General features: G+C 51.6%; 109 protein-coding genes, 2 tRNA genes and 1 other RNA gene (2 of these 112 cut by a window edge). 50 read left to right on the top strand and 62 right to left on the bottom strand.

Annotation, left to right across the window (positions count from 1 at the left end; all coding sequences use genetic code 11):
• The 4 genes from btuD to selO all read left to right on the top strand — a co-directional run.
• Window positions 1-345 carry the 3' portion of a vitamin B12 ABC transporter ATP-binding protein BtuD gene (gene btuD / locus FDX11_RS14140; RefSeq protein ID WP_137398091.1) on the top strand. It extends 405 nt beyond the left edge of the window, so only the last 345 of its 750 coding nucleotides appear in the window; the start codon falls outside the window, past its left edge; it ends in the stop codon at window positions 343-345.
• A gap of 77 nt (window positions 346-422) precedes the next feature.
• Window positions 423-887, top strand: a complete 465-nt coding sequence (locus FDX11_RS14135; RefSeq protein ID WP_042308806.1) for an NlpC/P60 family protein — start codon at window positions 423-425, stop codon at window positions 885-887.
• A gap of 318 nt (window positions 888-1205) precedes the next feature.
• On the top strand, window positions 1206-1919 hold the full coding sequence (locus tag FDX11_RS14130) for an EAL domain-containing protein (RefSeq protein WP_137398090.1): 714 nt from the start codon (window positions 1206-1208) through the stop codon (window positions 1917-1919).
• 61 nt (window positions 1920-1980) lie between these two features.
• On the top strand, window positions 1981-3423 hold the full coding sequence (gene selO, locus FDX11_RS14125; protein ID WP_137398089.1) for a protein adenylyltransferase SelO: 1443 nt from the start codon (window positions 1981-1983) through the stop codon (window positions 3421-3423).
• Here the strand turns inward: selO and FDX11_RS14120 are convergent.
• From FDX11_RS14120 to ppsR, 8 genes are all read right to left on the bottom strand, one after another.
• Window positions 3420-4199 carry a heme ABC transporter ATP-binding protein gene (locus FDX11_RS14120; RefSeq protein WP_137398088.1) on the bottom strand — a complete coding sequence of 260 codons (780 nt, stop codon included), beginning with the start codon at window positions 4197-4199 and terminating at the stop codon, window positions 3420-3422. The two genes, selO and FDX11_RS14120, sit on opposite strands and share 4 nt — an antisense overlap.
• Window positions 4192-5184: an iron ABC transporter permease gene (locus FDX11_RS14115; protein WP_137398087.1), complete on the bottom strand. Its 993-nt coding sequence runs from the start codon at window positions 5182-5184 to the stop codon at window positions 4192-4194. The genes FDX11_RS14120 and FDX11_RS14115 overlap by 8 nt, the downstream gene beginning before the upstream one ends.
• On the bottom strand, window positions 5184-6005 hold the full coding sequence (locus FDX11_RS14110) for a hemin ABC transporter substrate-binding protein (RefSeq protein WP_137398086.1): 822 nt from the start codon (window positions 6003-6005) through the stop codon (window positions 5184-5186). The genes FDX11_RS14115 and FDX11_RS14110 overlap by 1 nt, the downstream gene beginning before the upstream one ends.
• Complete coding sequence (locus FDX11_RS14105; RefSeq protein WP_137398085.1) at window positions 6002-7033, bottom strand: hemin-degrading factor; 1032 nt, start codon at window positions 7031-7033, stop codon at window positions 6002-6004. The genes FDX11_RS14110 and FDX11_RS14105 overlap by 4 nt, the downstream gene beginning before the upstream one ends.
• A 46-nt stretch (window positions 7034-7079) precedes the next feature.
• The gene (locus FDX11_RS14100) at window positions 7080-9065 is read right to left on the bottom strand and encodes a TonB-dependent hemoglobin/transferrin/lactoferrin family receptor (RefSeq protein ID WP_137398084.1); all 1986 of its coding nucleotides are present in this window, start codon (window positions 9063-9065) and stop codon (window positions 7080-7082) included.
• Window positions 9066-9139: 74 nt separating this feature from the next.
• On the bottom strand, window positions 9140-9328 hold the full coding sequence (gene hemP, locus FDX11_RS14095; RefSeq protein ID WP_038640207.1) for a hemin uptake protein HemP: 189 nt from the start codon (window positions 9326-9328) through the stop codon (window positions 9140-9142).
• 170 nt (window positions 9329-9498) lie between these two features.
• Complete coding sequence (aroH, locus tag FDX11_RS14090; RefSeq protein WP_079224452.1) at window positions 9499-10545, bottom strand: 3-deoxy-7-phosphoheptulonate synthase AroH; 1047 nt, start codon at window positions 10543-10545, stop codon at window positions 9499-9501.
• Window positions 10546-10671: 126 nt separating this feature from the next.
• Window positions 10672-11505 (bottom strand): posphoenolpyruvate synthetase regulatory kinase/phosphorylase PpsR, encoded by an 834-nt coding sequence (ppsR, locus tag FDX11_RS14085; RefSeq protein WP_038640212.1) that lies wholly within the window; start codon window positions 11503-11505, stop codon window positions 10672-10674.
• A 328-nt stretch (window positions 11506-11833) separates the two neighbouring features.
• On the opposite strand from ppsR, the gene ppsA reads away from it, so the two are divergent.
• Window positions 11834-14212 (top strand): phosphoenolpyruvate synthase, encoded by a 2379-nt coding sequence (ppsA, locus tag FDX11_RS14080; protein WP_042308787.1) that lies wholly within the window; start codon window positions 11834-11836, stop codon window positions 14210-14212.
• Between the two features lie 67 nt (window positions 14213-14279).
• On the opposite strand, the gene fadK is transcribed toward ppsA, so the two are convergent.
• The 5 genes from fadK to FDX11_RS14055 all read right to left on the bottom strand — a co-directional run bounded on the left by fadK (window position 14280) and on the right by FDX11_RS14055 (window position 19355).
• Window positions 14280-15917, bottom strand: a complete 1638-nt coding sequence (gene fadK / locus FDX11_RS14075; RefSeq protein ID WP_137398083.1) for a medium-chain fatty-acid--CoA ligase — start codon at window positions 15915-15917, stop codon at window positions 14280-14282.
• An 81-nt stretch (window positions 15918-15998) separates the two neighbouring features.
• Window positions 15999-16292, bottom strand: a complete 294-nt coding sequence (locus FDX11_RS14070; protein WP_038640220.1) for a ferredoxin — start codon at window positions 16290-16292, stop codon at window positions 15999-16001.
• Complete coding sequence (locus FDX11_RS14065; RefSeq protein WP_137398082.1) at window positions 16289-17578, bottom strand: FAD-dependent oxidoreductase; 1290 nt, start codon at window positions 17576-17578, stop codon at window positions 16289-16291. The genes FDX11_RS14070 and FDX11_RS14065 overlap by 4 nt, the downstream gene beginning before the upstream one ends.
• Before the next feature lie 55 nt (window positions 17579-17633).
• Window positions 17634-18569 (bottom strand): electron transfer flavoprotein subunit alpha, encoded by a 936-nt coding sequence (locus FDX11_RS14060; RefSeq protein WP_137398081.1) that lies wholly within the window; start codon window positions 18567-18569, stop codon window positions 17634-17636.
• Between the two features lie 21 nt (window positions 18570-18590).
• Window positions 18591-19355, bottom strand: coding sequence for an electron transfer flavoprotein (locus tag FDX11_RS14055; protein ID WP_137398080.1), 765 nt, complete (start codon window positions 19353-19355; stop codon window positions 18591-18593).
• Window positions 19356-19830: 475 nt separating this feature from the next.
• Between FDX11_RS14055 and FDX11_RS14050 the strand changes: the two genes are divergently transcribed.
• Complete coding sequence (locus FDX11_RS14050) at window positions 19831-20721, top strand: AraC family transcriptional regulator (RefSeq protein WP_061381443.1); 891 nt, start codon at window positions 19831-19833, stop codon at window positions 20719-20721.
• 54 nt (window positions 20722-20775) lie between these two features.
• Here the strand turns inward: FDX11_RS14050 and FDX11_RS14045 are convergent, their stop codons facing one another.
• From FDX11_RS14045 to ydiK, 9 genes are all read right to left on the bottom strand, one after another.
• The gene (locus FDX11_RS14045) at window positions 20776-21927 is read right to left on the bottom strand and encodes an acyl-CoA dehydrogenase (RefSeq protein ID WP_137398079.1); all 1152 of its coding nucleotides are present in this window, start codon (window positions 21925-21927) and stop codon (window positions 20776-20778) included.
• A 13-nt stretch (window positions 21928-21940) separates the two neighbouring features.
• On the bottom strand, window positions 21941-23536 hold the full coding sequence (locus FDX11_RS14040) for an acyl CoA:acetate/3-ketoacid CoA transferase (RefSeq protein WP_137398078.1): 1596 nt from the start codon (window positions 23534-23536) through the stop codon (window positions 21941-21943).
• A gap of 157 nt (window positions 23537-23693) precedes the next feature.
• Entirely contained in the window at window positions 23694-24452 is a 759-nt protein-coding gene (gene aroD, locus FDX11_RS14035) for a type I 3-dehydroquinate dehydratase (protein WP_137398077.1), read from the bottom strand.
• Between the two features lie 36 nt (window positions 24453-24488).
• Window positions 24489-25355: a quinate/shikimate dehydrogenase gene (gene ydiB, locus FDX11_RS14030; protein ID WP_137360045.1), complete on the bottom strand. Its 867-nt coding sequence runs from the start codon at window positions 25353-25355 to the stop codon at window positions 24489-24491.
• A gap of 21 nt (window positions 25356-25376) precedes the next feature.
• Window positions 25377-26612: an MFS transporter gene (locus FDX11_RS14025; protein ID WP_079224424.1), complete on the bottom strand. Its 1236-nt coding sequence runs from the start codon at window positions 26610-26612 to the stop codon at window positions 25377-25379.
• A gap of 238 nt (window positions 26613-26850) precedes the next feature.
• Window positions 26851-28071, bottom strand: coding sequence for an MFS transporter (locus tag FDX11_RS14020; RefSeq protein WP_137398076.1), 1221 nt, complete (start codon window positions 28069-28071; stop codon window positions 26851-26853).
• Between the two features lie 47 nt (window positions 28072-28118).
• The gene (locus FDX11_RS14015) at window positions 28119-28475 is read right to left on the bottom strand and encodes a YdiL family protein (RefSeq protein WP_079224419.1); all 357 of its coding nucleotides are present in this window, start codon (window positions 28473-28475) and stop codon (window positions 28119-28121) included.
• A gap of 158 nt (window positions 28476-28633) precedes the next feature.
• Window positions 28634-28741: antisense sRNA RprA (gene rprA, locus FDX11_RS14010), an RNA gene on the bottom strand.
• 184 nt (window positions 28742-28925) lie between these two features.
• Window positions 28926-30026, bottom strand: coding sequence for an AI-2E family transporter YdiK (gene ydiK / locus FDX11_RS14005; protein WP_042308772.1), 1101 nt, complete (start codon window positions 30024-30026; stop codon window positions 28926-28928).
• Window positions 30027-30239: 213 nt separating this feature from the next.
• On the opposite strand from ydiK, the gene FDX11_RS14000 reads away from it, so the two are divergent.
• The 3 genes from FDX11_RS14000 to FDX11_RS13990 all read left to right on the top strand — a co-directional run bounded on the left by FDX11_RS14000 (window position 30240) and on the right by FDX11_RS13990 (window position 33969).
• A complete protein-coding gene (locus tag FDX11_RS14000) occupies window positions 30240-33296 on the top strand; it encodes an FAD-binding and (Fe-S)-binding domain-containing protein (RefSeq protein WP_137349837.1) in 3057 nt (1018 codons plus the stop codon).
• A complete protein-coding gene (gene menI / locus FDX11_RS13995; RefSeq protein ID WP_137398075.1) occupies window positions 33293-33703 on the top strand; it encodes a 1,4-dihydroxy-2-naphthoyl-CoA hydrolase in 411 nt (136 codons plus the stop codon). Before FDX11_RS14000 ends, menI begins: the two co-directional genes overlap by 4 nt.
• Window positions 33704-33780: 77 nt before the next feature.
• Window positions 33781-33969: a YdiH family protein gene (locus FDX11_RS13990; RefSeq protein WP_029139522.1), complete on the top strand. Its 189-nt coding sequence runs from the start codon at window positions 33781-33783 to the stop codon at window positions 33967-33969.
• 67 nt (window positions 33970-34036) lie between these two features.
• Here FDX11_RS13990 and FDX11_RS13985 read toward each other — a convergent pair whose 3' ends face one another.
• Window positions 34037-34888 carry a Vmh family MBL fold metallo-hydrolase gene (locus FDX11_RS13985; protein WP_042308764.1) on the bottom strand — a complete coding sequence of 284 codons (852 nt, stop codon included), beginning with the start codon at window positions 34886-34888 and terminating at the stop codon, window positions 34037-34039.
• A gap of 122 nt (window positions 34889-35010) precedes the next feature.
• On the opposite strand from FDX11_RS13985, the gene FDX11_RS13980 reads away from it, so the two are divergent.
• The 8 genes from FDX11_RS13980 (at window position 35011) to FDX11_RS13945 (ending at window position 43022) form a co-directional block, all read left to right on the top strand.
• Window positions 35011-35886, top strand: a complete 876-nt coding sequence (locus FDX11_RS13980; protein WP_079224409.1) for a LysR family transcriptional regulator — start codon at window positions 35011-35013, stop codon at window positions 35884-35886.
• A gap of 489 nt (window positions 35887-36375) precedes the next feature.
• Window positions 36376-36744, top strand: coding sequence for a Fe-S cluster assembly scaffold SufA (gene sufA, locus FDX11_RS13975; protein WP_079224406.1), 369 nt, complete (start codon window positions 36376-36378; stop codon window positions 36742-36744).
• Window positions 36745-36752: 8 nt separating this feature from the next.
• Window positions 36753-38240, top strand: coding sequence for a Fe-S cluster assembly protein SufB (sufB, locus tag FDX11_RS13970; RefSeq protein WP_038640262.1), 1488 nt, complete (start codon window positions 36753-36755; stop codon window positions 38238-38240).
• Window positions 38241-38256: 16 nt separating this feature from the next.
• Window positions 38257-39003, top strand: a complete 747-nt coding sequence (gene sufC, locus FDX11_RS13965) for a Fe-S cluster assembly ATPase SufC (RefSeq protein WP_038640264.1) — start codon at window positions 38257-38259, stop codon at window positions 39001-39003.
• Complete coding sequence (gene sufD, locus FDX11_RS13960) at window positions 38978-40249, top strand: Fe-S cluster assembly protein SufD (RefSeq protein WP_079224404.1); 1272 nt, start codon at window positions 38978-38980, stop codon at window positions 40247-40249. Before sufC ends, sufD begins: the two co-directional genes overlap by 26 nt.
• Entirely contained in the window at window positions 40246-41466 is a 1221-nt protein-coding gene (sufS, locus tag FDX11_RS13955; RefSeq protein WP_079224402.1) for a cysteine desulfurase SufS, read from the top strand. Before sufD ends, sufS begins: the two co-directional genes overlap by 4 nt.
• 12 nt (window positions 41467-41478) lie before the next feature.
• Window positions 41479-41895 (top strand): cysteine desulfuration protein SufE, encoded by a 417-nt coding sequence (gene sufE, locus FDX11_RS13950; RefSeq protein WP_042308753.1) that lies wholly within the window; start codon window positions 41479-41481, stop codon window positions 41893-41895.
• Window positions 41896-42017: 122 nt separating this feature from the next.
• Window positions 42018-43022 carry a L,D-transpeptidase family protein gene (locus FDX11_RS13945; RefSeq protein WP_079224400.1) on the top strand — a complete coding sequence of 335 codons (1005 nt, stop codon included), beginning with the start codon at window positions 42018-42020 and terminating at the stop codon, window positions 43020-43022.
• Between the two features lie 69 nt (window positions 43023-43091).
• Here the strand turns inward: FDX11_RS13945 and lpp are convergent, their stop codons facing one another.
• The 3 genes from lpp to FDX11_RS25490 form a co-directional block, all read right to left on the bottom strand.
• Window positions 43092-43328, bottom strand: a complete 237-nt coding sequence (gene lpp, locus FDX11_RS13940; RefSeq protein WP_003029373.1) for a murein lipoprotein Lpp — start codon at window positions 43326-43328, stop codon at window positions 43092-43094.
• A 309-nt stretch (window positions 43329-43637) separates the two neighbouring features.
• Window positions 43638-45050 (bottom strand): pyruvate kinase PykF, encoded by a 1413-nt coding sequence (gene pykF / locus FDX11_RS13935; RefSeq protein WP_006684766.1) that lies wholly within the window; start codon window positions 45048-45050, stop codon window positions 43638-43640.
• A gap of 7 nt (window positions 45051-45057) precedes the next feature.
• The gene (locus FDX11_RS25490) at window positions 45058-45252 is read right to left on the bottom strand and encodes a hypothetical protein (protein ID WP_249357174.1); all 195 of its coding nucleotides are present in this window, start codon (window positions 45250-45252) and stop codon (window positions 45058-45060) included.
• A gap of 376 nt (window positions 45253-45628) precedes the next feature.
• Here FDX11_RS25490 and FDX11_RS13930 point away from each other — a divergent pair, with 376 nt between their 5' ends.
• The 3 genes from FDX11_RS13930 to FDX11_RS13920 are packed head-to-tail and all read left to right on the top strand — an operon-like array spanning window position 45629 to window position 48146.
• Window positions 45629-46651, top strand: a complete 1023-nt coding sequence (locus tag FDX11_RS13930; protein WP_042308749.1) for a methionine ABC transporter ATP-binding protein — start codon at window positions 45629-45631, stop codon at window positions 46649-46651.
• Window positions 46644-47312 (top strand): methionine ABC transporter permease, encoded by a 669-nt coding sequence (locus FDX11_RS13925; protein WP_042308747.1) that lies wholly within the window; start codon window positions 46644-46646, stop codon window positions 47310-47312. Before FDX11_RS13930 ends, FDX11_RS13925 begins: the two co-directional genes overlap by 8 nt.
• A 21-nt stretch (window positions 47313-47333) precedes the next feature.
• Entirely contained in the window at window positions 47334-48146 is an 813-nt protein-coding gene (locus FDX11_RS13920) for a MetQ/NlpA family ABC transporter substrate-binding protein (RefSeq protein WP_003029358.1), read from the top strand.
• Window positions 48147-48224: 78 nt separating this feature from the next.
• Here FDX11_RS13920 and ttrA read toward each other — a convergent pair whose 3' ends face one another.
• The 3 genes from ttrA to ttrB are packed head-to-tail and all read right to left on the bottom strand — an operon-like array spanning window position 48225 to window position 53040.
• Window positions 48225-51290, bottom strand: a complete 3066-nt coding sequence (gene ttrA, locus FDX11_RS13915; RefSeq protein WP_137398074.1) for a tetrathionate reductase subunit TtrA — start codon at window positions 51288-51290, stop codon at window positions 48225-48227.
• Complete coding sequence (gene ttrC / locus FDX11_RS13910; RefSeq protein WP_042308742.1) at window positions 51283-52305, bottom strand: tetrathionate reductase subunit TtrC; 1023 nt, start codon at window positions 52303-52305, stop codon at window positions 51283-51285. The genes ttrA and ttrC overlap by 8 nt, the downstream gene beginning before the upstream one ends.
• Window positions 52306-53040, bottom strand: a complete 735-nt coding sequence (gene ttrB / locus FDX11_RS13905; RefSeq protein ID WP_042308740.1) for a tetrathionate reductase subunit TtrB — start codon at window positions 53038-53040, stop codon at window positions 52306-52308.
• A gap of 227 nt (window positions 53041-53267) precedes the next feature.
• Between ttrB and ttrS the strand changes: the two genes are divergently transcribed.
• From ttrS to ydhT, 9 genes are all read left to right on the top strand, one after another.
• Window positions 53268-55001, top strand: coding sequence for a tetrathionate respiration histidine kinase TtrS (gene ttrS / locus FDX11_RS13900; protein WP_137349890.1), 1734 nt, complete (start codon window positions 53268-53270; stop codon window positions 54999-55001).
• Window positions 54976-55560, top strand: coding sequence for a tetrathionate respiration response regulator TtrR (ttrR, locus tag FDX11_RS13895; RefSeq protein ID WP_079224388.1), 585 nt, complete (start codon window positions 54976-54978; stop codon window positions 55558-55560). The genes ttrS and ttrR overlap by 26 nt, the downstream gene beginning before the upstream one ends.
• A gap of 92 nt (window positions 55561-55652) precedes the next feature.
• Window positions 55653-55862, top strand: a complete 210-nt coding sequence (fumD, locus tag FDX11_RS13890; protein ID WP_137349832.1) for a fumarate hydratase FumD — start codon at window positions 55653-55655, stop codon at window positions 55860-55862.
• 475 nt (window positions 55863-56337) lie between these two features.
• Window positions 56338-56964 carry a ferredoxin-like protein gene (locus tag FDX11_RS13885; RefSeq protein ID WP_038640293.1) on the top strand — a complete coding sequence of 209 codons (627 nt, stop codon included), beginning with the start codon at window positions 56338-56340 and terminating at the stop codon, window positions 56962-56964.
• A 113-nt stretch (window positions 56965-57077) separates the two neighbouring features.
• Window positions 57078-59180, top strand: coding sequence for an aldehyde ferredoxin oxidoreductase (locus FDX11_RS13880; protein ID WP_137398094.1), 2103 nt, complete (start codon window positions 57078-57080; stop codon window positions 59178-59180).
• A 10-nt stretch (window positions 59181-59190) separates the two neighbouring features.
• Entirely contained in the window at window positions 59191-59856 is a 666-nt protein-coding gene (locus tag FDX11_RS13875) for a YdhW family putative oxidoreductase system protein (RefSeq protein WP_042308733.1), read from the top strand.
• 64 nt (window positions 59857-59920) lie between these two features.
• On the top strand, window positions 59921-60589 hold the full coding sequence (locus tag FDX11_RS13870; protein WP_042308731.1) for a 4Fe-4S dicluster domain-containing protein: 669 nt from the start codon (window positions 59921-59923) through the stop codon (window positions 60587-60589).
• Complete coding sequence (phsC, locus tag FDX11_RS13865) at window positions 60586-61371, top strand: thiosulfate reductase cytochrome B subunit (RefSeq protein ID WP_137349831.1); 786 nt, start codon at window positions 60586-60588, stop codon at window positions 61369-61371. The genes FDX11_RS13870 and phsC overlap by 4 nt, the downstream gene beginning before the upstream one ends.
• Before the next feature lie 3 nt (window positions 61372-61374).
• Window positions 61375-62187, top strand: a complete 813-nt coding sequence (gene ydhT / locus FDX11_RS13860) for a protein YdhT (RefSeq protein ID WP_137349830.1) — start codon at window positions 61375-61377, stop codon at window positions 62185-62187.
• Between the two features lie 9 nt (window positions 62188-62196).
• Here the strand turns inward: ydhT and FDX11_RS13855 are convergent, their stop codons facing one another.
• From FDX11_RS13855 to FDX11_RS13840, 4 genes are read right to left on the bottom strand one after another with little or no spacing between them, the layout of a single operon-like run.
• Window positions 62197-62874, bottom strand: coding sequence for an amino acid ABC transporter permease (locus FDX11_RS13855; protein ID WP_061381430.1), 678 nt, complete (start codon window positions 62872-62874; stop codon window positions 62197-62199).
• Window positions 62864-63649: an amino acid ABC transporter permease gene (locus FDX11_RS13850; protein ID WP_137349829.1), complete on the bottom strand. Its 786-nt coding sequence runs from the start codon at window positions 63647-63649 to the stop codon at window positions 62864-62866. The genes FDX11_RS13855 and FDX11_RS13850 overlap by 11 nt, the downstream gene beginning before the upstream one ends.
• Window positions 63649-64467 (bottom strand): amino acid ABC transporter ATP-binding protein, encoded by an 819-nt coding sequence (locus FDX11_RS13845; RefSeq protein WP_137349828.1) that lies wholly within the window; start codon window positions 64465-64467, stop codon window positions 63649-63651. Before FDX11_RS13845 ends, FDX11_RS13850 begins: the two co-directional genes overlap by 1 nt.
• A 1-nt stretch (window position 64468) precedes the next feature.
• Window positions 64469-65302, bottom strand: a complete 834-nt coding sequence (locus FDX11_RS13840) for an ABC transporter substrate-binding protein (protein ID WP_061381427.1) — start codon at window positions 65300-65302, stop codon at window positions 64469-64471.
• Between the two features lie 212 nt (window positions 65303-65514).
• Between FDX11_RS13840 and FDX11_RS13835 the strand changes: the two genes are divergently transcribed.
• Window positions 65515-66408, top strand: coding sequence for a LysR family transcriptional regulator (locus tag FDX11_RS13835; protein WP_042308719.1), 894 nt, complete (start codon window positions 65515-65517; stop codon window positions 66406-66408).
• Between the two features lie 53 nt (window positions 66409-66461).
• Here FDX11_RS13835 and FDX11_RS13830 read toward each other — a convergent pair whose 3' ends face one another.
• Window positions 66462-66602 (bottom strand): hypothetical protein, encoded by a 141-nt coding sequence (locus FDX11_RS13830; RefSeq protein WP_003832695.1) that lies wholly within the window; start codon window positions 66600-66602, stop codon window positions 66462-66464.
• A 332-nt stretch (window positions 66603-66934) separates the two neighbouring features.
• Between FDX11_RS13830 and FDX11_RS13825 the strand changes: the two genes are divergently transcribed.
• The gene (locus FDX11_RS13825; protein WP_042308718.1) at window positions 66935-68416 is read left to right on the top strand and encodes an APC family permease; all 1482 of its coding nucleotides are present in this window, start codon (window positions 66935-66937) and stop codon (window positions 68414-68416) included.
• A 19-nt stretch (window positions 68417-68435) separates the two neighbouring features.
• Here the strand turns inward: FDX11_RS13825 and FDX11_RS13820 are convergent, their stop codons facing one another.
• Both FDX11_RS13820 and FDX11_RS13815 read right to left on the bottom strand, forming a co-directional pair.
• Window positions 68436-69134, bottom strand: a complete 699-nt coding sequence (locus FDX11_RS13820) for a cache domain-containing protein (RefSeq protein ID WP_042308717.1) — start codon at window positions 69132-69134, stop codon at window positions 68436-68438.
• A 24-nt stretch (window positions 69135-69158) separates the two neighbouring features.
• Window positions 69159-69884: a FadR/GntR family transcriptional regulator gene (locus tag FDX11_RS13815; protein WP_042308714.1), complete on the bottom strand. Its 726-nt coding sequence runs from the start codon at window positions 69882-69884 to the stop codon at window positions 69159-69161.
• Window positions 69885-70199: 315 nt separating this feature from the next.
• On the opposite strand from FDX11_RS13815, the gene FDX11_RS13810 reads away from it, so the two are divergent.
• The 4 genes from FDX11_RS13810 (at window position 70200) to FDX11_RS13795 (ending at window position 75300) form a co-directional block, all read left to right on the top strand.
• On the top strand, window positions 70200-71627 hold the full coding sequence (locus tag FDX11_RS13810; protein ID WP_137398073.1) for a gamma-aminobutyraldehyde dehydrogenase: 1428 nt from the start codon (window positions 70200-70202) through the stop codon (window positions 71625-71627).
• 11 nt (window positions 71628-71638) lie between these two features.
• A complete protein-coding gene (locus FDX11_RS13805; RefSeq protein WP_137398072.1) occupies window positions 71639-72112 on the top strand; it encodes an ester cyclase in 474 nt (157 codons plus the stop codon).
• Between the two features lie 83 nt (window positions 72113-72195).
• Complete coding sequence (locus tag FDX11_RS13800; RefSeq protein WP_137398071.1) at window positions 72196-74088, top strand: FAD/NAD(P)-binding protein; 1893 nt, start codon at window positions 72196-72198, stop codon at window positions 74086-74088.
• 3 nt (window positions 74089-74091) lie between these two features.
• A complete protein-coding gene (locus FDX11_RS13795) occupies window positions 74092-75300 on the top strand; it encodes a cytochrome c (RefSeq protein ID WP_137398070.1) in 1209 nt (402 codons plus the stop codon).
• A gap of 36 nt (window positions 75301-75336) precedes the next feature.
• Here FDX11_RS13795 and FDX11_RS13790 read toward each other — a convergent pair whose 3' ends face one another.
• Window positions 75337-76812 carry a PLP-dependent aminotransferase family protein gene (locus FDX11_RS13790; protein WP_137398069.1) on the bottom strand — a complete coding sequence of 492 codons (1476 nt, stop codon included), beginning with the start codon at window positions 76810-76812 and terminating at the stop codon, window positions 75337-75339.
• Between the two features lie 106 nt (window positions 76813-76918).
• Here FDX11_RS13790 and puuE point away from each other — a divergent pair, with 106 nt between their 5' ends.
• From puuE to FDX11_RS13770, 4 genes are all read left to right on the top strand, one after another.
• Window positions 76919-78181, top strand: a complete 1263-nt coding sequence (gene puuE, locus FDX11_RS13785) for a 4-aminobutyrate transaminase (protein ID WP_137398068.1) — start codon at window positions 76919-76921, stop codon at window positions 78179-78181.
• A gap of 176 nt (window positions 78182-78357) precedes the next feature.
• A complete protein-coding gene (locus FDX11_RS13780; RefSeq protein WP_038640331.1) occupies window positions 78358-79413 on the top strand; it encodes an ABC transporter substrate-binding protein in 1056 nt (351 codons plus the stop codon).
• Window positions 79400-80404: an iron ABC transporter permease gene (locus FDX11_RS13775; RefSeq protein ID WP_137398067.1), complete on the top strand. Its 1005-nt coding sequence runs from the start codon at window positions 79400-79402 to the stop codon at window positions 80402-80404. Before FDX11_RS13780 ends, FDX11_RS13775 begins: the two co-directional genes overlap by 14 nt.
• The gene (locus FDX11_RS13770) at window positions 80401-81153 is read left to right on the top strand and encodes an ABC transporter ATP-binding protein (RefSeq protein WP_137398066.1); all 753 of its coding nucleotides are present in this window, start codon (window positions 80401-80403) and stop codon (window positions 81151-81153) included. Before FDX11_RS13775 ends, FDX11_RS13770 begins: the two co-directional genes overlap by 4 nt.
• Here the strand turns inward: FDX11_RS13770 and FDX11_RS13765 are convergent.
• The 8 genes from FDX11_RS13765 to FDX11_RS13730 all read right to left on the bottom strand — a co-directional run bounded on the left by FDX11_RS13765 (window position 81140) and on the right by FDX11_RS13730 (window position 89497).
• Complete coding sequence (locus FDX11_RS13765) at window positions 81140-81862, bottom strand: substrate-binding domain-containing protein (RefSeq protein WP_137398065.1); 723 nt, start codon at window positions 81860-81862, stop codon at window positions 81140-81142. The genes FDX11_RS13770 and FDX11_RS13765 overlap by 14 nt on opposite strands.
• A 4-nt stretch (window positions 81863-81866) precedes the next feature.
• Entirely contained in the window at window positions 81867-83474 is a 1608-nt protein-coding gene (locus FDX11_RS13760; RefSeq protein WP_137398064.1) for an FAD-NAD(P)-binding protein, read from the bottom strand.
• Between the two features lie 215 nt (window positions 83475-83689).
• Window positions 83690-83766: transfer RNA gene (locus tag FDX11_RS13755), tRNA-Val, on the bottom strand.
• Between the two features lie 4 nt (window positions 83767-83770).
• Window positions 83771-83847 (bottom strand) — tRNA-Val (locus tag FDX11_RS13750).
• Between the two features lie 401 nt (window positions 83848-84248).
• A complete protein-coding gene (gene trpS / locus FDX11_RS13745; protein ID WP_061381415.1) occupies window positions 84249-85253 on the bottom strand; it encodes a tryptophan--tRNA ligase in 1005 nt (334 codons plus the stop codon).
• A 218-nt stretch (window positions 85254-85471) separates the two neighbouring features.
• On the bottom strand, window positions 85472-87256 hold the full coding sequence (locus tag FDX11_RS13740; RefSeq protein WP_137398063.1) for a sensor domain-containing diguanylate cyclase: 1785 nt from the start codon (window positions 87254-87256) through the stop codon (window positions 85472-85474).
• 118 nt (window positions 87257-87374) lie between these two features.
• Window positions 87375-88484: an AI-2E family transporter gene (locus FDX11_RS13735; protein ID WP_042308685.1), complete on the bottom strand. Its 1110-nt coding sequence runs from the start codon at window positions 88482-88484 to the stop codon at window positions 87375-87377.
• 149 nt (window positions 88485-88633) lie between these two features.
• Entirely contained in the window at window positions 88634-89497 is an 864-nt protein-coding gene (locus FDX11_RS13730) for an AraC family transcriptional regulator (RefSeq protein ID WP_079224354.1), read from the bottom strand.
• 285 nt (window positions 89498-89782) lie between these two features.
• Between FDX11_RS13730 and FDX11_RS13725 the strand changes: the two genes are divergently transcribed.
• Both FDX11_RS13725 and FDX11_RS13720 read left to right on the top strand, forming a co-directional pair.
• On the top strand, window positions 89783-91060 hold the full coding sequence (locus FDX11_RS13725) for an oligosaccharide MFS transporter (protein ID WP_137398062.1): 1278 nt from the start codon (window positions 89783-89785) through the stop codon (window positions 91058-91060).
• A gap of 16 nt (window positions 91061-91076) precedes the next feature.
• Window positions 91077-92279 (top strand): glycoside hydrolase family 88 protein, encoded by a 1203-nt coding sequence (locus FDX11_RS13720; RefSeq protein WP_042308679.1) that lies wholly within the window; start codon window positions 91077-91079, stop codon window positions 92277-92279.
• An 88-nt stretch (window positions 92280-92367) separates the two neighbouring features.
• Here FDX11_RS13720 and FDX11_RS13715 read toward each other — a convergent pair whose 3' ends face one another.
• The 7 genes from FDX11_RS13715 to FDX11_RS13685 form a co-directional block, all read right to left on the bottom strand.
• Complete coding sequence (locus tag FDX11_RS13715; protein ID WP_137398061.1) at window positions 92368-94296, bottom strand: bifunctional diguanylate cyclase/phosphodiesterase; 1929 nt, start codon at window positions 94294-94296, stop codon at window positions 92368-92370.
• Window positions 94297-94313: 17 nt separating this feature from the next.
• On the bottom strand, window positions 94314-94808 hold the full coding sequence (locus FDX11_RS13710; protein WP_042308675.1) for a molybdopterin-dependent oxidoreductase: 495 nt from the start codon (window positions 94806-94808) through the stop codon (window positions 94314-94316).
• A gap of 402 nt (window positions 94809-95210) precedes the next feature.
• Window positions 95211-95852, bottom strand: coding sequence for a transcriptional regulator (locus FDX11_RS13705; RefSeq protein WP_137398060.1), 642 nt, complete (start codon window positions 95850-95852; stop codon window positions 95211-95213).
• Between the two features lie 124 nt (window positions 95853-95976).
• Window positions 95977-96945 carry a threo-3-hydroxy-L-aspartate ammonia-lyase gene (locus FDX11_RS13700; protein ID WP_042308671.1) on the bottom strand — a complete coding sequence of 323 codons (969 nt, stop codon included), beginning with the start codon at window positions 96943-96945 and terminating at the stop codon, window positions 95977-95979.
• A 27-nt stretch (window positions 96946-96972) separates the two neighbouring features.
• Window positions 96973-97368: a RidA family protein gene (locus FDX11_RS13695; RefSeq protein ID WP_137398059.1), complete on the bottom strand. Its 396-nt coding sequence runs from the start codon at window positions 97366-97368 to the stop codon at window positions 96973-96975.
• Window positions 97369-97595: 227 nt separating this feature from the next.
• Window positions 97596-97904, bottom strand: a complete 309-nt coding sequence (locus tag FDX11_RS13690; RefSeq protein ID WP_061381411.1) for a monooxygenase — start codon at window positions 97902-97904, stop codon at window positions 97596-97598.
• 39 nt (window positions 97905-97943) lie between these two features.
• Complete coding sequence (locus FDX11_RS13685; protein WP_137398058.1) at window positions 97944-98735, bottom strand: PhzF family phenazine biosynthesis protein; 792 nt, start codon at window positions 98733-98735, stop codon at window positions 97944-97946.
• Between the two features lie 134 nt (window positions 98736-98869).
• On the opposite strand from FDX11_RS13685, the gene FDX11_RS13680 reads away from it, so the two are divergent.
• Complete coding sequence (locus FDX11_RS13680) at window positions 98870-99568, top strand: RluA family pseudouridine synthase (RefSeq protein WP_137365560.1); 699 nt, start codon at window positions 98870-98872, stop codon at window positions 99566-99568.
• A 38-nt stretch (window positions 99569-99606) separates the two neighbouring features.
• On the opposite strand, the gene mdtK is transcribed toward FDX11_RS13680, so the two are convergent.
• Window positions 99607-100980 (bottom strand): multidrug efflux MATE transporter MdtK, encoded by a 1374-nt coding sequence (gene mdtK, locus FDX11_RS13675; RefSeq protein ID WP_137398057.1) that lies wholly within the window; start codon window positions 100978-100980, stop codon window positions 99607-99609.
• 217 nt (window positions 100981-101197) lie between these two features.
• Here mdtK and FDX11_RS13670 point away from each other — a divergent pair, with 217 nt between their 5' ends.
• Window positions 101198-101839 (top strand): riboflavin synthase, encoded by a 642-nt coding sequence (locus FDX11_RS13670; protein WP_042308659.1) that lies wholly within the window; start codon window positions 101198-101200, stop codon window positions 101837-101839.
• A 54-nt stretch (window positions 101840-101893) separates the two neighbouring features.
• Here FDX11_RS13670 and cfa read toward each other — a convergent pair whose 3' ends face one another.
• Window positions 101894-103042 (bottom strand): cyclopropane fatty acyl phospholipid synthase, encoded by a 1149-nt coding sequence (cfa, locus tag FDX11_RS13665; RefSeq protein ID WP_137398056.1) that lies wholly within the window; start codon window positions 103040-103042, stop codon window positions 101894-101896.
• Between the two features lie 291 nt (window positions 103043-103333).
• A complete protein-coding gene (gene punC / locus FDX11_RS13660) occupies window positions 103334-104539 on the bottom strand; it encodes a purine nucleoside transporter PunC (protein WP_137398093.1) in 1206 nt (401 codons plus the stop codon).
• Window positions 104540-104652: 113 nt separating this feature from the next.
• Here punC and punR point away from each other — a divergent pair, with 113 nt between their 5' ends.
• Window positions 104653-105585: a DNA-binding transcriptional activator PunR gene (gene punR, locus FDX11_RS13655; protein ID WP_038640367.1), complete on the top strand. Its 933-nt coding sequence runs from the start codon at window positions 104653-104655 to the stop codon at window positions 105583-105585.
• Here punR and purR read toward each other — a convergent pair.
• Window positions 105582-106607, bottom strand: a complete 1026-nt coding sequence (purR, locus tag FDX11_RS13650) for an HTH-type transcriptional repressor PurR (RefSeq protein ID WP_038640368.1) — start codon at window positions 106605-106607, stop codon at window positions 105582-105584. The genes punR and purR overlap by 4 nt on opposite strands.
• A gap of 297 nt (window positions 106608-106904) precedes the next feature.
• Between purR and cydH the strand changes: the two genes are divergently transcribed.
• Window positions 106905-106994, top strand: coding sequence for a cytochrome bd-I accessory subunit CydH (gene cydH, locus FDX11_RS13645; RefSeq protein WP_003029209.1), 90 nt, complete (start codon window positions 106905-106907; stop codon window positions 106992-106994).
• Between the two features lie 175 nt (window positions 106995-107169).
• Window positions 107170-108339, top strand: coding sequence for an MFS transporter (locus FDX11_RS13640; protein WP_137398055.1), 1170 nt, complete (start codon window positions 107170-107172; stop codon window positions 108337-108339).
• A 39-nt stretch (window positions 108340-108378) separates the two neighbouring features.
• Here the strand turns inward: FDX11_RS13640 and sodB are convergent, their stop codons facing one another.
• The gene (gene sodB / locus FDX11_RS13635) at window positions 108379-108960 is read right to left on the bottom strand and encodes a superoxide dismutase [Fe] (RefSeq protein WP_003029205.1); all 582 of its coding nucleotides are present in this window, start codon (window positions 108958-108960) and stop codon (window positions 108379-108381) included.
• A gap of 127 nt (window positions 108961-109087) precedes the next feature.
• Window positions 109088-109915, bottom strand: coding sequence for a C40 family peptidase (locus FDX11_RS13630; protein ID WP_061381405.1), 828 nt, complete (start codon window positions 109913-109915; stop codon window positions 109088-109090).
• A 334-nt stretch (window positions 109916-110249) separates the two neighbouring features.
• On the opposite strand from FDX11_RS13630, the gene grxD reads away from it, so the two are divergent.
• Complete coding sequence (gene grxD, locus FDX11_RS13625; protein WP_003832760.1) at window positions 110250-110597, top strand: monothiol glutaredoxin 4; 348 nt, start codon at window positions 110250-110252, stop codon at window positions 110595-110597.
• A 53-nt stretch (window positions 110598-110650) separates the two neighbouring features.
• On the opposite strand, the gene rnt is transcribed toward grxD, so the two are convergent.
• The 4 genes from rnt to FDX11_RS13605 all read right to left on the bottom strand — a co-directional run bounded on the left by rnt (window position 110651) and on the right by FDX11_RS13605 (window position 113649).
• Window positions 110651-111298 (bottom strand): ribonuclease T, encoded by a 648-nt coding sequence (rnt, locus tag FDX11_RS13620; protein ID WP_016152990.1) that lies wholly within the window; start codon window positions 111296-111298, stop codon window positions 110651-110653.
• Window positions 111299-111392: 94 nt separating this feature from the next.
• On the bottom strand, window positions 111393-111800 hold the full coding sequence (gloA, locus tag FDX11_RS13615) for a lactoylglutathione lyase (RefSeq protein ID WP_042308649.1): 408 nt from the start codon (window positions 111798-111800) through the stop codon (window positions 111393-111395).
• Between the two features lie 97 nt (window positions 111801-111897).
• Window positions 111898-112995, bottom strand: a complete 1098-nt coding sequence (locus FDX11_RS13610) for an alkene reductase (protein ID WP_042308647.1) — start codon at window positions 112993-112995, stop codon at window positions 111898-111900.
• Window positions 112996-113049: 54 nt separating this feature from the next.
• Window positions 113050-113649: a TetR/AcrR family transcriptional regulator gene (locus FDX11_RS13605; protein ID WP_042308645.1), complete on the bottom strand. Its 600-nt coding sequence runs from the start codon at window positions 113647-113649 to the stop codon at window positions 113050-113052.
• A gap of 100 nt (window positions 113650-113749) precedes the next feature.
• Here FDX11_RS13605 and FDX11_RS13600 point away from each other — a divergent pair, with 100 nt between their 5' ends.
• The 3 genes from FDX11_RS13600 to sodC form a co-directional block, all read left to right on the top strand.
• On the top strand, window positions 113750-113989 hold the full coding sequence (locus tag FDX11_RS13600) for a DUF1289 domain-containing protein (protein ID WP_038640381.1): 240 nt from the start codon (window positions 113750-113752) through the stop codon (window positions 113987-113989).
• A 49-nt stretch (window positions 113990-114038) separates the two neighbouring features.
• A complete protein-coding gene (locus tag FDX11_RS13595) occupies window positions 114039-114935 on the top strand; it encodes an aldo/keto reductase family oxidoreductase (protein ID WP_042308642.1) in 897 nt (298 codons plus the stop codon).
• Between the two features lie 81 nt (window positions 114936-115016).
• Window positions 115017-115343, top strand: partial view of a superoxide dismutase [Cu-Zn] SodC gene (gene sodC, locus FDX11_RS13590; protein WP_042308639.1) — the 5' portion only. It continues 201 nt past the right edge of the window; 327 of the gene's 528 nt are visible here — the first part of the coding sequence; it begins with the start codon at window positions 115017-115019; its stop codon lies beyond the right edge, outside the window.

Here is a 115343-nt window from a genome sequence, read left to right as displayed (position 1 = left end):
CGCCTCGCTGCCGTTATTTTGCAAATTTGCCCGCAAGCAAATCCATTCGGTCAGCTTTTACTGTTGGATGAGCCGATGAACAGCCTGGACGTCGCGCAACAAAACGCCCTGGACAAGTTATTGGGGCAGCTGTGTTTGCAGGGAATAGCGATTGTAATGAGCAGCCATGACCTCAATCATACCTTGCGCCATGCGCATAAGGCCTGGTTGCTCAAACGTGGGAAGCTGCTTGCCAGTGGCTCACGTGATACGGTCCTGACACCAGCTAATCTGTCTGCGGCTTACGGCGTGAACTTCCGTCGTTTGGATATCGAAGGCCACAGAATGCTCATATCAACCACTTAAGTTAAATGGGTTCTTGAAAATCATATAATTTCCACGCTAAATTGGCATAAAAATTAAATCCAGAGGATTCGTCCTGAATGCGTTTTTGGCTCCTTTTCATCACAGCATTGTTTTTGGCGGGCTGCAGCAGCCATCGTGCTCCTGCGCCAAATGCCCACTTGTCGGATTCTATCGCCGTGATCGCCGGTCTTAATGACCAGCTACAAACCTGGCATGGTACACCTTATCGTTATGGTGGTATGAGCCGTAGCGGGGTGGATTGCTCAGGGTTTGTTTTGATGACGATGCGGGATCAATTCGATCTACAGCTCCCGCGCGACACGCGTATGCAATCAAAGATTGGTACCGAAATCGATAAAGATGATTTGCTGCCAGGCGATCTGGTTTTCTTTAAAACCGGATCCGGAGAAAGTGGTCTGCATGTCGGCATTTACGACACCAATAATCAATTTATTCATGCCTCAACCAGCCGCGGAGTGATGCGCTCGTCACTGGATAATGTCTACTGGCGTAAAAACTTTTGGCAGGCTCGACGTATTTAATCCTCACAACTGACGAGGCTGCCAGCGACTGCGCAGCCTCGCCCCCAGCGTTTGCACGTTAATTTTTATATCTGTCTTAAGCAGAACAATAACCCTGCGCGTTAAGAGAGTATCTTACTAAAAATATGATTTATGCCGAGATATTAAAAAGTGCAAAGCTGGATATTCGCTTATAATCAGGATAAGCTAAAAAAAAGGATTCGATTTACTGGCTATAAAGGGAAAAATGAAAGAGCCTCTACTTGCATCAGCAGTAACGTATTTCTCCATCCTTTGCTACAGGATGCCGGATAACACCTATGCAGAGGGGCTGGCACGATGATTGTTTCACTGGATAATCTTTATCAATCGGAATTCTCTTTTCTTCCTGCGAGAAGCGAAAAAGGCGATCTTGAGTTCGTAGATATCATCACCAGTTTTGTCAGCCTGCATGGGGATGTGCGTATACCAACCGAGCTGGTCTTACCCCGGATGTCGGACGATGAGCAATGTCGTTTATTTGCAGAAAAACTAGAATTAATCGAAACGTGCCAACATTTTTTTATTCAGCGCAGAGTCTCAGCCTGGATTAATTTAACTCCGGCAATTGCTAATACTTTATTATCAGACGCTAAATATGCTTCACAAATTGAACGATTTTCATTTCTGGAACTGGCTATTAATGAAAGCTATCCAGAGTTAAACAAAGGTAAAGACAATCCAACGCTGGCTGCACTTGCGGCGAGATTTCCATTAGTTCTGCAAAATTATGGCGCTGGCGGCATATCAACGCGGGCAATTTTTGATGGTCTGTTCAAACGTGTGGTGTTGGATAAAAACTTTGTTCAACAAAGGATTGCACATATTTCATTTGAACCATTTATGCGCGCTATCCAGGCGCAAATCTCACCCTGCTGTGAGTCAATCATCATTAGCGGTATTGACTCGCAAGAGATGCTGGCGCGAGTACTTCCTCTCGGTTTCAGCGCGATGCAGGGAGGACTGTGGCCTGCGGTGCCGCCCGCGCAGATAATTTCATTGTCCAGGATATAACCCTTTTATTTGCTGGTGTTTAACAGGCTATTAACAGTCTACACTAGAGACAGGAGGCCTTATGACCCTGTCTTTTACCACCCGCTGGCGTGATGAATTACCAGCAACCTATACAGCACTCTCGCCTACGCCCCTGAAAAACGCGCATCTTATCTGGCATAACGATGCTCTGGCTGAGCAATTGGCTATTCCTGCGGCGCTGTTTACTCTTCCAGATGGTTCAGGCGTTTGGGGAGGCGAATCCTTGCTTCCCGGGATGTCGCCTTTAGCGCAAGTTTATAGCGGACATCAGTTCGGCGTCTGGGCAGGACAGCTTGGCGACGGACGCGGGATCCTGCTGGGCGAACAACAGCTTGCTGATGGCTCGACGCTTGACTGGCACCTGAAAGGCGCCGGACTCACGCCTTATTCCCGCATGGGCGATGGACGCGCCGTGCTGCGTTCAACCATTCGCGAAAGTCTGGCCAGCGAGGCGATGCACTATCTGGGCATTCCCACCACGCGCGCATTGTCGATTGTCACCAGCGACACGCCGGTATATCGCGAAACGGTAGAGCATGGGGCGATGCTCATCCGCGTGGCGCAAAGCCATATGCGCTTTGGCCATTTTGAACACTTTTACTATCGTCGCGAGCCGGAAAAAGTCCGTCAACTGGCAGACTTCGCGATTCGTCATTACTGGCCGCATTGGCAGGAAGAAGCCGATAAATATCAGCTGTGGTTTAGCGATATTGTCACGCGTACCGCAAGCTTAATCGCCGACTGGCAGGCGGTAGGGTTTGCGCATGGCGTTATGAATACGGACAACATGTCTATTCTGGGGCTGACGATGGATTACGGTCCGTATGGTTTTCTTGATGACTACGTGCCAGATTTTATCTGTAACCACTCCGATCATCAGGGACGATACAGTTTCGATAATCAACCGGCCGCCGCGTTGTGGAACCTGCAACGTCTGGCGCAAACCCTGTCGCCATTTATCCCTGTCGAGGCGCTCAATGATGCGCTGGACAATTACCAACTGGCGCTGTTAACGCGTTACGGTCAACGGATGCGGCAAAAGCTCGGCTTCTTTAGCGAGCAGAAAAACGATAACGAGCAGCTGAGTGAACTGTTTAGCCTGATGGCGCGAGAAAGAAGCGACTATACGCGAACGTTTCGCATGCTCAGTCTGACGGAACAACACAGTGCGCTATCTCCGCTACGCGATGAGTTTGTGGACCGTGCGGCTTTTGACGGCTGGTTCACGCGGTATCGCTCGCGTCTGGAACAGGACAGCGTTGCTGACGATGTCAGACAAACACAGATGAAGGCGGCAAACCCGGCGATGGTTTTACGCAACTGGCTGGCGCAACGGGCGATTAGTCAGGCGGAGCAGGGAGATTACGCCGAGCTACATCGGCTGCACCAGGCGTTGCGTACCCCGTTTGTGGATCGCGATGATGACTATGTCAGTCGGCCGCCTGACTGGGGCAAACGGCTGGAAGTGAGCTGTTCAAGCTAAGGTGCCAGAAATACCTGGGGGGACGCGTTGGCCGGATGATGGCCAACGTGAACCTGAGCACCGTACCAGCGCATCAGATCATCGGCCCGTAACACGGTCTCCGGCGTCCCTTGCGACGCCAGCCTGCCATTATGCAATAACACTATTCTGTCAGCCCACAAGGCGGCGAGATTCAAATCGTGAAGCACAATACACACATGCAACTCTCCTGAAGCGACAAGCGTTTTCAGTAACCGCAGCAGATGCTGCTGGTGGTAAAGATCCAGCGCAGAGGTGGGTTCATCAAGAAATAACCAGCCGCGAGGCGCTCCGTCGCACCAGAGTTGCGCCAGGGCTCGGGCTAACTGCACGCGCTGTTGCTCGCCGCCGGAAAGCGCGGCGTATTGCCGACCTGCCAATGGTGTGCATCCGGTCATGTCCATCACCTGCGCGATAAGGCGAGGTTCCGAACGCTGGGTCCAGGGCGCGCGTCCCATCGCGATAACGGCCTCTACCGGCCAGTCAAATCCCAGTTGCGTTTGCTGACGCATCACCGCCCGATGGCGCGACAGGGTCTGCGTATGCCACTCATTCAGCGCTTTGCCCGCCAGCACGCAGCGCCCGGCAATCGGTTTGAGGAAACCGGTCAACAGGCGCAGCAGGGTAGATTTCCCCGCACCGTTTGGGCCGATGAGCGCCACCAGTTCACCTTTTGCGAGGGTAAGCGATACATCAGCAATCACCGACTTGCCCGCCACGCGATAGTGAAGCCCTTCAGCAACGAAATATTCAGCCATGCGATCCTCGCTGACGAAAAATAAGCCATAAAAACCACGGGGCGCCGAGCAGACTGGTTAACAGACCGACCGGCATTTCCGCCGGCGCAACTGAAGTGCGGGCCAGCGTGTCGGCAATCAGTAATAAAAACGCTCCCGCCAGCACGGAACCGGGGATAACGGCCCGATGGTCTGCGCCGAGCCACATCCGCATTAAATGCGGGATAACCAGCCCGATGAAGCCAATTACGCCGCTTACTGCTACCGCTGCGGCTACCAGCAAGGCGCTGCAAAGCAGCAAAATACGCTGGATTGTACGCACATTCACGCCAAGATAATGCGCCTCTTCCTCGCCCAGTTGCAGCAGGTTCAGGGCCGGAGCCAGACGCCAGATGATCAGCACCGTCGGGATAACCAGCGAGGTAACCGCCAGCAGCGTAGACCATTGCGCAGCGCCCAGACTTCCCATCCCCCACAGCGACAGCTGGCGCAGTTGCGCATCATTACTGACCCACGACAGAACGCCAACAGCCGCCCCGCAGAGCGCGTTGATCGCAATACCGACCAGCAGCAGCCGCGAGAGTGAACCGTCGCGCTGTTGGCTGAGGATAAAAATCACCACGGTTGCCGCCAGCGCACCGACAAATGCAGCCAACATTGGCGTATACAGCATCAGCAGCGCGGGCAAAGAGACAGGCAGTACCACCCACAGGGCGACGGCGCAGGCCGCACCGCTGCTAATTCCGAGTAACCCCGGGTCGGCAAGCGGGTTGCGAAACAGTCCCTGCATCACACAGCCGGATAGCGCCAGAGCGCCGCCGATTACCAGGGCCAGCAGGACACGGGGGAGACGAATAGTGAGCCAGATTTGACGCAGTGTTTCATTGTCATCACGCCAGAGCAGACTTACCGGCAGGCGCAACGCGCCAAAACCGGTAGCCAAAATTGTCATTACGACCAGCATTAGCGCCATGGCCCACAAAGAACAGGTAATTCGTCGGGACATCAGGGTAATTGCTCTGCTTTCGCGCGAAGCTGCAAAATGGCCTGCGGGGTACGGATACTGAAGCCAAGCAGTGCCATATCATCAACCTGTAATACCTGTTTATTCCGTCCCGCAGGTGTTTTCGCCAGCCCCGGCAGCGCCCACAGGTTCGCCTCGCCCCCCATTGCCTTAACACCTTCCAGTGAAATCACCACCAGGTCCGGCTGGCTGGCAATCACACCTTCTTGTGAAAGAGGCTGATAACGGTTAACCCCTTGCATCGCGTTGCGCAAACCGGCGGCACGAATAGCCGCATCGGCTCCGGTTTGCTGGCCTGCGGCCATGGCGGTCATCCCTCCATGATTAAGAATAAACAGGACGCGTTTGTTAAGTTCAGATGACGGGAGCGCCGCCAACTCCTGACGTAAGGTTGCACGCAACGTTTCACCCTCTGCCTCCCGGTGAGTCGCCTCGGCAATGACGCGTATTTTTTGATCAATCGCGTTAAGGTCGTTGTTTGCCGGGATCGTAACAACCTTGACGTGGCTCTGTTCGACCTGTTTTAGAGCCAGAGAAGGCTGAGCCTGCGCGCTGGCAAGGACCAGCGTAGGGCGGGTGGCAAGGATCCCTTCGGCGTTAAGCTGGCGTAAATAGCCGACGTCAGCCAGGGCGTTTGCGGCTTCAGGCCACTGGCTGGTGCTGTCTCGCGCCACAAGCGTTGACTGCGCCCCCAGCGCGTACACAATTTCGGTGACGTCGCCACCCAGAGTGACGACTCTTTCCTCGGGGGCCGCCAGCGCAGTAACGGGTAGCAACGCAATCAGGAGCAGGAGTTTGTTCATGCGGCCAGCCCTTTCGGCGTCAGTGCGTCAATTTGTGCGCGCCATTGCGTTTGCTCCGGTTCACCTTCCGTACGTTGACCGTACAGTTGGGCAATCTGTGTGCCATCGGCCGCAAACAGTTCCAGACTGGTTACGTGTCCATCGGCGGTTGGTTTGCGTGTTACCCACGTTTCAGCCACGCTTTCTTCCAGCAGATGTAATGTAAATGCTGGGTTGAATATATTCAGCCAGCCTTTCATCGGCACCAGTTTTTCTATTACGCCGGTAAAAATTTGTACGCAGCCGCGATTACCCACAAAAACCATAATTTCATTGCCATCCTGACGCGCGGTATCGAGTAACTGCGCCAGTGCGCTATTAGGAACTTTGCAGGCCAGATCGTCGCCCACCAGATTAAATGCCTGTTGGCGAGTGAGATCGTGGCGTTTCAGCAGACCGAAAAACTGGTGGACATCAGTCATGGCTCGCCATTCTTGATCAACGGTCTGTGCATCAACGGTGACGGCGGCAGGCGCAGAATTGTTCACAGGTTGCAGCACCAGTGGCGGGTTTTCTGCAAAGATGAAACGGGTCAGTAACGCAGCCCATTCCTCAACGCGGGTATTTTGTGTGGCATAGACCTTCAGCAATGCATCACCCTGATGGTCAAAAAACTGAATGCTCTGACGCTCGCCGTGAGCGGTTGTTTCTCTGATATGAAAGGCGCTTGCCCACTGATTCAGGAACAGACGCAGATCGAGGGCGCGTGGATTGAGTACCAGCCCGGCATGCCCGCTCAGGTGCTGGTTGGTAAAGGTGCCGACCTGCTCATGCACCGCATATTCGTTGCGGCAAATACATTTTGTTTCGCCTACGGCTTCCAGCGCGCCGAGGATTTCGCGGACTTCGCCACGTAAGCGCCAGGCGTCATGACCGACGCGCGCGAAGGTCAGTTCTGCCTCGCTGATGTGCATCATAGCCGCGATGTCACGTGCGTATTTGCCCGGGTTTTCTTTTTTCAGTTCCAGCCAGCGTGTGTGGTGATTCATTGTCTCTTCCTCCAGATTGCTGCCCCGGCGAACCGGGGAAAAGTGATTACCACTGATAACTCACGAAAATTTTGCCATTGCGACCATCCTGCGGAATGCCCTGCGGCGACCAGTACTCTTTGTCGAAGGCGTTGCCCAGTACCAGTGTGGTGGTCATGCCTTTTAGCGCCTGTTGCCCCTGATAGCTCACGTAGAAGTCGTTTACCGCATAGCCGGGTTGTTTGGCGTAGTTGCTGCTGATGTGCGTTGAGCGGTCAGCAAATGTACCTATCCAGCCAACGGAGAAACCGCTGTGCGCAACCGGTACGTTCAGTTTGCTGGTGACGGTGTCAGGGTTAATGCTGGAAATGTACTCGCCCGTGTCAGTATCTTTACCCCGCGTGCGGTTATAGGCCATATCGAGACTGAACAGGTCGGCGGTGTATTTCGCCATTACGTCCCAGCCCCAGATTTTGGCGTTGGGAACGTTATAGGATGTCGTTGTCGCGGCGGCAAAATCGACGCTGGTAGAGATGTAATCTTTGGCTTTGGTGTCGAAATAGCTGGCTTTAAATTCGAGCGCATCGCTTGCCATCAACAGATCGTCAAAGCGCAGGCCAAATCCGTATTCCTGTGTTTCGTTGGTTTCCGGACGCAGGTTCGGGTTTGGCACCCAGTAGTTGGTGTAAAAACGGCCAATCGAGAAGTGCTTCGCATCGTTATACATCTCGCCCATGGTTGGGGCACGGAAGGCCTGAGCGTATGAACCGAAAAGCATCAGCCAGTCGGCAGGCGCAACGGTGAGTCCAGCGCGGGACGACCATTTGTCGGCATCGACGTCTTCATAGCCTTCGCTGCTACCGCGATAAGAGTCGTACCGGGTACCACCCAACAGCGTAACCGGCAGGTCGCGCAGGGTAATTTCATCCTGTAGCCAGCCGGAGCTGAAATCGATTTTTGCCTCCGGGAAACCGGTGGTTGCGCCACCCGGTTGCTGTTCCTGACGATAGTATTCGCCACCGTAGGTCATCAGGTGAGAAGCAAATGAGTCGGTAAACAGGCGGCTACGGTTGTCGATTTTCCCGCCTTTGGTGGTCTGCTTGCGAAATTCGCCGGTGCTATCCGTGTTTTGTGCATTAATACGCGCTTCGGACCAGTAGATGCGCGCATCCGCGTTCAGCCAGTCATTATCCGCCGGGGAGAGGGAGTAAGTCAGTTGCGCATCGCGTTGGATGGTTGAGCGTTCGGTCATTGGATTGCTGGTGGCATCCGCCGCGCTGGTTTGTGGGTTTTTAGGTTCCCGGGCATCATTGTTGTAATAACGCAGCGAGCCGGCCAGCGTCTGAGCGCTGTCAATTTTCCAACTGCCTTTCGCCAGCATATTGTTAATCGCTTCGTCGTTCGGAGCGGTAGTACCGTCGCTCTGGCGCAAATTACCGCGATCGCGGCTGGACCAGGCCAGCAGCCCATCGAGGGTATCGGTGCGGCCAAATGTGCTGGCGCCCGTACCGAGGCTATGATCGCCGGTAGCTGCGGTACCGAACACGCGATAACCGCTGTTTTGTCCGGCTGCCAGCAGATCTTTAGCATCCGCAGTGTCATAGGCGATTACGCCACCCAGCGCGCCGCTGCCATACAGCAGTGCGGAAGGGCCGCGTACCACTTCAATCCGCTTGATTAGCGCCGGATCGAGGAAGGTACTGTTCAGGTGCCCGGTATCGGTTCCCTGGCGAACGCCATCTACCAGTACCAGAACGCCGCGACGGTCATAGCCGCGCAGATTGACGTCCTGACCATTTGTCCGGCCCGTACCGTCAAGGGACAGGCCCGGAACCTTCCGTAACAGGTCGGCTGCCGAGCTGGCTGTCTGGTTTTCAGGTGCAGTAGCGTCGATAACGCTGACCATCATCGGCGCTTCAAAGGCGCTACGGGCGTTGCCGGTGGCGGTGACGGTCATATCCTCTACCGCCGCCCAGGCAACGACGGGAAGATTACTGACAATCGCCAACGCCAGGAGCGATGGGCGCAAGGATGCGGTGTGCAGGTGTGGCATAGCAACTCTCCATTAGAAAATCGAAAAGCGCTGGCTGCCTGGGTATCACCTGGGTGGCTGGCGAAAAGTGTTGTTTATTTAGTCAGAATGAGTTTTCCAGCATGGGTCTGGCGCAGCAGGTAGTGCTGACCATCGTGCTCTATAATCACGCGTCCTTCTTTGCCCAGCAGACTTTTACTGTCAATGCGACGCTCGGTTGCGGCGACGGCAGGCGGTGTTTTTTCTTTTGCAGGCGTTGCTGTTGTGTTATCCATACGTGACATAGAGTTTAAAAATAGCAATCAATGTAACAATGATAATCATTATCATCAAACTGCAAATTTGCGGCAAGCGTTTTTGTGAAATAATTGTGACGAGAACGGTTTTTGCACAACAATGAAGTGAAAAACAAAGAATTACCACCGGGCAACGTAGTGTTACCCGGTGAACAGCGTTAAAAACGGCTATCAACCGCAGAGGCGAGTTTGTCCACCAGCAGTTCAGTATCTTCCCAGTTCAGGCACGGGTCGGTAATCGACTGACCGTAAACCAGCGGCTGACCGCTAACGATTTTTTGCGTGCCTTCGCGCAGGAAACTTTCCGCCATGATCCCGGCAATCGCCGTCGAACCGTTGCGAATTTGCTGGCATACGTCATCACACACTTCCAGCTGACGGCGATGCTGCTTCTGGCAATTACCGTGGCTAAAATCAACGACCAAATGCTCAGGCAGGGAAAATTCGTGCAGGGTATCGCAGGCGGCGGCAATATCTTCAGCATAATAATTTGGCTTTTTACCACCGCGCATAATGATATGCCCGTATGGGTTACCGCTGGTCTGATAAATGGTCATCTGACCGGTTTTATCCGGGGAGAGGAACATATGGCTGGCGCGGGAGGCGCGAATCGCATCGACGGCGATACGGGTATTGCCATCCGTCCCGTTCTTAAACCCAACCGGGCAGGAAAGAGCAGACGCCATTTCGCGGTGGATCTGGCTTTCGGTGGTGCGCGCGCCAATGGCGCCCCAACTGATTAAATCGGCAATAAACTGGCCGGTCACCATGTCGAGGAATTCCGTTGCCGTGGGTACACCCAGTTCATTGACCTGCAACAGCAATTTACGCGCCAGCTCAATGCCGTGGTTCACACGGTAGCTGCCGTTCAGATCCGGGTCGGAAATTAAGCCTTTCCAGCCCACGACGGTGCGTGGCTTTTCAAAATAGGTACGCATCACGATTTCGAGACGCGTCTGGTACTTTTCGCGCAGCGCCTGTAGACGCGTGGCGTATTCCACTGCGGCATCAAGATCGTGAATCGAGCAGGGGCCTACGATCACCAGCAAACGGGGGTCTTCACCGTTCAATATTTTTTCTATCCGGCGTCGGGAGTCCGTAACATGACGGGCGACGGAGGACGAAACAGGATGCCGCTGCGCAAGCTCTGCTGGAGTGACCAGGTTGTCAATACGCGCAGTACGGAGTTCATCGGTTCTGTTCATTACTTGTCTCAGAAATTTGTTGCTTCAACGGCAGGACTACCGGGAAGTGATGTGCATCACAATATCACACTCATCCGGCCTGGTGGCGAGCATAATAACAAAAAATCGAACCAATGCACTAGCATTCTAGTACATGCGGCGATTCAGCCCCATAATGTCGAGGATCTTGGTGGCAATCTCTTCTACCGAGTAATTGGTACTGTTCAACCATGGGATCTGATTTTTCCGGTACAGTGCTTCCACTTCGGCAACTTCCATCCGACACTGGCGCAGAGAGGCGTAACGGCTGTTCTCCCGTCGCTCTTCGCGGATCGCCGCCAGGCGTTCGGGGTCGATGGTCAGACCGAACAGTTTATGTTGCAGCGGCTTCAGGGACGTGGGCAGCACCAGATTATCCATATCATCGGCAATAAAGGGGTAGTTGGCCGCGCGAATACCAAACTGCATGGCCAGATACAAACTGGTCGGGGTTTTGCCGCAACGGGAAACGCCGAGCAGGATCACCTGCGCCTGATCGAGGTTGCGCAACGAAATACCATCGTCATGGGCAAGAGTGTAATCAATGGCGGCAATACGCGCATCGTACTTGTTGAGGTTGCCGGGATTCAGGCCGTGGGTACGATGGGCTATCGGCGTTGGGTCGAGCTTCATCTCTTGCTGCAATGGGGCGACCAGCGCCTGCACGATATCCTGACAAAACCCCTCGCTTTGCAGAATGATTGAGCGGATTTCCGGCAAGACGATGGAGTAAAACACCAGAGGGCGCACGCCGGTTTGTTGGTAAATGGCATCAATCTGGTCTTTAACCGCGCGCGCGCGACTCTCGTTTTCAACAAACGGCAGCGTAATGCTGTTGATAGTGACCGGAAATTGCGACATTACCGCGTGGCCCAATACCTCGGCGGTGATGGCCGTACCATCAGAAATATAAAAAACGTGACGATCAACAGCATTATCCATTTTGTGCATCCTGGGGCAGACATAATTCTCTGAAAGCATAAATTAAAATTCGCCAGAAGCGAATATTGCGCTATCACTTTTATAAACTGAAACGCTATTTTTATATTTAATGAAAAGTACATTTCATTTTTCGGAACAAATGTTTATACCGATAGTTTTTGTGGTGATCCCGTGTCGCTCGCGGGTTTGCGCAAATGCGGAAACAATCTTAAAAAATAAAAAATAAAGTTGCTTGAACGATTCACCGTTTTTTTCGCCGCGGTAAATATGCAAAGATAAATACGCAAAATTGAGTTTCCTAACCTCGTTCATATATAAGGATTGTTCGATGTCCAACAATGGCTCGTCACCGCTGGTGCTTTGGTATAACCAACTCGGCATGAATGATGTAGACAGAGTTGGGGGCAAAAATGCCTCCCTGGGTGAAATGATTACTAACCTTTCCGGTATGGGTGTTTCCGTACCGAATGGTTTTGCAACAACCGCCGATGCGTTTAACCAGTTTCTGGACCAAAGCGGTGTAAACCAGCGCATTTATGAGCTGCTGGATAAAACGGATATTGATGATGTTACCGAGCTTGCGAAAGCCGGGGCACAGATCCGCCAGTGGATTATCGACACTCCTTTCCAGCCGGAGCTGGAAAATGCCGTCCGCGATGCCTACGCGCAGCTGTCAGCAGACGATGCCCATGCCTCTTTTGCCGTGCGTTCTTCCGCCACCGCAGAAGATATGCCAGATGCGTCATTTGCAGGTCAGCAGGAAACCTTCCTCAACGTCCAGGGCTTCGATGCTGTCCTGGTCGCTATCAAACACGTATTTGCTTCGCTGTTTAACGACCGCGCGATCTCTTATCGTGTTCACCAGGGCTATGACCACCGTGGCGTGGCGCTTTCTGCTGGCGTCCAGCGGATGGTGCGCTCCGACCTTGCGTCCTCAGGCGTTATGTTCTCCATCGATACCGAATCCGGTTTCGACCAGGTGGTGTTTATCACTTCCGCATGGGGCCTGGGCGAGATGGTGGTGCAGGGGGCCGTTAACCCGGATGAGTTCTACGTCCACAAACCGACTCTGGCGGCTAACCGTCCGGCTATCGTTCGTCGCACCATGGGATCGAAAAAAATCCGTATGGTCTACGCGCCAACCCAGGAACACGGTAAGCAGGTGACCATTGAGGATGTGCCGCAGGAACAGCGCGATATTTTCTCTCTGACCAATGACGAAGTGCAGGAACTGGCGAAGCAGGCGGTACAGATCGAGAAGCACTACGGTCGTCCGATGGACATCGAATGGGCGAAAGACGGTCATACAGGCAAGCTGTTCATTGTTCAGGCTCGTCCGGAAACCGTGCGTTCTCGCGGGCAGGTGATGGAGCGGTATACGCTGCACGCCCAGGGTAAAATTATTGCTGAAGGTCGCGCCATCGGTCACCGCATTGGCGCCGGCCCGGTCAAAGTTATTCACGACATCAGCGAAATGAACCGTATTGAGCCCGGCGACGTACTGGTGACTGATATGACCGACCCGGACTGGGAACCGATCATGAAGAAAGCGGCAGCGATTGTGACCAACCGTGGCGGCCGTACCTGTCACGCGGCGATCATTGCCCGTGAGCTGGGGATCCCTGCCGTGGTTGGCTGTGGCGATGCCACTGAGCGCATGAAGGATGGTGAGAAGGTCACTGTCTCCTGTGCCGAAGGCGACACCGGTTATGTTTACGCTGAGATGCTTGATTTCAGCGTGAAGAGCTCCAGCGTGGAGACTATGCCGGATCTGCCATTGAAGGTGATGATGAACGTCGGCAACCCGGACCGGGCTTTCGACTTTGCCTGCCTGCCGAACGAAGGCGTTGGTCTGGCGCGTCTGGAATTTATCATCAACCGCATGATCGGCGTGCACCCCCGTGCGCTGCTGGAGTTCGATGACCAGACGCCTGAGCTGCAAAATGAAATCCGCGGCATGATGAAAGGTTTCGACTCTCCGCGTGAATTCTACGTTGGTCGTCTGACGGAAGGGATCGCGACGCTGGGCGCGGCGTTTTATCCGAAACGCGTCATCGTGCGTATGTCGGACTTTAAGTCCAACGAATATGCTAACCTGGTTGGCGGTGAGCGTTATGAACCGCACGAAGAGAACCCAATGCTGGGCTTCCGCGGGGCGGGCCGTTACGTTTCAGACAGCTTCCGCGACTGTTTCGCACTGGAATGTGACGCGGTGAAACGTGTCCGTAACGACATGGGTCTGACTAACGTTGAAGTGATGGTACCGTTTGTACGTACCGTTGCCCAGGCGAAAGCGGTGGTTGAAGAGCTGGCGCGTCAGGGGCTGAAACGCGGCGAGAATGGCCTGAAGATCATCATGATGTGCGAGATCCCGTCTAACGCCCTGTTGGCAGAACAGTTCCTTGAGTACTTCGATGGCTTCTCCATCGGCTCAAACGACATGACGCAGCTGGCGCTGGGGCTGGACCGTGACTCGGGTGTGGTTTCTGAACTGTTTGATGAGCGTAACGACGCGGTGAAAGCGCTGCTGTCGATGGCGATTCGCGCTGCTAAGAAACAGGGCAAATACGTGGGTATTTGCGGTCAGGGACCTTCTGACCACGAAGACTTCGCGGCCTGGCTGATGGAAGAGGGGATCGACAGTCTGTCGCTGAACCCGGACACCGTAGTACAGACCTGGCTGAGCCTGGCTGAACTGAACAAGTAACATCATGCCTTATCCGGCCTATTCAACGTAGGCCGGATAAGATGCGTTAGCATCGCCATCCGGCACTCTATCCTGCAACACTCTCCATGCTCAAACGTTTAATAATATCCTGACGCAACTGGTATTTTTGTATCTTACCGGACGCTGTGCGCGGTAACTTCTCGACAACCACGATATGCTCCGGGTATTTATACTTTGCCACCCGTTTGCGGCTAAAAAAGGCGACGACAGATTCCAGCGACAGCGAATGATGTGGGGCTTTTAGTACCACATAAGCGCACGACCTTTCACCTAACCGTTCGTCCGGCATCGCGACAACGCAGGCATCATGAATGCGTGGATGCTGCAATAAAATATCCTCCACCTCGCGGCTGCTGATATTTTCCCCACCGCGCACAATAATATCTTTTTTACGCCCGGTGATTTTGATGTATCCCGCCTCGTCCATCCGGCATAAGTCGCCACTGTAATACCAACCCTCTTCATCCAGCGCGCGGGCGGTCAGTTCGGGTTCATCGAGGTAGCCCATAAAAACATTGGGACCACGCGAGGCCTCTTCACCTTCTACTCCTGCGGGCAGGGTATTACGCGCTTCATCGACGACTTTAATTTCGACGCCTGCGGCAGCATAACCGTCGGTGGTCATCATGCGGGAAGGTGAATCATCGAGATTGACCAGCGCATGCGGCGAGCTCTCCGTTGAGCCATAAATGCTTAACAATTTAATGCCGAGCCGTTGGCAGTCACGGGCAATCTTTTGCGGAATGGTAGTGCCTCCGCATAAAAAAAAGCGTAGCGAGGAGAGATCGCAGGAGCGTTTTTCCATACGACATAACATGTCATAGACAAATGGCGTTGCGCCGAGTACACAGGTGCAGTGCTGTTGCTCCAGCAAATCAAGACAGTCGTCTGGGTTAAAAATATCCAACAACACGTTGCATGCGCCGATTAAAAACGGTGCGGTAACGCCATGCAGAAAACCAGTAGCGTGTCCAAGCGGCGCGGGCATTAAAAAAACATCTTGCCAGGTGAGATTGAGACGGGCGCAGTAGGCGCGTTCGCTGGCAAGGATGTTGTTGTGGGTTAACATTACGCCTTTCGGCATCCCCTCGGTTCCGGAGGTAAACAGTACCGCTGCCAGTTCATCAGCGTGGACGTTAATCGTTTGACTCAACGGCGGGGCTAAAAGCAGTTGGCTGAGCGCCTGCGAGGTGGTTGCCGGCGCCAGTTTATCCACGGCGACAATCTGTTGCAGATGCGGTAACTGGTTTTGTAAGGGGAGGATCAAATCGACCGGTCGGCTTTGTTTAAACAGGGTAGGTGCGAAAAAAATCTTCGCTTTGCATTTATTCAATACCCATACCAACTCCGCTTCGCGCCAGGCGGGTAGTAACGGGACGGAAACGGCTCCGGTTTTCAGGCAGGCCAGATAAATAATGGTAAATTCGCACCAGCCCGGCAACTGGAAAGCGACGCGATCGCCGGGTTGAATACCGCAGGCTAAAAACCAGCTCGCCAGACTGCTGGCGGCACCGTCTAGTGCGGCATAGGTATATGAAGCGCCATGATTATCAACCACGGCGATTTTATCCGGCATGGCTCTGGCTGTTTGGTTCCAGTAATCGCCAAGCGAAGCATCTCCCCATAAACCTTGTTGTCGCCAGGCTTCGCGACGTTCGGCGTTAAATGTTAGTGTGATACTCATTCGTTATTCCCAGGATAATATCGGCATACGTCTGACCGGATTGGCCGTGGAGGCCGATCCGGGGTGCAACGGCTCAATCCGTTAGCCGTAGCGGAAATCAATGCCAAATGTTCCTGCCGGATACTCCCATTGTTCGAGGATCGTATCGCCGCACAGCACCCGACAGGTGCCACATTCCAGGCAGCCAGCAGAATCAAAATGAATATTTCCACTCTCGTCCTGCTTATACAGTCCGGCGGGACAGGCCTTCAGCAGTTTGCGAAATTCGTTAAGGTCGGGATGTTCGGCCAGAATAATGTGCGGGTGACCTTCATCGACATTGAATTTATTGACGCCCAGCTTGACGTCGACGTTAACGGTATTGTCCTGACTCATAGCGCAGTTGCCCCCTTGATGCCGTCTTTCAGTAAGTTCATCAACCCAATTTGCTTCGCATGGGACATCATCATCTTACGAATCGGCTGGTTCGGACGCCCATCAACGGTGAACATATCGTTCATGATATCCGCGACCATGCGAGGGTATTGGGTGAACAAGCGCGGGTTTTCCATCAGCGCCGGGATCTTGCGAAAATGCTGTAAATCACGCATCACACAGCCCTGTTCAAGGGCGCGTTTGTAGTCCATCAGGCTGCTGGCGGAGAAGTCCTTGCGTTCTTTGGCTGCAATGGCGGTTTGGGCGGCGGCTTCTGCGGAGGCTATTGCTAAATCCATACCACGCACCGTGTAACCCAGATTCAGACAGAAACCCGCGGCATCGCCGACGATCATTACGCCGTCATCAACCAGCTTGGGTACCATTGCCAGACCGCCTTCCGGCACCATATGTGCGGAATACTCCAGCAGTTCTCCTCCCGCAATCAGTGGACGAATAGTCGGGTGTTGCTTAAAGTCTTCCAGCATCTGCGGAATACTTTTCGTCGCGTGAGCAATATCCCCCAGCCCGCATACCAGCCCCAGAGAGACCGAGTCCTGGTTGGTATACAGAAAGCCTCCCCCCATCAGTCCATCCGACGGTGAACCGGCAAACAGCCAGGCTGCGCCTTCATCGCCTGAGAGGTTGAATCGATCTGCAATCACAGCCGGAGGTAAGCCGATCAACTCCTTTACGCCAACAGCATAGTGGTGAGCAGAAGAGGGAGGGACCATCCCCAGCGACCGTCCTAATATTGAGTTGACGCCATCGGCCAGGATGACAATATTGGCTTCGAGGATATCGTCACCGGCTTGCACGCCGGTGACTCTGGTACCTTCGCGGATCAGCGCATCAACGCGGACGCCGGGGATGAACTGCGCGCCTGCCTGTTCTGCTTTTTCCATCAGCCAGGGATCAAGCCGGTTGCGCAACACGGTGTAAGAATCCTGTGCTGGCGCGTTGTCTTTTTCCCGATGAAAGTCGAGCGTTACGGCGCTCTCTTCGGTCAGGAAGGATATTTTTTCGCGGGTCACTTTACGTTCGAGTGGTGCTTCCTGCGCGAATCCTGGCATGATGCGTTCCAGACTATGCGCGTAGAGTCGCCCACCGGTCATATTTTTACTGCCCGCACTGTTTCCGCGTTCGATGACCAGCACGTCCAGCCCGGCCTTCGCCATAACGTAGCCTGCAACGGTACCCGCCACGCCAGCACCGACCACAATGGCATCAAATTTTTCATCTGACATGCTTTATGCTCCTTTCCCGCCGCAAGGCAGCGGGAGATGTGCGTTAAATGGGGGATTAGCGGCTGAGATGTTCGATAAGGGCCGGAACAACTTTGTAGATGTCGCCTACCAGGCCGTAATCGGCGTAATTGAAAATAGGGGCTTTCTTGTCTTTGTTGATAGCGACAATGACTTTCGCGCCATTACCGCCGACCATGTGTTGAATTTGTCCTGAGATGCCCAGCGTCAGATAAAGGTCTGACTTCAGTAACACACCAGAAACGCCAATGTAGCGTTCGCGCTCCATCCAGTTTTCGCCTTCGGCAATCGGGCGCGAACAACCCACTTCAGCCCCCAGTACGGATGCCAGCTGGTGCACCATCTCCAGATCGTGTTGCGCAACCAGGCCGCGACCCACGCCAACCACACGTTTTGCTTTACTGAGGTCCACGCTGCTCACAGATTTGGCGCGACGTTCCTGACACATAATTTCATGAAGCGGTGCGATGTAAGCTGCCGAGACAACAGGGCAATTGTGCGATGCGTTTTCCGCTACGGGTTCAAGCAGGCCTGGGGCTAGCGTGATAATTGCCAGCGCGCTTTTGATTTTTTCTTTGCCGAATGCCAGACCACCATACATGCGGTGCTCTGCGAATACGGTGTCATCCTCAAGAGTCACCAATATTGCGTCGTTCACCATCGCGGCATTGAGTTGGATGCTTAACCGTGCCCCAAGTGATTTCGCGCGTTTTGTGGCGGGCATCAACAGCATTCCGGCGTGTTCTTGTATCAGCGCTGCGATGGTTTCGGCGTAATTTTCTACACGCTGTAAACCGGAGGGAGCTTCGAGCACGATTATCTCATCGGCACCCAGAGGTTTAACCTGATTAGCTTGTTCGCTGCCCTGGACAATAAGATGGACATGTTCACCCCACTGGCGCGCGCCGGTCATTAATTCTGCGTAGCGTTCTACGTTATCGCTGAACACCCATACGTTAGCTAATTTACTCATGACAATTTCTCTCCGTTGAGCTTAGTTCAGGGCTTTTTTCAGGTGTTCAGCCAGTTCGGCAATGGCTTCCGCTGAGTCATTTTCCAGAATGATGTGCTTACGTTCTGTTTGTGGCGGTACGGTGAGGCTCACCAGTTCTGCTAATGGTGACGCAGGCGTCCAGCCAATATCGCTGGCTTGCCACGGCGTGACGGGCTTTTTACCCGCGCCGAGAATGGCTTTCATTGAGGGAATACGCGGCGTGTTGATATCCGAAGTTACGCAGAGTACAGCGGGGAGCGGCAGGTCAATCACTTCGACCTCATCTTCCAGCGTGCGCTCAACCACAATGCGGTCGCCGTTACGTTGGATGTTGCTGACGGCGTTAATCACCGGGAGTTGCAACAGTTCGCCAACCAGTAAGCCAACCTGTTGGGCGTAGATATCCCCCGATCCTTCGCCGAACAGCATCAGGTCGAAATTCATATTTTTGGCCGCGCAGGCCAGCGCCTGAGCGGTGTCGCGGGGCAATGAATGCTCCAGCTGTAGATCCTGCACCATGAACAAACTGTCCGGTCCACGCGACAGCACGTCTTTACGCACTTTGGAATTTTGCAGTAGCGAGCCGCCCACGGTTAAAGCGACGATTTCATCACCCTCCGTACTCAGTTGCGCCGCGGCCTCAATCGCATTCAGATCAAACTGGCTGATTTTGGCGTCGGCCCGGTCAAAGTTAAGCGAACGCTGTGGGGTAACAACAATGTCCTGTTCTTCAGGCACCAACTTAAAGCAGGTTATTATTTTCATGGCATCTCCAGTCATCCACAGTAGGGAAAATTAACTGAAAATAGTGTGCGGCAGAGAGGGGACTGTTTTCGACGGAGCAATCTGTTTTCATTCCCAACAATCTTGCAAAAAAAAAGTGAGGCGGGAATGCTTGTTTTATAAACGGGAACTCGGGAGTGTGTACTGAAGAAAAAAAAGAACACACAAACCAGGGAAGGATAATTGCGAAATGCATCCTGTTTTTTAGCGTTTATACGCTTAATTTGTTTCTGATATGTAAATTGTTAATGTTGAATTAATAACATTTATTCTTTTCGTTTTTTATAAAACGGTAATAATCGTGGAGAACAGCGCGACGGGGCAGGAGGTATCATCTTGCAGTCGACGCAAATAATTTTGTTTCGCCAGCAAGGAATAACGTTGTATAACATCATTATCGTTTTCGCTTTCCGATATTAATTATTCGCAAAATTACTGCCTTTAGGTGGAGGTTGTCATGTATCAACGCTGCTTTGATAATGCCATGGAGACCCTTTTTGAGCAGGGGAAAACGCCGAGACTTTCCCGATTCGTCATTAGCGATGATCCTAACTGGGAGTCCGGCCATCATGTTCATGATAATGAAACGGAGCTTATCTATGTCAAAAAGGGTGTTGCAAGATTAATCATCGACTCTTCGCTATATGTCGCGCATGCCGGGGACATTGTGGTGATTGAGCAAGGGCGATTGCATGCGGTTGCATCTGATAGCAGCGCACCGGCTACCACTTACACCTGTGCGCTCTATGGTTTTCGGTTTAACGGCTGGCAGGATAATCAGCTATTGCAGACGCACTCGTGTCCGGTCATTAGCGTCAGTCAGGGTAAAGAGGTTATTAAGAGTATTTTTAATGAACTGGGGGTGATGCTCCCGCAGAGTAAGAACAACCTGACATCTTCTGCTTATGACGCATTCGCGTATGCATTAACCGTTTTATATTACGAAAACTTTAAAAATGCTTACCGCTCTGAACAGGGATATATTAAAAAAGATGTCTTAATTAAAGATGTATTAGTCTATTTAAATAACAATTTCCGCGAAAAGATCACTCTCGAACAGTTATCTAAAAAATTCCGCGCCAGCGTGAGCTATATCTGTCATGAATTTACCCGGGAGTATCGTATTTCACCCATCAATTATGTTATTCAGCGACGAATGACAGAGGCGAAATTTTCCCTGACCAATACCGAAGCCTCGTTGGCGGAAATTTCGTGGCGGGTAGGGTATGAAAACGTCGATCATTTTGCCAAACTTTTTCAGCGGCATGTGGGATGTACTCCCAGCGATTATCGTAAGCAGTTTAAAAATAACCTTGCTGAGCAAGAATGCCTGATGCCTGAAGTCTGATTCCCCCGCACGGTCCCGGATAGTGCATCTGCGCTATCCGGGCAGTTATACCGCTTACTTATTTTGATAATCTTTCAGGATTTGGCGACCCGCGACGTAAATCATGATTTCATCGGTACCACCGCCAATCCGCTCACAGCGGACATCGCGCCAGAATCGGGATACGCGTGCTTCATCGGTGTAACCCAGTCCGCCCATGATCTGAATCGCGTCGTCAATCACTTCCATTGCCGTACGTGCGCAATACAGTTTTGCCAGTGCCGCACTGGTTCGCAGCGACTGTTCCTGATCGGCCTGCCAGGCAACCTTCAGCACCATATTACGCATGTTTTCAATTTTGATTGCCATCAGCGCCAGTTTTTCCTGGATCATTTGGTTATGACCAATTGGCTTACCAAATGCGATGCGCTGGTTAGCGTAGCGGGCGGCATCTTCTAAGGCGCATTCGGCAAACCCCGTGCTGCGCGCGGCGTTGATCAGGCGTTCCATTTCAAAGTTGTACATTACATTGAGGAAGCCCATGCCTTCTTCGCCGACCATATCGCTTTCGTCCACTTCAACGTTATCAAGATAGACTTCGCAGGTGCTTAACATGTGCCAGCCGATTTTATGCAGTGGGTTAATCTTAATGCCGGGTTTCTTGGAATCCACCCACCACAGCGTAAAGGCTTTCTTCGGATCTTTCGGCTCCGGGTCGCGAGCCAGGACCAGCATGTACGGATACTCTTTAGCGCCAGTGATAAACGTTTTTTGCCCGTTGAGATACACCTTGCCATTTTTGCGGGTGTAGCTGGTGGTGGCACTATTATTATCGGAGCCTGCTCCCGGTTCGGTTAATGCCAGCGCATACGCCGGATCGCCCGTTTCCATGGTACTTTCTGCTGTTTTACGCAACTGCTCGGCGGAACCAAAACGTCGCATACTGTGGATGCACTGACCGTTGGTGATCAAAAAGGCGGGCGCGCCACATTTTGACACTTCCATCAGCGCCAGCATCTGGGTGACGTAATCAGCCGGGATGCCGCCAAACTCTTCCGGAACGCCCAGCATCGAAATGCCGTTGTCCGCAAGGGCTCGCATAAATTCCTTCGGATAAGTCGCCGTCTGATCGCAGGTGCGGAAATACTCTTCCGGGAAATTGCTGGTAATCAGTTCGCGAATGCTGGCAAGCAACAGTTCTTGTTCTTCAGTTAATGAAAAGTCCATCAGGGTACTCCTTTTAATTGGCTGTATCGGGTAATACAAAGCCCATCGAGGTATCGATAAATAATCTTTCGTCCATCAGTTTCAGATCTGGGGAAATAATTGGAGTGAAGTCCATTTTGTCGAGAATATCTTCCTGCAAAGAGACTCCTGGCGCAATTTCAACTAAATGGAGACCATCTTCTTTTAACGTAAATACAGCGCGTTCGGTGATGTAGCGCACATCGAGACCACGCTCAAGAGCAATTTTTCCGCTGAAAGTGACTTCAGGTAATTCGTTAACGAATTTTTTCACCCGACCTTCCTGCACGATATTTAACTTGCCATCGGCAACTTCCGTTTTCAAACTTCCGGCAGTTAACGTGCCGCAGAAAATAATTTTCTTGGAGGTGGCGCTAATATCGATAAAACCGCCGGTGCCCATAATTTTGCCATTGAATTTATGTACGCCGACGTTGCCGTGCCGATCCACTTCAGCAAAACTTAAATAACACACATCCAGCCCGCCGCCGTGGTAGAAGTCAAACTGGGAGGTCATATCCAGAATGGCGCGGGTGTTAACGTTGGCGCCAAAAGCGATGCCCTGAGACGTTATGCCGCCAATCGGGCCGGTTTCGACCGTCAGAATAAAATCGTCGGCACAACCTTCTTCGCGGGCGACAAGGCCAATCCCGTCGGCGATGCCCACGCCAACGTTGCCGACCGCGCCTTTACGCATTTCGAACAGCGCGCGTCTGGCCACCAATTTACGCTGATTGAGCGGCAGGGCCGTTTGCTGGCTGTCATCGAGGACAAAATCGCCGGAAATAAAACGGTTAACCGGCGCGCCACCGTACAGTTGCGTTTGGTCGGGGTCGATGACCACAATATCGACCAGATAGCCCGGAATACGCACCGCTTTCGGATGCAAAGTGGCTTTCTTCACCATTTTTTGCACCTGCATCATGACGATCCCGCCGTTGTTGTGTACGGCCTGGGCAATCACCAGCGCATCAAGATACATCACTTCATCTTCAAAGGTGGCGTAGCCTTCGCTATCGCAGGTAGTCGCGCGAATAAAAGCGATGTTTGGCGCAATGGCTTTGTAATAGAGGTACTCTTTGTTATCGATTTCCACCACTTTGATCAGATCTTCGGTCGTTACCTCATTCAGTTTGCCGCCCTGCTGGCGAGGATCGACAAACGTACCGATACCGATGTCACTCAGAATGCCAGGCTGGTGGGCTGCTGATGCTCGCAGAGCTTGGGTCAATACGCCCTGAGGATAGTTATAGGCAGCGATTTTATTCTGCTCCGCCAGGTCGGAGATTCGTGGCGATTGCCCCCAGTGGCCGCAGAGCGCCCATTTGACTAAACCTTCCTGCGCCAGCGGGCTGATTCCGCGGTCGGCACGGTCACCCAATCCCGTTGGGCTAATTAATGATAAATTACGTGGTGATTGCGTGTTTTTGTATTTTTCTGCCAATGCATTAATTAATGTAGTTGCTTCAAGAATACCGCCACCTGCGCCTAATACACAAAGTGTTGCTTCATCAGGAATATAATTAATGGCTTCTGCTGCGGATAATACGGGTACCCGACCATCGATACGGTTTGGTCTCGGAAATTTCATATAAACTCCAGATTATATGCGTGCGACTACCTGTCGTTATAGTCGACAATAATATTGTGAGTTAATTTAATCAGGCTTAACTGCCAGCCAGATATTCGTGGCTAAGTGAATATCTGGGGCAGGGCATTGCTAATCGTAATGTGGATATATTCTGTTATTAAGCCTGATGCAATATCGTTAATACAGTACGTAGATCGGCGACCGAAATTTGTCCCGGGGCAGACGCTTTTTTCACTGCACCAAAGGTGGCTGCTGAACCGAAAACCTCGCCGGAGAGACGTGAAATCACCCCAGTTTTAGCCATCGACATGGTAATAATCGGCCGGTCCGCATAGCGCTCATGCATTTCCAGCGTAGCGCCCAACAATGTCAGCACATCCGTTTTGTTTTGCGGCATCAGGGCGATTTTAGGAATATCCGCGCCAAGTTCCTGCATTTTACGCAGACGCTGGATGATCTCCTCTGCGGCTGGCGTCTTATGGAAATCATGATTCGACATAATCACGCTGACATTTTTAGCGTGGGCATGTTCGACGGTCGCTCTAACCTGCTCATCACCGGTGAAAAGTTCCAGGTCGATTATATCCACCAGACCGCTGTCTACTGCTGCGCGGTTAAGTGCAATATAGCTTTCGACAGACAGTGCCTGTTCACCGCCTTCTTTGGCGCTGCGGAAAGTGAAAAGTAGCGGTTTGTCCGCTATCACATCGCGGATGGTACGAGCCGCTTCCAGCACGGCATCTGTGGAAGAGACATCGCTGAAATGGTCAACGCGCCATTCCAGAATGTCGAAATCCGCTTCGCGATAGGCCAGCGCTTCGCTTTTTACCGTGGGGATGTCTTTACCCATCAGCGAGACAATGATCTTCGGCGCACCCTCGCCAATGACGAGGTTTCTTACGGTTACGGTTTTCATTGATTACCCTTTAAATATATTACAAATGCGTGCCCGTCAGGCTGCAAAACCCATAACCTGTTTCACATACTCCAGTGGGAAATCTTTCCCGGTCCAGAGTTTGAATTGTTCAGCCCCTTGCCATAACAACATGCCGTAACCATCAATTGTTTTGCAACCCGCAAGTTGCGCCTGTTGCAATAATTTGGTCATATGCGGGTTATAAACGCATTCGGTTACCAGCAGGTCCGGGCGCAGCAGGGAAACGTCGGTCACGAGAGATTCGTTTTCCAGCGGTTTCATGCCGACTTTTGTGCCGTTGGTCAAAATATCTGCGCTGGCCAACGCGTCAGCAAAAGCCTGTTGATCGGCGAGATCGATAACGGTCACAACGCAATCGGTGTTTTCATTAACGCGTTTGGCGAACGCCTGCGCTTTAGCAAAGAACTCATCTTTACGGTTAAACAGCTTAATTTCTTTGATGCCTTCAATCGCCGCCTGCGCGCCAATAGCCGTAGACGCGCCACCTGCGCCCAACAGTACCATGGTTTTACCTTTAATATCGAAGCCGCTTTCTTTAATGGCGCGAATATGACCGGTACCATCAGTATTGTAACCGCGCAGGTAACCATCATCATTAACGATGGTATTAATCGCGCCGACCAGTTTGGCTGCAGGGGTCAATTCATCAACATATTCACAGGCCAGTTGCTTGTTGGGCATTGAAACCCCGGTGCCGCGCATTTTTAAGGCTTTTAAGCCGGCAATCGCGTTAGCAAACGTTGAGTTATCGACTTCAAATGCCATGTAGGTAAAAGGGAGTCCCGCTTTTTCTAATGCCTTGTTTTGCATTTCTGGTGACAGACTATGTCTGATAGGGTAGGCCATTAAACCAATCAGTTCATATTTAGCAGTTACGTCCATTTGATACTCCTTCTAAACAATTTATTGAAAATAACGCTCGCCCAACCGCACATCATTTTTGGGGATAGCAAATACGCGGTAGTAACGAATAAAGACGATGATGGCGGTGATGAAGGCCAGCAGAGCAAATGCAAAGTCCAGCAAAATGATGTACTGCAGGCCAATGTTAGAAAGGTATCCGGTGATTAGTGGGATAATAAAATTGGCTACGCCACCCATCATCATATAAACGCTGGTGACTTTGGCTTTACTCCTGGGGAAAAACTCTGACATCACCGAGACGCCAAGCTGTAAAATACCGCCAGCGGCAGAGAACCCAATCAGAAATGAACCGGCGTTACACACCAGCGGAGAGGGATATAAATAGATGACCGCTGCGGTGATGGTTGCCAGCCCGGCGTTAAACACATTTGCCCATATCGGTCGAACCATTTTCTTCAGCAGGGCGGCAAAAATAAATACGCAGACCAACGAACCCATACTGTAGTAAGAGATGGTTTTCAGGGCGTCGGCTTCCGCCATGCCGGCAAATGCCATTGCGTATTTCGGCATCCAGACCACGATGACGTAAAAGGTTGAAAACGCCGCGACACCAAACATCACGGAAGCGACACCTTCCAGCCAAACCAATGGTTTGCTGTGCATCTGTGGCAGCTCTTTGGCGATACCGGCATCCACCATCTGGCTGGGAAAGCGGCTTTTTAACAGCATCAGGGTGATAACGACGAACAGTACGCCTGGAATAACGACCGCATAGCCGTACCAGATATGGTTGAGCAGCATGGTGCTGACGACAATGGGGTAGATCATCTGTCCGAACGAGACCATCGCTTTAACCAGGATAACCGCCGATCCTGATGCTTTGGGGAAGCATTCCATTAACGCCGGATAGCCGCCGGTATCCAGCGCCGAGTTAGCCACACCAACGCAAACGGCCAGAATAAAGGCAATCATCAGATTAGGACTAGCGGGAATGCCGAAGAAGAACAGCATATACAGAATAGCGCCTAGCAGGATAATCGCCTTGCGACCAAACTTATCTGAGAGCACCCCAAAGAATAAAATGCTCACCAGTCGTCCCAGACCAATGCCAGAAATTAAATAGGCAATCCCGGCATTGTCTGTGGAGAATTTTTCTGCGAGAGACGTCATATTTTGCGCCAGCGTAATGACGCTAATACCGTGTAGGAAATAACTTAAATAAATACAGGTTATCGCCAGAAGAAATGGCGTGTTAAAGGTCTTATTTTGAGACATTTTCACAACTCCTTGCGGATTTTAAAATTGTTCTGTACTTGTCGATATTTTTAAATTTCGGCGACCTTGTGATTAATATACCGTTCAGTAGTCATAGAACCTACATAGCATGGCGTTTAACTTACCAGGTATTTTGCATCGTAAACTGTGAATTTAATTCTTCCTGATGAATTTTTGCTGATATTTTAATAGTGCAGTCAATTATGTTGCAGAGGAGAGGAACAATATTGCATCTCCATTATTTTGCGACCGTCGCCATTTTTAGTTGATGCTTTAAGGCGCTGCGGCTGCGATAACCAATAAACAGTGCCAACAGAAAACCGACAGCGGCTATACCAGTATCAAACCACATGATATGAGCAATGCTGGTCTCTGAGATCCTGGCTGTAATCAGCGGAATGGTGAAAGTCGCAATGCTGCCTGCGCTGTAGTAAATGCCGGTCGCTTTACCCTTCGCATGTGGAAAGCGTGCCGCCATCAGCGTTAAACCGATTTGCACCACGCCTCCGGCTGAAGAAAACCCAATGACAAACGCAAACGCGATAACCACGTAGGGTGTCGGATGCAGGCAAACTATCAGCAGCGCAATAAATGAAATAAATGTGTACAGCATCAACAACGATGTCGCGCGTTCCGCTTTGCGCGCCAGTGGCGCAGTAATCAATACACACAACAAAGAGCCGCAGGTGTAAATGCTTAACAATTTGATAGATAACGTATAGGACATGCCAGCGACAAACTGTCCGTACTGCGCCAGCCACTGGCTTACCAGATAAAATGTCGCCATGGCGATGTAGCCATACAGGGTGTAACTGGCAAGATCGAGAATCGAGCAACAATGTTCAGATTGGTGGATTTCCCGTTGAGCAGGTAATGCCCTGGTGGAGGTTTGACGCCCTGGATGCGTCGGGAAACGACAGCGAAACAAAAACACGCCGTTGAGTATCATAATGGCTGCCGCCAGCAGAAAGGACCAGCCAAACCAAAGCTCGGCCCACACCAACAAACTGATAATCATGGGAAGCAGAAACTGGCCGCTGGAGACGAAGGCTTTTATTAATATATTGGCTGTACTGGGTGAGCGGGGAAACGCCTCCATCAGGCTGGGATAGGTTCCGGCATCGAGAAAACTATTGGCCATTCCCGCCAGAAAGCCAAATGCATAGGCGATAAAAATGCTATGAGTATTGATGATGCCAACAAAGAAAATCAGGTAGCAGATCATGCCGAAAATAATAAACGGTCGGCGGCCATAGCGATCGGAGAGCATGCCTGCCATTAATAAGACACTTAAACGACCGATGCCCAGTGAGGAAATAACAATCGAGACACCCGCGGCATTGGTTTGCCACTGGTGTTCCAGTGAAGACATATTGAGGCTTATCAGGATGACCCCCATGCCGTGGACCAGGTAATTAAAGTACAGCCCTATCGCAGTGGAGAAATAGGTGTTTTTCATAATATGTTACTCAGCGAATAGGCTAAATCGGTATGGCGTTGTAACACTTAACACAAACGCTCAAGGTCGTGAGCATAGAGTTCAACAGCAGCCGATTGATAGATTTTCCAGTCGAGGAAATCGTTGTGATGATAAACCGCCTGAAATGAGTTCAGATCAGGAAAAAAACGCATGGTATTATTACCGATACGATTGTTTATTTTGTCGATAACTGCATTAATTCTTACTTTCCGCCTGGCTTTCATTTCTTCACATATGTGTACGATGCTTTCCGGGATTTTCTTTTCGCCATTTTCCCATTGTTGCCATACGGCAACATTATTATCACGCGAGATATACATAGCGCTTTCCTCCACCGTCATAGCAAAAATATGGCGGATAGCCTGCAGTTCCAATGCGTTCATTATTTGATCACCTCATAAAAGACGGTGGAATAGTAATAACATTGCTGTGGATATTTCGGCTTGAAGAGAGTCACAGTATTTTGTGCAATATTATTTGTTGGATAGCGGGGAAGAGGTGCTGAGTTTTACAACCAGCCGAGTGGAGAGGCGCGTGAAGGACAAAAAAAAGCCCATCGTGGGAGATGGGCAAAGACTACACACAGCAATTCGTTGTTTCACTCAGGGGAATTCCATGCTTATAAATCAATGTGTTGATCTACAGCCTTGAGCTAATAGTAGGCATACAGATTTTTCGCGTCGATCAGATTCATCTCAATAGTTTAAAAACTGTAAAGAATTTGCGACATAAATGAGTGCTTCGGGGAGGGTACCGTTGGGTTTAACTCAGTACCAGGGTGAAATAGATTAACACTGCTAAACAATCAGGCGGCAATGCCGCCTGACGTTGGGTTACTTGTTGCTTTCTATTTCGGCGAGGAGTTCATCTGGATCGCTCCCCGGCGCAGGTGCTTCATTCACCCAGGCTGAGAACAGACGCCAGGATACGGCCAGGACTACCGGGCCGATAAACAGACCAATCATGCCGAATGCGATTAATCCGCCGATGACTCCGGAAAGGATAAGGATCAGCGGCAAATCGGCCCCCATACGAATCAGCATTGGCCGAATGACGTTATCCAGCGTTCCAACCACGCCGCTCCACACCAGCAGTACGGTGCCCCAGGTTGAATCTCCGGTCCAGTACAGCCAGATAATGGCCGGGACCAGCACCGGTAGCGGCCCCAGTTGTACCAGGCAGGAGAGGATCATTAATACTGCCAGCAGCGTCGCATACGGCACGCCGGTTACCGCCAGACCAATGCCGCCGAGGACCGCCTGCACCAGAGCCGTAACCACAACACCTAACGCAACAGCACGAATGGCCTGCGCCGCCAGCAGAATGGCGGCATCACCGCGTTTGGATGCCAGACGACACGCGAAATGACGGATCCCTAACGCCACCTGCTCACCACGCCAGTACAGCAGGGCGCTGAACAGCAGCATCAGGCCACAATGCATCATAAAGCGGCCAATATGCGCAGCCTGACCGACAAACCAGGTGGTTGTGGCGCCAATATAAGGCCGAACCTTGGCCATGATAGCCGCGCCGCCCATATCCAGCAGGCTGTGCCATGCGCCATACATTTTGGCTCCCACCAACGGAATACTGTTCAACCACGCCAGATCCGGCAGCGTCATATCGCCAGCGGTGACGGCATGGATCAACGGTCCGCTGCCATCAACAATGCTATTAACCAGCAGCGCGATAGGAATGATGAACAACAGTACCAACAGCAGGGTCATTACCAGCACCGCCAGTGAACGGCGTCCCCACAGTAGTTTTTGCAAGCGTAACAGGATAGGCCAGGTTGCGATGACCACCGTACCCGCCCATGCAAAACCAAGGATAAAGGGCTGCACAATCCAGAGACAGGCCACAATCATGATGGCTAAAAACAGCACCGTTAGCAGCACTTGTGCAATATCCCTGGGCTGACGAAAATTTACCATAAATACTTTTCACCTTTGTCTTTGCGTCAGAACGTTGACGCGACGTGAACACTTAAATCACACCCTGTAATGATGAGCAATTTCAGCGGTTTTGAACAGGCGGATTCTGCCTGTAAATCTGCTGAGCGTATTAGAAAAAAATGTGATACAACAAGCAAAGCAACACGCAAACGATTAAATTCACAACACAGACCGCAGGAAAGGGTCACTATAATGATTCCACAAATTTCTCAGGCGCCAGGTGTCGTTCAACTGGTGCTCAATTTTTTGCAGGCGCTGGAGCAGCAAGGATTCACGGGCGATACGGCAACGAGCTATGCCGATCGGCTGACAATGTCGACGGATAACAGTATCTATCAGCTGCTTCCTGATGCTGTGGTTTTCCCGCGTTCAACGGCAGATGTGGCGCTGATCGCTCGTCTGGCGGCTGAACCTCTTTTTTCGTCGTTAATTTTTACCCCGCGCGGCGGCGGAACCGGCACGAACGGTCAGGCGCTGAATCAGGGCATTATTGTTGATATGTCCCGCTATATGAGTCGCATTATTGAAATCAACCCCCAGGAAGGTTGGGTGCGGGTCGAAGCTGGGGTAATCAAAGATCAGCTCAACCAGTTTCTGAAGCCTTACGGCTATTTCTTTGCCCCGGAATTATCCACCAGTAACCGGGCAACGCTGGGCGGGATGATCAATACCGACGCATCCGGACAAGGTTCGTTGGTTTACGGTAAAACCTCCGATCACGTGCTGGGTATCCGCGCGGTGCTGATGGGCGGCGATATTCTTGATACTCAGCCAATGCCGGTCGAACTCGCCCAAACGCTGGGCAACAGCAATACCACTATTGGCCGCATCTATAAGACGGTGTATGAGCGGTGTCGTGATAATCGGCAGCTTATTCTTGATAAATTCCCCAAACTTAATCGCTTCTTAACCGGTTACGATCTTCGGCACGTCTTCAACGACGAGATGACAGAGTTTGATTTAACCCGCATTCTTACCGGCTCTGAAGGTACGCTGGCGTTTATTACCGAAGCCCGCCTGGATATCACGCCGTTGCCCAAAGTCAGGCAGTTGGTCAACGTCAAGTATGATTCGTTTGATTCAGCATTGCGTAACGCCCCGGTCATGGTGGAAGCGCGCGCACTGTCGGTTGAAACCGTTGACTCCAAAGTGCTTAATCTGGCGCGGGAAGATATCGTCTGGCATTCGGTAAGTGAATTGATTACCGATGTGCCGGATAAAGAAATGTTGGGCCTGAATATCGTCGAATTTGCGGGTGACGATGAAGCATTGATCGATGCTCAGGTTAGTGCGCTGTGTGAACGTCTGGATGGGTTAATTGCCCGTCAGGAAGCCGGTGTCATTGGTTGGCAACTGTGTACTGAACTCGCGGGCGTGGAGCGTATTTACGCCATGCGTAAAAAAGCCGTTGGTTTGCTGGGGAATGCGAAAGGTGCCGCGAAGCCGATTCCGTTCGCCGAAGATACCTGCGTTCCGCCGGAGCATCTGGCGGACTATATTGCCGAGTTCCGTGCGCTGCTCGACAGCCACGGTCTGAGTTATGGCATGTTTGGTCACGTGGATGCCGGGGTGCTGCACGTCAGGCCGGCGCTGGATATGTGCGACCCGCAGCAGGAAGTGCTGATGAAACGCATTTCTGACGATGTTGTCGCGCTGACGGCAAAATATGGCGGTCTGCTGTGGGGCGAGCACGGGAAAGGTTTTCGTGCAGAATACAGTCCGGCGTTCTTCGGAGAGGAACTGTATCGCGAATTGCGCAAAGTGAAGTCGGTATTTGATCCGCAAAACCGACTGAACCCGGGGAAAATCTGTCCACCGGAAGACGTTGATGCGCCGATGATGAAAGTGGATGCCGTCAAGCGCGGGACTTACGACCGACAGATCCCACTGGCGGTGCGGCAAGAGTGGCGCGGGGCAATGGAGTGTAACGGCAACGGGTTATGCTTTAACTTTGATGCGAAAAGCCCCATGTGCCCGTCGATGAAAATCAGCCTCAACCGTATCCACTCGCCGAAAGGCCGTGCCACGCTGGTACGTGAATGGCTGCGTTTGTTGGCCGATCGCGGAATTGACCCAGTTCAACTGGAAAAAGAGCTACCGGAAAAACGCGCCAGTTTACGCACGCTGATTGCCCGCACCCGCAATAGTTGGCATGCCCGCAAAGGCGAATACGATTTCTCGCATGAAGTTAAAGAGGCGATGTCTGGCTGTCTGGCGTGTAAAGCCTGTTCTACGCAGTGCCCCATTAAAATTGATGTACCGGAGTTCCGCTCGCGCTTCCTGCAACTGTATCACACGCGTTATCTGCGACCGTTGCGCGATCATATGGTGGCGACCGTCGAGAGCTATGCGCCGCTCATGGCGCGAGCCCCCAAAACGTTTAACTTTTTCATCAATCAGCCGCTGGTGCGTAATCTGGCTAAAAAGCACATCGGTATGGTGGATTTACCGTTGTTGTCTGCGCCGTCGCTGCAACGTCAGTTGGTTGGTCATCGTTCTGCCAACATGACGCTGGAGCAGCTCGAATTACTCAGCCCTGAGCAAAAAGCCCGCACGGTGCTGGTGGTACAGGATCCGTTCACCAGCTATTACGATGCGCAGGTGGTGGCTGATTTTATCCGTCTGGTAGAAAAACTGGGCTTACAGCCGGTACTGCTGCCGTTCTCGCCAAACGGCAAAGCGCAGCACATTAAAGGCTTTTTAAACCGTTTTGCCAAAACAGCGAAAAAGACATCCGAGTTTCTCAACCGGGTGGCGAAACTGAACATTCCGATGGTGGGCGTTGATCCGGCGCTGGTGCTCTGTTATCGCGATGAATACAAGTTGGCGCTCGGAGAACAGCGGGGGGATTTCCATGTATTGCTGGTCAACGAATGGTTATCAACCGTTGTGGCGTCACAGCAGCCAGTCGCTGTTGCCGGTGAGGCGTGGTATTTCTTTGGACATTGTACCGAAGTGACGGCCCTGCCGGGCGCGCCTGCGCAGTGGGCGGCTATTTTTGCCCGTTTTGGCGCCAGGCTGGAGAACGTCAGTGTAGGATGCTGCGGCATGGCTGGCACTTATGGGCACGAAGTTAAAAATCACCAGAACTCGCTGGGGATCTATGAGCTATCATGGCACCAGGCGTTGCAACGACTGCCGCGAAATCGGTGTCTGGCTACCGGATATTCCTGTCGTAGCCAGGTTAAACGCGTTGAAGGCACGGGCGTTCGCCATCCATTACAGGCACTGCTGGAGATTATAGGATGATCTGGAAACGTGAAGTCACTCTTGAGGCGCTAAATGCCATGGGTGAAGGAAATATGGTGGGGTTGCTCGACATTCGCTTTGAACATATTGGCGACGATACCCTGGAAGCCACTATGCCGGTGGACCATCGCACCAAACAACCTTTTGGTTTACTACATGGCGGTGCGTCGGTGGTGTTGGCGGAAAGCATCGGTTCGGTGGCTGGCTACCTGTGCACTCAGGGGGAGCAAAAAGTGGTGGGTCTTGAGGTTAATGCCAACCATGTTCGATCTGCGCGGGAAGGGCGTGTCAGAGGCGTGTGTAGCGCGATCCATACCGGCTCTCGCCATCAGGTATGGCAAATCGAAATCTTCGATCAGCAAGGGCGGTTGTGCTGCACATCGCGTCTGACGACCGCAATTTTGTGATGCATATTGCTTTTGGTCATTATCTGCACAGCGAATGGTGTTATACTGTGCAGGTTTTGAACACAAGCGAGGATGATATGTCTACCCAATTAGACCCGGCCCAACTGGCAATAGAGTTTTTACGTCGTGATAAAACCGATCTTTCACCAGCTCAGTACCTGAAAAGATTGAAACAACTTGAGCTGGAGTTTGCGGATTTATTGACGCTCTCTTCAACTGAACTGAAAGAAGAGATCTATTTTGCCTGGCGCATGGGCGTTCATTGATTCCGGTATGCTTATCGTAATGAAACCCCGACACGCGTTCGGGGTTATTTTTAGCGTTAAATCTTGTTTACCACTTCATCTCACCGGTATTAACCTTCGCACTTAGCTCCAGAGAGCTGGCATCCGCCAGACCTGGCCATGCCGCCGTCATGGTTTTAATCACGTAAGCTGATCCTTTATTCGCGCTTAACGCCTGCTCAAATGACTGCAAATAGTCCCGGGTGAAGCGAATCGCTTTATCGTCTGTCGGGCGTTCGCCAATGTAATGCCCCGGGACCACCTGAGCAGGCTGTAAGTTCTGCATCTCGCTTAACACATTGCGCCACGCGGAACGCTGTTCAGCAGACTGCGTATCCGCCGTCCACACATGAATACCCGAAGCCACGCCGGTACCACCAATGATTGCGCGGTTCGCTGGGATCCAGACATACGCCGCATAATCGTTGGGATGGCGGAGTTCCAGCGTTTCGCCATCAACAGTGAAATGCGTTTGTGTAGTGGCTTGCGGCACGGTGAGTGAGGTTGGCGCGCCGTCCTTCATTTGCGGCCCCCAGAACTGCAGTTTGGCCTCTTTCGTGGCGCGGATGTGCTCTACCACATGCGGTGTTGCCAGCACTTTTACCTGCGGGAAGGCGCTGACGATGGGCTGCAGACCAAAGTAGAAATCCGGGTCGCCGGAGGTGATTACGATGGCTTTAAGCGTTTTACCGCTGGCGTGAATCATCTGTACCAGTTGTTCGCCATCTTTGGTGCTGAACTGCGCGTCAAACAAAATCGCCTCTTTCGGTCCCGAAACTAGCGTCGAGGAGACCGGGAAAATAGCCTTATCCTGCGGGTTATAGACGTCCAGTTGTAACGGAGCGGCGAAGACAGAAGAGGAGAACAGAGGTAACAGCAGGGCCAGAGTTTTAACTTTCATACCAGGTAACCTTATGCAGGAAATTGTCTTTTGATAGTTCACGTATTTTAAGGAAATTTGCATCTGTTAGAATTCCTGTATCAGGGTATGCTGAGTTTCTTAAAACGATCTGATGGGGTGCTATGGACAGGGTGATGGCGGCAACGGTATTTAACCATATCTGTGATTTGGGTAGCTTAAGCGCCGCCGCGCGTGCGCTGGGGCTTTCCAGACCGATGGTTAGTCGTTACCTCGACGAAATGGAAAAATGGGCGGGGGCAAGGCTTATCCACCGGTCGTCGCGTCGCCTGACGATCACGCCAGCGGGAGAAGAGGCGTTAGTGAAAACGCGTTCTTTGGCGCAACTGTCACTGGATATTGCTGCCGCCAGTGCCGCGCAGATACCTTCCGGTACGCTACGTGTCGCGTGCGCGCATTATACCGCGATGCATATTCTTGCTCCGGTTCTGCCAACGTTTATGGCGCGGTATCCGCAGCTGCGTATTGAAGTTGAGATCAATAATCAGCCGGTAAGTCTTGTTGGGGAACGCATCGATGTGGCGATCCGCATTACGGATAACCCCGAGCCAGGGACCATCGCCCGTCGATTGGGGGACTGTGAATCCGTGCTGTGTGCGTCTGTCGATTATCTGCACCAACATGGCACTCCTGAAACTCTCGACGATCTTACGCAGCATAACTGCCTCTATTACAGCGGCTTTGCCGGAAAATCCTGGCACTTTCTCGATGCACAAGGGCAGACGGTTTCTGTTGCAATTAAAGGGAATTTGAGCGCCGGGATCTCTTCGCTGCTCTGTGAGTCGGCGCTGGCGGGTATGGGCATTGCGCTGGTACCGGAGCCGGAAGCGCGAGAAGGGTTGGCGCAGGGAAAGTTAGTTCGGTTACTGCCAGAGCTGCAGCCTAAACGCCTGCCAATATACGGGTTGTATCTTTCTCGTGAGCATCAGCCAGCTGGGTTACGCCTGTTGTTAGATGCAATTAGTGAAACTACGCGCTAATTATGTCCTTGACTGCGCTCAAAAAATAATCAAACCGCAATTTGTGTTAAACAAAACTTATCCGGGAGTGAGATTATTCTTATGCCCCTTCAAGAGCTAAGCCATTGCGAGTGCCGGAGATAAGCGCCGGATGGGGCCGGAACCCTTAAGCCTGCCAGCAAGCAGACTTAAGGGTTTTTTGTTATTTGCATGCTTTTTGAACCGTTTTCATCTCTGTAAAAACTCAGACCTATTCCTTAAATAGACATTATCTATACATCTTTTGATGTTTGACCTGCCTGAACGATTGGATTTTCATAATCCATTATTAATCAAAGCATTGAACAAAATAATCCATCTCTGATAACCCGCGCTGCAGGGTCTATGCTTATTAAAAGTAGCCAAAAAGGGCGATTAACCCGAATGCCCCTGCTGTTGAGGGGTTGAAGTGATAATCATTATCACTAACATGGTGTTATAGCTTGAAAGCTAATGACTCGAGGTAACCCTATGGAATTGCATTCAGGAACATTTAACCCGGACGATTTCGCATGGCGTGGTTTGACGTTAACACCAGCAGCTGCGGAGCACATCCGTGAACTGGTGGCAAAACAACCCGACATGTTGGGCGTGCGTTTAGGTGTGAAACAAACCGGATGCGCGGGATTCGGCTACGTGCTGGACACCGTCCGTGAGCCGGAAAAAGACGATCTGCTGTTTGAATCGGATGGTGCCAGACTTTATGTGCCGTTACAGGCGATGCCGTTTATCGACGGGACGGAAGTCGATTTCGTTCGCGAAGGATTAAATCAGTTATTTAAATTTCATAACCCGAAAGCCCAGAACGAATGCGGCTGTGGCGAAAGTTTTGGGGTATAGGCGGTACTATGTCTCGTAATACTGAAGCAACTGATGATGTCAACACCTGGGCTGGCGGGCACCTCAATTATAAAGAGGGCTTCTTCACCCAACTGCAAACCGATGAGCTGGCAAAAGGGATCAATGAAGACGTTGTGCGCGCGATTTCGGCAAAACGTAATGAACCCGACTGGATGCTGGAGTTTCGCCTGAATGCCTTTAACGCTTGGCTCACCATGGAAGAGCCGCACTGGCTCAAAGCGCACTACGACAAGCTGAATTATCAGGATTACAGCTATTACTCTGCGCCGTCCTGTGGCAATTGTGATGAAACCTGTGCTTCTGAACCAGGGGCTGTTCAGCAAACGGGGGCGAATGCTTTTTTAAGCAAAGAGGTAGAAGACGCGTTTGCGCAGCTTGGCGTACCGGTCCGTGAAGGAAAAGAGGTGGCGGTTGATGCTATTTTCGACTCGGTGTCGGTGGCGACAACCTATCGCGACAAGCTGGCAGAGCAGGGCATTATTTTCTGTTCGTTCGGTGAGGCGATTCATGACCATCCCGAGCTGGTGAAACAGTATCTGGGAACCGTCGTTCCGGGTAATGATAATTTCTTCGCCGCGCTGAATGCCGCAGTGGCATCTGATGGCACCTTTATTTATGTGCCGAAAGGCGTGCGTTGTCCCATGGAACTCTCGACCTACTTCCGGATTAATGCCGAAAAGACCGGGCAGTTTGAACGCACTATTCTGATTGCGGATGAGGGCAGCTACGTCAGTTATATCGAAGGTTGTTCGGCTCCGGTACGCGACAGCTACCAGCTGCATGCGGCGGTAGTGGAAGTCATCATCCACAAAGATGCTGAAGTGAAATACTCGACGGTGCAAAACTGGTTCCCCGGTGATGGTAATACCGGTGGCATTTTGAACTTCGTCACCAAGCGTGCGCTGTGCGAAGGCGAAAACAGCAAAATGTCGTGGACGCAGTCGGAAACCGGCTCGGCCATTACCTGGAAATACCCAAGCTGCATCCTGCGCGGCGATAACTCCATCGGCGAATTCTACTCCGTCGCGCTGACCAGCGGACACCAGCAGGCCGATACCGGCACCAAGATGATCCACATTGGTAAGAACACCAAATCGACCATCATCTCGAAAGGGATCTCCGCCGGTCAGAGTCAGAACAGCTATCGCGGCCTGGTAAAAATCATGCCGACCGCCACCAACGCGCGTAACTATACCCAATGCGACTCCATGTTGATCGGGGCGGACTGCGGGGCGCATACCTTCCCGTATGTCGAGTGTCGAAACAACAGCGCCCAGCTTGAGCACGAAGCCACGACATCGCGCATTGGTGAAGACCAGCTGTTTTACTGTCTGCAACGCGGCATCAGCGAAGAGGATGCCATTTCGATGATCGTCAACGGCTTCTGTAAAGACGTGTTCTCTGAACTGCCGCTGGAATTTGCCGTGGAAGCGCAAAAACTTCTCGCCATCAGCCTTGAACACAGCGTCGGTTAAAATTTAAGGAAAGCACATGTTAAGCATCAAAGATTTACAGGTCAGTGTTGAAGATAAGGCGATCCTGCGTGGGTTGAGCCTTGAGATTCGCCCAGGGGAAGTCCACGCCATTATGGGGCCGAACGGTTCCGGGAAAAGTACGCTGTCTGCCACGCTCGCCGGACGTGAAGACTACGAAGTCACTGGCGGGACGGTTGAATTTAATGGTAAGGATTTACTGGAACTGTCGCCAGAGGATCGGGCCGGTGAAGGGATCTTTATGGCATTTCAGTATCCGGTAGAAATTCCCGGCGTCAGTAATCAGTTTTTCCTGCAAACGGCGCTGAATGCGGTGCGCAGTTACCGTGGTGAGGAGTCGCTGGACAGGTTCGACTTCCAGGATCTGATGGAAGAAAAAATAGCGCTGCTGAAAATGCCGGAAGACTTACTGACGCGCTCGGTAAACGTCGGGTTCTCCGGCGGCGAGAAAAAGCGGAATGACATTCTGCAAATGGCGGTGCTGGAGCCTCAGCTGTGCATTCTTGATGAATCAGATTCCGGGCTGGATATTGATGCGCTGAAAATCGTCGCCGATGGCGTGAACTCGCTGCGCGACGGGAAACGTTCATTCATTATCGTCACTCACTATCAGCGCATCCTGGACTATATCAAACCCGATTATGTTCACGTTCTCTACCAGGGGCGAATTGTGAAGTCCGGCGATTTCACGCTGGTCAAACAACTGGAGGAGCAAGGATATGGCTGGCTTAGCGAACAGCAGTAACGTGCTGCAACAGTGGCACCATCTGTTTGAGACCCAAGGGGAGACCCGTTCGCACTATGCGCAACAGCATCTGCACCAGATGCTGCGTCTGGGGCTGCCAACGCGTAAGCATGAGGACTGGAAATACACGCCGCTGGAGGGATTAACCAACAGCCGGTTCGTTAGCAATATCTCCGCAATAACGCCAGCCCAGTGTGACGCGTTAGCCCCGGCGATTGACGCGGTACGGTTGGTGTTTGTCGACGGGCAATTTTGTCCAACACTCAGCGACAGCGTGGAAGGTAGCGGCTTTGATATTACCGTTGATGATGAGCGTCAGATGTTGCCTGCGGCTATCCAGCCGGAAGTATTCCTGCACCTGACCGAAAGCCTGTCCCGCAGCGTAACGCACATTTTGGTCAAGCGTAACCAGCGACCAGCGAAACCGCTGCTGTTGCTGCACATTACCCAGGGACTGACGGGCGATGAGGTAAATACGGCGCACTATCGCCACCATCTGGAGCTGGCGGAAGGCGCAGAAGCCACCGTTATTGAGCATTATGTCAGTCTCAGCGAGCTTCGTCATTTTACCGGTGCGCGCTTAACGATGAACGTCGCGGCGAATGCGCATTTGCACCACATTAAACTGGCGTTTGAGAATCCACTCAGCCACCACTTTGCCCATAATGATATTCAGTTAAGTGCAGATGCCTCGGCGGTCAGCCAAAGTTTCTTGCTGGGTGATGCAGTGTTACGCCATAACACCAGTACCCAGCTTAATGGCGAAAATACCACGCTGCGCCTTAACAGCCTGGCGATGCCGGTGAAAAATGAAGTCTGCGATACCCGAACCTGGCTTGCGCACAACAAAGGTTATTGCAACAGCCGCCAGTTGCATAAAACGATTGTCAGCGATAAGGGGCGGGCGGTGTTCAATGGCCTGATCAACGTCGCTCAACACGCTATTAAAACCGACGGTCAGATGACCAACAATAATTTACTGCTCGGAAAACTGGCGGAAGTGGACACCAAACCACAGCTTGAAATTTACGCCGATGACGTGAAATGCAGTCACGGGGCGACGGTAGGGCGGATTGACGACGAACAAATGTTCTACCTGCGTTCGCGCGGGATCGGTCAGCAGGATGCTCAACAGATGATTCTCTATGCGTTTGCCGCTGAGCTAACGGAAGCCCTGCGCGACGAAACGTTGAAACAACTGGTACTGGCGCGGATCGCTCACCGCTTGCCGGGAGGCGTAGCATGACATTTCCCATTGAAAAAGTGCGGGCTGATTTTCCGGTCCTGACGCGTGAAGTGAACGGTTTACCGCTGGCTTATCTGGACAGCGCAGCCAGCGCGCAAAAACCTAATCAGGTGATTGATGCCGAAGCCGAGTTTTATCGTCACGGCTATGCGGCGGTTCACCGTGGTATTCATACGCTAAGCGCGCAGGCCACGGAAAAAATGGAGAATGTGCGCAAGCTCGCGTCGCTGTTTATTAACGCCCGCTCGGCTGAAGAACTGGTGTTCGTTCGCGGTACCACGGAAGGCATTAACCTGGTGGCGAACAGTTGGGGCAACAGTAATGTCAGGGCTGGCGATAACATCATCATTAGCGAAATGGAGCACCATGCCAATATTGTTCCCTGGCAAATGCTGTGCGCCCGCGTGGGCGCAGAACTGCGGGTCATTCCGCTTAATGCCGATGGCACGTTGCAACTGGAAGTGTTGCCTGCGCTGTTCGATGAGCGTACGCAACTGCTGGCAATTACCCACGTTTCAAACGTACTGGGTACCGAAAATCCGCTGGGTGAGATGATTGCGCTGGCACATCAATACGGCGCAAAAGTGCTGGTGGATGGCGCACAGGCGGTTATGCATCATCAAGTGGATGTCCAGGCGCTGGATTGCGACTTTTATGTTTTCTCCGGACACAAGCTCTACGGGCCAACCGGTATTGGCGTTCTGTATGCCAGAGAGTCGCTGCTGCAGGAAATGCCGCCATGGGAAGGCGGCGGTTCGATGATTGCGACCGTGAGCCTGAGCCAGGGAACCACGTGGGCCAAAGCGCCGTGGCGTTTTGAAGCCGGAACACCTAACACCGGGGGAATTATCGGGCTTGGTGCCGCTATTGAGTATGTTTCAGCGCTGGGGCTGACTGAAATCAGCGAATATGAACAGTTCATGATGCGCTATGCGTTGGAACAGCTGGCGGATGTGCCGGATTTGACGCTTTACGGACCGGATAACCGCCTGGGGGTGATTGCCTTTAACCTCGGCAAACATCACGCCTATGACGTCGGGAGTTTTCTCGATAACTATGGGATCGCCGTGCGGACGGGGCATCACTGCGCTATGCCACTGATGGCCTACTATAACGTTCCCGCCATGTGTCGGGCGTCGATTGCCATGTACAACACCCATGAAGAAGTGGATCGCCTGGTGACAGGTCTCAAGCGTATTCATCACTTACTGGGATAACAGGGAGGCGTTATGGCTGCGCTACCGGATAAAGAAAAGTTGTTGCGTAATTTTCTGCGTTGCGCTAATTGGGAAGAGAAATACCTGTACATCATTGAACTGGGTCAGCGTTTGCCGGAATTAAACGCCGATGAACACTGCCCCGAAAATAGCATTCAGGGATGTCAAAGTCAGGTATGGATCGTAATGCGTCAGAATGCTGAAGGGATTATTGAACTACAGGGCGACAGCGATGCGGCAATTGTGAAAGGGCTTATCGCCGTGGTCTTCATTCTGTATGACCGTATGACGGCCCAGGATATTGTGAATTTTGATGTGCGTCCGTGGTTTGAAAAAATGGCGCTCGCACAGCATCTCACACCATCTCGTTCACAGGGGCTGGAGGCAATGATTCGGGCTATCCGCGCCAAAGCCGCAACTCTTAGCTAAACTGATAAAACACGTCAACGTTCAGACCGACTTGAAAATGTCGTGTAAGGCAACGCTGTGACTCGTAAGCCGGATCTGGCGCTCGCCGCCGTCCGGCAGGAACGCCAGGGGGGTGAGTGAGTATGAAACGCGCGTCTGTTATTACCTTAATGCTAATCGGCGCTTACAGCGCTATTCAGGCCGCATGGGCGGTCGATTATCCGTTGCCCCAGGCGAACAGCCGTCTTGTTGGGCAAAATCAAACTTACACCGTGCAGGAAGGCGATAAAAACCTACAGGCGATTGCCCGTAAGTTTGATACCGCCGCAATGCTGATCCTCGAAGCGAATAATACTATTGCCCCTGTTCCCAAACCCGGAACCCTGATTACTATTCCCTCGCAGCTACTGCTGCCCGATGCGCCACGCGAAGGTATTATTGTGAATCTGGCGGAGCTACGTCTGTATTACTACCCGCCGGGAGAGAATATCGTTCAGGTATTCCCGATCGGTATTGGTTTACAGGGACTGGAAACTCCGGTAATGGAAACCCGGGTAGGGCAAAAAATACCGAATCCAACCTGGACCCCTACAGCAGGCATCCGTAAACGCTCTCTGGAGCGCGGCATCACATTGCCTCCGGTTGTGCCAGCCGGGCCTAATAACCCGTTAGGACGCTTTGCACTGCGTCTGGCGCATGGAAACGGTGAATATCTTATCCATGGTACCAGCGCGCCGGACAGCGTCGGCCTGCGTGTGAGCTCGGGATGTATTCGCATGAACGCGCCGGACATCAAGGCATTGTTTGCTCAGGTTCGAACAGGAACGCCGGTCAGGGTGATTAATGAGCCGATAAAATATTCGATTGAGCCGAACGGCATGCGCTATGTCGAGGTGCATCGGCCGTTGTCGCCCGAAGAGGAACAAAACGTCCAGACTATGCCGTATGTGCTACCAGCTGGTTTTACCCAGTTTAAAGATAACAAAGCTGTGGATAACAGCCTGGTGGAACGCGCGTTGTATCGTCGCGCGGGTTATCCGGTCACTGTGACGGCCGGGCAAGCATCGGTTGTTACCAGCGGGAGTGACGTGAAGTCTGCGCAGAATGGTGTGCCGGGAGAGAATGCAGAGGTGCGCGCTACGCAATAACAGGGAACGAGAAATTCAGAGCAAAAAAAATGGCGCACAATGTGCGCCATTTTTATTACACAGTTACTATTACTTGCGGTATTTAGTAGCTGCGTTGTCCAGACGCTGGTTAGCGCGAGCTGCGTCATCTTTAGCAGCCTGAACGTCGGAACGCATTGCGTTCACGTCGTTGCTCAGCTGGTCAACTTTAGCGTTCAGAGTCTGAACGTCAGAAGACAGCTGATCGATTTTAGCGTTGCTGGAGCAACCTGCCAGCAGAGTAGAACCCAGGATTACCGCGCCCAGTACCAGTTTAGTACGATTCATTATTAATACCCTCTAGATTGAGTTAATCTCCATGTAGCGTTACAAGTATTACACAAACTTTTTTATGTTGAGAATATTTTTTTGATGGGAATGCACTTATTTTTGATCGTTCGCTCAAAGAAGCATCGAATTGTGCAAAAACGGCTAAAAAACCGAGTGAAAACAGAAAGCTTCCATCGGATTCATCTTAGATAATCACGGATTGGATAGTGAAATCCGATTTGATTTTTTATTAATTGTGGCTATCGATAAAATAAAAAAAGCGCCACGAGGGCGCTTTTTTAAGCAAATTAATTCGCGGTGGAATTATTACAGTACGTGAACGGATGCAGTGTTGGTCGTGCCGCTTGGAACCAGCGCGCCAGAAACCATAACCACAACGTCACCTTTCTGCGCCAGACCGCTCTCCAGAGCAACTTCTTTGCCCAGACGGTAGAAATCATCGGTAGAGCTGATTTCTTTGACAACCTGAGCCACAACGCCTTTGCTCAGCACCAGCTGACGCGCGGTAGTTTCGTTGGTGGTCAGCGCCAGGATGGTGGCATCCGGGAAGTATTTACGCACTGCACGAGCAGATTTACCGCCCTGGGTTGCAACCACGATCAGCGGAGCATCCAGTTTTTCTGCAGTTTCAACCGCGCCACGGCAAACGGCTTCGGTGATGCGCAGTTTACGGCTGTCGTTGTTGAAATCCAGACGGCTGGTCATTACACGGTCGGTACGTTCGCAGATGGTCGCCATGATGGTGACCGCTTCCAGCGGGTATTTACCTTTTGCGGATTCGCCAGACAGCATGACTGCATCAGTGCCGTCGAGGATGGCGTTAGCTACGTCGCCAGCTTCAGCGCGGGTAGGGCGCGGATTTTTGATCATGGAGTCCAGCATCTGGGTCGCAGTGATAACGACTTTACGTGCGCGGATACATTTCTCGATGATCATCTTCTGCGCGAAGATAACTTCTTCAACCGGGATCTCAACACCCATGTCGCCACGAGCAACCATGATGCCGTCAGAGGCTTCGAGGATTTCGTCGAAGTTGTTCAGGCCTTCCTGGTTTTCGATTTTGGAGATGATCTGGATGTTTTCGCCGCCGTGCGCCTTCAGGTGCTCGCGGATTTCAACCACGTCAGAACGTTTACGGATAAAGGATGCCGCAACGAAGTCAACGCCCTGTTCGCAACCGAAAATCAGGTCCTGTTTGTCTTTTTCAGCCAGTGCTGGCAGCGCGATAGAAACGCCAGGCAGGTTAACGCCTTTGTTTTCGCCCAGGTCGCCGTTGTTCAGCACCTTACAGATAACTTTGTTACCTTCGATAGCGGTAACTTCCATGCCGATCAGGCCGTCGTCAACCAGTACAGTGTTGCCAACGGACAAGTCTTTCGTGAAGCCTTCATAAGTCACAGCAACGATTTCGCTGTTGCCGACAACGGATTTGTCGGTGGTGAAGGTGAAGGTCTGGCCTGCTTTCAGAGAAACGTCGTTGCCGCCTTCCAGTTTAATGGTACGAATTTCCGGACCTTTGGTGTCGAGCAGAATGGCAGCTTTTTTGCCGGTTTTGCTCATCACGTTGCGCAAATTCTTGATGCGCTGACCGTGTTCTGCGTAATCGCCATGAGAGAAGTTCAGACGCATGACGTTCATGCCCGCGTCCAGCATTTTGGTTAACATCTCTTCGGATTCGGTTTTCGGACCGATGGTGCAAACAATTTTCGTCTTTTTCATGACAGTCTTAGTCTTTAAGTTGAGAAGGATTGGGAAATCTGGCTCCCATCGCGCACGGACGGGAAGCTAAACCTGAGTTACGAAAGTGGTGATGTCTCGCTCTAAGGATAGGTGACATCGAAAGAGCGTGCAGAGGAATATGTGCTTGCGTTTCAGCCCAACGGGAAGGTGAGTTTTGTAGTCGTTGAGTTTTACAGGTCAATGTGCTGAAACCATTCAAGAGACAATTGGCGCGCATTATACGCTGAATTTTATCTAAAAGGAAAATGGAAACGCTGTTTCAAAACACTTCTGTGCAGTTTGACAAAAAATATTCATTAATTTGTTCATCGGTATGGATAAAGGCGTTGAGCACAGAAGTAATTTGTTGCGCAACAAACCGCGCTTGCCGTCCCGAATAAGCAGATTTATACGGGTGTTTTCAATGTTGAGAACATATTCCTAAAAATTATATCAAATACGTTTTAATTCATTCTAAAAGCCAATTTCACTCATTACACTCGTTTGGACATCCATACTGCTAAACAGCCAAGGGCGCTAGCAGGATAACTAAAAACAGCAGCGGATATCCAAACGACATGATTGTCCTGAAAAATATTTCAAAAGTGTTTACGCCAGGCAGGCTTGCTATTACCGCTGTCGATAACGTCAATCTGACGGTTGAGCAGGGGCAGATTTACGGAATTATTGGTTACAGTGGGGCGGGTAAGAGCACCTTAATTCGCTTGCTTAATGGTCTGGAAAAGCCGACCTCGGGCAGTGTGACGATTAACGGCCACGATATCTCTGCCGCCCGCGGAGAATCTCTGCGCCAGGCGCGACTGAAAATCAGTATGGTGTTCCAGCATTTCAACTTACTGTGGTCGCGCACGGTTAGCGAAAATATTGCTTTCTCTATGCAAATCGCGGGGGCGCCAAAGGCGTCCATCAAAGCGCGGGTTGCCGAACTGATTACGCTGGTTGGGTTGAGTGGTCGCGAGAATGCTTATCCGTCCCAGCTCAGCGGCGGACAAAAACAGCGGGTGGGCATTGCCCGCGCACTGGCGAACAACCCTGACGTACTGCTGTGCGACGAAGCCACCTCCGCGCTGGATCCGCAAACCACCGATCAGATCCTTGATTTACTGCTCGATATTAATCGTCGCTTCAAATTAACCATTGTGTTGATCACCCATGAAATGCACGTGGTTCGCAAAATTTGCGACCGTGTGGCGGTGATGGAGAACGGCAAAGTCGTTGAAGAAGGTGACGTGCTCAGCGTCTTTACCCATCCGCAGCAGCCGATTACCCGACAATTCGTTCGTCAGGTGAGCCAATACGCCGAAGAAGACGAGTTCAACCCACAACTGGCAAGCGAACTGGGCGGCGTGGTGATCAAGCTAACGTTTACCGGGCAACGCACCCACCGTCCTGTGGTCGGAGAATTGACCCTGCGCTACGGCCTGCCGTTTAACATTTTGCACGGCAAGATGACGCAAACCGCACACGGCGTGTTTGGTCAGCTATGGGTGCACGTTGTGGCTACCGGAGAGCAACTGAGCAATATTCTGGCCGACCTGCGCCATAGCGACATTGAAGGTGAGGTGATTCAACATGGCTGAAGAACTGTTCCCCCATCTGAAATGGGATCAATTATTCGCAGCAACGCAGGAAACGCTCTATATGACAGCGCTTTCTGGCGTGGCGACCTTTGTTCTTGGCGTCGCCCTTGGCCTGGCGCTGTTTCTGACCGCACGCGGTGCATTGTTCCAAAACCGCGCCGTGTATAGCGCGATTTCGCTGGTGGTGAATATCTTCCGTTCGATCCCGTTCATCATTTTGATCGTGCTACTGATCCCGTTTACCAAAGCGATGGTTGGCACCATTCTCGGCGCCAATGCTGCATTGCCTGCGCTGATCGTGGGGGCCGCGCCGTTTTATGCGCGTCTGGTCGAAATTGCCCTGCGTGAAGTCGATAAAGGCGTTATTGAAGCGACACGTTCGATGGGCGCGCGTCTGAGTACGCTTATTTTTCGGGTTTTACTGCCGGAATCTTCTCCCGCTCTGGTGTCCGGGATCACCGTGACGCTGATTGCGCTGGTCAGCTACAGCGCGATGGCGGGAGTCATTGGTGCCGGGGGTTTAGGGAATTTGGCCTATCTGGAAGGATTCCAGCGCAACCACAGCGACGTCACGCTGGTGGCGACGGTGACGATTCTGCTCATCGTCTTCATCATCCAGCTTTGCGGCGATGTGATCACCTCTCTGTTAGATAAACGCTAATAAAATACGGAAACCATTATCATGAAAAAATCACTGACATTACTCGCCGCAGCAACCTTAAGCGCCCTGAGTTTCGCCTCCTGGGCTGATACGCTAACCGTTGGCGCATCAAACGTACCGCATGCGGAGATCCTTGAGCAGGCCAAACCGATTCTGGCAAAGCAGGGGATCGACCTGGAAATTAAACCGTTCCAGGATTATATCCTGCCGAATACCGCGCTGGCTGGCCGTGAGATTGACGCTAACTACTTCCAGCATATTCCGTATCTGAACAGCGTGATTAAAGATCATGCAGGCGATAAAACCTACGACTTCGTCAGCGCCGGAGCGATTCACATTGAGCCGATTGGTATCTATTCGAAGAAGGTGAAATCACTTAAAGATCTGCCGGAAGGTGGTAAGGTGATCATGCGCGATGCGGTATCTGAGGAAGGCCGTATTCTGTCGATTTTCGAAAAAGAGGGCGTGATCAAGCTGAAGCCGGGGGTGGATAAAGTTACCGCGCGCATTAGCGACATCGTGGAAAACCCGAAAAAACTGAAGTTCCTGCCTAACGTGGAAGCGGCGCTGTTACCGCAGATGTACAATAACGACGAAGGCGATGCGGTGGTGATTAACGCGAACTATGCTATCGATGCGGGGCTGGATCCGGTGAAAGATCCGATTGCCGTCGAAAGCGGTGAAAACAACCCGTATGCCAACATCATTACCGTACATCGTGGCGATGAGAAGAAAAAGGATATTGTGGCGCTGGTAGACGTACTGCATTCAAAAGAGATTCAGGACTGGATCCGCACGAAATACAAAGGCGCGGTGATCCCGGTAAATAACTGATCCACTTTTTGCCTTATCCGGCCTACAACGTCCAGTAGGCCGGATAAAACGCGTTAGCGTTGCCACCCTACGCGAAAGTTACACTCGCTCAATTCTTGCTGGCAGCCCCTGGCGTACCGCCGCACCCGACACCCAGTCAAGCCAGGTATTGGTTACCTGCCGGGTAGGATCCGCAAAGCCAAGATCGTTAAGATTAATTCCCGACCTTATCTGCGCGTCAAATGGCATCGGCTCGCCGTCGAGTGTATGCTGCGCTGCGCCCATTTCTTTATGTCCATAGCCATGTTCAATGGCGATAACTCCCGGCATAACGCCATGAAGCAGGCTTATTTGCGCCTGTACCTGACCGCCAGGCGTAGTGATACGTACCGTATCGCCATGTGCTAAGCCGTACCGCTTACCGTCCTGCGGGTTGAGCGCCACCAGATTAACCGGCTTCAGATGATGCAGGCGTGGGATGACCGCCGTGGCGCTGGACATGGTATTGGATTTAAAGGAGATCAATTTCAGCGGCCATTCTTGTTCCGGGAACAACTCCTCGACCGCACGTCCGTCTGACAGGCGCGAAGGATACCAGGCCGGGCAGCCGCTGTAGCGCTCGCCAGTAATCGCATGGCGGTGCGCGGCGACATTCGCATTCCAGATTTGCAGCGGTTTTTCCCACGCATTGCCGACGCGATTCTCCACCCGGCCACTGCTGGCTGGAGCGAAACGCCCACCGCGTGAATACACAAATGCCACCCGGCTGGCTTCATCGGCTTTCAGCGTTTGCGTTATCACCGGCATGATCCGTTGCACCCCAGTCAAGGCAATGTCTTCCGGCTGAGCCTCCGGGACCGGTGCTTTGCCCATAAACGCAATATTGGCGGCGAGGCGCAGATAATAATCTTCCGCTCGATTTAACGGATGCTGATTGCCTTGCGGGTCGGTAATCGCATTATCACCAAAACCAGGCAAACCAATGCGTTTCGCTACCGCAATACAGAAAGATTCCATTGAAGCCGGTTGACCGTCAGCGGTACTGCTGGTTGCGGCTCTGACCACGGGCCAGCGAGCGGTGGTAGCTTTGCTGGCGACACCCGCCCACGGGGCGCTGAATCCCCAGCTTTCAAAGTTATGGGTATCCGGCACGATGTAATCTGCCAGCGCCGTGGTTTCGTTCATAAAGGCATCAATGGCGATAAATAGCGGCAAACGCGCAGGATCTTTAAGCTTCTCCTCCGCCACTCCGCGCAACCCTGCGATGCCATAAAACGGGTTGGTCATGTTGGAGATCCAGGCTTTTAGCGGATAAGGGTAGCCTTCGAGTGCAGAGACAAGAAGCTCAGTAAGTTGACCGGCCACAAACGGATACCACGGGGCTTTTGCCGGGAAGGGTGATTGGCCGGCGGCCACTTTATTGCGATACTCTTCGGAAGACTCATACGCGGTTTTACTGCGTGCGATGCTTAATCCCTTTGGTTTAATCTTCCCGGCGAAACTGTCCATGTTGTAGCGTGGTCCATCGGTGGCGCCATTGAACTTACCGCCGCCGACAAACACGCCGCCTTCAAGACTCAGGTTGCCAATCAGCGCATTGAGCATCATCACCGACCAGGCGTTATAAAATCCATTACCTGCCATCATTCCGCCGTGGGCGATCACCGCCGCTTTACGTCCGTGACGGGTAAACGCGTCGGCCAGTGCGCCAATGTCTGCTTCAGACACACCGCACTGCTGGCTGTATTGCGCCAGCGTTAGTTTTTCGGCGGATTCTTTCAGGCACTGGAGGCTGCTTTTTACCGTCACCGTCTGGCCGTCTGCCAGCGTCACCACGCGGGTGATAAACAACTGCGCGCGTGGGCAACCGCTGGCGGCGACGATTTCTCCGGCTTCGTTAACGACCACCGGCTCCTGGGCGGCGTTTGCGTTCAGATGCGCGAGGGTTAAATGCTGTCCGGCAAGATTTGGGATCTCATCGGTAATCACCAGATGCGTGGCGTTGCTCCAGCTTTTTTCTCCGGCCTGCTGCATGGCCTGCACGCCAGGAATGGCGAGATAATCGGCGTTATAGCGTTGTTTTTCGATTATCCAGCGGATCATACCCATCGCCAGCGCGGAGTCGCTTCCCGGACGCACGGGCTGCCAGTGGCCGCGATCGTCAGCCAGTACCGTGGTTAATGGCAGGGCTGGCGCTACCACCACATAGCGGAAGTCGTCGCGTAAACGGGCGCTGGCGAGCTGGCGAGCCTGGCGCTTAAACGGGTTACCGGATTGCGCTGGAGAGGTTCCCATAAACAGCGCGAACTCGACATTATCCCAATCGGGTTTCACGTGGGTGTTTTTATCCAGATCCCCCATTAGCGCACCAGAACCGGCTCGATAGGCCAGGCCGCAGTAAGCGCCATGTGCGCCGAAGTTTTTACTGCCGAAACTGTTCAGCGCGAAGCGACGTAAAAACGTATCACGTCCTTCATCGCTGGTATTGGTGACCAGCAACTGATTGGATTTTGGCCCAAAGCTGGGATGTCTGGCATCAAGCGGTGTATGGGGATCGTGAATAGCCCGCAGGCCGTCAACATGGCCCTCACCAAACAGATCGCCGCCTTCCACCACTTCTTTGATCAATTGTTCGAAGCTGATGCGCTGCCATTTTCCCTCACCGCGTTTGCCAACGCGTTTCATGGGCTGCAGAATGCGCAGTGGACTGTACAAACCTTCAAGTAATGTTGCGCCACGAGCGCAGGCGGTGGAGCGCGCATCCAGACCCGACTCGCCCGCCAGTTTCGCCATTGCCGTGGCAAAGGGGACAGAGGCGTCAATAGGGTGCTCGTGAGATAATGGATGATAGGGGTTACCGGCAATGCGCAGCACTTTGCCTTGTTCACTATCAACCCGGACTCGCACACCGCATTGTGTCCAGCAACCAAAACATTGCGTCATCGAGATCACCTGCTGTGGATTCTGCTGCCATTGCGGCCGGGCATTGGCTTCGGGGATGAGCGCATTACCAAAGATGCGATCTCGAGTAATTTTGCCGGAGGTACCGTCCAGCAAGCCGTCCAGCGCGCGCTTTGCTACATCCCGATAACTCAGACCAAACGTCACCATGCCACCTACAGCAAGACCGACTTTAAGCCACTGACGACGGGTTAAATTAGCCATGTTGCATTCTCCTTGCGATCGCGTTCAGGGCTTCACGAACAATAATAATCAGTGCTATCCACAGGCCGAAGGTGCCCACAATGGCCAGCCAGCCATCGGTACCGCCGGGCAGGGTGTAAGGATTAAACTGGGCGTTAAATTTCGGTACGGTCTGTACCTGGATGAGTAACGTCCAGCGCATCAGCCAGCACAACGCCATGGCGCTAAACGCCAGTAATATGTGCAGCGGCCGCGATAATGGAAAACGCAGCACCAGCCCGCAAAGGCCAAGCGAGATAAGCCATAGCGCAACCCAGCCGATGGCGTAGTGCCGTGCCGAAGAGGCGACATCCAGCCACTGGCGGATTGCTGAACCGGATAGCGTATTACTGCTCACCCAAATTGCCACCACGATAGCCAGCGCGCTCAAGGCGACAATTTGTCCCCACGCCAGTTTGCGCAGCAAAGATCCTTCACTTTTTGTTGCAGCGATGAGCAAGGCGAGGAACGTTTGCAGCGCGCTGAGGAACATTGCAACCGGAAAGGCGTAGCTGAACCAGACGGGACGCGCCTGCACCACCGACACTTCGCGACCGGTGTAAACCAGTAGTCCGATAGCAGACAAGGCGCTACCGACGGCCAACCATTTAGTTACACTGTAACTTTTAAGTGTTAACTGCTTAACGTGCTGTGCCAGAAACCACAGGCCCAGGAAGCCGGTAAACAGCGGTAAAAACAGTGCGCCCCATGGCATCCAGGACCATGGCGTCGGATAAGCATAAAAATGCCAGACGCGGGCGGTTTGGTGTAAATCAGCGGTCAGCGCCAACGGGGCGGTTATTGCACAGGTCAGGGCGATTAACAGCGTCAGGTTTTCCAGTTCTGCCGTCTTCTGTTTACGCCAGTGCAGCACGCAGGCGAACAGCGCGGCGCAGGCGGCAATACCGATGAAAAAGAAATACTGTACGGCCCAGGGTAACCAGCTTACATGCTGTGGATGGGCCAGAACCTCTTCGATAATCAGTGAATGGTTCATTTAAACCTCCTGCCAGAGAGCGGGTTGAGCACGTCCCATTAACGGGGTGACAAACGCTTCATCCAGACCCAGATAAAACACGTGCGGTGATGTTCCGCTTTCGGGTTTCAGCACCTTGATGGCCTCATGGTGTTCGTGCAGCATTTGAGAAATCCGGCTGTGCGGATCTTTGATATCGCCAATGATACGTGCGCCGCCGACGCAGGATTCTACGCAGGCCGGGAGCAGGCCCGCTTCCAGGCGGTGTACGCAAAAAGTGCATTTATCGGCGGTTTGCGTTTCGTGGTTGATGAACCGCGCATCATATGGACAGGCCTGCACGCAGTAAGCGCAACCCACGCAGCGGGTGTTGTCGACGACTACGATGCCGTCTTCGCGTTGGAAGGTGGCCTGCACCGGACAAACGGGTACGCAAGGTGGATTATCGCAATGGTTGCACAGGCGCGGCAGCAGGACGTTGGTGACGCTTTGCTGGCCTGTCAACTGCACCTGATACTGGTTAACGAGGGTTCTGAAATCCCCCTGCGGCGTCTGGTTCTCAATGGCGCAACTGACGGTACAGGCCTGGCAGCCAATACAGCGTCGCAGGTCAATCAGCATGGCGTAGCGATGCTTGAGTGAGCCTTCATGGCGTTCAGGCGAGAAGGGGAATTGCGCCTGAGCCAGCGGAACCAGTGAAGCGCCAGCGGTCAGGACGCCCAGTTGCTGGAGAAACTGCCGTTTACTGCTGTCCATATTTTCTCCCGTCACGGTTCAACAACGAAACATTGGTCACGCCGTTGATTTGAGTGTGATGAATAAAGAATTCCAATGATTTACAGTGTAAAAATCGTGACGGGGGGTACTCTATTGTGGTTAACCACATACCCGGCTTGTTGTTGATCTAAAACAACATAATTGACAGGGATAATTGAGTGGGACGCAACGTAGTAAGATGCCTGACGGTGCTGGCGTCGCTGTGGATGCTAAGCGGCACGGTTGCGGCGCAGACATGGAACATTGGCGTGTTGGCAATGCGTGGGGAGATCTCCACACGTCAGCACTGGCAGCCGTTGGAAACCCTGTTGAATCAGCAAATTCCCGGTGAGCAGTTTCATATACAACCGTTGGACCTACGGCAGATGCAGGAGGCAGTGAATCGTGGCACGGTACAGTTTGTGGTCACCAATCCGGCGCAGTTTGTACAGCTAAACAGCCGTTCTGCGTTACGCTGGCTGGCGTCGTTACGTTCTACCCGTGGAGGCAAAGCCGCCAGTAACGTGATTGGCAGCGCGATTCTCGTCAGGCGCGATAGTGGGATCGCTTCCGCGCATGATCTGATCGGTAAAACGGTTGGCGCCATTGATGCTCAGGCTTTTGGCGGCTATTTGTTGGGGTATAAAGCACTTAGCGATGCTGGTCTGCGCCCGGAGCGCGATTTACGCCTGATGTTTACCGGTTTTCCTGCCGATGCCTTACTCTATCTATTACGCGAAAAAGCCGTGCAGGCGGTGATTGTGCCGGTGTGTCTGCTGGAAAACATGGATGAGGAAGGGCTCATTCATAAAACGGACTTTAGGGCTGTACTCAACCATCCAACCTCGATTCCCTGTTTAACCAGTACGCCACTGTATCCTGACTGGTCGTTTGCGGCACTGCCTGCAGTGAGCGACGAGTTGGCCGATCGCGTCACACGGGTGCTGTTCAATGCGCCGCAGAATGCAACGTTTCGCTGGGGAGCGCCTGCCTCAACACGCGAGGTAGAAGCGTTGCTGCGTGATGTCCGCCAGCATCCGCAGCAGCGCCAGCTTTGGCTGGACGTCAAAAGTTGGTTTATCCAGCACCGGCTCGCTATGGGGGCTGTGGCCGTTGTGCTGTTGCTGCTGACGCTCAATTATATCTGGGTGATGCTGCTGGTTCGTCGTCGCGGCAGGCAACTGGAGCGGAACAGCATTCTGCTGCGCAAACAAGAACAGGCGCTGGAAACCGCTCGCCAAATGAGTGTGCTTGGTGAGATGACCTCCGGGTTTGCCCACGAACTCAATCAGCCGCTGTCGGCTATCCGCCATTATGCGCAGGGCTGTTTGATCCGCCTACGCGGTCAGGATAAGCAGCATCCGTTGTTACCTGCGCTGGAGAACATTGATGCCCAGGCGCAGCGGGGGGCTGACACATTGCACAATCTGCGCCAGTGGGTCAGTCAGGCGCAGGGTAATCCGGTGATGACCGATGACTGGCGAGCCGTCAACGTGCATGATGCTATTCATCACGTCTGGCAATTATTGCGTATGCCCCAGCAATTTCCGGCGGTAGCGCTGCAAGCTCAGGTAAATAAGACGTTAACGCTAACGCTGCCGAGCGTTCTGCTTGAGCAGGTGCTGGCCAATCTGGTGCTTAATGCGGCCCAGGCAGGGGCAACCACGGTGTGGTTCAGCGCCCAGCGTGAGGATGGTGATGTGCGTATTTGGGTGCAAGATAACGCTGGCGGTATTGATGAGGCACAGTTGTACCAGGCTTTTCAGCCGTTTATGACCACCCGTAAAGAGGGCATGGGGCTGGGATTAGCCATTTGTCAGCGGCTGGTGCGTTACGCGAATGGAGAGATTGGGATCAAAAATCATCAGGCTCCTGATGAAAAAGCGGGCGTGGTGGTGACATTACATTTTAAGCAAAACCGGGAGGGAGGCCGTAGTGGCAATAATTCATCTGCTGGATGACGACATTGCCGTCACTCAGGCCTGTGCGTTTTTACTGGAAAGCCTGGGATACGAGGTATGTTGTTGGGAGCAAGGCGAAACATTCCTCGCTGAGGCAAACCTGTATCAGGTCGGCGTACTGTTGCTGGATATGCGTATGCCGGTAATGGATGGGCACGCTGTGCATGAAGCGATGCGCCAACGAGAAAGTTCGTTGGCAGTGGTGTTCCTCACCGGGCATGGCGATGTGCCGATGGCGGTTGAACAAATGAAACGTGGCGCGGTCGATTTTTTGCAAAAGCCGGTGTCCGCCGAGCCGCTTCAGGCGGCGTTAGAGCATGCGTTGCAGATTTCTCACGCCGCCTTCTCGCGACAAGAGATCGTGGCCTGCTATCAGATGCTCACGCCAAAGGAACGAGAGTTGGCGCAACTGGTAGCAAAAGGGTTAATGAATCGGGAAATTGCTGACGCCATGAATATTGCGGTGCGTACGGTTGAAGTTCATCGCGCGCGGGTGATGGAAAAAATGCAGGCGCGGAGCCTTGCTGAGTTGGTAAACCGACTACAGCGGATCCAGTAGATTTATGACATTTGTTTGATTTTCATTGAATTTTGTCTAATTAGCCAGAGTGATATATGCTGTTGGTTTGAGTTAATGACGAGCGGGCAAATATGGGAAATCAGACCAAAGACGACGAGTTGTACCGTGAAATGTGCAGAGTAGTCGGTAAAGTAGTACTGGAAATGCGCGATCTGGGACAAGAGCCAAAGCATATCGTCATTGCTGGTGTGCTGAGAACCACCCTCGCCAACCAGCGTGTAAAGCGCACTGAGCTAGAAAAACAAGCCATTGAGACCGTTATTAAAGCATTGGCCGGATAATCCATCAAAAGAGGAGGGTAGTTTCTTGCGCCATCCTCTTATTCTCGTCACGTTATTCTATCAATATATATAATTCAGGACTGCAATTAAAGAAACACACCGCTGTATATTTTGCTGTATATCGATTGATATATAAAAATATATATGCGAGTAGAGTCACAAATATTTGCACGCCATATGAAATGTTATTTCAACTTATCTTAATGATAATAAATCTCACTCCGCATTAATTATTTCTCTTCCGTTTTTTAATTGATGACGATCAAAACGACGATCCCTAAATAACCACATTATCTTTGTGCCTAACCCTAAAGGATTAGATTCATTCAGTTTAACCACCGTCATTTATACGATCAGGTTAGGGCAAATATTCACGTGTTGTTGGCAACATTAATGGCCGAATCGGCCGATCTGCGTGCAAAAATTAGCCTGGATGTGTTGCTGCTACTGCGTTTGCGAAGAGGATGCGAAATAAATGAACCAGGTTGATCGTCCATTTTTAGATTGTGGTTTAACGCGGCTGGAATTTTTACGTATATCCGGAAAGGGTCTGGCAGGACTGACCATTGCACCCGCGTTGTTATCACTTTTTGGTTGTAAGCAGGAAGATATCGACAGCGGTACAGTTGGCCTTATCAATACGCCGAAAGGGGTGCTGGTAACGCAGCGAGCACGCTGTACCGGTTGTCATCGCTGCGAGATTTCCTGTACCAATTATAACGATGGGGCCGTTGGCACCTTCTTTTCCCGCATCAAAATTCATCGTAATTACTTCTTTGGCGATGATGGCGTCGGGTCCGGTGGCGGACTGTATGGTGATTTAAACTATACCGCGGATACCTGCCGCCAATGCAAAGATCCGCAATGCATGAAGGTCTGCCCAATTGGCGCCATTACCTGGAAGCAGGAAGACGGCTGTATTGCCGTAGACCACAAACGTTGCATTGGTTGTAGCGCTTGTACCACAGCCTGCCCGTGGATGATGGCGACCGTTAACACGGAAACGAAAAAATCCTCAAAATGTGTGTTATGCGGGGAATGCGCCAATGCTTGTCCTACTGGGGCATTAAAAATTATCGAGTGGAAAGATATTACCGTTTGATAGAGGGCAGGCATGCCTGATACGCGTCATTAATTGCCAAAAATAGCGCGGTTTTGAATAAAAAAGCTGCCTGACGGGTATATCTATTAAACCTTCTTGCAAAGGAAAACATGATGGCTAATGGTTGGACAGGTAATATTTTACGGATCAATCTCACCACGGGTAATATCACCCATGAAGATTCCAGTAAATTTAAGAAATTTATCGGTGGGATGGGCTTTGGGTATAAAATTATGTACGACGAAGTCCCGCCAGGCACCATGCCTTTTGATGAAGGGAATAAACTGGTTTTCGCCACCGGGCCATTAACCGGCTCGGGCGCACCCTGTAGCTCCCGCGTCAATATCACCTCCTTGTCATCATTTACCAAAGGTAATTTAGTCGTAGATGCCCACATGGGCGGTTTCTTCGCCGCACAGATGAAATTTGCCGGTTATGACGCCATTATTATCGAAGGTAAGTCCGCGTCACCTGTTTGGATCAATATTAAAGACGATAAGGTCAGCATCGAAAAAGCCGATTTCCTGTGGGGCAAGGGCACGCGCGCCACAACCGAAGAGATTTGCCGCATTACCAGCCCTGAGACTTGCGTCGCCGCGATTGGCCAGGCGGGGGAAAATCTGGTACCGCTCTCCTGCATGATCAACAGCCGCAACCACAGCGGCGGCGCCGGTACTGGCGCGGTGATGGGCTCGAAAAATCTGAAGGCTATTGCGGTAGAAGGGACCAAAGGGGTCAATATCGCCGACCGCAAAGAGATGAAGCGGCTCAATGACTATATGATGACCGAGCTTATCGGCGCCAACAACAACCACGTTGTACCAAGCACCCCGCAGGCTTGGGCAGAATACTCTTCGCCAAACTCGCGCTGGACGGCCCGCAAGGGACTGTTCTGGGGAGCGGCGGAAGGAGGGCCAATCGAAACGGGTGAAATCCCGCCGGGCAACCAGAATACCGTCGGTTTCCGTACCTATAAATCCGTGTTCGATCTCGGACCTGCCGCTGAGAAATACACGGTAAAAATGAGCGGCTGCCATTCATGCCCCATTCGTTGTATGTCACAGCTCAATGTCCCGCGGGTGAAAGATTTTGGCGTACCGAGTACCGGTGGCAACACCTGCGTGGCGAACTTTGTGCACACCACCATTTTCCCCAATGGCCCGAAAGATTTTGACGATAAAGACGATGGGCGGGTGGTGGGAAACCTGATTGGTCTGAACCTGTTCGACGATTATGGCATCTGGTGTAACTACGGGCAGTTGCACCGTGATTTTACTTATTGCTACTCAAAAGGCGTTTTTAAGCGCGTACTGCCGGCGGAAGAGTACGCGGAGATCCGCTGGGATCAACTGGAAGCGGGCGATCCTAATTTTATTAAGGATTTTTACTATCGGCTGGCGCATCGCGTGGGGGAACTCAGCCACCTTGCAGACGGATCATATGCCATTGCTGAACGCTGGGATTTGGGCGAAGAGTACTGGGGTTATGCCAAAAACAAACTGTGGTCGCCGTTTGGTTTTCCTGTCCACCACGCTAACGAGGCTTCAGCACAGGTTGGGGCGATCACCAACTGTATGTTTAACCGTGACTGCATGACGCATACCCATATTAACTTCATCGGTTCCGGTTTGCCGCTGAAATTACAGCGCGAAGTGGCGGGCGAACTGTTTGGTTCGCAGGATGCATACGACGAAACCAAAAACTACACCCCGATCAATGCCGCGAAGATCAAATATGCCAAATGGACGTTGCTGAAAGTCTGTTTGCATAACGCGGTCACGCTATGCAACTGGGTCTGGCCGATGACGGTTTCGCCGCTCAAGAGCCGTAATTATCGCGGAGATTTGGATCTGGAAGCGAAATTCTTCCAGGCAGTTACTGGCGATGAAACCACGCAGGCGAGTCTGGATCTGGCCGCTGAACGTATCTTTACCCTGCATCGCGCCTATACGGTCAAACTGATGCAAACCAAAGATATGCGCAATGAGCATGATCTCATCTGCTCCTGGGTGTTTGATAAAGATCCGAAGATCCCGGTCTTCACCGAGGGGACCGACAAGATGGACCGGGAGGACATGCGCCTGTCACTGACGATGTTCTATCAGGAAATGGGCTGGGATCCGGAGCTGGGCTGCCCTACGCGCGAAACGCTGAATCGACTAGGACTTGAGGATGTGGCAGCCGATCTGGCGGCACAAGATCTGTTGCCAGCGTAAGGAACGCGAGATGACTAACGTGAGCAACGTTCAGGCACCCATTGAGGCGTTTCCTGATGAGGTAGATAGCCAAAAGAGACACTGGCTGCAGGCGCTACAGCTGCCTGCAGAACAGGTGAACGCGACGCAGGTTCAGGAACCTGCCAGCCCGGAGTCGATAGTGGCGGAGTTTATCCGCCAGCATTCAGCAGCGGGTCAATTGGTGGCACGCAGTGCCTTCCTGCAGCCACCGTATTCGGTTCCTGAAACCGACCTTACCGTGTTGCTGGATACCCTGTGTCACGGTGCGAATGGGGCGGATATTACCTGTGTGCACGGCGCTGAAGAGGCATATTTCTTTTCAACGCAAACCATGACGGCAAACTACGCCAGCATGTGTGTGCAGGTGGTGGAAAACGACATCTGTCGCGCGATTGCCGAGGCGGTACGCTTCGACTGTCAAACGTATCCGCGTCCCTATAAGGTCGCGATGTTGACGCAACCGCCGTATAGCTTTGAATCTCAGCAGGTTGCAGCGGCGCTCTCGGCAATGGAAACGCACCCGGATTACGCAGATATACGCACTGTGGAATCGTCAAATGCGGAGCCTTATTTGTTTAGCGAACGTTTTATGAGTTATGGCAAAGCGTACGGCCTGTGCGAATGGTTTGAGGTTGAGCAGTATCAGAACCCCTGAATTCTTCAGGTTGATGTCATGGAATGTGTGGACGACCACTGTCACAGCATTAGAGGATAACCCGATGTCCTTCACCCGACGTAAATTTGTCATTGGCATGGGGACGGTGATTTTTTTTACCGGCCCAGGTCAAAGTTTGTTAGCAAGTCCCAGGAGCACTAAAGGCGTTCGTTATGTCATGATCCACGACGAATCTCTGTGTAACGGCTGTAATATTTGCGCCCGCGCATGCAGGAAAACCAATCATGTTCCTGACCAGGGCAGCCGTTTGTCGATAGCGCATATTCCGGTTTCGGATAACGACAACGAAACGCTGTATCACTATTTTCGTCAGTCCTGCCAGCATTGTGATGATGCGCCCTGTATCGAGGTCTGTCCAACCGGCGCCTCCTGGCGAGATGAGAATGGCATTGTGCGGGTAGATACGTCTTCGTGTATCGGCTGCAGTTACTGCATAGGCGCGTGCCCTTATCAGGTACGCTATCTCAATCCGCGCACCAAAGTGGCTGATAAATGCGACTTTTGCGCTGAATCACGTCTGGCGAAAGGTTTCCCTCCGATCTGTGTTAACGCCTGCCCGGAACACGCGCTGATTTTTGGTCGTGAAGATAGCCCGGAGATTCAGACCTGGCTGCGGGAAAACAAGTATTACGAGTATCAACTTGCAGGCGCCGGGAAACCCCATCTGTATCGTCGGTTCGGTCAACATTTGATTAAAAAGGAAAATGTATGAACGCGTCGCAGAATGCCGAACAGTTTCACGCCCAGCTTGCGCAATATGTCCCTATGTTTTCACCTGACTACTGGCCTGTGTGGTTGGTCATCGCCGGATTAATGCTGGTGGGAATGTGGCTGGTGCTGGCGCTACACGCCATGCTGCGCTTTCGTGCCGCGCATAAAGCGTCGGCAGGGCACGGTGAGAAGGTCTACTTATACTCGAAGGCCGTTCGTTTGTGGCACTGGTCGAATGCGCTGCTGTTTCTGCTTCTTCTGGTGAGTGGACTCGTCAATCACTTCTCGGCCGTCAGCGCGTCGGTGATGAAAAGCCTGCTTACCGTACACGAGGTCTGTGGCTTTTTGCTGCTCGCCTGTTGGATTGGTTTTGTCCTGATCAACCTGATTGGCGGCAACGGACATCACTATATTATTCAGCGCCAGGGTTGGATCGGACGAGCGCAAAGACAAACGCGTTTTTACCTGTTTGGCATTATGCAGGGAGAGTCACATCCATTCCCGGCATCGCCACGTTCGAAATTCAATCCGCTACAGCAGGCGGCCTATGTTGGCGTGATGTATGGTTTGCTGCCGCTGTTATTGATATCGGGTCTGTTATCGCTCTATCCGGCGGTAGTCGGCGATCTGTTCCCGGGCGTGCGTTACTGGTTGTTACAGGCGCACTTTGCGTTGGCAATAGTCAGTCTGTTTTTCATTTTTGGGCATCTGTATCTTTGCACTACGGGGCGCACGCCGGGCGAAACCTTCAAGTGCATGGTGGATGGCTATCACCGGCATTAAGCGATGATGATTACGCGTGATGACTTACGGGCCTGGCGCGTTGGGCCCGTAATGTATCGCTGGTTTCTACGTACTTTTCCCGCCGGGGGAAGTTATGCCGATGTACATCGTGCGCTCCAGCGGGAAGGGTACATCGACTGGGCAAATAGTCTGGTGGAATATGGTTGGTCAAAATGGCGGGAAGAGGAGAGTTTTGTCCGGCAGGATATCCGGGCGATGGGAAATATTTCCCGCGTGCAAACGGTGGGGGAAACAGGTAGGCCGCTGGCGAGTGCGGAAGATAATGTCAGCTTTGGCTGTGCGGATGATAACGTTAAAATCGCCAGCGCCGGCTATGCCGCACAGATTGCCAGTGCAGGTTACAGCGTACGTATAGGCAGCGTAGGCTATAACGCGCATATCGGCAGCTCAGGCGATCGCGGACGAATTGCGGTCGCGGGAAATTCAGCGCGTATCAGTAGCGTGGGCGACGGGACGCGTATCGCCAGTACCGGCATGCGTGTACGCATCAGTGCACTGGGTGACAGAAACCGTATTGCCTGCAGCGGTGATTTAACCCAGCTAGCCTGTTTCGGCGCGGAATCGAAAATCGCCAATTGTGCAGATAATATCCATATTATTGCCAGTGGAGAGAACGCCGTTGTTGCCAGTACTGGCAATGTCGATTCGATAATACTCGGTCCTGGCGGATGCGCGGCGCTGGCCTATCATGATGGCAAAAGAATGCGTTTTGCGCTTGCGGTTGAAGGCGAAAATAATATTCGGGCTGGCGTGAAATATCGGCTCAACGAAGACCACCAGTTCGTGGAATGTTGAGCCTTGAGGTCATTTTAGCGCGAACCGTCGCTGGGTGATTTTTTCCAGGCTAAAGCACAGCAGGTAATAGACCAGTCCGGTAAAGATAAAAATGGCTGCCGGATAGATTTGCACCCGGCTATTAACCTGACCGGCAACCGTCGTGAGTTCTGGCACATTGACAATAAACGCCAGCGACGTGTCCTTCAGTAGTCCAATAAAAATCCCTGTCAATGACGGCATAGTGTTGCGCAGCACTTGCGGCAACAAAATAAGCCACAGGGCCTGGTATGGGCGAAAACCCTGCACTACTGCCGCTTCATATTGCCCGCCAGGTAACGCGCTAATTCCGGCATACACCGAGTGCATCACCGAGGCGGCAGTGAACCATGCCAGTGCTAACGTCACGGTAACTGCGCCAGGCAGATCGCTTCCTGTCAGCATGGGGAGCAAATACCACATCCAGAAAATCACAAAGATTAACGGAATGCCGCGAATAAACTCGGCCCAGATAAACAGTCCTTTGCGAACCGCGCCCGGAAAACGCCAGGCGCAGCAGGCAAGAACTATCCCCCCGGGCAGTGCCAGCAATGCCGCGCCGATGGCCATCAGCAAAGTAAGTAGCACGCCGCCGGGTTGGCCTTCGGTCACGCGTCCCCACAGGAGATAGTCCAGATTGTCAGTAATGACCGAAATATTAGCGATCATGTGGGATGCTCCTGAAACTTAATGGACGCGTTCTTATCCTGAACTGTTTACCTGACGCAGATTTCGGACCAAGACGCGTAAGCAGCATGCCTAGCACGATGCCGATAAACAGATAGAGGGCTGTTCCAACGGCAAAGGCTTCCAGTGCATGCGCGTTATAGCTCTCAATTTGCCGCACCTGATAGGTCAACTCTGCAAATCCAATACCGCTGGCAAGCGAGGAGAGTTTCATCAGGTTGAGATATTGCCCAACGATCGGCTGCCATGCGTTCGCCAGCCCTTGGGGAAGGAGAATGTGACGAAAAACCGCCCAGGCGGAAAAGCCCTGAGCAATGGCCGCCTCGCGTTGTCCGGCAGAAACCGCCTGCAAACCAGAGGCAATCTCCTCGACCAAAAAGGCTGAAGTAAAAACACCCAGCCCCCAGGCAGAACAAAGAAACTCCGGCGTTAACCACCAGACGTCACCCGGCAGAACTGACCATGGGTGTTCAGCATTAATAAAGGTAATCACGTCACGGGGTAGCCAATTCCATGCGGCGAAATACCAGAACATCAGTTGCACCAGTAAAGGCGTGTTGCGAAACACTGAGACCCACATGCCGACCACCGCGGTGGCAATGCGATTGCCTGTCAAACGTAAGCCGAGTAGTAGGAGAGCAAAGAGAGTGGCAAGCGCGACGCCTGCCAGCGTCACCCATAGCGTGGTGAGAAAACCGGAAATTATCCATTGTAGAGGTTGCCCGCTCAGCACCCCCTGCCAGTCCATTAGATGCATTATAACGGTAACTCCTGGTGTAACGGGTCGAGCACTTTTTTCAGGAAACGCTGGGTTCTGGGATGTTGTGGGCGGGTGAAGAAATCCTCCGGCGAGGCGACCTCCAGTATATCGCCGCCATCAATGAATACCACACGATCGGCAATCTCACGGGCGAAGTGCATTTCATGAGTCACGACGATCATCGTGATACCGCTGTGAGCCAGATTTTTCATCACTTGTAACACTTCGCCGATCATTTCTGGATCCAGCGCGGAGGTGGGTTCATCAAACAAAATGATTTGTGGCGATGAAGCCAGTGCGCGGGCAATGGCAACGCGCTGTTGCTGCCCGCCGGATAACTGAGCGGCATAGGCATCGGCTTTCTCGATCAGTCCTACTTGATCCAGTAATTCGAGTGCCCGGCCTTTTGCTTCCGCCTTGTTCCAGCCGTGAACATATTCCAGTGCCAGCGCAATGTTTTGCAGCGCGGTCAGATGCGAATAGAGATTGAATTGCTGAAATACGAAACCAATACGGCTGCGTAACTGGCGTAGTGCCGCCCCGCGCAACTGACTAATTGGTTTACCATCAATGAAAATTTCGCCACCGCTGAGCGACTCAAGCTGGTTGATAAGACGTATAAGAGTGGATTTTCCAGAGCCAGAGGGACCCAAAATGGTCACCACTTCACCAGGTTCAACTGCCAGGCTGACACCGTTAAGTACGGTATGAGCGTCATACTGTTTAAGCACATTGTGCAGTTTGACGCTTGCCTGACCCAATTGGGTAGAATCCGCAGCCGAAGCTGCGGAACGATGAAAAAGAGCTGAGAGCATATTACTTGGCTTCTATTTTAAAGGCGCGGGGCTGCGGGTTTTTGGTTTCAGGGCCGAACCACACATCATAAATTTTTGCCGCCTGACCGGTAGACTCCAGCTTCAAGAGTTCATCGTTGACGGCTTTTAACAGCGCGGGTTCGCCTTTTTTTACCCCCACGCCGATCTCTTCTTTACTCAGCAGGTCCGGCAAAATTTTGAAATCTGCTTTATCCGGCGCACCGCTTAACAAGCCCGCCAGAATTGTGCTGTCCTGGGTGATGGCCTGCACATTACCGTTGCGTAATGCGGTTAATGCCAGGGGAATATCGTCATAGGCCAGTACGCGCGACTGCGGGAAGCGCTGATGTAACGCCTGCTCACCGGTAGTCCCTTTTACCGCACCGATTCGCGCTTTGCCGTATTCATCGAGCTTGTCCGGAGATTTTGCCGGTACAAGGAACTGCTGGCCGGTGACAAAATAGGGCACGGAGAAATCGATCACCTGTGCGCGCTCAGGTGTGATCGTGATATCCGCTACGATTAAATCGGCTTTACCGGATTGTAATAACGGAATACGGTTGGCCGGATTGGTGGCTACCAACTCCAGTTTTACCCCCAGGGATTTGGCCAGCGCTTCGGCAAAATCGACGTCGTAGCCGACAATCTTATGCGTTTTTGCATCAACTGAACCGAACGGCGGATTGGCGTCGAATGTCGCCACTTTGACTACGCCTGCGGCTTTGATATCGGCCAATTGGTCGGCCTGAGCCTGCGAAACGCTAATGCCAGAGGCCAGTAGCACGCTGAGTGCCAGAAGTGTTTTTTTAGCGCTGTGAATTTTCGTTGCCATCATTGTATGAAATCCCTGTAGTTTTTGGTTTGTGCTTTTTACGCTCCCATAACTTACGATTCAGACAAAATAAGAAAAAATTCTTATCTATATACAAAATGTTATTAGTGAAGGGGGGGAGATCAGGAGTGATGTGCGCGAACGTTCACAAACGCTACGTGATTACCCTCATGACCTGTACCATAGGTCAATAAAGTTAAGGGCTGGGGACAAGCATGCTGCGTGATAATTTTAACGATCTTTATTATCTCATTATCGTCGCCCGCGAGCGGAGTTTTACGCGGGCTGCGGCAAAGCTCGGGGTCTCGCAGTCAGCGTTAAGCCATGCGATACGTGGACTCGAAGAGCGGCTGGATGTCCGACTCCTTACCCGCACCACGCGCAGCGTCGCGCCGACTGAAGCCGGAGAACGGCTCATCAACAGTATCAGTCCGCGTTTTGATGACATTGAAACGGAACTACTGGCATTAACCGACATCCGTCAGCGGGTGGCGGGTAACATTCGCCTTACTTTGGGTGAACATGCGTTGCAATCGACCGTCTGGCCCGCGCTGGCGCCTTTTTTGCAGGCTTATCCTGAAGTGAAAGTGGAAATGACCCTCGACAACAGCCTGACGGATATTGTGGCTGGCCGTTATGACGCGGGTATTCGTCTCGGCGAGCAGGTGGCAAAAGATATGGTTGCTGTCAGAATTGGCCCGGACTGGCGCATGGTGGTGGTCGGTTCACCCGCTTATTTTGCCCGCCATGGTAAACCACTCACCCCACACGATCTGCAAAACCATAACTGCATCAACATGCGCATGCCGACGTTGGGCGGGCTATATGCCTGGGAATTTAGCAAAGGCGGACAAGATTTGCGCGTGCGGGTTGAAGGGCAGCTTATTTTTAACAATCTCCCCCCGCGGATTAGCGCGGCGATTGCCGGGATGGGGCTGGCATTTGTGCCGGAAGACACTGTCGAACAGGCGGTGACTGACGGTGCGCTGGAAAAAGTGCTGGAGGACTGGTGCGAACCTTTCCAGGGCTATTATATGTACTACCCCAGCCGCAGGCAGCACACCGCCGCTTTTGCCAAATTGATTGAGGCTTTACGGTATACGGGCTGAAATGGGAAGGGTTAACAGGCGATAAAAAAACCGGCATTGCGCCGGTTCGGAAATCAGATTTTGCAGGCGTCGCCGCAGTCATTATCAGCAATAATTTCCTGCGCTTTCTTATCTGCATCTTCCAGACGTTCAGCATTACGCTCTTGCGCTTCTTCCAGTCCATCAAAGACCAGATTATCGAGATCAATTTCCATCATTCACCTGCTCAGGTTCAGCGTTTAACATCACACTATTATATTGCAAAAATGTTGCTTAACAGCAGCGATTATTGCTACTTAGCCCCGAACTTAAATCAGATGCGCATATTTTTCCGGCAGCGTGGCCCACAGATGGCGGCTGCGAAGAGCTGTTGGTCATAAATACCGCTAAACGCCAGCGCGTTCTACCGTTTTATCTCTACTTTTTCATTAACGTGATGCGCGATCATTTTTAACAAATGCGTGACAAAATCACTATACATATAACTTAATATCTTTTATACATTAATTGTTCAACCCTGCGACTATTCCACAAAAGAGAAAGATATATGGAACAGACACCTGATAAGAAAAACGATAATTTTCAAAAAGATGGCAAAGAACAGTTCAATCGCTCAATCGGTTTAATTTCTAACTTCGCGTTGGGTTTTACCTACCTTTCGCCGCTCACTGCCGTCTATTCGCTGTTTGCGCTGGCCGTAACGCTGGCGGGGCCGCCCGCAGTATGGTGGATCTTAATCGTCGCATGTGGCCAGCTTTTAGTGGCGTTGGTGTTTGGTGAGGTCGCTTCCCAGTATCCGATAACTGGTGGACTGTATCCCTGGGCGAGAAGATTATGGGGCAAGAAATATGCCTGGATTGCCGCCTGGATTTACCTGTGGGCGCTGGTGGTCACCATTACGTCAATTGCGGAATATACCTCGACGTTTGTTGAGTCGCTGTTCCACTATGGTCAAACGCCTGCCACCATGTTGCTGACATCTGTCCTGCTACTGCTGTTGATGATGGCTGTTAATATGTCCGGGACCAAAAACCTGGCCAGGGTCGCCAAAATTGGCTTCTGGTGTGAAATTGTCAGCGTGATTGCGCTGGGAATTTATCTGCTGATCTTTCACCGTTCTCAGCCTTTCTCCGTCATCTTCGACTCGATGGGCGTGCTTGCTCAGGACGGAAGCTACTCCACCGCGTTTATGTCCGCCGCGCTGATGGGGCTGTTTATGTTCTTTGGCTTTGAAGCCTGCGGTAACGTAGCGGAAGAGGTGCAGAACCCGAGCAAAAAGATCCCGGTCGCGATGATTTTAAGCATCGTATTTGGTGCGATTTCCGCCATCATTTCCGTGATGGGTTATCTGCTGGCTTCACCGAATCTGGTCAGTATCGTGAATGGTAAAACGTCCGATCCAATCCCCGCCATTCTCAATGAAGCCTTGGGGGAAACAGGCGCAACTATCTTTATCATCGTCGCGATTGTGGCGATGTTATCGTGCATTTTGTCTCTACAGGCTGCGTTAAGTCGTCTCATTTTTTCTTTCTCCCGCGACAGAATGCTGCCGGGAAGTGAATGGATGTCCAAAATCTCGAAAAACGGCGTTCCGGATAATGCGATGGTCGTCAGTTGCCTACTGCCGGTGATCATCTGCGTTTGGGTCTATTTCCAGCCAGACAACCTGTCGCGTATTACCGCGTTTGCCGTAATCGGTATCTATATCTCGTTCCAGATGGTCGTGCTTGCTGCATTACGTCAGCGTCTGAAGGGCTGGAAACCGGCCGGGGAGTGGACCATTGGCGGTTGGGGCGTGATTGTAAACGTACTGGCCTTAGCCTATGGATTATGTGGGATCTGGTTGCTGGCTCAACCGGCAGATAGCAGCGACTTCATTGACCGTTGGACAGTGCTGTTCGGACTGGCGATTGTCGTTGGGTCGGGGCTTATCTATATGTTCCTGACCCGACCGTTTGGGCGCTCTGCGGCGCCGGAAAATGATGCTATTGCTTACGCCAATAAGCTCAATATGGGGCAGGATAACTAAAACAAGGGCCTTCGGGCCCTTAGTTTTGATAGTGATAAAGGATAAAGTAGTCGCTCTGATATACCACGGTGCTGTTGGCGGGTGACAGTAACTCCCCCACGCGAAAGCGAGGCCAACTGGAGAAGATAATCCTGTTTTCCAGATTGGTCAGTATGACGTAGTCAGGATGAGCGCAGGAGAGCAGTTCGGCTTCGATTTGGCTGACCAGCAGATCGACGGCGGCGACGCCAAGGAACTGATCGTTGTAGTAGACCGGCACTGCCGAAGTCAGGGTATAGGAGATATTGCAGATATAATCGACGTACGGGCCGTGGATATAAGCTTTCCCTGCCGGTGGCGAATGTTTAAACCACTCGAAGGTTCTGAAATCCAGTCGTTGCTGCGTGGCCTGATCCAAATCGAGGTGAGCCTGGCTCAAACCATTATCTTTCTTATACCACCACTCCAAAAGCCAATACTCTTTGGTGGTGGTAGTGCTCTCTATATGGCTGGCAAATCCGGCTCCAGAGCAGTAATGGTTGTCATTGAGCGTGCGCTTAATATGCCCTTGAACGGTGGATCTCACAGAGGGATCGAGGACAACCTCGGCTGAAGCTTTCTGTATTCCGGCAATCGCCTCATGGATGCTCCTCGCCAGCGCCACGGTAGAATCTACGGTAGAGACGGTAATATCATCAATTTTATGGATTAATGCGCTTAAGGATGTCGAAGAGCTCATTGTCTGTCCTGCCTTCACGGGTTGTCAGTTCGAGTTATATTTCAGCTTTTTTTCGATAAGGTAATAGGTAAAGGTGTCGATGATCCGCGTGGCAAGCTGTACTGATTCCGCCTCGTTGTGGGCTGCCAGCGCATCGGCCAGCGCTGAATAAAGCGCGATAATTTCGGCATGAATGCTGTCCGTGCGATAGAGAATCGCCACCAACGATGCCCATTCAGCTTGCACCTGAAGCTCCTGGTTCGCCAGCCGTGCCGAATGTGAACTGGCGGCTATCGCCAGCAGGCATCGCATATCGGCCTGGGTCATCAGCTCAGGTGATTTTGCCTTTCTAAGCACCTCAACAAACTCGCGAAATTTGGCGATATCCGCGCCGGTCATTCGTCTGGAAGCAAGTCTTGCGCTATGGCTAATGATGGCGCAATGCATTTCCCCCAGATCCGAAAGATAATCGGTACTGATCGCTTTGAACGGATGCAGAGGGCTATTTTTGCCATCGATATTTTCGCAAACGAAGCTGCCACCATTACGACCACGAACAGTATGGATAAGATTATTAGCCCGAAGCGTGTTTAGCGCTTCTCTGATAGTGATATGTGAGACACCCATCATCTTTGCCAAATCAGTTTCGTTGGGAAGCTGTTCTTTCGGCTCCAACAATCCCGTGATAATAGCGTTTGAAAGGCGTTGCACTATCTGGTCTGAACGACTGACCTGCCCGATAGGCGCAAATATGACTGCGTGAGTAATCATAATCTTTTCTGCACTCAATTCCCTGAAACAACGACCCTTTCTAACACATGCCCGCTGGGCAAGGAAGGTAAGAATGGCCGCGTTATTTTACATGCCCATGCGCAAAATCTGCCGCACTGACGGATGTGTGTCCCGATAACCTCTGGAGCTGAGCGCGCCGCGTCAGCTACCAGTGGCAAGCCTCACCCTGAATAATGTAAAAAATAAGTTAAAAATGCGAGGCTTATCATAGTGTCAATGTTGCGTATTTGAAAGGTTTTTACAATATATATATTACATAAGATTATTTATGTATTTAATGGGTGGGAGACAGGCATGAAAACCCTGAAGCATTTTATTAATGGGCAATATGTAGCAGGTGGCAGCGAAGAGACCTTCGAACTGGTGAGTCCGGTTGACGGTGAAACGTACGCATTATCTCCTAATGCCAGCGCGGCAGAGGTGGAGCAGGCCTACTCTGCAGCTGAAGCGGCGTTTAGCATCTGGAGAAAATCGACACCGGCCCAGCGACAAATAGCGTTATTGCGCCTTGCGGACGAAATAGAACGCAATGTGGAGCGACTGGTCAATGCCCAGAGCCAGGAGACCGGTCAGCTTCGCCATTTTATTGAGAAGGAAGAGATCGCGGCATCCTGCGATGCCATCCGTTTTTTTGCCGGGGCTGCACGTTGTCTTGAAGGCAAGGCAGCAGGCGAATATTCCGCTGGATTTACCTCAACTATTCGCCGGGAACCGCTGGGCATTGTCGGGCAAGTTACGCCGTGGAATTACCCGTTTATGATGGCGGTATGGAAAATTGCGCCGGCACTGGCGGCGGGTAACACGGTAGTGTTAAAGCCAAGCGATACCACGCCGGTCAGTACGCTGCTGTTGGCGGAACTGGCGGCACCCTTGTTCCCGAGAGGGGCGTTTAACGTGGTTTTAGGCAAAGCCAGTACCGGTTCTCTGGTGGTCTCAAACCCGAAAGCCTCACTGGTTTCGATTACCGGTTCGGTCCGTGCAGGTCTGCAGGTTGCGGCCTCGGCAGCGGCGAACCTGACCCGGGCGCATCTGGAATTAGGCGGGAAGGCGCCCGCGGTGGTATTTGCCGATGCGGATATGGACAAGGCGATTGCGACGATTGTCACGGCTGGCTTTTTCAATGCCGGGCAGGACTGCACGGCGGCCACGCGTATTCTGGTCGAACAATCCATCTACGCTGAATTCCTGGGAAAACTGGTACAGAAAACAAAGAGTATTAAATTTGGGCCGCCAGAAGCTCAGGATGCATTGTATGGCGCTTTGAATAGCCGGAATCAACTCGAGCAAGTGAAAGGCTTTATTGAGCGTTTACCGGCACATGCAAAAATTGAGACCGGCGGGCGCGCCGGATCTGGCCCAGGCTTCTATTTTGAGCCGACGATCCTCTCTGGCCTACATCAGCACGATGAAGCTATCCAGCATGAAGTATTTGGTCCAGTAATGACTATTCAGTCGTTTTCTGGCGATGAAGATGCATTACTTAAGGCCAATGATGTGGAATATGGTCTGGCGGCGAGCGTCTGGACCAGCAATCACAGTCGCGCGCAGCGCTTCAGCATTGACCTTGATTTTGGCACGGTATGGATTAACAGCCATATTCCCCTGTGCGCCGAAATGCCACACGGCGGCTTCAAAAAATCGGGTTATGGCAAAGATCTCTCATCCTATTCGCTCGAAGAATACACTCGGGTGAAACATATCATGTGCGACATTTCTGAATAGAGAGGGTGGTGATGAAAACATTAAAAGTGGCGGTGCTTTCATTGGTGATGCTCTCGGGCTATAGCCTGGCAGAAAGTTCCTCGCTGAATACCGTGAAAGAGTATATGGCGGCGTGGAATGCGCATGATGCTTCGCGAGCGGCTCAATATCTTGCAGATGATGCAGTCTATTATGATGCCGCCGCGGGAGAACCGATTACCGGCAGGGAAAAAGCAGAAACAGAGCTGATTGGCGCCTTTATTAAGGCGGTCCCGGATCTGACCTGGAAAATGATCGGCAAACCCGTTTATGACGAGGATACCGTGGCTTTTCGTTGGCAGTTCTCAGGAAAAAATAGTGGTGAATGGGCAGGGAGCCCACCGACAAATAATCTGATAAGATTTGAAGGTGTTAGCTATATTCATGTTAAAGCAGGAAAAATCACCTGGCAGGGTGATTATTATGATTCTAAAAAACTGGATGAAGAATTAAAGCCAGTGAAATAGATGGCGATCCCCCTTTTTGTTGAGGAGGGAATGCCTCTTATTTGTGTCGTGTTAAGGGCAGTGTAGCAATAAGGAAAAAAGTAATGGCAATTACCAGACGTGATTTTCTCAACGGCGTCGCGGTGACCGTTGCGGCGGGGCTTACCCCGCTGGAATGGGTCAGGGCGGCAGGGAAGGAAAACGCATTTATAGATGGAAGTTATTATCCGCCTGCGCTGACGGGGCTGCGGGGCAATCATCCGGGATCGTTTGAAATGGCGCATGCCGTGGGCCGTGAGCATAAACATTTTGATTTAAACGCTCTGCCTATTGAGGAAGAGTACGATCTGGTGATTGTGGGCGGCGGTATCAGCGGCCTGGCTGCCGGTTGTTTTTGGCGTCAACTTGCCGGGCAAAATAGCCGGATTCTGATCCTCGATAATCATGACGATTTTGGGGGGCATGCCAAACGGAACGAGTTTACCAGCTCGGGCAAGAAACTACTCGGCTATGGCGGCAGCGAAGCATTCCAGTCGCCTGCGCATAATTTCAGTCCGGAAGTGCAAAAGCTGATGGAGACCGTGGGCGTCAGCGTCACGCGGTTGAAAGAGAGTTTTGACGTAAACTTCTATCCCGACTGGCAGCTCAGTCGCGGCGTTTTCTTCGATAAAAAGAATTTTGGCGAAACAAAAATCGTCAGTGGCGATCCGGGACGTGCGGTATCTGATGATATTCCGCCGGACAGACTGAATGGACGCAAGATCGAAGACTTTATCAATGATTTTCCGCTAAGCGAAAACGACAGAAAAGCGTTAATCGATCTGCATGTACGTCCTGCGGACTACCTTCCAGGTATGACGGTTGATGAGAAAACTGAATGGCTGGATACCCACAGCTACAGCGAATTTCTGGCGACAAAAGTCGGTTTGAGCAAAATGGCGCTGCTCTATTTTCAGCAGCGTTCTAACGACTTCTTTGCCATCGGCATTGAAGGGATTTCCTGTAGCGATGCCCGGGCGTGCGCCTTACCGGGTATGGAAGCACTGGGATTACCCCCGCTGGATGGAGAGTCGCTGGCCGACCTCGAAGAACCGTATGTTTACCATTTTCCGGATGGGAATGCCGGCCTGGCCCGACTGCTGGTCAGATATATGCTGCCGGATGCGCTACCGGGCACCACCATGGAGGACTCGGTCCTCGCCAGACTGCATTATGAAAAACTGGACCTGCCGGAAAACACTACGCGTCTGCGCCTGAACAGCACGGTGATTAACGCCGCCAACGTACCGGATGGTGTTGTTGTCAGCTATCTGCGCGACGGTAAAATGCATCGCGTTCGTGGTAAGAACACCATTATGGCGGGTTATAACATGCTGATTCCGTATCTGGTGCCAGAGATGCCGGAACAGCAGCAGGCGGATCTCAAACTGAACGTGAAAGCGCCGCTGGTATACACCAACGTAGTGGTTAAAAACTGGCAGGCATTTAAACAGCTTGGCGTGCATGAATTTTACTCTCCGGCAGCACCTTACAGCCGGGTTAAGCTCGACTATCCGGTCAGTATCGGCGGGTATCAACACCCAGCCTCACCGGACGATCCGATGGTGATTCATATGGTCTACGTCCCCACGTATCCTGGCAGTAACCTCTCGGCCAGAGAGCAGTTCCGTTTGGGGCGGGCCTATTTGCTGGGGACTACGTTTGCGGCGCATGAAGAGATGATTCGCTCCCAGTTGCAGGAGATGTTTGGCTCAACAGGCTTTGATAATCAACGCGATATTGCCGCCATTACGGTTAACCGCTGGGCGCATGGCTATGCGTATTACCCTAACTCGCTGTTCGACGATATGGATAAAATGCCCGAGATTATCGAGCGGGCGCGCAAGCCTGTCGGTCGTATTACCATTGCTAACTCCGATTCTGACTGGGGGGCTTATGCTCATACGGCGATCGATCAGGCATGGCGAGCGGTTAATGAACTCAAGGATATGGGGTGATCTATGCGTAATGTAACCGTTCTTGCCGCCTGTTTATTTACCGCCACGGTTTCTGCGGCTGAAACTCATGGCGAATACATCGCGAGGATTTCTGACTGCGTAGCCTGTCACACGACGGAAGGTGGCGCGGCGATGGCCGGGGGCAAAAAGTTTCCCACTCCACTAGGGGATATTTATTCGACCAATATTACTCCGGATAAGACGCAGGGGATTGGTAGCTACTCATACGAGGATTTTGAAAAGGCGGTCCGTCAGGGGATTGCCAAAGATGGTCATCCGCTCTATCCGGCTATGCCTTATCCCTCTTACGCGAAGCTTTCTGACGAGGATGTTCAGGCGCTGTACCGCTATTTTATGCATGACGTCACGCCGTCGGCACAACCCAATAAAGAGAATGCCATTCCGTGGCTACTCTCCGCCCGCTGGCCGCTGCATATCTGGAACTGGTTGTTTACCGACGCGCCAGAGACGGCTGCTGCGAGCGCGAAAACGGATGAAAATGCGGCCCTGGTGAAACGAGGCGCTTATCTGGTGGAAGGCCCGGGACACTGCGGTTCATGCCATACACCGAGAGGTGTGGCGATGAACGAAAAAGCGTACACCAATGCGGATCCCGAGTATCTGAGCGGCGCGATGATCGACGGCTGGTATGCGCCGTCGCTGCGGGGCACCGGAATGTCGGAGTCGGAGTTAAAATCGCTGTTGCTGACCGGTAAAAGTAAACATGCCGCGGTTTCTGGTTCGATGGCTGAAGTCGTTACGCAAAGTACACAGTATCTGACGGACGAAGATGCCACGGCGATCGCACAATATTTGCTGAGCCTGAAGAGCGCGCAGCCTGAAGCTGGGCGTACCGCAGCGACTACGACATCCTGGTCGAATTCAGCCGAGGCGGGCAAAGTGACCTATAACCGCTACTGCTCAACGTGTCACGGTCTGGAAGGCAAAGGTACGGAAGATAATGCACCTTCGTTGATCCACAATCCGCTGGTGATGGTGGATGACCCGACGCCGCTGTACAGAGTGATTGCCTATGGCGCAGAAACACCGACAACACGGGGCAGCGTCTCCTTTAAGATGCCAGCCTACAACGGTATGTTAAGCGACAACGAAATGCGCGACGTAATTAACTACGTGCGTAAAAGTTGGGGGGAAGGGAATGGTGAAGTAAGCCAGCAGGATCTGGCTGGCGTTAAAAAAGCGTCACATTAAACAGCATGCCGTATAAGCACCGCCATCCGGCAGTGCTTATACGGCGTTTTCCCTGATAATAGTCGCGAGTCGGGTAAACGCCGCCGCCATTTCATGTTCTTCTATACTGGCAAACCCCAGCAGCAGGCCGCTGCATTTCTCTTCATTCACGTAGTAGCGAGACAGCGGACGCACCAGCAAATCTTGCGCATTCGCCTGCTGAGCAATGGCGATGTCATCGCTTCCGGCGGGTAACTGTAAAATCATATGCAGCCCGGCGTTGCTGCTGAAGGAGCCAAGGTAATGTTCGCCAAGTTGGCGGGTGATAAGTTCCACCAGCATCTGTCGACGACGGCTGTACAACTGGCGCATTTTCCGAATATGCGCCGCGTAATATCCCTCGCGGATAAACTCCGCCAGCGCGGCCTGAATCAATAAATGTCCGCCGCGATAGAGGTCGTTATGAACCTTTTTAAGCGGCGCGGCTAGCGGTTTGGGCAGTACCACATACCCGAGTCGCAGTGCGGGATAGAGTGTCTTGCTGAATGTTCCGATGTAGATAACCGGTGTCTCTTCCTCCAGTCCCTGTAATGACGGAATAGGCTGGCCGGAAAAGCGAAACTCGCTATCGTAGTCATCTTCTATTATCCAGCTTCGCGTTTCGCGGGCGCGCAAGAGAAGCTGTTGCCGACGACTCAGGCTCATTACCGAACCGAGAGGATACTGATGTGACGGTGTCACAAAAATCAGCTTCGGTGCGGGTTCTGTTGGGCCTGGGGGAATCATACCTTGTTCATCAACCGGGATTGCCGAAAAGTTAACCGCGTTGATGCGTAGAATGTTTTTTATCCCCCAATAGCCTGGCTCCTCAATCCAGGCACTGTCACCCGGATTGCACAAAGCGCGCGTTACCAGATCCAGCGCCTGGTGAATACCTTCAGTAATCAGAATTTGATCAGGCGAACAACGTACACCCCGGGCGGTGCGCAGATAGTCTGCCAGCGCTTCTTTCAATTCACTCACCCCGCCTACGGCATCGTAAGTGAGAAACTCCGGGCGCAGTCGCCTTGCCAGCCGATCCTGGATTTTTTTGAGCACCCGGTGAGGAAAATGCTGAACATCAGGCACGCCAGGAATAAAGGCTCCCCATTGCCGGGGACTGGCGCTGGCATGCCCCAGCAGTTCAAGGCAGCGGGCAGATAAGCGGGTGTGATCCTCAAGCGAAACAGCCACTGGCTCTTTGTTGGGGCGTAGATCGAGATTGTCGAGCACGCTGTCGGTAACGAATGTGCCGCTGCTGGTGCGCGCAGAGATATAGCCCTCGGCCTGCAACTGCTCGTAAACCCGCAAGACGGTGTTACGCGATAACGTCAGTTCGCCCGCCAGATCCCGTGAGGGAGGCATGCGGGTAGCCGGTTTCAGGCTGCCCTCAAGGATGCAATTACAAATGGCGGCATACAGACGACGATGCAGTTTTTCATCTGTCTGCTGGCTAAATGCTTGCTTGATCACATCTCCGGCAAGTGAACGCATTTGGATCCTTAAAATAAAACGATTTGGCTCTCGATTAAAGTACCAGATGGCGTCTAAATTTAAAGGGTAATTCAACTGAAATGTAGTTATGGACAAGGTGTAGCGAATGAACAATAAAAACCTGCAACAACGTCGTCTGGATGCCACCCCGCGTGGCGTGGGTGTCATGTGTGACTTTTACGCTCAGTCGGCAGAAAACAGCACGATTACCGATATTGAGGGCAATCAGTATATTGATTTTGCCGCCGGGATTGCCGTGCTGAACACCGGGCACCGTCATCCTCGTCTGGTGCATGCAGTCGAAGCCCAACTGCAGGCTTTTACCCACACGGCTTATCAGATTGTACCGTACGAAAGCTATGTGTCTCTGGCTGAAAAAATCAACGCCGTTGCGCCGATTGACGGTAAACGCAAAACCACATTCTTCACTACCGGTGCCGAAGCCGTGGAAAATGCGGTAAAAATCGCCCGCGCGCATACCGGTCGTCCCGGTGTTATCGCTTTTGGCGGCGGTTTTCATGGACGTACTTACATGACGATGGCGCTGACCGGCAAAGTAGCGCCTTATAAAAAAGGGTTCGGCCCGTTCCCTGGTTCCGTTTACCATGCGCCATATCCTTCTGAATTGCAGGGTATCTCCACGGCTGATTCGTTAAAAGCGATTGAACGCCTGTTTAAAGCCGACATCGATCCAACCCAGGTTGCGGCGATTATCTTCGAACCGGTCCAGGGCGAAGGGGGCTTTGTGGTAGCGCCGTCGGAGTTTGTTGCCGGGATCCGCCGTATCTGTGATGAGCATGGCATCGTGATGATTGCCGATGAGGTGCAAAGTGGTTTTGCTCGCACGGGTAAACTGTTTGCGATGGATCACTACGCCGACAAAGCGGACCTGATGACGATGGCGAAAAGCCTTGCGGGTGGGATGCCGTTGTCTGGGGTGGTAGGCAAGGCAGAAATTATGGATGCGCCTGCGCCGGGTGGGCTGGGTGGTACCTACGCTGGCAACCCGTTGTCGATTGCGGCGGCTCATGCGGTACTGGATATTATTCGTGATGAGCAGTTGTGCCAACGGGCAGCGGCTCTCGGTGAACAACTGCGCGCCACCCTGACTGACGCGCAAGGATGGTGTCCTGAACTGGCCGAAGTGCGCGGCTTAGGCTCAATGGTTGCTGCTGAATTTTGTGATGCAGCGACGGGCGAGCCCAGCGCTGCGGTCGCGCAACGCGTGCAGAAGAAAGCCCTTGAGCAGGGATTATTGCTGTTAACCTGTGGTCAGTACGGCAACGTTATTCGTTTCCTTTACCCGCTGACAATTCCGCAGGATCAGTTCGCCAAAGCGCTTGATATCATTAAAGCTGCGACGAAATAGTCTAGCCGCTCAGTATCAACGAAAGCCGACGGTGGTCATTGCCGTCGGCTTTATTTTTGCCCACAAAAATTGATCTTCCTCGTGTGCAGCGCGGTAATTATCGGTAATGGGTTGCCAGTTATATCGTTATATAATTTAATATATATCGTTTTTATTCCTCATCCAGATGGTACCCCATGTTAACTCTCCGTTCTTTTGTGCTGGTTTGCGCCAGCTTCCTGGTGGCGTTCTCCGCGCAGGCCGAGCGTACGATTACCGATCAGCTTGGTCGTCAGATCACGATTCCAGACCATGTCGACAACGTGGTTGTGCTGCAACATCAGACGCTGAATATTCTGGTGCAACTCAACGCCCAGCAAGACATTGTTGGTGTCATGTCGAGCTGGAAAAAACAGCTCGGGCCTGAATTCGCGCGTTTTATGCCAAAGATAACGACATTGCCGACGCCGGGCGATCTCACCAGCGTGAATATCGAGAGCCTGCTGGCGATTCACCCACAGGTCGTCTTTGTTGCCAACTATGCGCCTGCGGAGATGATTCAGCAGATTCAGAACGCCGGTATTCCGGTGGTCGCTATCTCATTGCGTCAGGATGCTGATGGTCAGCAGAATAAAATGAATCCGACTATGGCCGATGAAGAGCAGGTCTACAACGAAGGGTTAAAACAGGGGATTCGCCTGATTGCGGATGTTGTGGGGCGCAAAGCGCAGGCAGAGACGTTGATCGATTACGTTTTTGCGGCGCGGGCAAAGTTCAACGCGCCAGTTGCCAACATTCCTGATGCGCAAAAGGTGCGTATTTATATGGCTAACCCTGACCTGATGACTTACGGCTCCGGGAAGTATACGGGACTGATGATGCAGCATGCGGGGGGATTAAACGTGGCGGCGGCCAGTGTGAAAGGCGCCCGTCAGGTCGCGCTTGAGCAGGTATTGGCGTGGAATCCGCAGGTGATTTTTGTTCAGGACCGTTACCCGCAGGTGGTGACGGAGATCCAAAACGATCCCAACTGGCAGGGAATCGATGCGGTGAAAAATCATCGTATCTGGCTGATGCCGGAATACGCCAAAGCCTGGGGGTATCCGATGCCGGAAGCATTGGCGATAGGTGAACTGTGGATGGCCAAAAAACTGTATCCGGACGCCTATAAAGACGTGGATGTCGATGCGCAGGCGCAAGACTACTATCAGCGTTTTTATCGTGTGAACTGGCAGTCTGATGCAGCTAAGTAACCGCACTTTACCCCAGCAGCCACTGCTAATGGCGGCGGTTTTATTACTGGGCGTCAGCTCGCTGTGCCTCGGGCAATATCCACTGTCGTTAAGCGAGGTATTTTACCATCTGACGCACTATAGCGATGCCGAAGGGATTGCCAGCCAGATTGTCTGGACGGTGCGGTTACCACGAATTCTGATCGCGTTGCTGGCGGGTGGCGCGTTGGGTTTATGCGGTGCGACGCTGCAAGGGGTATTTCATAATCCACTGGTCGACCCGCATATTATCGGCGTAACGTCGGGGGCTGCTTTTGGCGGTACGCTGGCGATTCTGCTCGGTCTGTCGCCGTGGCTGATGATGGGTTCAACGTTTTTCTTCGGTCTGACGGCGCTGATTCTGTTGTATTCCATCGCTACATTGCAGGGGCTGGAGAATACGCTGGTGCTGATCCTGTCGGGTATCATTCTGAGCGGTTTCTTTGCCGCACTGGTGAGTCTGATTCAGTATCAGGCGGATACCGAAGAGACGTTACCGAACATTGTGTTCTGGCTGCTGGGTAGTTTTGCGACGGCCAACTGGCATAAAGTTCTGCTGTTGGCGATTCCGGTGGGTATCGCCGCGACGGTTTTGTATCAGTTACGCTGGCGGATAAATCTGCTATCGCTGAATGACAAAGATGCCAGAGCGCTGGGCGTGGCGGTGGTTCCTCTGCGACGCAGCGTTCTGGTGTGCTGCGCTTTTTTAGTCGCCGCTCAGGTGGCGGTCAGCGGCAGTATTGCCTGGGTCGGGCTGGTTATCCCGCATCTGGCACGTTTGCTGGTGGGGGTCGATCACCGTCGTTTGCTCCCTTGTGCCTTCTGGCTGGGGGGCGGTTTTATGATTGTGGTGGATGATATTGCGCGCACCCTGCTGCCTGCGGAGATCCCACTGGGGATCATCACTGCATTATTTGGCGCGCCGCTGTTTGCTTTTTTACTCATCCACAACAGCCGTCGGAGGAAACAATGAAATCTGTCGCACTGCGCGTGAATCGGCTGACTTACGGGTATCGCGTACCGCTATTTGAGCCGCTTACGTTCAGTTGCCAGAAAGGTGAGATCTGGGCGGTGCTGGGACGTAATGGTCTGGGTAAAAGTACGCTGCTCGATACGCTGACCGGCACGCTGCCTGCTTTGGGCGGCAGTATTGAAAATGACGGTGGAATTGGGATTGTAGCGCAACATTGTCATCTGCCGTTTCCCTATACGGTCAGCGATGTGGTACTGATGGGGCGGGCACAGCACGTGAAGTTATTTGCACAGCCCAGCCAGCAGGATCAAAAAAGGGCAGCGCAGGCGCTGGAGCAACTTAATATCGCGCATCTTGGCGCCTGCTCGTTTGGTTCACTTTCTGGCGGGCAACAACAGTTAGTGATGATAGCCCGGGCATTGGTCACGGAATGCCAGACGTTATTGCTTGATGAACCGTGTTCCGCGCTGGATCTCGCTAATCAGCAGGTGGTGCTGCAGCTCATCAGCGATCTGGCTCGCCAACAAGGCTGCAGCGTGCTGTTTTCAACCCACGATCCGCAGCATGCGCTACAGATAGCCACGCATACGCTGTTGCTGCTTCCTGAAGGAAAATGGCGGGCAGGCCCGACGGACAACATCGTGACGGAAGATAATCTGTTCCAGGCCTATGGATTACCGCTGCGAAAAGTGAACGTTGACCATTACCAGACGCCGTTTATTGCGCCGCTGTTTTCTATTCGTCGGTAAGTGATACAAAACCAGCGGCGATCAGAAATTCCTGGCCGCCGTTGCTGAGTATAAACTCAACCAGCGCCAGCGCATCTTTGGACGTTTCCAGCACCGCCAGCTGGTATTCACATTGAATGTTATATTCAGCCGGAATCGCTATATAACGAACGTCGGGGAGTGCGCGGAGCGTTTTTGCATAATGCGCGTAGCCGATAAACAGATCGGCCAGTCCCTGACGCAGGACCCAGGCGCTGGCAAGTTCTCCCTGCGGGATCCTCACGGTGTCGCGACCACCAACCAGGGGAATGGCCCTTTCGCGCAACTGCTGCCCGAGGCCCGTCTCCAGCGCATCCAGCTTGTCAAAAAATGCCCAGGTATAATCTCCGGAAGGATCACAGCCGGGCGTAGAGGTACCAATGCGCAGGGCAGGGTTTCGTAGCAAATCCAGCCATTCACCGGTCCGGGTGGTAACCAGACCCAGCTGGTTCCAGCAAAAGGTATGCGTCGAGAGGGCTATATGCTCAGCCAGAAGGCGCTGCGGATGCTCCCGATTGGCCGAAGCAAACAGCGCACAGGGTTCACCTGCCTCAATCCGCTCACGCAATAAACCGGCTGGACCATATTCCACCTTTACATCTGTTCCACTGATGCGCGTGAAATGGGTTATCAACGGAGTCAGTGCTGGACGTAAACTGCCGGCAGCAAGCAGAGTGATGGAAGAAGACATCGTGTCACGCCTCGTAATAGGGTAAGCGTCGACGAAGACGCGTGGCTGGCCGGGAAATGGCTTGCGCGACGCACTGCCCAATTTCTGCGCAGGCAGTAAGCCCTTGCACGAAAGGTTGATCGTGCATCAGCCAGGGAAGTGCGGCGAGCGCAATGCGTCCCCGGACGATATCAGGCGCCTGTAACGTATAGTCATCGCCGACATCCGGTATTTCCTCACTCGTGGACTGCAGTTGATCCCGTAGCGATGGAAATGGCAGATCTTTAATTTTTAACGCTTTCTGGCCTCTGGCATCGATAAAAACGTCAAACTCATAGGTTTCGCCCTGAGCGCGTATTACCGTCATTTTTTCTTTTTGCTCTAACTGATAATCCTGACCGAGCGCGCGAATATTCAGGATCCCGGCCTCACGCAGTGCCAGTAATCTACGGATCGATTGTGAAGGAATGGCTGCATAGTTATCGATAAAGACGCGAGCAAGTCCATTGTCAAACCGCTCTCTGTCTTTCTCATCCAGCCACGGAACAATTTCCTGTACGGCCTCATGCAGTCGCAGAATAGCGTAACGCCAGGCAACCGTATGTTTGTCACGTTTATTGCGTTCGACCTCTTCAAGATTGGCTGCGGCCCAGTGAAACGGATCGTGCTTTTTACGGGCAGCGAACCAGACATCCGTAAAGCTGTCGGCGTTCAGGGAAGAAAGGGCGGCTTCTTTGCTCCAGATAGGGTCAGCCAGCTCAATTTCTTTGGCTATAAGCATGAAGATCCTGTCCAGCAGCCCAGCAGGACCCTCTGCAATACACTGTTCCAGCGCCTCAGCAGTCACAATGGAGAGTGGTTCGTAGGGGAGAGGGCAGTAAAAATCGGCTTCCGGTAGAATGCCAGAACGGGACATGAGGAGAATGTTGAGATCCTGACTGCCTTCATTTCTTTCGAAATGAACACCTTGCGCATCATCTAATACAAACCTACCGTGTTGTACTACGACAGCCATAGCCGCATCGATAGCGCTCAGCGATGTACCCAAAATTCCTACATTACATGCCGGGATTTTGGCCTCCATTAGTCCAGTCCACGGACTCGGGAAGAAGGTACGTGACGCGCTTTGTGCGTCAGGCCAGACGTGACCCGTGGCGATGACAGCAAGATCAAAATGCTCCGGGTCGTTATGATCGCTGCAAATAACAACGCCATCCGTTGTGGCTTTGACATCCTTGACCTGACAGGACTCGTGTACGGTGACGTTAAACCCCTGTTTGTCCGCAAGGTCTACAAGGCGTAAAAACTGGTCACGAAAATATTCACCAAGCAGAATTCGCGGCAGAAATTGTCGCTCATGCAGTGAGTCGTGTTTCACGCCATAACGGGCTAAATGTTCAACGCTCTGTTGGCGTAACCAGTCGAGATAAGAAGAGGTAATAGGGGGAATTTCAATACTGGCGATATTTGCCAGCATCAATCGCGAGTTTTCTTCATCGCTATAGGGCATGCCAACCCCAGCTTCATTCGATTGTTCGTAGAGGCTAATTGAAAGCGGGGTTTGATGCTTGAGGAGCGCGAGTAACGTATAGATTCCTGTCGGTCCCGTACCGACGATAGCGATCTTGTTCATCTTATCCACCTGATATTATTTTTATGCCCTGTGATCGATGTTCTGTGTCGGCATTGTGCCGAAAACAAGCGAAGCAGGATAAGTGTGGTCGATAACAGCGCTGGAGACAAACGGGATAGACAGTAAGAATTTCGAAGTCGTTCAGGACGGCAACAAAAATTGGGGGATATTATCGAGAATAGAATGAGGAGAAAAGCACCACATCAAAGATGATATGGTGCGTCCGAGTGGACTCGAACCACCGACCCCCACCATGTCAAGGTGGTGCTCTAACCAACTGAGCTACGGACGCAATATGGTGCGTTCAATTGGACTCGAACCAACGACCCCCACCATGTCAAGGTGGTGCTCTAACCAACTGAGCTATGAACGCAACGTTGTAGGTGACAACGGGGACGAATATTAGCGGCACAGACCGAATGAGGCAAGAGGGAAATAGCATTTTTCTTCCCGATCTCACGCGTTTGCAGAGTAATTAAGCAAGTTGATTATATTTTGTTGATTTTGCAGCGTGTTTTTTACTCAGGGGGCGATGGACTGGGCATTAGTGGTTAACTGATATCCGAAAAGCTGATAGTGAAAAAAAAGCCTGCATGGGCACGGACCCAGGCAGGCGTAAAGAAGAGAATTCGAACTTTTTATAATGAGGCGTAATAGTAAGATAGTTACATCTCACTCTCTTAGTAGCGGTTATGCCATTGAAAAACTTAAGCGTAACCACATTTTTTAAGTTTAGCGGGAGTTATCAGTCATCCTGTATTTTTCTATTCGTGTTCAGAACACCGGTAAACCCAGGCCTTGTTTCACTTCTCTTAATGTCTGCTGTGTGATTTCGTGCGCCTGTTGACTCCCTTTTTTCAGCATCGCCATCAGCATGCCTTTATCCTGAATGTAAGTTGCCCGACGCTCACGCATCGGCGCGATGAGTTCTTGCAAGCACATCTCCAGCTCATTTTTGCATGTCCTGTCACCTAATCCGCCGCGCTGATAATGCGCTTTCATCTCCGCCACTTTGATTTTATCTGGGTGAAATGCGTCGAGGTAGGTGAATACGATATTGCCGTCAATTTGCCCCGGATCGGACACTTTCAAGTGGTTAGGGTCGGTGAACATTGCGCTGACGGCGCGATGAATAGTTTCCTCGCTGGCGGACAACAGAATTGTATTACCAAGGGACTTCGACATCTTGGCGTTACCGTCGATACCGGGCAGACGACTGGTTTCACTCAGCAACGCTTTGCAATGCGACAATACTGGGGCAGGTAACAGGCTATTCATCTTATGCACGATTTCATTGGTCTGTTCGATCATTGGCAGTTGATCGTCGCCGACCGGAACCACTTCAGCTTTGAAGGCTGAAATATCTGCCGCCTGACTGATGGGATAAACCAGAAAACCAACCGGTAACGAGCGTGCGAATCCTTTCTGCGCAATTTCGTTTTTGACCGTAGGATTACGCTCCACGCGCGCCACAGTAACGATGTTCATATAAAGCGCGGTCAGTTCGGCAAGGGCGGGCAAGGCCGATTGCAAACAGATGGTGGTGAGTGAAGGGTCTATACCCGCGGCGAGATAGTCAGCCAGCACTTCGGGAATGTTGTTTTGGATCTTTTGTGGTGTACTGCCGTTATCGGTCAGTCCTTGCAGGTCTGCGACTAATATAAACTGCCGATAATCGTGTTGCAGCGTGGCGCGTTGGCGCAACGAGCCAACATAGTGGCCGAGGTGCAGCGGACCAGTAGGACGATCGCCTGTGAGGATGATGGTTTTGTTGCTCATATAAGACTCCTTAAGCGTAAAACCGAAAGGGGTCTTCAAATGCAAATAACCGCCTTTCGGCGGTTATTTGAAATGGGGAAAACACATTCTGACCGCCTTTAAGAAGGCAGCCACCACAGGTTATGAGTAAAACCGTTGATATCGTGTTTGGTGTTCATGCTGTCAACTTACCACTACCTGAAGTGGAGGTAAAGCAATGCGCCGACAGCTGACATAATTCAGCTTGCTTCCAGCATGCCAAAGCTCACAATGCGCGAACGCCCCAGTTCTTTTGCGCGATACAGCGCGACGTCTGCGGCACGCAGTAGATTATCGCTCTGGGCATGCTGCGGGTAGCTGGCAACACCGATAGAGACATCCACATGACCAATATCGGATACGCCAAAGCGCAGTGACAATTCGCGTACGCCGTTGTAAATGTCTGTCGCAAAGCTATTGGCCGTCTGTTCATCCGCACCTGCCAGCAGTACCAGAAACTCTTCTCCCCCGTAACGGAAAGCCATGCCGCTGTCGTGGACGACGCGCTGAATAATGGCAGCGATACTTTTTATCACACTATCGCCTGCCTCATGGCCAAAGCGGTCATTGATGTTTTTGAAATGGTCGATATCGATCATCAGGCAACTGATCGGTTCTTTGGTACGAACTGCCTGGCTCATCTGGGTACGGAGAGTATCTTCAAGATGATGACGATTGCGCAGACCGGTTAGTGGGTCGTACAGCGCTTTCTCCAGCAGCGCATCGCGCAAGCGTTGGTTGGCTAATGCCAGGCCGAATGCTTCCGCCATCAGTTCAAGGTATGCGCGAGATGAGGTGGAATCCTCGCTGAGATTCTGGAATGAGAGCAGGCCGATGGCTTCCCCCTGGGCAATCAGCGGAACGCATAAGGTATGCCGCTGGCACGACTCTGGCAGATGGTAGCAGGCGATATCCGGTTCGCCTTGTACCGGTGGATGGCTCTGGCCGCGGCGTACTGCCCAGCATTCGTCCGGGTGGAACGCATCGGCTTTGCCCTCTGGTGAGAGCCACTGCGCAACGCAGCGCATTTGCCAGGGTTCCCGATCCAGTATGTACAGTCGGCCGGCAATACCTGGGGCTATATTTGGCGCGAAAAGTTCTGCCACATTAATGACATCGGCAAAACTCTCGCACCCCTGCAGACGCTGCGTCATACGCGCCAACAGCTCACGGATCCCCCAGTCGGCGTCTCTCTCTTTCTCCAGTCGCTGACGGGCCAGGCCGTTCTCGCGAAAAATCCGGATCGCCTGGGCCATATCGCCAATTTCATCGATCTGGTTAAAGCTGGGGGGCTCGACAGCATAATCTTGCGATGCCAGACGGTTTACTACATCGCTCAAACGCACCACCGGGCGCAGCACGCGGCGCTTCAATATAAATCCAAGAACGAACAAAAACAGCAGCACCGTAAGACCGACCATCACTTCAGAGGCTGTGCGTAGTGTACGTGACGCCTGAGTGGCATCTTCAATGGCATTGAGTACACGATTGTCGAGCAACTGGCGGAAATGGTCGATCCGGTCCTGTGCCTGCTCCAGTTCCTGTTCATAGGTTTTGCTGAAGAGCAGGGCAATAGCTTGTGTGTGTTCTCCCCGCGCGACGCTGGCCAGCGCCGCAGCTTGTTCGTCCTGCAGGGCATCAACAATCTGCAATCCTTCATGCAATAGCGCCAGCTCTTCACCTGTAGCTCCGGCAGCTTTCAACGCCGCCAGTCGATGCTCAACGGCTTTCAGTGATGCCTCTTTCTGACGATAGTTGTTCAAAGCATCCGGGTCTTTACTGACCACGTAGAGACGCGCCATATCGGACAGCGACCAGGCGTCGAGCTCCACTTCTTCGGTCAGTTGATCAAATTTGTAACGTTGTTCCACCACCTGGCGTTCGGTGTTATCGGCGTTGGACGCCATCAGCATGACAACGCCGGAGGCGATGGTCAGGCATACCGTCGCGCTGTAGGCCCAGTTGGTGATTGTGGCTATTCGCACTGATGACATCCTTCTGCGACGATTAATCAATTAGCATGATTGAAATTATAGGAAACGTATGATTTTGCGTGAAAATAAAAAAGGCGGCCCAGGGCCGCCTTCTGTTATCGTCCTGACATCATAAATCTGGAGGATTTTTTCCTTCTTCCATAAAGGCTTCGTCGATTCCTTCCACGTTACCTGCATGATCGCGCCCGGAAAACAGGTTCCAGCAGGTAATGAATAGCGCGGCGATCAGGGGGCCAATCACAAACCCATTGATACCGTAAATCTCCATCCCGCCGAGGGTGGTTATCAGAATCAGGTAGTCCGGCATTTTGGTGTCTTTTCCTACCAAAAGCGGGCGCAGGATGTTGTCTACCAGCCCGACGATAATCACGAAGAACCCGACGATAAACAGCCCTTGCCACAGTTGGTGCGTAGCGAAGAGGAATATGGCCGCGGGTACCCAGACGATCGCCGAGCCGACGGCAGGCACCAGAGACAGAAACGCCATTAATGCGCCCCACAGAACGCTGCCGTCGATATCCACAATCGCAAACGCGATGCCGCCAAGAATCCCCTGAACTAAAGCCACAACTGCTGTGCCCTTGACGGTTGCGCGCGTTACGCCGACAAATTTGGCGAACAAATGCTGTTTGGCAAAATCAGAAAGTGGTAATGAGTCCAGAATCTGGCGCACCAGATAAGGTCCATCTTTTAACAAGAAAAACAGCAGATACAGCATGATGCCAAAGCTGATGGCAAAGCCGAATGTCCCTTTACCGATCAGGAATGCGCTGCCCGCAAGGTACTGCCCGCCTTGCAACACAATGTCGGACAGCTTTTTCTGGATTTCTGCAACATTATCCAGATTGTGTTCTGCGAGGAATCCTCTCGCCCAGCCAGGAAGATACGAAAGAATAGTGGTGACGACTTCGGGAAACTGCGTGTCGTTTTGTTGCAGTTTGGTGTACACCACATTGAGTTCAATGGCCAGCGATGACAGGATCACCATAAGCGGGATAAAGACAATCAGACAGATAATGGCGATGGTTATTAACGATGCCAGCCCGTTGCGTTCGCCAAGTGCGCTGCGCAGCCTGTTTTTTACCGGGTTAAAGATAGTCGTTAATATCGCGGCCCACAAAATGGCGGAAAAGTAGGGGGACAGCACATCGAAGAACGCCCAGGTAACGAGGGCTAGTATGAAAATGAAGAAACCTTTGGTCAGTCCGTTAAATCGCATCGGTGAATCCTGTAATGAGAAGCAGTCCCGACTATAGAACCGTTCTGAGGATTTACCAACTTTTGCTGAAGATCTCTGCTTAATACCAGGCGGGTATGGACTCGGGTTTGATTAGACAGTGTCCGTCAAAGCGATAAAAATGACGTTCTTTACGCCGTATCGTGGCCAGTGTCTTCATCGTATTGTTTGCGGTACTGCAAAGGAGATTGCCCCATCATTTTTCTAAAACAGGTAATGAAATAGGTCATTTCCGTAAAACCCACATGCTCGGCAATCTCCGTCACGTTCAGTGATGAGTAGCGCAATAAATCGCAGCTTTTTTTAATCCTGCGGGTGAGTATATATTCCTGGATCCCGCCACCAGTTTGTTGACGGAAAATTCGCGAGGTATAGCTGCGTGAAAAACCAATATCCGCAGCTAACTCATCGAGTGAAAATTTCTGCTGATAATGCTCTTCTATCCACTGCATAATGCGGGCCGCCACGGTCTGCTGTTGGTGCACTACACTCCGCGGTTGCAGGGGAAGAAAGTCCAGAAGTTGCATTACCAGAAAAGCAACATCACTGGCCGATTGATACCCGTTGCCCTTAAGTGATTCAAACCGATCGAGGATATAGGCAATATAGTCCGCATGTTCACTGAGATCGTGAATTTGTGCCGGCGCATGGGTGCCAGAGAGTGCTGCAAACTGAGCCTGGTGGCGGGGAAACATCTGCAAGGCACTGATTACTTCATTGTGCTCAATATGCATAGCCGTACGATAAGACGGGTTGTTCGGTGCAACATCAACCTGCACCTTATGCAAGCGAAACGGTGGGAAAATAAAAAGTCTGCCCGGCTTTGCTGTATAGTGTTGTTTATCAACGACGACGATGCCGTACCCTTTTGAAATATATAAAAACTCTATGCATTGATGCCAATGGTAATAATGAACACTCGCGCCCATTGGACGCTGAAAGGAAATCACTTCATTCCCCATCGCAATTCTTTCAAGTTTTTGTGGCTCGTTCATTTTTTACCATGACAACAGAATTAAGTTTTGCTGCTATATATTAAAGATATTGCTGAATATCTGTCCGTAAATCCAATCAAACTTAAAAATCGAACTGTTTTTGTGAACATGCTCACGCTGCTGTAGGAAACAAAAAGACTAATCTCCGTCCGTCAGCACCTGGTTGTCGCCAGTAGTACTGAGTCTATAAATACTTCATAAGAGGTAGTGGATTATGATTGCAATTAAATCTTCGGTTTTTTTTATTTATACTTATCATTGTCGAGATAATGCTGGAGCCGCATCATGAACGCGATTGCCCCGACTCGTTTAGCGCAGCTCAAAATGAGCAGCTTTATTTTTCTCTATTTCTTTACCTGGTCATCCAGCTTCGGCTTATATGCATTATGGCTGAGTCAAAAAGTTGGTCTTGATAGCGTAACAATTGGTACAGTATTCGCGGTTAATGGTGTGTTTGCCGTGGTTATGAAACCAGTATATGGTTATATCATGGATAAAATAGGCATGAGCAAATGGCTTCTCTATTTTGTCTGCGCCACCTCGGCATTAATGGCACCGTTTTTTGTGGTGATTTACCAGCCTTTACTGCTGAGTCATACGATGCTCGGCATTATTATTGGTGCATTCTATTTAAGCCTGGGATGGTATGCGGGAGTGGCTGCCGCAGAATCCTATGCCGACCGTTTCAGTCGCCTTTACGGCCTGGAGTTTGGCCGTATCCGAATGTGGGGATCGCTAGGGTGGGCGCTGGCGGCTTCGGTTTCCGGCGTATTGTTCAACTACACGCCAACCGCCAACTTTATACTGAGCAGTACCACCTCCGTAGTCATGCTGCTGGTGTTGTTGAGCCTGAAGATTGGTGATGAGCAGCTACGAAATAACTCGGTTATCTCCGAAAATAAAATTGTCTTTGCCGATGTCATTGCGCTGATGCAAAACCGAAAATTCTGGATGTTTAGTCTGTATGTCGCAGGTGTCGCGTGGATGATGTTTGTAGCAGAACAGCAATTTCCCCGTTACTTTGTCTCTTTCTTTGCCACCAAAGAGCAGGGCAATGCCTGGTATGGTTACCTGGGGACGCTCCAGGCTGGTATTGAATTCCTGATGATGATGTTTATTCCCACGCTGGTTAACTATTATGGTGCCAAGAAGGGGTTGCTGCTGTGCGGGTTAGTTGTGGGGGGCCGTCTGATCCTTTCTGGTTTAACAGTCGACCCAATTATGATTTCAATTATTAAACCATTTTACGGTGTGGAAATAGCGTTACTGTTAATCTCTGTATTTAAATATATCGCTGAACATTTTCACAAACGCGTTAACGCCACCATGTATTTGTTGGGTTATCAGGCAATGGTATATGTTGGTTCTGTTGTCGTGGCGCCACCTGCTGGTTATTTATACGATAAAATAGGGTTTGCACATACCTTTTTAATTATGAGTGTCTGCGCACTGCTGTTTACGCTAATTTCCGCTTTCACGCTTTCTTGTAGCCATGCGGGAAAAAAGATATTAACACCGCGTGCTGATATATTGCGCTCTCAGACTATTAAAACTTCCAAATAGTAATAACAGGATAATTATGATTACTAATAAAACGGCTAATGTCGTTACTGAACCCTTGCGCGTGTCATACGCCGCCCCGGTTGATCGTCAGGCATTGAAAAAAGAGTTAGATAAAGCAATACCGTATATTTCGTCACGAATTGATCGAACGCTGTATGCGCTTGGCGATAAATTTCCCAATGAGGCCTGTGAAGGTGGGAAATGGCAACCCGCTGAAAATAACCAATGGACAAACAGTTTCTGGACAGGGCAGCTCTGGCTATTGTGGGAGATAACCGGCGATAGTAAATACCGTCAGGCTGCTGAGCGATTCATTACTTCTTTTGCTCATCGTCTGGTAAACCGTATTGAAACAGATACTCATGACCTAGGCTTTCTGTATTCATTGTCGTGTGTAAACGCGTGGCAACTGACCGGGAACGCAGCCGCACGCGATATCGCCTTGCATGCGGCTGAAATGATGATGCAACGCTATAACCCAACGGCAGGTATTATCCAGGCATGGGGAGACCTGACGGATCCGGAGCAGCAGGGACGAATGATTATCGACTGTAATATGAATCTACCGCTGCTCTACTGGGCAAGCGAACAGACGGGGAATCTGGTCTTTGCTGACGCGGCCTTATCTCATGCCATGCAGGCAGCGAAATATATCGTACGGCCCGATGCATCGACGTATCACACCTACTATATAGATGTTGTGACCGGTGAGCCGCGGTTTGGCAATACGCACCAGGGACACAGCGATAGCTCATGCTGGGCACGCGGTCAGGCGTGGGGGATTTACGGATTCATGCTTAGCTATCTGTATACGGGAAAATCTGAGTTCGTCAGCCTGACCCGCAGCCTGAGTCATTACTTTATCAACCGCCTGCCTGAGGACTCTATTTGTCACTGGGATCTGGCTTTGAATAACACTGGCGCCGTACGCGACAGTTCGGCTGCCGCTATCGCTGCCTGTGGTCTGCTGGAGCTAGCGAAAGCATTACCGGCGACAGATGCAGGTCGGATGCAGTATGAGGAAGTGGCTTTGCGGATTGTACAATCGCTGACGAAGCGCTATCTCTCTACGGATGAACCGGAATGTGAAGGGTTACTGATGCACTCGGTTTATCATATGCCAGCTGGTAAAGGCGTTGATGAATGTTGTTCTTGGGGAGACTATTTTTATCTTGAAGCGTTAATTCGCGTGCGCCAGTGCTGGACGTCTTATTGGTAGAGGCAATTATCATTAAGCGTATGAAATATTAAAAGTCGGGCAACAGTTTTGTTGCCCGACTTTAGCTGCCAGGGATATCCGCCGTGATTTAACCGTGTCTGATTTTCCCATCAATTCCCGGTTGAGGTTTACCAAACAGATATCCTTGTGCGAAATCGCAACCCAGTGCCTGAAGTTTTTCCAGTTGCTCTTGCGTTTCAACACCTTCTGCAACAGCTTTCATATTAAGGGATTTCGCCATGCCAGTAATGAGTTTGATAATATTAAGGGCATCGTCCTGGGTAGATAGTGAATGTACAAAGGACTTATCTATTTTTATTTTATCGAAGGCCAGCCGGCTCAACCGCGAAAGAGAAGAATACCCGGTACCAAAGTCATCGATGGAGATTTTTACCCCCAGAGCTCTGAGCTTGTTAAGTGTATTCATCGGCGTATTACTCTCAGTAAAAATAGAGGATTCAGTGACCTCCAGTTCAAGGCGTTGAGCGGGGAGTCCTGTTTCTTTCAGGATAGTCTGCACTATTCCGGCAAAGGCTTTGCTGCTTAGCTGGACAGGTGAGACATTGACTGAAATTTTGGCCGGAATCGCCCAGGACGCCACTTCCGTACAGGCAATTTCAAGTACAGATTTCCCCATTTCGTTAATCATGCCTGTTTTTTCAGCAACAGGAATAAAGCTATCCGGCGACAGTAGACCCTTTAGAGGATGTATCCAACGAATGAGGGCTTCATAACTGTAAATTTCCCGGCTAAAAGAATCCACAATAGGCTGATAATAAACCACGAATTCTTTATTCACTATGGCCATCGCCATATCATGCTCAAGCGTTCTGCTTTCTTGCAGCTTTTCTAACATCCATTGCCGGAAGACTTTTATCTTGCCTGAACCTTCATTTTTGGCTTCATACAGGGCCAGATCTGCAAATTTATAAAGATAATCGGAGCGGCGCTCTGTTTCTGATATAACAATTCCAACACAGGTAGTTATGTTTATAATTGTGTTATAAATAGTGTAGGGCTGGCTGATAAAATCACATATCTTTTGGGCTCGCGAAACGGCCTGGCTCTCCGTCAGACCACTTGAGAGAAACGCAAACTCATCCCCACCTAAGCGATACAGCGTATCTGAAGTATGGCTCATCGAAATCAGACGGTCCGATATCTGGCGTAATAAAACATCACCGGCATCATGACCATAGGTATCATTAACCTCTTTGAATCGGTCCAAATCAAACAGCATCACTGTCACAGAATCGTTGTTTTTTTCTGCCATCTCGATTGTTTGATTTAAATTCCCCCAGAATAATTGGCGGTTATTCATATCAGTAAGTGAATCATGGTAGACGTCATATTCCAGTTTTGCATTCTGGATTTGCAACTTTTCTTTAGATTTCTGCAGCTCTTCAGCAAGGCTCTTAACCTGAAGATGCGCTCGCAGAATATTTCTGTTCTGGAAGAATATCAGCACACCCAGTATCGCACTCAGTATGATCAGCAGAACAGATGTCGCCGAGTAAATATAGTACAGAGTTTGAATTTTAAGGTTGGCGTTATTGATCGAGTTTACATCTTTATTTAACGCACCGGATGAAAGGCGGCCAAGTTGCGAATCCAGCGTATGCATTTTTTTCAGGTATGTCTGAAGTTCTGAACGGTCCATTTTCTCGAGGTTAACATCCAGATAGTTAAGGATGTTTTCAAGTTTGATCGCCAATTCACTGTGCGCTTGATTGCTCTCTATATAGTGCCCCAAATCACCTTCTTTTATCAAATCACTCTGGCTAAGCATAATATCGAGGCGCAGGCGCACCTCGTCGAGGTTCATCGTTTTATCGATAGTATAAAGACCAAGCAATGATTCGAATCGGTAATATTGTGATACCATTTGTGCAGCGGACCATGAATCGGTGTAGTGAGTCAGTTTCTGTAACTCTTGCTGTCTTTCATGGACTAAGAAAGAAATATACCCAGTAGATATAAAAAGAAAAAATATGATGCCAGCCAGTATTCTGTTCATGATGTTCCTCTGAACGCTTACTCAATATCCATTCTACTGACCTGCCAGGCTGATCTTGAGTAATAAATCTGATTATTCAGTTCAGGTATGCTGTCATAGGGATACACAATGAATAACGGGCCTTTATCTCGAATTCGCATGTATTTTCCGTTGATTTTTAAAGCAAGAATGACATTGTACTTCTTGAAATCATCGAGAGGGATAACGGTGGTGTAGTCATTGAGTGCAGTAACTTTTACAACCGAGCCTTTCGCCCCAACAAAATCCATGAGCTTTTGTAGTGGAATACCCGTAAAAGTCGTGCGTCCATTATACCAAGGGGAGGTGGTCTGAAAACTTACCATGCCCAGTTTCTCGAGGCTGGCGGTATCAAAAGTGGCTTTCCCGTCTTCATTTGTATTTTCTATATTACCGGACACTGTTAGAAGGACCTGGCCCGTAGGTTTGGAAAGTTCACCTGCCCAGAGCTGTGTAGAGACGACTAAGCTTAACAACATGACTAATAACCGCATTCTGGCCTCACCTGACTACTGGATGTAAAAAGATTATAATTTAGATATTATGCTATTTATATATACTGTATGGATATTATTTTACAGTACGTTTATTTATTTTTTCATTCAATGAAATCAGTGAGTTAGCGTGGTGGTGTTTTATGCTTTGATTAAGTAAGATCGATGTCGTCATTTAAAGTACCGCTAAAATTTACCCCGTCAGTTTAAAAATAAGCTATCTATTCAGTCAGCGCAAATAAATACCTACGAATGCCAAGGTTTATTTTTATGCAGTCATAAGGTGCCGTTTTTCGTTGGATGATAATTGCTGGCAGCAAAGCAGCCCTCTGCATATGGGCGTGCTTCGTTCCAGTAATCATTGACCGGCAAGTTGTGGCAGGTATGCCTGCCTGAATCAGCTTATTCGTGCATCTGTGCCGACTGTCGGGCATACAGGTAAGCGGTGGCTCGCGATACGCCTAAATGCTGCGCCACGGTATCCATTGATTTTCGTACGTTCAGTAGGCCTTCTTTACGGAGTTGTTGAATCAATAACTTACGGTCTTCAGGTTTGAGTGCGCGCGCCGTGGTCGCGCGTTTGGCGGCAAAGTCATCGATACGTTGGCGAATCACTTCATTACTACCGGGATCGATATGTTCCTTTATGGGGGAATTTTCGGTTTCAGTAAATCGCGCAAGCGCGCTCTGCATACCGCGAAACAACGTCATATCAACATTAAGGCACAGCGCCGCGACGTATTTACCGTCCTCACCCTTGATGCCAATGGAGGTACTTTTTACCGGACGACCATCAGCAAATTGATTGCTGTAGTTAGCGATGATGCTGGGAAAATCTGGCGATGCTATGCGTGCCAGACCCAGTTCTGTTGCTGGTTGGCCAGGTTTACGTCCGGAAAGATTATTATGGATGGACAAAATGGCATGTTCAGGTTTTTTGAGGTCATGAACAACCACTTCACAAAAGGGAGAAAAGGTCTCGCTTAACCCTCTGGCGATAGTATCAAGTTGGCTGAGAAGCGAGTTATTGTCGGTTTTTGGCATGCCAGTCTCCTGCAGTGATGCCTTTTGCCATGATTGCGAGCAGTTTACAGTGAGCGGGGTTCGCTTTTCCAGACTGGAATATACAGACAGGAATAAGGTATCTGCATGGCAGATACCTTGCTTATCATCCGGCCAGGAATGCACCATAGCGGCTGATGTCCACGTTTCCACCGCTGATAATAATGCCGATTCTCTTACCCTGGAGTTCAGATTTGCGTGCTCTGGCGGCGGCAAAACCCAGACAGCCAGTTGGCTCTACGACGATTTTCATTCGTTCTGCAATAAATTTCATCGCAGTGACTAATTCAGTGTCTGAGACAGTCAGAATATCGTTCACGTTTTGCTGAATAATCGCAAACGTATACTGCCCAAGGTGTTGAGTTTGCGCGCCATCGGCTATGGTTTTCGGTGTATCAATATGAACAATGCTGCCGCTGCGAAAAGACTGCTGACCGTCATTGCCTGCCTCAGGTTCTACGCCATAGATCATACAGTCAGGGGAGAGATGTCTCGCTGCCAGCGCGGAACCGGATAGCAGACCGCCGCCACCCAGACATACGAAAAGGGCGTCTAACGGTCCCACTTCCTCAATCAACTCTTTCGTTGCGGTACCCTGGCCCGCAATAACGTGCGGATGATCGTAAGGAGGGATCAGCGTTAGCCCTTGTTTCTCAGCCAGATTCTGACCAATTTTTTCTCTGTCTTCAGTATAGCGATCGTAAATCACGACATTTCCGCCATACCCTTTGGTCGCGGCAACTTTGGCAGCCGGGGCATCATGCGGCATGATAATTGTCGCCGGGATTCCTAACAATTTTGCCGACAAGGCGATGGCTTGTGCATGATTTCCCGAAGAAAAGGTCACGACGCCCGCAGTCCGTTGTTGTGGCGTGAACTGGCGTAGCGCATTCATAGCGCCGCGAAATTTGAACGCGCCCATTCTCTGGAAGTTTTCGCATTTAAAGAAGACTTCAGCGCCAAATTCTTCATTAACCGTACGCGACGTCATCACCGGCGTTTTGTTGGCATAATCTGCGATGCGCTCTGCCGCAGCGACAATATCGTTATAATCAGGCAGTGTCATATCAGTCATTTTTATTCACCTGTATAGAGTTATAAATCAGGCCTGTGGGGCCAAAGCCATCGCTTCGATTTCTACGGCAAAACCGTAATGAAGTTCGGCAACGCCAGCGACAGCACGGGCAGGGCGAAAATCACCGATCCACTCACCATAGATCCTGTTAAATGTCGGCCACTGGTTAATGTCCGTGACATAGACGCGTACTGAAACCAGGTGCTGACGCGAGACTCCAGCACCTGCCAGGCAGGCATCGACATTTTGTAAGGCCAGTCTGGTTTGTTCTTCAAAAGACGCATCGGTTTGTTTTTCGCCATCCTGGGTGACTGGCAGCTGTCCAGAAATGAACACAAAACCACCTGCCGTTGTACTGTGCGAGTAATGACCTGCCGGGGGAAAACTGCCTGGTGAAGCGTTGAGCGTAATGTCTGGGGACATAAGCGATCTCCTTGGTTTTTGATGATTCATTTTGTATGAATTAATACTGTTTGTATTATTTATACGCCTTCATGCTCCGGTCGGCTAGTGATAGTTTTCATGGCTGCTGATTTTGTGAACTAAAGCAAACGTGGCACCCGCTATATAGCGGGTGCTGGGGTATGAGTGAGGGGAAAACGGGGGGGGGGGCGGTATCGCCCCGGAACAAGGCGTTTAAGCTAAAAACGTTAGCCAATATGACCGTGGTTAATCTTACTCAACGGCTCATTGATATCGAAGATTTTGAAAAACACCTCTTCTATCCCCAGGTGCTTCAGACGGGCTGTATGCTTTTTAACATAAGCCAGCGCGGTGTCTTGATCCTGAAACAGATAGATGCCACCGGCTTCATGATTTGCTTCGTTCTCGGTCCAGATTTTCCAGATAAAGCCCGGCTCCTGATTGATGGATTCGGCCAGTTCAACAAGTTGTTGCGACATCTCGGAGCCAAACGGGCCATGAAAATTAAAGTGAATCTGCAGCAGTTTGTTAGACATACTTCCTCCCTGGATTGGGTTATGTAACGTGTAAGAGGGTTAGCGTAGCAGCACTTTACCCGTCAGGTAAGTTGTTGCCTGCCCACCAATATAAACGCGAGAACCCGCCAGTTGGCAGCGTAAATCCCCACCGCGCCCAGATACCTGACGCGCCAGCATTTGTGTTTTGTTCAGTTTCTCTGCCCAGTAAGGAATGAGCATGCTATGCGCCGAACCTGTGACAGGATCCTCCGCGACGGCTTCGCCCGGGCAGAAGAAACGGCTGACGAAATCGTATTCCCCGTCACCTGGCGCGGTGATACAAACCATTTTCCCTAGCGGGATCATGGCGTGGATATTCGGGCGTACAGCCTCGACCTGGCGCTGGTTCTCCATTACGACCATATAGTCGCGCGCCACGCGAACTTCTTTGCATTCGGTGATGCCTAAAGTTTCCAGCAATAAGGCGGGCGGTACGACAGGGTCGCTTTGCCAGGCAGGAAAATCAAGCGTCAGCCATTGACCGCTGCGTGTGACCGTCAGCGGACCAACAAATCGGGTGGCAAAATGGAGAGTTGTGTCCGGGTAATCCAGATGTTCAAAAATGACATGCGCTGCGGCAAGCGTGGCATGCCCACACAAATTGATTTCTCCCTGCGTGGTAAACCAACGTAGCTCAAAGCCATTATCATTGGCGACAAAGAAAGCGGTTTCCGACTGGTTATGCTGCTGCGCCATTTTTAATAATGTTTCATCGGGCAACCAGTCTGCGAGCGGACATACTGCGGCGGCATTACCGCCAAACGTCGTGGTGCTAAAGGCATCTACCATATAAAAATCGATTTGTTGCACAGTGTAACCCTCTCTTCGCTTGCCGGATAATGCCCACTCTACCATGCAATGAGTGCCATTAGTTAAGCGAGCCTATTCGCCAGTACAGTGAAAATTCGTTATCATCCGTGCCCACACTCCATCCTGGCCGCCTGATGTCTACCATTCTTGATACCTTTATTGCCCCGCCTTGTTATGACCAGATAGAGATTCTCTATCAGGACGAGCATTTGCTGCTTATCAATAAACCCACCGGGCTGCTCAGCTTGTCGGGGAAAAATCCGCACAATCTCGATTCGGTACATCACCGGTTGGTACAGATTTTTCCCGGTTGCACGCTGGTCCATCGGCTTGATTTCGGCACCTCCGGGCTAATGGTGGTGGCCCGTAACAAGGCTATCAACGCCGCGCTGTGCCAGCAGTTTAGTCAGCGCATGGTGACGAAGGTATACAGCGCACTGCTATGCGGGCATCTGGAAAACGATGCAGGGATTATTGACGCAGCGATTAGCAAAGATCCGGCGCTGTTTCCGCTGATGACGATTTGCGCCGTTAACGGCAAGCCTGCGCGCTCGCGCTATCAGGTTGTTGAGCGTTTTGTTCATCGCCAGGAGAACGGGGAATTACTCCCCTTAACGCGCGTACAACTGACGCCTGAAACCGGGCGTACCCATCAACTACGGATCCACTGTCAGCAGTTGGGACATCCTATTTTAGGGTGCGATTTGTATGGCGGGCGTCTGCTGCCAGGCACTGAACTCACCCCGCGACTGATGCTGCATGCCAGTGCATTGCGTTTCAGGCATCCTGTCAGCGAACAATGGGTGAATGCCGAAAACGCCAGTCCCTTCTGAAGGTGTAAAAAAGCCGCCTGACGGCGGCTATTGTGCGGTTATCGTGCCGCGCGTTGCAAAATGACGGCTGACGGCTGGCGTTGCAGATAACGCATCCGCAGCATCATTAAGACGGCCGCAGAGGTCAGACCGATAATAAAGCCCATCCAGAAACCCGCAGGTCCCATCCTGTCGACCACCAGATCGGTGAGCGCCAGAATATAGCCGCTTGGCAGACCCAGCACCCAGTAGGCTGTAAAGGTGATAAAGAAGATAGAGCGCGTGTCTTTGTAACCGCGCAGAACACCGCTGCCAATAACCTGGATAGAGTCCGATATTTGATACACCGCGGCCAGTAACATGAGCTGCGCCGCCAGAGCGACCACTTCCGGGTTATCGTTGTAGAGCAGGGCAATGTGCTCCCGGAAGGTCACGGTGAAAACCGCCGTCACAACCGCCATGCAAACACCAACGCCCAGACCGGTTCGGGCCGCCGTTTGCGCCTCCAGAGTGGAACCCTGACCCAAACGATAACCGACACGAATAGTGACGGCGGCCGCCAGCGACATCGGCAGAACGAACATTAACGAACTAAAGTTCAGCGCGATTTGGTGCCCGGCCACATCGACGATCCCCAGCGGGGAAACCAGCAGCGCAACCACAGCAAACAACGTCACTTCGAAAAATAACGCCAGCGCGATGGGTAAACCCAGCTGTACGAGACGCTTCATCACCGCAGTGTCTGGCTTCTGGAAGCCTCGCTCATTACGGATATCACGCATTGAACGCGCGTGTTTGACGTAAGACAGCATGGCGGCAAACATTACCCAGTAAACCGCTGCCGTGGCCACGCCACAGCCCACGCCGCCAAGTTCCGGCATACCTAAATGTCCATAGATGAAAACATAGTTAACCGGGATGTTCACCAGCAGGCCGATAAACCCCATCACCATTGCCGGTTTAGTCTTGGCCAGCCCTTCGCACTGGTTACGGGCTACCTGGAAAAACAAATATCCCGGCGCACCCCATAGCAATGCGCGCAGATAACCGACGGCTTTATCGGCCAGCGCCGGGTCGATGTTGTGCATAGAGCGGATAATGTATCCCGCATTCCACAGCACGACCATAATCAAAACGGAGACGCTACCAGCCAGCCAGAATCCCTGGCGTATCTGATGGGCGATACGATCGCGGCGGCCAGAACCATTGAGTTGGGCAATGACCGGCGTCAACGCCAGCAGGAGTCCGTGGCCAAACAGAATAGCTGGCAGCCAGATGGACGTACCAATGGCAACGGCCGCCATATCCGTCGCGCTGTATCCGCCCGCCATGACGGTATCGACGAATCCCATTGCGGTTTGAGCGATTTGCGCAAGAATCACCGGAATTGCCAGAGCTAATAACTGACGCGCTTCACTTACATACTTTTGCACGTGTACACCACTATATTGTTGTTATTTGAGAGACTAAAAAAGCCGCCTTATATGGCAGCAAGGAGAAAAAGCTGGGGAAATTTCAGTCTATTGTAGCGAGGAATACGTAATTCTCCAGTGAAAAAACAGGCAGCGGTGGCGCATTGCTGGCAACCTGAATTTCCACCTGTTATTGTGCTGGGCAGAGATGTCTTAATTGAGTTCAGGAGTGAGAAGTATGTTTACGGGTATTGTGCAGGGCACCGCAAAATTGGTGTCCATTGATGAAAAACCAAATTTTCGTACGCATGTCGTGGAGTTGCCTGAATATATGCTGGATGCGCTGGAGACCGGCGCATCGGTTGCCCACAATGGCTGTTGCCTGACGGTAACCGAAATCAACGGTAACCACATAAGCTTCGATCTGATGAAAGAGACGCTGCGTATCACCAACCTGGGAGACCTGAAGGTCGGGGATATGGTTAATGTTGAGCGTGCGGCAAAATTCAGCGATGAGATTGGCGGGCATTTAATGTCGGGCCATATTATGACCACCGCCGAGGTGTCTAAAATTTTGACTTCGGAAAATAACCGGCAGGTATGGTTTAAAGTTCAGGACCCATCGCTGATGAAATATATCCTGTACAAGGGATTTATCGGCATTGACGGCATCAGCCTGACGGTCGGCGAAGTCACGCCAACGCGCTTTTGCGTGCATTTGATCCCGGAAACGCTGGAGCGTACGACGCTGGGTAAGAAAAAGCTGGGTGCGCGGGTTAATATCGAAATCGATCCGCAAACGCAGGCGGTTGTTGATACCGTTGAACGTGTACTGGCTGCGCGCGAAAGCGCCATCAGTAACGTAGCGGGCGAGGTCTGAATCCGGTCAGAAACAAAACGCCCCCGTTAGCACGGGGGCGGTAGACGATAGACATTAGCGGGGGACGCGCAGGCCGTGCTCAACACCGCGGGAGAAAACCACCTGCCAAAGCTGGATATCGCGAGCACGAAACGCACCGGCGCAGGCGTTCAGGTAATAGCTGAACATCCGTTTAAAACGCTCGGTATAGTTATCGGCGATTTCAGGCCAGGAATGCATGAAGCGCTCGTGCCATGCCATCAGCGTGGTGTCGTAATCTGCGCCAAAATTATGCCAGTCTTCCATCACAAAATGCGGCTCGCTGGCGTTGGCAATCTGGCGAACTGACGGTAAACAGCCGTTCGGGAAGATGTATTTATTAATCCACGGATCAACATTATTGTCGGTTTTATTCGAACCGATGCTGTGCAGCAAAAAGAGACCGTCCGGTTTTAAATTACGATCGACAACATCGAAATAGGTTTTGTAGTTTTTCGGACCAACATGCTCAAACATGCCGACGGAGACAATGCGATCAAATTTATCGTTCAGGTCGCGGTAATCTTGCAGCAAAATGGTGACATCCAGTCCCGCGCAACGCGCTTGCGCCATTTTCTGCTGCTCTGCCGAGATGGTCACACCTACCACGCTCACACCGTATTGCGATGCCATAAAATGGGACAAGCCACCCCAGCCACAACCAATATCAAGCACCCGCATACCCGGCTTCAACTGCAATTTTTCAGCAATCATTTTTAACTTCGCCTGTTGGGCAGATTCCAGGGTATCGGCATCTTTCCAGTAGGCGCAGGAATACTGCATGTAGGGATCAAGCATGCGGGTAAACAGGTCGTTGCCCAGATCGTAATGTTCTTTGCCGACAACCCATGCGCGTTTTTTGGTCTGTAAATTGAACAGCCGTGCCGTGGCGATACGTAAGGTATCTTTGAAGTGGCGGGGGAGTTGATTTTCAAGCCCGGCGCGCAACACTTTGGTGAAAAATATGTCCAGCCGATCGCACTCCCACCAGCCGTCCATATAACTCTCACCCAAACCCAACGATCCTTCCTGCAGTACGCGTTTGAAAAAATCGGGGTTTTTGACGCGAATATCTGCCGCTGCCGAACCATTAATGGTAATACCTGCACGGCTCAATAATTCATTGGTGATGCGGTACCAGTCATCATCCGGTACGCTGACGTCTTCTATACACGATGAACTCATAGCTTCTCCATCACTGGTCGGTGATCAGAACCTTAAAACAGCGTAGACGCTTTTTTGGGCTTTGTGAGAAATCTCACGGAATTAATCCGCGAATCTTTAATCCGACGTAGAACAGAGGAAGGGAGAAACCCTTACCGAAAAGGCCATCCGTGGAAAAACGGGAACGTTCTTGTCCCCGTTAATACCTAAAAAATTATCGTTTTTGTAACAACTGGAAATCAGTATAAGCCTGATTTTTTGACGATTCAATAGAAAATTGTTAGCGGGCTAATTAATTGCCCGCGACAATTATTAGTGAGACTCACTATGGGCAATTTGCCCTTGGTCCTCTGTTTGTGAGACGTTATCGCTCTGCGATTGCATTTTGTAACCCATGCCTGCCAGCAGCACAGTAGTCAGCATCACGCTGGTGGTGGTGAGCAGCGGGGTGGCGATCAACCATGACACCACAAGGCTTGCCAGGAAGCATAAACCCAGTTGCAGCGTATTTTGCAATGCAGCTGCGCGCCCTGTGGCCTGTGGGAAAGGACGTAACGCCTGAGCGACAACGATAGGGTAGATTGCGCCGTTCGCGATCGCCATTACGCAGAATGGGATCAGGATTTCAGCCAGGGCAACATGATGAATAAAGCCGGTAGCCCAGGTGGCTACAACGCTAATGGCATAAAGTATCAGTAACCATGGCAGCAGCTGGCGGCCTTGCCATTTTTGCAGCGCCGCACGGCAGCCGTAACCACCAATTAAGAAAGCGATAGTTTGTGGAACATAGCTCAGGCCAATCACTGCCGGGCTGTAGCCCATTTCGCTAAGAATGAACGGTGACCCTGTCAGCCATGCGAAAAAGCTTGCGGAACAGGCGGCATAAATGAGTACGTTTCCACGGTATGCTTTCGAGCGCAACAGTGTGGCGAAAGTCAGTTTATCCTGGCTGTCGTCGCGTGCTTTAACCGTCGGTTTTAAACGCAGGGCCGGAAGCATCAGAATCAGTGTAATAGCAAACAAGGTCGCGAAAATGGCCTGCCAGGAGAAATGGACCAGAATCCAGCTACCTAATAACGGCGCGAGAGCCGGAGATAACCCGACCAGCGGCATAATGGTGGCAAAGATGCGGTTTACTTTTTGTGATGGGTAATAGTCTGTAACCAGCGCCTGCCAGATAACCGACGCGGCACAGACGCCAACAGCCTGAATAAAGCGCAATACCAACAACCCTGTGGCGTTTTCAACCCATAGCATACCCAGACTACCCAGCGCAAAGATAGATAAACCCAGCAGTAAAATCGGTTTACGGCCATAGTGGTCTGAGAGCGGTCCCCACAGAAGTTGCGCGACGGCGAAACCCGCTAAAAACAAACTTAGGCTGGCGCTGACGGCAGAGGCAGGTGTTTGCAGATCGGACTGAATCGTGGCAAAGGCGGGCAGATACATATCCGTCGCCAGAAAGCCAAGCACGCTAAGACCCGCCAACCAGACTAAAAAACCTTTCCCAGGTTGCATCATCATTTCTCTTTTTTTAGCAGTAGAACAATGCCGCTGAGTGTAGTGAGTGTAATTCTCGCTGTGAAACGCTAATATTTGCTTACTGATTTCAAATTTTTTGCAGGCAGAATATGTGGTCGGAATATTCACTTGAAGTGGTTGATGCGGTTGCGCGTAACGGCAGTTTTAGTTCAGCCGCGCAGGAGCTGCACCGCGTACCTTCGGCGGTAAGCTACACCGTGCGCCAACTGGAGGAGTGGCTGGCTGTACCGCTTTTTGAGCGACGTCATCGCGATGTGGAATTAACGCCTGCTGGTGCGTGGTTTTTAAAAGAAGGGCGCTCTGTTATCAAAAAAATGCAGATCACTCGTCAGCAATGTCAACAAATCGCCAACGGCTGGCGAGGACAACTGGCAATCGCAGTAGATAACATTGTCCGTCCCGAACGTACCCGACAGATGATTGTGGATTTCTATCGTCACTTTGATGATGTGGAACTGCTGGTTTTTCAGGAAGTGTTTAATGGCGTCTGGGATGCGCTTTCCGATGGGCGTGTAGAGCTGGCTATTGGCGCCACACAGGCCATTCCGGTAGGGGGGCGCTATACCTTCCGCGACATGGGCATGCTGAGCTGGAGCTGCGTGGTGGCCAGTCATCATCCGCTGGCGTCAATGTCGGGGCCGCTAAGCGATGATACGTTGCGCAACTGGCCGTCGCTGGTGCGCGAAGATACCTCACGTACATTGCCGAAGCGTATTACCTGGTTACTGGATAACCAAAAGCGCGTTGTGGTTCCTGACTGGGAATCTTCCGCGACCTGTTTATCTGCGGGATTGTGTGTGGGCATGGTACCAACACATTTTGCCAAGCCGTGGATTGATAGCGGTAAATGGGTCTCGCTGCAGTTGGAGAATCCCTTTCCTGATGCCGCGTGTTGTCTGACATGGCAACAGAACGATACCTCGCCAGCACTGAGCTGGTTGCTGGATTATTTGGGGGATAGCGAAACGCTGAATAAAGAATGGCTGCGGGAGCCAGATGAGGCCCCCGCACAACAGGCTTAACGACGATAATCGCGGAATGGACCGTCAGCAACGGAGCGGCGCTCTACCAGACGCGGATGAACCTCGATCGACTGCGACTCTTCGCGTTTATTCACGATACGGTCTAACAGCATGTTGAAGGCCGTTTCACCCAGTGAGTCCTTAGGCTGATGAATGGTCGTCAGTGCTGGCGTGAAGAAGCGGGCGTTGCGCACGTTATCATAACCGATGAGCGAGACATCCTGTGGTACGCGCAGTCCCATCTCGTCAGCAGCGCACAGCGCGCCCATCGCCATGATATCGCCACCGCAGAAGACGGCGGTCGGACGATGCGACTGTGAAAGAATTTGCTGCATGGCGCGATAACCAGATTCAGGTTCAAAATCGCCCTGTACAATCCAGTTTTCGGGAACCTTAATCAGCGCTTCTTCCATCGCTTTCATAAAGCCAGCCAGACGACCGGCCCCGGTGTTCCGCTCCATAGGGCCCGGGATCGCGCCAATTTCGCGATGGCCGCGTTCTATCAGATACCGACCCGCCATGTAACCGCCCTCGAAAGCGTTATCAATGACCGTATCGGTAAAATCAGCTTTAGCTTCGCCCCAGTCCATCACAACCATCGGAATATGGCGATACTCTTCGAGCATCGAAAGCAGAGATTCCGGATACTCAGAACACATCACCAGCAGACCATCAACGCGCTTTTGCGCCATCATCGACAGATAGGCCTGCTGTTTTTCAAGACTGTTCCATGCGTTACCCAGAATCAGGGTATAGCCTTTCTGGAAACAGTTTTTCTCAACGGCTTCGATAATTTCGGCGAAATAGGCCGCTTCACTGCTGGTCGCCAGCAAGCCGATAGACTTGGTGTGATTCACCTTCAGGCTGCGCGCTACTGCGCTTGGAGAATAGTGCAGCTCTTTGATCGCCGCCCAAACCGCATTACGCGTTTCTTCCGCGACAAAGCGCGTCTTGTTAATTACGTGTGATACGGTTGTAGTGGAAACGTTTGCTCGCTTCGCTACATCTTTAATTGTTGCCATTACATCTCACTCCAGACCATATCCTAAGCTCCTGAGAATACTCCAGGTAAACGTTTGCCTTCACACACCCTTAACGCAACGTAGGGGTTGCGGCACGCCGGGAAAACGACACGGAACGTCAGGAAGGGGTCAATGGCCGGTACGCTAATCAAGTAAGCGTGGAATTTTGTCTGATCTTAACGAAAAGGGGAAGAGTTAAAAGCAGTTATCAATATAAATCGTGAGAGATTTTTGCTTTCAAGTGTGTAAAAATGCGCAATATCACTTTTTGTGTGGGAATAAAAAGGAGAAAACTTGATGAGCACCGATCTGAAATTTTCGTTAGTGACTACCATTATTGTTCTGGGTTTGATCGTCGCGGGTGGCCTGACCGCAGCGCTGCATTGATTTCCCCGAGGGAGTTAGCTCTCCCTCATCCTCTCCGCATCTGTTTCCCCTCTATTGTTTGCGAATAAGCAAAAGTCTTTTGCAATTTTGTTAACTTTATTAATTTTGCGATCAATGTCATGCTTTTGACTCTTATTTTATGTCGCGCCACGGCTCGACGTTACGGAGTCGATATATGAAAATCAATTATCCCTTACTGGCGCTGGCGATCGGCGCGTTTGGCATTGGCACCACCGAATTTTCGCCAATGGGATTATTGCCCGTGATTGCCAAAGGGGTGGATGTCTCGATTCCCGCGGCCGGGATGCTGATCAGCGCGTATGCGGTTGGCGTTATGGTGGGGGCTCCGCTGATGACCCTGCTGCTGTCACATCGTGCGCGACGTAATGCGTTGATATTCCTGATGGCAATTTTTACGCTGGGCAACGTGCTTTCAGCTATTTCACCGGATTACACCACGCTGATGCTGTCGCGTATTTTGACCAGTCTTAACCACGGGGCATTTTTTGGTCTCGGCTCTGTGGTCGCCGCAAGCGTGGAACCTAAACATAAGCAGGCCAGCGCCGTGGCAACCATGTTCATGGGGTTAACGATTGCCAATATTGGCGGCGTTCCCGCGGCGACGTGGCTTGGTGAAACTATCGGCTGGCGGATGTCGTTTATGGCGACGGCGGGTCTGGGCGTCATCGCTATGGTCAGCCTGTTCTTCTCATTACCAAAAGGTGGGGCAGGAGCGCGCCCCGATGTCCGCAGCGAACTGGCGGTACTTATGCGCCCACAGGTGCTGTCGGCTCTGCTGACCACCGTGCTGGGCGCTGGCGCGATGTTCACGCTTTATACTTACATTTCGCCAGTGCTGCACAGCATTACCCATGCCACACCGGCGTTTGTGACCGGAATGCTGGTATTAATTGGCATCGGTTTCTCGATCGGTAACTATCTTGGCGGCAAACTGGCGGATCGTTCTGTCAACGGTACGCTTAAAGGCTTTTTGCTGTTGTTGATGGTTATTATGCTGGCTATTCCCCTCCTGGCGCGTAATGAACTGGGGGCGGCGGTCAGTATGGTAGTCTGGGGCGCGGCGACGTTTGCGGTGGTTCCGCCGTTGCAGATGCGGGTGATGCGCGTTGCCAGCGAAGCGCCAGGGTTATCATCATCAGTCAACATTGGCGCGTTTAACCTGGGGAATGCGTTAGGTGCGGCAGCCGGTGGGGCGGTGATTTCAGGTGGCCTGGGCTACAGTTTTGTGCCGGTGATGGGAGCTATTGTGGCGGGGCTTGCGTTATTGCTGGTCTTTATCTCGGCAAGAAGACAACCTGAAGAACTCTGCACGGCCTCCAGCTAACACTAAAACGCAGAAGGGGATCCCTTCTGCGTTATCATTTTATGCTGCGAAGTTCTTCGCAACAAACTCCCAGTTCACCAGCGCCCAGAAGTGTTCCAGGTAGCCAGGACGGGCATTGCGATAATCGATGTAGTAGGCGTGTTCCCATACGTCAACGGTCATCAGCGGCGTCGCGTCGGTCGTCAGCGGAGTACCGGCGTTGGAAGTGGAAACGATAGCCAGTTTGCCATCCGTTCCTTTAACCAGCCAGGTCCAGCCAGAACCGAAGTTTTTGATCGCGGCATCGGTGAATTGCGCTTTGAAATCCGCAAAACTGCCAAAGGAGGCGGCAATTGCATCGGCCAGTTTACCGGTCGGTTCGCCACCTGCGTTCGGCGCCAGGCAGTTCCAGTAGAACGTATGGTTCCATACCTGTGCAGCATTATTGAATACACCGCCTTCAGAGCTACGCACGATCTCTTCCAGTGATTTACCTTCAAACGCCGTGCCTTTGATCAGGTTGTTCAGATTGGTCACGTAGGTTTGATGGTGTTTGCCATAGTGGTATTCCAGCGTTTCGGCAGAAATGTGCGGTGCCAGAGCATCTTTGGCATACGGTAATGCAGGTAATTCAAACGACATTGCTTCTCTCCTTATTATTTATATTGAGTACACACAATAGCCTCATTGTGAGTAAGGATAGGGTAGCAAATTGAAAGGTTATGCAAAAGAAGAACTTACCCTACAGCATGTTCTGTAGGGTAAGTTTTTAGCGAATTGTTTTCGGTGTCATTACCCGACGAGCGCCCACATAGTGGCGCTGCCAGTAATCTTCGCTCAGAGAGGTGATTTGAATTTCCTGACCGCTGCGTGGTGACTGAATAAATTTACCGTTTCCAACGTAAACACCAACGTGATCGGCTGTGCCGCGACCTTGCGTGCGGAAGAAGACCAAATCACCGTTTTTCAGCTCGCCACGTTCAATCGGTGCGGCGTCGCGCAGGTGGTACATTTCATTCGCCGTACGCGGAATGCGGAATTTAACCAGATCTTTATAGGCGTAATAGACCAGACCGCTGCAATCAAAGCCGGTTCTTGGCGAAGACCCGCCCCAACGGTAAGGTTTGCCGATTTGGTTCATCAGGGTGGACATCGCGGTTTTAGTCGCTTTCTGCACTTTAACTTTATGTGCCTCAGCAAGCGTCGTCGGTGCGGCAGTTTTCACCTTCACGCAGCGTGGCTTATGACCTTTGCGCGGCGTACATTTTTCAGTCCAGGTAACGGCAGCGGTTTGTGCTGCGGCAGTTTTACTGCGACGGTTTGCAGTTTTTGTCGATTTTGCCGGAGTGGCTGTGCGTTTTTTAGAAGAGGAGGCTGTTTTACTGGTTTTGCTGGTGGTCTTTGTTGCCGATTTCTTGTTGGTCTTTGCTGTTTTTGGGCTGGTTGTTGCGCTTTTCTTTTTATCTACCGTCTTGACGGTGTGGGAACTGGTAGGTGTCGTCCTGGCCTGCTTGGAAGCATGAGCCATAGGCGTAAAAGGCAGTGTGGTAAAAAGTAAAGCACAGAGCGTGATCGAGATTCGGTTTATCCGCGCCACTGAGCAGTCCTCTGGTAAGGCAGGTCTATCATACCTGCGTGTGATTTTCAAAACTTGATGATTCTAATCTATAGAAACAATGAAAGTTAATAGCTTTTTTTGTTTAACCCTGCGTTTCGTTACCGACCGCAAAAAAAAACAGCAATTCAAGGTGTGATTGGTGAACAAATAATCAATGCCGTACACTTTGAGTGGGTAAGTAAGATTATGAATGCAACTTTTAACGGCAAACGATAAAATAATAACGCGTAATGAAAATGTTATTTTCCGTTGCCTGCCTGACCCGCTACAATGTCAGACTACTGCCGTAAAAGAAGTTTAAGGAAGCAAGATAATGAGCACCACTATCGAAAAAATCCAGCGCCAAATCGCTGAAAACCCGATTCTCCTGTACATGAAAGGTTCCCCTAAACTGCCAAGCTGCGGTTTCTCCGCTCAGGCCGTACAGGCGCTGTCCGCCTGTGGTGAACGCTTTGCTTATGTTGATATTCTGCAGAACCCGGATATTCGCGCCGAGCTGCCGAAATACGCAAACTGGCCGACCTTCCCACAACTGTGGGTTGATGGCGAGCTGGTTGGCGGCTGTGACATTCTCATTGAAATGTACCAGCGCGGTGAGTTGCAGCAGCTGATTAAAGAAACAGCGGCGAAGTACAAAACCGAAGAGCCGGACGCTGAGTAATATCAGCTGAAATAAAAAAGCGACCTGTGATGGTCGCTTTTTTTATCGGTCCGTTATGCCTCTTCCGGCACGGGGAGAGGCCAGCCGCCGAGACGTTTCCAGCGATTAACGATTTCACAAAACAGCACGGCAGTACGTTCGGTATCATACAGCGCCGAGTGCGCCTGAGTGCCATCAAATTCCATTCCTGCCGCCAGGCATGCTTTTGATAATACAGTTTGCCCCAGTGACAGACCGCTTAATGCCGCTGTATCAAAGGTAACGAACGGGTGAAACGGGTTACGCTTCAGTGAGGCGCGTTCTGCAGCGGCCATCATAAAACTGTGGTCGAATGTGGCGTTATGCGCCACCATGATTGCCCGATTGCAGCCGCTGTCTTTAATGCCTTTACGTACCATTTTAAAGATGGCATGCAGCGCGTCGTATTCACTGACCGCGCCACGTAAAGGATTGTTAGGGTCAATACCGTTAAAGGCGAGCGCTTCAGGCTGCAAATTTGCCCCTTCAAACGGCTCTACGTGGAAATGTAACGTCGTGTCCGGCATCAGCCAGCCTTGTTCATCCATTTTCAATGTGATGGCTGCGATCTCAAGCAGCGCATCGGTTTTGGCATTAAACCCTGCGGTTTCGACATCAATGACGACAGGGTAAAAACCACGAAAACGGTCACACAGACCGGAAAGTTGAGCGTTATCGGACATCTGGGTCTCTTAATACGGGAAAATTGCAGCGCGTATTATGGCAAAATGATGAGTATAAAACTACGGGCACAGACGATCTGCGCCCGAGGGGAGGTTAGTCGCCCAGGCCGCGCCCGGCGTCTTTCTCTTCAATCAGTTCAATTTTGTAGCCGTCAGGATCTTCAACAAACGCAATCACCGTAGTGCCACCTTTTACCGGGCCAGCTTCACGCGTCACGTTACCACCGTTCTGACGAATACGTTCACAGGCTTCAGCCGCGTTGTCAACGCTCAGGGCAATATGACCGTAGGCGGTGCCCAGCTCATATTTTTCAACGCCCCAGTTATAGGTCAGCTCGATCACCGCTTCACTGGTTTCAGGACCGTAGCCAACAAAGGCCAGAGAGTACTTGTATTCAGGGTTTTCGCTGGTACGCAGCAGTTTCATGCCCAGCACGTTGGTATAAAACTCGATGGAACGCTGCAGGTCACCCACGCGCAGCATGGTATGAAGTAAACGCATCTTTTTCCCCTTCGAAAATGGCTAATACATTCAAAATGTTGTTTTAGTATAGCGGCGTTGTTACGCCGCTATCAATGGCAGAACGGAGATTGTGACGTTAGAGGGTCGGGTAATCGGTGTAACCTTCCGCACCGCCGCCGTAGAAACTTTCGGCGCGCTGTGGGTTCAGTTCCGCTTTATGTTGCAGACGCGCCACCAGATCCGGGTTAGCGATATAAGCGCGACCAAAAGCAACGGCATCGATCAGACCTTTCTCGATCAGCGTTTCGGCTTTTTCAGGCGTGTAAGCGCCCGCGCCAATGATCGGACCGTGGAAACGTGCACGCACTTTCTCGCGGAACGCGTCGGAATACGGCTCACCACCGGCCCAGTCTGGCTCAGACATATGCAGATAAGCGATGCCACGCTTGCCCAATTGCTCGATCAGATACAGCGCGTCGGCTTCTTCATTCGGACCGTTGTCGACGTTCTGGAAAGAGCCAATCGGAGAGACGCGAATACCAATGCGATCGGCACCCCATTCTTTAATACCGGCATCGACAACTTCCAGTACCAGACGCGCACGATTCTCGACGCTACCGCCGTATTGATCGGTACGCTGGTTAGAGGTTGGCGACAGGAATTGGTGCAGCAGGTAGCCATGGGCGGAGTGCAGTTCTACCATGTCGAAACCCGCTTCACGCGCGTTAGCAATTGCCTGACGGAAATCATTAACAATACCCGGAATTTCTTCCGTTTCGAGTGCACGCGGCATAGAAGTATCGGCACGCGTCGCCAGACCGTTTTCATCGCGCAGTGATGTGCGGGTACCGGCGCTAATCGCGGAAGGTGCTACAGGGGCCTGGCCGTTTGGCTGCAGACTGGCGTGGGAGATGCGCCCGGTGTGCCACAGCTGGACAGCAATATGACCTTGCTCAGCATGTACGGCTGCAGTGATTTTCTTCCATGCGGCAATCTGTGCTTCGCTGTGTAGCCCCGGCGCTCCGGCATAACCTTTCGCCTGGGCGGAAATCTGCGTCGCTTCACTGATGATGAGTCCCGCGCTGGCGCGTTGACGATAATACTCGGCCATCAGCGGAGTAGGGATGTCGCCAGGCTCAATGCTGCGCAGACGCGTCAATGGCGCCATAAAAACGCGGTTTGCCGCCGTAATGGCACCCACTTTCAGTGGGGAAAACAGTTTTTCAGATGACATGTGGTACTCCTGAATAGACCGGTCGTCTAGTAATAAAAGAAATAAAAACGCCTGTTAAACGGCAGGCGTCGTAATGATGGTTTTAACGTGCGCCAGCGCATTTTCCAGCGGTGTGGCGCTACGAGAAATCTTGGCCTGCAGATTGGCGCCCAGCCACAGAGCATACAGAACCTGTGCCTGCTGTAATGGCTCACCAACGAAAGACAGGCAATGATTTGCCCGACCTTTCTCCAGTGCCTGCGCTAACAGCGCAATGATGTGCCGTGCGCCTTTATCCATCGCTGTACGCATATCTTCTGACAGATCGCACACTTCGGCAGACAGTTTAACGGTTAAACAGCCGCTAATAATGCCGTGCTGGCTAAACTGATTCAGGGTTTCCTGATAATAGGCCAGAATCCTGTCGCGGTAGTTTCCCGCCCCCGTATCAAAATGCGTAGCCAATCGCTGATGATAAGCCGCATAGTGGCGTTCCAGCATCGCGACGCCGAACGCTTCTTTTGAGCGAAAATAGTGATAAAACGAACCCTTAGGCACTTCAGCGGTTTTTAGTAGCTCACTCAAGCCCATACCGGTGAAGCCGCGCTGCATGCACAGCAGCTCGCCAGTCGCCAGAAGATGTTCGCGTGTATCGTGTTCAGTGACTTTGTTCATGAAAGAAGCATAATAGACCAGTCGGTCTAATGCAATAGCGCTTGCGAGAAATTCAGTTAACGTCTTCAATAGATATATCAATCTTACTAAAGGAGGGGATGTGGCAGAACAGCTGGAATTTTTCCCCGTCCAGAGCCCATGCCGTGGTATCTGTCAGTCTGACGAGCGCGGCTTTTGCCGTGGCTGTTTTCGTAGCCGGGATGAGCGTTTTAACTGGCAAAAAATGAGCGATGCCGAAAAGCAGGACGTGCTGCGCCTTTGTCGCCAGCGCCTGATGCGTAAATTACGTGCAAATAAACCCAACCCACCAGAAGAACCGCAACAACCTTCACTCTTTTAAAAGCGTAATTGCGTATACTCGATGCACATTCATTTATAAGGAAGCTGCTATGGTTCAGCGTATTACTATTGCGCCGCAAGGCCCGGAATTTTCTCGCTTTGTGATGGGTTACTGGCGCCTGATGGACTGGAATATGTCCACGCGTCAGTTAGTCAGCTTTATTGAAGAGCATCTTGACCTTGGCGTTACCACCGTCGATCACGCCGATATTTACGGCGGATACCAGTGTGAAGCAGCGTTTGGCGAGGCGATGAAACTGGCTCCGCATTTGCGTGAGAAAATGCAGATTGTCACCAAATGCGGGATCGCCACGACGGCGCGCACGGAAAATGCGCTCGGGCACTACATTACCGACAGCGCCCATATTATTGCCAGCGCGGAACAATCGCTAAAGCTGTTGGCGACCGATCATATTGATTTGCTGCTGATCCATCGTCCCGATCCTCTGATGGATGCAGACGATGTGGCCGACGCATTTAAAAAATTGCACCATAGCGGCAAAGTGCGTCACTTTGGCGTCTCTAACTTCACCCCCGCGCAGTTTTCGCTGTTGCAATCGCGTCTGCCGTTCACTCTGGCGACCAACCAGGTTGAAATTTCACCGGTACATCAGCCACTCCTGCTGGATGGCACATTAGATCAACTGCAACAGCTGCGTATCCGTCCGATGGCCTGGTCCTGTCTGGGGGGCGGTCGTCTGTTTAATGACGATGCCTTCCAGCCGCTGCGCAATGAACTGGCCGCGATCGCAGAAGAATTGAACGCGCAGTCCATCGAGCAGGTGGTGTACGCCTGGATCTTACGTCTGCCTTCGCAACCGCTGCCGATTATTGGTTCGGGTAAAATCGAGCGTGTTCGTGCCGCCATTGAGTCCGAAGCGCTGAGCATGTCTCGCCAACAATGGTTCCGCATCCGTAAAGCCGCGCTGGGTTACGACGTACCTTAATCGCGTTTTTGGCGCTTCACCGTTCAAATTTGTGTCACTGGTTTACACTTATCAATCAGACACCTTTTAGACGGAGGTCTTATGAAGCGTTTGAGTTTAGCCATTATTACCTTACTGGCCTGTGCAGGTGCGCAGGCTGCCAGTGAAGAAGAAAAAGTAACGATGAATCTGGTGACGTCGCAAGGCGTCGGCCAGGCGATTGGTACTGTCTCAATTACTGAAACCGGGAAAGGGCTGGAATTTACCCCCGATTTGAAAGCGTTGCCGCCGGGTGAACATGGTTTCCATGTGCATGCCAACGGCAGTTGCCAACCGGCGATTAAAGACGGGAAGGCTTCAGCGGCGGAATCAGCGGGAGGGCATTACGATCCTCACCAAACGGGTAAACACGAAGGCCCGGAAGGTGCA

This window comes from Citrobacter sp. wls714 (genome assembly GCF_005281025.1).
Lineage (GTDB): Bacteria > Pseudomonadota > Gammaproteobacteria > Enterobacterales > Enterobacteriaceae > Citrobacter > Citrobacter werkmanii.
This window is presented reverse-complemented; position numbering and strand designations above follow the sequence as displayed.

Excerpts from the sequence above, each read along its gene's own strand:
- FDX11_RS14135 (WP_042308806.1), top strand. The coding sequence starts at position 423 with ATGCGTTTTTGGCTCCTTTTCATCACAGCATTGTTTTTGGCGGGCTGC.
- FDX11_RS14130 (WP_137398090.1), top strand. The coding sequence starts at position 1,206 with ATGATTGTTTCACTGGATAATCTTTATCAATCGGAATTCTCTTTTCTT.
- selO (WP_137398089.1), top strand. The coding sequence starts at position 1,981 with ATGACCCTGTCTTTTACCACCCGCTGGCGTGATGAATTACCAGCAACC.
- FDX11_RS14120 (WP_137398088.1), bottom strand. The coding sequence starts at position 4,199 with ATGGCTGAATATTTCGTTGCTGAAGGGCTTCACTATCGCGTGGCGGGC.
- FDX11_RS14115 (WP_137398087.1), bottom strand. The coding sequence starts at position 5,184 with ATGTCCCGACGAATTACCTGTTCTTTGTGGGCCATGGCGCTAATGCTG.
- FDX11_RS14110 (WP_137398086.1), bottom strand. The coding sequence starts at position 6,005 with ATGAACAAACTCCTGCTCCTGATTGCGTTGCTACCCGTTACTGCGCTG.
- FDX11_RS14105 (WP_137398085.1), bottom strand. The coding sequence starts at position 7,033 with ATGAATCACCACACACGCTGGCTGGAACTGAAAAAAGAAAACCCGGGC.
- FDX11_RS14100 (WP_137398084.1), bottom strand. The coding sequence starts at position 9,065 with ATGCCACACCTGCACACCGCATCCTTGCGCCCATCGCTCCTGGCGTTG.
- hemP (WP_038640207.1), bottom strand. The coding sequence starts at position 9,328 with ATGTCACGTATGGATAACACAACAGCAACGCCTGCAAAAGAAAAAACA.
- aroH (WP_079224452.1), bottom strand. The coding sequence starts at position 10,545 with ATGAACAGAACCGATGAACTCCGTACTGCGCGTATTGACAACCTGGTC.
- ppsR (WP_038640212.1), bottom strand. The coding sequence starts at position 11,505 with ATGGATAATGCTGTTGATCGTCACGTTTTTTATATTTCTGATGGTACG.
- ppsA (WP_042308787.1), top strand. The coding sequence starts at position 11,834 with ATGTCCAACAATGGCTCGTCACCGCTGGTGCTTTGGTATAACCAACTC.
- fadK (WP_137398083.1), bottom strand. The coding sequence starts at position 15,917 with ATGAGTATCACACTAACATTTAACGCCGAACGTCGCGAAGCCTGGCGA.
- FDX11_RS14070 (WP_038640220.1), bottom strand. The coding sequence starts at position 16,292 with ATGAGTCAGGACAATACCGTTAACGTCGACGTCAAGCTGGGCGTCAAT.
- FDX11_RS14065 (WP_137398082.1), bottom strand. The coding sequence starts at position 17,578 with ATGTCAGATGAAAAATTTGATGCCATTGTGGTCGGTGCTGGCGTGGCG.
- FDX11_RS14060 (WP_137398081.1), bottom strand. The coding sequence starts at position 18,569 with ATGAGTAAATTAGCTAACGTATGGGTGTTCAGCGATAACGTAGAACGC.
- FDX11_RS14055 (WP_137398080.1), bottom strand. The coding sequence starts at position 19,355 with ATGAAAATAATAACCTGCTTTAAGTTGGTGCCTGAAGAACAGGACATT.
- FDX11_RS14050 (WP_061381443.1), top strand. The coding sequence starts at position 19,831 with ATGTATCAACGCTGCTTTGATAATGCCATGGAGACCCTTTTTGAGCAG.
- FDX11_RS14045 (WP_137398079.1), bottom strand. The coding sequence starts at position 21,927 with ATGGACTTTTCATTAACTGAAGAACAAGAACTGTTGCTTGCCAGCATT.
- FDX11_RS14040 (WP_137398078.1), bottom strand. The coding sequence starts at position 23,536 with ATGAAATTTCCGAGACCAAACCGTATCGATGGTCGGGTACCCGTATTA.
- aroD (WP_137398077.1), bottom strand. The coding sequence starts at position 24,452 with ATGAAAACCGTAACCGTAAGAAACCTCGTCATTGGCGAGGGTGCGCCG.
- ydiB (WP_137360045.1), bottom strand. The coding sequence starts at position 25,355 with ATGGACGTAACTGCTAAATATGAACTGATTGGTTTAATGGCCTACCCT.
- FDX11_RS14025 (WP_079224424.1), bottom strand. The coding sequence starts at position 26,612 with ATGTCTCAAAATAAGACCTTTAACACGCCATTTCTTCTGGCGATAACC.
- FDX11_RS14020 (WP_137398076.1), bottom strand. The coding sequence starts at position 28,071 with ATGAAAAACACCTATTTCTCCACTGCGATAGGGCTGTACTTTAATTAC.
- FDX11_RS14015 (WP_079224419.1), bottom strand. The coding sequence starts at position 28,475 with ATGAACGCATTGGAACTGCAGGCTATCCGCCATATTTTTGCTATGACG.
- ydiK (WP_042308772.1), bottom strand. The coding sequence starts at position 30,026 with ATGGTAAATTTTCGTCAGCCCAGGGATATTGCACAAGTGCTGCTAACG.
- FDX11_RS14000 (WP_137349837.1), top strand. The coding sequence starts at position 30,240 with ATGATTCCACAAATTTCTCAGGCGCCAGGTGTCGTTCAACTGGTGCTC.
- menI (WP_137398075.1), top strand. The coding sequence starts at position 33,293 with ATGATCTGGAAACGTGAAGTCACTCTTGAGGCGCTAAATGCCATGGGT.
- FDX11_RS13990 (WP_029139522.1), top strand. The coding sequence starts at position 33,781 with ATGTCTACCCAATTAGACCCGGCCCAACTGGCAATAGAGTTTTTACGT.
- FDX11_RS13985 (WP_042308764.1), bottom strand. The coding sequence starts at position 34,888 with ATGAAAGTTAAAACTCTGGCCCTGCTGTTACCTCTGTTCTCCTCTTCT.
- FDX11_RS13980 (WP_079224409.1), top strand. The coding sequence starts at position 35,011 with ATGGACAGGGTGATGGCGGCAACGGTATTTAACCATATCTGTGATTTG.
- sufA (WP_079224406.1), top strand. The coding sequence starts at position 36,376 with ATGGAATTGCATTCAGGAACATTTAACCCGGACGATTTCGCATGGCGT.
- sufB (WP_038640262.1), top strand. The coding sequence starts at position 36,753 with ATGTCTCGTAATACTGAAGCAACTGATGATGTCAACACCTGGGCTGGC.
- sufC (WP_038640264.1), top strand. The coding sequence starts at position 38,257 with ATGTTAAGCATCAAAGATTTACAGGTCAGTGTTGAAGATAAGGCGATC.
- sufD (WP_079224404.1), top strand. The coding sequence starts at position 38,978 with ATGGCTGGCTTAGCGAACAGCAGTAACGTGCTGCAACAGTGGCACCAT.
- sufS (WP_079224402.1), top strand. The coding sequence starts at position 40,246 with ATGACATTTCCCATTGAAAAAGTGCGGGCTGATTTTCCGGTCCTGACG.
- sufE (WP_042308753.1), top strand. The coding sequence starts at position 41,479 with ATGGCTGCGCTACCGGATAAAGAAAAGTTGTTGCGTAATTTTCTGCGT.
- FDX11_RS13945 (WP_079224400.1), top strand. The coding sequence starts at position 42,018 with ATGAAACGCGCGTCTGTTATTACCTTAATGCTAATCGGCGCTTACAGC.
- lpp (WP_003029373.1), bottom strand. The coding sequence starts at position 43,328 with ATGAATCGTACTAAACTGGTACTGGGCGCGGTAATCCTGGGTTCTACT.
- pykF (WP_006684766.1), bottom strand. The coding sequence starts at position 45,050 with ATGAAAAAGACGAAAATTGTTTGCACCATCGGTCCGAAAACCGAATCC.
- FDX11_RS13930 (WP_042308749.1), top strand. The coding sequence starts at position 45,629 with ATGATTGTCCTGAAAAATATTTCAAAAGTGTTTACGCCAGGCAGGCTT.
- FDX11_RS13925 (WP_042308747.1), top strand. The coding sequence starts at position 46,644 with ATGGCTGAAGAACTGTTCCCCCATCTGAAATGGGATCAATTATTCGCA.
- FDX11_RS13920 (WP_003029358.1), top strand. The coding sequence starts at position 47,334 with ATGAAAAAATCACTGACATTACTCGCCGCAGCAACCTTAAGCGCCCTG.
- ttrA (WP_137398074.1), bottom strand. The coding sequence starts at position 51,290 with ATGGCTAATTTAACCCGTCGTCAGTGGCTTAAAGTCGGTCTTGCTGTA.
- ttrC (WP_042308742.1), bottom strand. The coding sequence starts at position 52,305 with ATGAACCATTCACTGATTATCGAAGAGGTTCTGGCCCATCCACAGCAT.
- ttrB (WP_042308740.1), bottom strand. The coding sequence starts at position 53,040 with ATGGACAGCAGTAAACGGCAGTTTCTCCAGCAACTGGGCGTCCTGACC.
- ttrS (WP_137349890.1), top strand. The coding sequence starts at position 53,268 with ATGCTAAGCGGCACGGTTGCGGCGCAGACATGGAACATTGGCGTGTTG.
- fumD (WP_137349832.1), top strand. The coding sequence starts at position 55,653 with ATGGGAAATCAGACCAAAGACGACGAGTTGTACCGTGAAATGTGCAGA.
- FDX11_RS13885 (WP_038640293.1), top strand. The coding sequence starts at position 56,338 with ATGAACCAGGTTGATCGTCCATTTTTAGATTGTGGTTTAACGCGGCTG.
- FDX11_RS13880 (WP_137398094.1), top strand. The coding sequence starts at position 57,078 with ATGGCTAATGGTTGGACAGGTAATATTTTACGGATCAATCTCACCACG.
- FDX11_RS13875 (WP_042308733.1), top strand. The coding sequence starts at position 59,191 with ATGACTAACGTGAGCAACGTTCAGGCACCCATTGAGGCGTTTCCTGAT.
- FDX11_RS13870 (WP_042308731.1), top strand. The coding sequence starts at position 59,921 with ATGTCCTTCACCCGACGTAAATTTGTCATTGGCATGGGGACGGTGATT.
- phsC (WP_137349831.1), top strand. The coding sequence starts at position 60,586 with ATGAACGCGTCGCAGAATGCCGAACAGTTTCACGCCCAGCTTGCGCAA.
- ydhT (WP_137349830.1), top strand. The coding sequence starts at position 61,375 with ATGATGATTACGCGTGATGACTTACGGGCCTGGCGCGTTGGGCCCGTA.
- FDX11_RS13855 (WP_061381430.1), bottom strand. The coding sequence starts at position 62,874 with ATGATCGCTAATATTTCGGTCATTACTGACAATCTGGACTATCTCCTG.
- FDX11_RS13850 (WP_137349829.1), bottom strand. The coding sequence starts at position 63,649 with ATGCATCTAATGGACTGGCAGGGGGTGCTGAGCGGGCAACCTCTACAA.
- FDX11_RS13845 (WP_137349828.1), bottom strand. The coding sequence starts at position 64,467 with ATGCTCTCAGCTCTTTTTCATCGTTCCGCAGCTTCGGCTGCGGATTCT.
- FDX11_RS13840 (WP_061381427.1), bottom strand. The coding sequence starts at position 65,302 with ATGATGGCAACGAAAATTCACAGCGCTAAAAAAACACTTCTGGCACTC.
- FDX11_RS13835 (WP_042308719.1), top strand. The coding sequence starts at position 65,515 with ATGCTGCGTGATAATTTTAACGATCTTTATTATCTCATTATCGTCGCC.
- FDX11_RS13830 (WP_003832695.1), bottom strand. The coding sequence starts at position 66,602 with ATGGAAATTGATCTCGATAATCTGGTCTTTGATGGACTGGAAGAAGCG.
- FDX11_RS13825 (WP_042308718.1), top strand. The coding sequence starts at position 66,935 with ATGGAACAGACACCTGATAAGAAAAACGATAATTTTCAAAAAGATGGC.
- FDX11_RS13820 (WP_042308717.1), bottom strand. The coding sequence starts at position 69,134 with ATGAGCTCTTCGACATCCTTAAGCGCATTAATCCATAAAATTGATGAT.
- FDX11_RS13815 (WP_042308714.1), bottom strand. The coding sequence starts at position 69,884 with ATGATTACTCACGCAGTCATATTTGCGCCTATCGGGCAGGTCAGTCGT.
- FDX11_RS13810 (WP_137398073.1), top strand. The coding sequence starts at position 70,200 with ATGAAAACCCTGAAGCATTTTATTAATGGGCAATATGTAGCAGGTGGC.
- FDX11_RS13805 (WP_137398072.1), top strand. The coding sequence starts at position 71,639 with ATGAAAACATTAAAAGTGGCGGTGCTTTCATTGGTGATGCTCTCGGGC.
- FDX11_RS13800 (WP_137398071.1), top strand. The coding sequence starts at position 72,196 with ATGGCAATTACCAGACGTGATTTTCTCAACGGCGTCGCGGTGACCGTT.
- FDX11_RS13795 (WP_137398070.1), top strand. The coding sequence starts at position 74,092 with ATGCGTAATGTAACCGTTCTTGCCGCCTGTTTATTTACCGCCACGGTT.
- FDX11_RS13790 (WP_137398069.1), bottom strand. The coding sequence starts at position 76,812 with ATGCGTTCACTTGCCGGAGATGTGATCAAGCAAGCATTTAGCCAGCAG.
- puuE (WP_137398068.1), top strand. The coding sequence starts at position 76,919 with ATGAACAATAAAAACCTGCAACAACGTCGTCTGGATGCCACCCCGCGT.
- FDX11_RS13780 (WP_038640331.1), top strand. The coding sequence starts at position 78,358 with ATGTTAACTCTCCGTTCTTTTGTGCTGGTTTGCGCCAGCTTCCTGGTG.
- FDX11_RS13775 (WP_137398067.1), top strand. The coding sequence starts at position 79,400 with ATGCAGCTAAGTAACCGCACTTTACCCCAGCAGCCACTGCTAATGGCG.
- FDX11_RS13770 (WP_137398066.1), top strand. The coding sequence starts at position 80,401 with ATGAAATCTGTCGCACTGCGCGTGAATCGGCTGACTTACGGGTATCGC.
- FDX11_RS13765 (WP_137398065.1), bottom strand. The coding sequence starts at position 81,862 with ATGTCTTCTTCCATCACTCTGCTTGCTGCCGGCAGTTTACGTCCAGCA.
- FDX11_RS13760 (WP_137398064.1), bottom strand. The coding sequence starts at position 83,474 with ATGAACAAGATCGCTATCGTCGGTACGGGACCGACAGGAATCTATACG.
- trpS (WP_061381415.1), bottom strand. The coding sequence starts at position 85,253 with ATGAGCAACAAAACCATCATCCTCACAGGCGATCGTCCTACTGGTCCG.
- FDX11_RS13735 (WP_042308685.1), bottom strand. The coding sequence starts at position 88,484 with ATGCGATTTAACGGACTGACCAAAGGTTTCTTCATTTTCATACTAGCC.
- FDX11_RS13730 (WP_079224354.1), bottom strand. The coding sequence starts at position 89,497 with ATGAACGAGCCACAAAAACTTGAAAGAATTGCGATGGGGAATGAAGTG.
- FDX11_RS13725 (WP_137398062.1), top strand. The coding sequence starts at position 89,783 with ATGAACGCGATTGCCCCGACTCGTTTAGCGCAGCTCAAAATGAGCAGC.
- FDX11_RS13720 (WP_042308679.1), top strand. The coding sequence starts at position 91,077 with ATGATTACTAATAAAACGGCTAATGTCGTTACTGAACCCTTGCGCGTG.
- FDX11_RS13715 (WP_137398061.1), bottom strand. The coding sequence starts at position 94,296 with ATGAACAGAATACTGGCTGGCATCATATTTTTTCTTTTTATATCTACT.
- FDX11_RS13710 (WP_042308675.1), bottom strand. The coding sequence starts at position 94,808 with ATGCGGTTATTAGTCATGTTGTTAAGCTTAGTCGTCTCTACACAGCTC.
- FDX11_RS13705 (WP_137398060.1), bottom strand. The coding sequence starts at position 95,852 with ATGCCAAAAACCGACAATAACTCGCTTCTCAGCCAACTTGATACTATC.
- FDX11_RS13700 (WP_042308671.1), bottom strand. The coding sequence starts at position 96,945 with ATGACTGATATGACACTGCCTGATTATAACGATATTGTCGCTGCGGCA.
- FDX11_RS13695 (WP_137398059.1), bottom strand. The coding sequence starts at position 97,368 with ATGTCCCCAGACATTACGCTCAACGCTTCACCAGGCAGTTTTCCCCCG.
- FDX11_RS13690 (WP_061381411.1), bottom strand. The coding sequence starts at position 97,904 with ATGTCTAACAAACTGCTGCAGATTCACTTTAATTTTCATGGCCCGTTT.
- FDX11_RS13680 (WP_137365560.1), top strand. The coding sequence starts at position 98,870 with ATGTCTACCATTCTTGATACCTTTATTGCCCCGCCTTGTTATGACCAG.
- FDX11_RS13670 (WP_042308659.1), top strand. The coding sequence starts at position 101,198 with ATGTTTACGGGTATTGTGCAGGGCACCGCAAAATTGGTGTCCATTGAT.
- cfa (WP_137398056.1), bottom strand. The coding sequence starts at position 103,042 with ATGAGTTCATCGTGTATAGAAGACGTCAGCGTACCGGATGATGACTGG.
- punC (WP_137398093.1), bottom strand. The coding sequence starts at position 104,539 with ATGCAACCTGGGAAAGGTTTTTTAGTCTGGTTGGCGGGTCTTAGCGTG.
- punR (WP_038640367.1), top strand. The coding sequence starts at position 104,653 with ATGTGGTCGGAATATTCACTTGAAGTGGTTGATGCGGTTGCGCGTAAC.
- purR (WP_038640368.1), bottom strand. The coding sequence starts at position 106,607 with ATGGCAACAATTAAAGATGTAGCGAAGCGAGCAAACGTTTCCACTACA.
- cydH (WP_003029209.1), top strand. The coding sequence starts at position 106,905 with ATGAGCACCGATCTGAAATTTTCGTTAGTGACTACCATTATTGTTCTG.
- FDX11_RS13640 (WP_137398055.1), top strand. The coding sequence starts at position 107,170 with ATGAAAATCAATTATCCCTTACTGGCGCTGGCGATCGGCGCGTTTGGC.
- sodB (WP_003029205.1), bottom strand. The coding sequence starts at position 108,960 with ATGTCGTTTGAATTACCTGCATTACCGTATGCCAAAGATGCTCTGGCA.
- grxD (WP_003832760.1), top strand. The coding sequence starts at position 110,250 with ATGAGCACCACTATCGAAAAAATCCAGCGCCAAATCGCTGAAAACCCG.
- rnt (WP_016152990.1), bottom strand. The coding sequence starts at position 111,298 with ATGTCCGATAACGCTCAACTTTCCGGTCTGTGTGACCGTTTTCGTGGT.
- gloA (WP_042308649.1), bottom strand. The coding sequence starts at position 111,800 with ATGCGTTTACTTCATACCATGCTGCGCGTGGGTGACCTGCAGCGTTCC.
- FDX11_RS13610 (WP_042308647.1), bottom strand. The coding sequence starts at position 112,995 with ATGTCATCTGAAAAACTGTTTTCCCCACTGAAAGTGGGTGCCATTACG.
- FDX11_RS13605 (WP_042308645.1), bottom strand. The coding sequence starts at position 113,649 with ATGAACAAAGTCACTGAACACGATACACGCGAACATCTTCTGGCGACT.
- FDX11_RS13595 (WP_042308642.1), top strand. The coding sequence starts at position 114,039 with ATGGTTCAGCGTATTACTATTGCGCCGCAAGGCCCGGAATTTTCTCGC.